We start from the raw sequence: 112,723 nt of genomic DNA, 5'->3' as shown, positions 1-112,723 counted from the left end.
CGCCTTCGTCGCGCCCGGCCAGACCCACGATCTCGAAGCGCTGGGCGAGAACTGCTGCCTGATCGTCGATTGCCCGCCGGGCGTGCTCGACGACGACACGCTGGAACACCTGTACCGCAGGCCCTGGCTGGCGCTGCCGGCGGACGTGCGGCAGCGTCTGCAGGGACTGCCGGGCAACGGCCTGAAGGACGATCCGCTGCCGCGCCTGCTGCGCCATTTCGCGCCGGCCGGCAGCGGCGCGCGCCTGCAGGCGCTGTGCATGGCCGTGGTCTCGGCGCCGGGCATGGACTGGTCGGTGGCGCGCATGGCGGCCATGGCCGGGGTCAGCGGCAGCCGCCTGCATGCGCTGTTCGTGCGCGAGTTCGGTCTGGCGCCACAGGCCTGGGTGAGCGCCGCGCGCCTGCGCTGGGCCAAGCGACAGCTGCTGGGCAGCGACGCCAGCATCAGTGAGATCGCCCAGCGCGCTGGATATTCCGAGCAGAGCGCCTTCACCCGGGCGCTGCGCCGGGAGAGCGGACGCACGCCGCGGCAGTGGCGGGCGCGGCAGTAGCCTGGGTCAAGACGCTCCGCCGGAGCGGCGCCTACACTGCGCGCCCTTCTCCACGGCAAGGTACCGCAGGCGTGAGTCGTTCGATGAGTGTCGGGATCGCCAACGGCGTGGCCTCCGGGGCGCTGTGGGGCGTGGTGTTCCTGGCCCCGGCCATGCTGGCCGGATTCGCGCCGCTGCAGCTGGCGGCCGCGCGTTACCTGGTCTACGGCGCCATCGCGCTGGTGCTGCTGGTGCCGCGCTGGCCGGCGCTGCGTTCGCGCATCGGCCGCGCCGAATGGGGCGCGCTGGCCTGGCTCAGCCTGCTCGGCAACCTGCTCTATTACGTGCTGCTGTCCGTTTCGGTGCAGTGGAGCGGCGGCGCGGCGGCGTCGCTGATCGTCGGCATGGTGCCGGTGCTGGTGGCGGTCACCGCGTCGCGCGAGCCGGGCGCGGTGCCGCTGTCGAAACTGGCGCCGGCGCTGGCTCTGTGCGTGGCCGGGGTAGTGCTGATGGGCTGGGCGGCGATGGCGTCCTCGCATGTGCACACCGGCGCCGGGCAGCGCCTGGTCGGCCTGCTGTGCGCGGTCGGCGCGCTGCTGTCCTGGACGGTGTACTCGGTGGGCAATGCGCGCTGGCTGGCGCGTTGCCCGGAGGTGTCCGGGCACGACTGGTCGCTGCTGACCGGCGTGGCCACGGGCGCCCTGGCGCTGCTGGTCGCGCCACTGGCGTTCGCCGGCGGAGGGCAGGGGCGTCCTGCGGCCGAATGGGGGCAGTTCTGGCTGATCGCCGCGGCGGTGGCGGTGCTGGCCTCGATCCTCGGCAACGCCTGCTGGAACCGCGCCAGCCGGGCGCTGCCGCTCACCCTGGGCGGGCAGATGATCGTATTCGAGACCCTGTTCGGCCTGCTCTACGGCTTCCTCTGGCAGCAGCGCTGGCCGCTGCCGCTGGAAATGCTGGCCGCCGGCTGCCTGCTCGCCGGCGTCGTGCTCAGTGCGGCGGCGCACCGGCCGGCCACGGAGGCGGTCGCTCCCCACTGATCATCGCCGTCGGGGCGCGCGTGTTCCGCGCAGTTCCTGGCGTGCAGGTCCACACTGCTGCGGCGGCAAGGGTGGCTTGCGGCGCCAACGAAGGTGCGTGTCGGTGCCGCTTCCCGGCGGGCGAAAACGGTGTTTTCGCCGATGTTTGCCGGATAGATGGCCGATGATGGGTGTTGATGACATATGCAACCGATGCCTGCAGGTTCGCCGACGATGACTGCAGGTAATCTTTTGCACCGCAACACTTGACAGCGCATTCACCGCTGGTGTCCTCTTGACCGCATGAACACGCGCTCGTCCCTCTTCGCCATCGCCCAGCCGCCTGCAGGCGCGCTGCCGTGCACCGGCGGGCGCATGTCCATTACCACCACCATCATTACCGTCACCACTCGCCCGGTGCGGCCCGTCGTCTTCGCGTAGTTTCCGAAAACCACGGCCCCGCACCCGGATCAGGATGCGGGGGCTCCCATCCTGATGCGTGTCGGGGCCTCCAGCCGAGGTTCATCCGATGTCGCCAGTTGCCGCTTCACCCCTTGCCCCCGCCACGGACGCCGCCGTGCGCACCGTCGTCCACAAATTCGGCGGCACTTCGGTGGCCGACGCCGACCGCTACCGCCACGTGGCGCAGCTGCTGCTGGTGCGCGAGGAGGACGTGCAGGTCACCGTGGTGTCGGCGATGAAGGGCGTGACCGACGCGCTGATCGACCTGGCCCGGCTGGCGGCCGCCGCCGATTCGACCTGGGACGAGCGCTGGCACGAGCTGCGCGCCCGCCACCGCGCGGCGGCGGTGGCGCTGCTGGCGGAAAACGCCGGCCCGACCATCGAGTGGCTGGACGCGCGCTTCAACCGCCTGCGCGAGATCCTCGCCGCGCTGGCGGTGATCGGCGAACTGCCGCAGGAAGTGCTGGACCGCGTGCAGGGCCTGGGCGAAGTGTTCTCGGCGCACCTGCTCGGCCACCACCTGCAGGCGCTGGGCGAGGATGCCGACGTGCTGGACGCGCGCGACGTGCTGGTGGTCGACCACGGCGAGCTCGGCGTGGACGTGGACTGGAAGTCCAGCGCGGCCAGGCTGGCGCTGTGGCGGCAGTCGCATCCGGCGCGGCGGCTGGTGGTGACCGGCTTCGTCGCGCGCGACCGCAAGGGCAACATCACCACGCTCGGCCGCAACGGCAGCGATTTTTCCGGTGCGATCTTCGCCGCGCTGTTCGCCGCCGACGAACTGCACATCTGGACCGACGTGGACGGCGTGCTCTCGGCCGATCCGCGCGTGGTGCCGGAAGCGGTGCAACTGGAGGCGCTGAGCTACGACGAGGCCTGCGAACTGGCCTATTTCGGCGCCAAGGTGGTGCACCCGCAGACCATGTCGCCGGCGATCGAACGCGGCCTGCCGATCATCATCCGCAACACCTTCCAGCCCGACCACCCCGGCACCCGCATCACCGCCGTCAGCGCCGGCCGCGGGCCGATCAAGGGCCTGACGCTCAGCCCGGACCTGGCGGTGCTGAACGTGGAGGGCACCGGCCTGATCGGCGTGCCCGGCACCGCCGAGCGCGTATTCGCGGCGCTGCGCAACGCGCACGTGTCGGTGGTGATGATCTCGCAGGGCTCCTCCGAGCATTCGATCTGCTGCGTGGTGCGCCAGGCCGAGGCGGCGCGCGCGCGCGACGCGCTGGTGCAGGCGTTCTCGCACGAACTGGCCGCCGGCCAGGTGCAGCGCGTGCAGCTGACCGAAGGCGTGAGCGTGCTGGCCGCGGTGGGCGACGGCATGGCCGGCCAGCCGGGCGTGGGCCGCGCGCCTGTTCGAGGCGCTGGGGCGGGCGCAGGTCAACATCCTGGCCATCGCGCAGGGCTCGTCCGAGCGCAACATCTCGGTGGCCATCGACGCGCGCGACGCACCAACGCAAGGCGCTGCGCGCCGCGCATGCCGGGTTCTGGCTGTCGCCGCAGACGTTCTCGGTGGGCGTGATCGGTCCGGGCAACGTCGGCGCCGCGCTGCTGGAACAGCTGCGCGCGGCCCAGCCGCAGCTGCTGGCGCGGGCGAAGCTGGACCTGCGCCTGCGCGCGGTGCTGTCGCGCAACCGCATGCTGCTGGAGACGCGCGGCGTGCAGGGCGACTGGAAGGCCGCGTTCGAGGCCGCCGCGCAGCCGGCCGACCTGGATCGCTTCACCGAGCACCTGCTGTCCGCGCGCCTTCCGCATACCCTGATCATCGACTGCAGCGGCAGCCCGGAGGTGGCCGATCGCTATGCGGGCTGGCTCGCCGCCGGCATCCACGTGGTCACGCCCAACAAGCAGGCCGGTTCCGGTCCGCTGGCGCGCTACCAGGCCATCGGCGAGGCGGCCGCCGCCACCGGCGCGCGCTTCCGCTACGAGGCCACGGTCGGCGCCGGGCTGCCGGTCATCACCACGCTGCGCGACCTGGTCGATACCGGCGACGAGGTCACCGCGATCGCCGGCATCTTCTCCGGCACGCTGGCGTGGCTGTTCAACAAGTACGACGGCAGCGCGCCGTTCTCGCAGCTGGTCGCGCAGGCGCGGGCGATGGGCTACACCGAACCGGACCCGCGCGACGACCTGTCCGGCGTGGACGTGGCGCGCAAGCTGGTGATCCTGGCGCGCGAGGCCGGACACGCGCTCAGCCTGGAGGACGTGGCGATCGAAGGCCTGGTGCCCGAGGCGCTGCAGCAGGGCGGCGTGGACGACTTCATGGCGCGCCTGCACGAGGTCGATGGCGGTTTTGGCCAGCGCCTGGCCGATGCGCGCGCGCGCGGCAACGTGCTGCGCTACGTCGCCCGCTTCGAACCGGGGCAGCGGCCCACGGTCGGCCTGGTCGAACTGCCCGGCGACCACGCCTTCGCCAACCTGCGCCTGACTGACAACGTGGTGCAGTTCACCACCGCCGCCGCTACTGCGACAATCCGCTGGTGGTGCAGGGGCCGGGCGCCGGCCCGGAGGTGACGGCCGCCGGCGTGTTCGCCGACGTGCTGCGCGTGGCCGCGGGGGAGGGAGCGCGACTGTGAGCGGGCAGGCAATGCAGGAGGGTGCCGGGCGGCGCGAGGCGCGCGCCTTCGCGCCGGCGTCGGTGGCGAACGTGGCGGTCGGCTTCGACCTGCTCGGCTATGCCGTGGCCGGCGTCGGCGATACGGTGACGGTGCGGCGCATCGCGGCACGGGAGGTCCGCATCGCGGCGATCCGCGGCACCACCGCCGAGCTGCCGACGGAGGCGGCCGGCAATACCGCCGGCGCGGCGCTGATCGCGCTGCGCCAGGCGCTGGCGCTGCCGTTCGGCTTCGAGATCGAGATCGACAAGGGCATACCGCTCAGCTCCGGCATGGGCGGCTCGGCGGCCTCGTGCGTGGCCGCGCTGGTGGCGGCCAACGCCCTGCTGGATGCGCCGTTGAGCCGCGAGCAGCTGTACCTGCATTCGCTGGAAGGCGAAGCGGTGGCCAGCGGCAGCCGCCATGGCGACAACCTCGGCCCGATGTTCCTTGGCGGGCTGGTGCTGTCCACGCTGGAGCGGCTGGTGCCAGTGCCCGTGCCCGGGCAATGGCACAGCCTGCTGGTGCATCCGGATGCGCTGCTGGAAACCCGCCGCGCGCGCGCCGCCCTGCAGGGCAGCTACGAGTTGAAGGAATTCGTGGCGCAGAGCACCCACCTGGCGCTGGTGCTGGCCGGCTGCCATGCCGGCGACGCCGGGCTGGTGCGCGCCGGCCTGCGCGACGTGCTGGTCGAACCGCGCCGCGCGCCGCTGATCGGCGGCTTCGACGCCGCCAAGCAGGCCGCGTTGGAGGCCGGCGCGATGGGCGCCAGCATCTCCGGCGCCGGACCCAGCGTATTCGCGTGGTTCGAGACGCGCGAAGCAGCGGAGGCCGCCGCGTCGAAGGTGCAGTCCGCCTTCGCCGCCGCCGGCTTCGGCAGCCAGAGCTGGGTCACCCCGCTGGACAGCCCGGGCGCGCACCTGCTTTGAAGCCCTGAAGCCCCTCTCCCATCGGGAGAGGGGTTGGGGTGAGGGCACGGGCGAAGTCGTGCGCCCGTACCCTCATCCACAAATTCGGGGCACCTTGCAGCTCACCCTTCGGGCTCCTGCCGGGCTGCTCCCGAAGGCAGAAGGGCAGACACGGCGCCCCACAGAACAGTCCCATCCGGAACCTTTCCCATGCACTTCATCTCTACCCGCAACAACGCACCCGCCGCCACGCTCAGCCAGGCCATCGCCGCCGGCCTCGCGCCCGACGGCGGCCTGTACGTACCGCAGCAGATGCCGCCGGCCCGCGCCCTGCAGGCCGGCGATACGCTGGCCGACACCGCCGCGACGCTGCTGCAGCCGTTCTTCGCCGGCGACGGACTGGAAGCGGAACTGCCGCGGATCTGCGCCGAAGCCTTCGACTTCCCGGCGCCGCTGCGGCGCCTGGCGACCCGCAACGACCATGTGCTGGAGCTGTTCCATGGCCCGACGGCCGCGTTCAAGGATTTCGGCGCGCGCTTCCTCGCCGCCAGCCTGTCGCGGCTGCGCGCGGGGCAGGAGCGGCCGTTGACGATTGTCGTCGCCACCTCCGGCGATACCGGCGCGGCCGTGGCCGCCGCCTTCCACAACCAGCCCAACCTGGAGGTGGTGGTGCTGTATCCGGACGGGCGCGTGTCGCCGCGGCAGGCGCACCAGCTGGGCTGCCTGGGCGGCAACATCCGCGCGCTGCGCGTGGCCGGTTCGTTCGACGACTGCCAGGCCATGGTCAAGCAGGCGTTGAACGACGCCGGGCTGCAGGCGCAGGTGCCGCTGAGTTCGGCCAACAGCATCAGCCTCGGCCGCCTGCTGCCGCAGATGAGCTATTACGCGCATGCGGCGCTGACGCACCGCGCCGCGCACGATTCGCTGCTGAACGTGGTCGTCCCCACCGGCAATCTCGGCAACGCGATGGCGGCGGTGATGGCGCGCGCGCTCGGCGTGCCGCTGGGGCGGATCGTGCTGGCCACCAACGCCAACCGCGTACTGCCGGACTACTTCGCCGGCGGCGGGTACGAGGCCCGCACCAGCGTGGCCACGCTCGCCAATGCGATGGACGTGGGCGCGCCCAGCAATTTCGAACGGCTGCGCTGGCTGCATGCCGGCGACGACGCGGTGCTGCGCGCGCAGTTCATCGCGCGCGCGGTGGACGACGACGCCATCCGCGACACCATCGCCGCCCGCCACCTGCGGCACGGCGAAGTGTTCTGCCCGCACACCGCCACCGCGGTACGGGTGCTGGAGCAGCTGCGCGCCAGCGGCGAGGCGGCGGCGCACGAACATTGGGGCCGTGGCGGCGACCGCCCACCCGGCCAAGTTCGAGACGGTGGTCGAGCCGTTGATCGGCGCCGAGGTGCCGGTGCCGCCGGCGCTGGCGGAACTGCTGCGGCGCCCGGCCCATGCCGAGCCCTGCGCGCCGGAATACGCGGCGCTGCGCGACAGGCTGCTGGGCTGACCGTCGCCGCCGCGTTGTCCACAGCGGATGTGGAAGGCGGCGAGGAAAGCCTGTGGACAACTGCCCGCCCGGCCAGTGCCGGCGGGCCTTGGCGCCGGCCTGGTCAAAATGGCGCCAGGCCCGGTCCGGGTCAGGCGGCGCGGGGCGGGGCAGGTCGCCCGAGCGGTCGTGCCGGTTGCCGCGCCCGGGCAGGCTGAGCAGCCAGGTCGCCACGGCAGCGCGGCCAGCATCAGCAGCCAGCCCGCGGCGATGAAGCCGCTGGCCGAGAACACCGGCAGGCCCGACGCGGCGGTGAAGGCGGTGGCGAACACCAGGGTCGCCAGCGCGCAGTGGAACCGGAGCCGGCTGCGTCCCAGCCGCAGCAGCAGCCAGGCGGCGGGCAGGGCGAGCAGCAGGTTGATCACGAAGTCCTGCAGCAGCGTCGCGCCATACCAGGCGGTGCCGGACAGCCCGGCCTGCGCGAGCCGCGCCGGAACCATGTTGTAGGCGGCGATCAGCGGCCAGGCGTAGAGGACCAGCAGCACGAAACCGATGCCGATGGCGATGGAGAGCAGTGTGGCGATGGCACGCGACATGAGGCCTCCCGGGTCTGCCGCAGCGGTGTCGCGGCGGTCGCGCCCAGCTTGCAGGGCCGCGCCGGGGACGTCAAACGCAGGGCGGGCGGTCAGCCCAGGTCGTCGTTGGCCAGCTTCTGCAGGCCGGCGAAGTCGAGGATCTCGACCACGTTCAGGTGCGGCAGCGCGATCAGGCCCTGCTGGCGCAGCTTGGTGAAGGTGCGGCTGACCGTTTCCATGGTCAGGCCGAGGTGGTCGGCGATGTCGCCGCGGCCCATCGGCAGCGCCACGCGGTTGCCGACCTGGCCCTGCATGGCCTCGCGCGCGGCCAGGCGCAGCAGGAAATCGGCGAGCCGTTCCGGCGGCTGCAGCCGCGCCAGCGCCAGGGCGTTGTCCTGGGCGGCGTCCAGCTCCTGGCAGGCGCGCTGCAGCAGCTTGCGTTCCAGGTGCGGGAAGCGCTGGCGCAGATCGCGCATCTGCGAGGTCGGCACGCGGCACACGCGGCTCTCGGCGATGGCCTCGATGTCGTAGCGGTGGTGGTCGCTGCCGCTCAGGCCCACGTAGTCGCCGGGCAGCACGAAGCCGTTGACCTGGCGGCGGCCGTCGGCCAGCGTGCGCACCAGCCGCAGCGCGCCTTCGGTCACGGTGAACACATGCGCGCGCGGTTCGCCGCTGCGGGCCAGGGTGGTACCCATCGGCACCGGCATGGACGCGGTGATCTGCTCCAGCGCCTGCACCTCGTCGCAGGACAGCGCCGAGCACACCGACAGATGCCGCACCGAACACTGCAGACACTCGCGCGCGCCGCTTCCTTCGGAAACGGAGGGCAAGGCGGAATTTGGCTCGGAACCGGGGACGGACCGGATCATGGCTTCGGGGCGGGGGACGTGCGCCCATGATACTTCATGCGGTCGGCCGGGCGGCGTGGCGCTAGAATTGGCGTCCGCTCACCCCCACCGTTTGCAGGAGTTTCGCCCGTGATCAAGCCCCGTACGCCGCCCGGCATCATGGAATTGCTGCCGCGCGAGCAGATTGCGTTCCAGCGCATGCTGGACGTCATCCGCCGCAACTACGAGCGCTTCGGGTTCCTGCCGGTCGAGACCCCGGTGTTCGAGCTGTCCGACGTGCTGCTGACCAAGTCCGGCGGCGAGACCGAGCGCCAGGTGTATTTCGTGCAGTCCACCGGCGCGCTGGCCAACGCCGCCAGTTCGGCGGAAGCGGGCGGCGACAAGGCGCTGCCCGAAATGGCGCTGCGCTTCGACCTGACCGTGCCGCTGGCGCGTTACGTGGCCGAGCACGAGCACGAGCTGACCTTCCCGTTCCGCCGCTACCAGATGCAGCGCGTCTACCGCGGCGAACGCGCCCAGCGCGGCCGGTTCCGCGAGTTCTACCAATGCGACGTGGACGTGATCGGCAAGGACGCGCTGAGCATCCGCTACGACGCCGAAGTGCTGGCGGTGATCCACGCGGTGTTCTCCGAACTGCGCATCGGCCGCTTCGCGGTGCAGCTGAACAACCGCAAGCTGATGCGCGGCTTCTTCGAGGCGCAGGGCGTGTCCGACCCGCAGCAGCAGGCGTTGGTGCTGCGCGAAGTCGACAAGCTCGACAAGCGCGGCGCCGACTACGTGCGCGAGACGCTGGTTGGCCCCGATTTCGGCCTGCCGGCCGAAGCGGTGGCGCGCATCCTCGCCTTCGTCGAGGTCCGCTCGCAGTCGCACGCCGACGCGCTGGCGAAGATCGACGCGGTGCTGGCCGAGGCCGGCGCTGCCGCCAGCGAATCGCTGCGCGCCGGCGCCGCCGAGCTGCGCGAGGTGCTGGAGCTGGTCAAGGCGCTGGGCGTGCCGGAAAGCGCGTACTGCCTGAACTTCTCCATCGCCCGCGGCCTGGACTACTACACCGGCACCGTCTACGAGACCACGCTGCTGGACCACCCGCAGATCGGCTCGATCTGCTCGGGCGGCCGCTACGAGGACCTGGCCAGCCACTACACCAGGTCGAAGCTGCCGGGCGTTGGCATCTCCATCGGCCTGACCCGACTGTTCTGGCAGCTGCGCGAGGCCAACCTGATCGAGGGCATCGCCGAGAGCAGCGTGCAGGCGATGGTGGCGCTGATGGACGAGGCGGCGATGCCGCAGTCGCTGGACATCGCCCGCCGCCTGCGTGCCGGCGGCATCAACACCGAAGTGCAGATGGAGCCGAAGAAGATCGGCAAGCAGTTCCAGTACGCGGCCAAGGCCGGCATCCGCTTCGTGGTGTTGGCCGGCGAGGATGAACTGGCGCGCGGGGTGGTCGCGGTCAAGGACCTGCTGCGCGAGCAGCAGTTCGAGGTCGCCCGCGACGAGCTGGCCTCCACGCTGCAGGTGGAGCTGGAGCAGGCCCGCGCCATGGCGCGCTGAGCGTCCCACCGAGCCCGAACCGGAAGGCCCCGCACCGCGGGGCCTTTTCTTTTGCCCGGAGGGCAGCCCGCGCAGCGGCGTTTGACCGGGCGCTCCAGTCTGGATTAATGTATTAGCACGCTATTACATTGGTACGTATGAAAACGCGCCCCGACTCCGACCGCGAAAAGGCTTCCGACGCTTCCCTCAAGGCATTGGCGCGCGCGTTCGCCGCGCTGGAGCGGCCGCAGGACGTGCAGGCCTTCCTGCGCGACCTGTGCACGCCGGCCGAGCTGGAGGCCATGGCCGACCGCTGGCGGGTGGTGCCGCTGCTGCGCAAGGGCGTGCCGTACCGCGAAATCTACGACCTGACCGGGGTGAGCGTGACCACCATCGGCCGGGTGGCGCGCTCGCTCGAGCACGGCGCGGGCGGTTACGCCGCCGCCATCGAGCGCCTGTCCGCGCGCAAAGCCGAATCCAACTGAGACAAGACCCATGAGTGCTTCCACCTCCGCGCCGGCCCGCGACCGGCTGCGCATCGCCATCCAGAAGAGCGGGCGCCTGGCCGACCCGGCGCGCAGCCTGCTGGCCGCCTGCGGGCTGAGCTGGCGGCAGAGCCGCGACAAGCTGTTCTGCTTCGGCGAATCGTTGCCGGTGGACCTGCTGCTGGTGCGCGACGACGACATCCCGGGGCTGATCGCCGACGGCGTCTGCGACCTGGGCGTGGTCGGCCTCAACGAGCTGGACGAGCAGGCCAAGGCGCGCCGCCAGATCGGCCTGCCCGATGCCTACCAGCCGCTGCGCGGCCTCGGTTTCGGCCAGTGCCGGCTGATGATCGCCGTGCCCGAGGAATGGGACTGGCAGGGGGCGGCGCAGCTGGCCGGCAAGCGCATCGCCACCAGCTACCCGGCCATCCTCGCCGCATGGCTGAAGGACAAGGGCGTGGATGCGCAGGTGGTCGAGCTGTCCGGCTCGGTGGAGATCGCGCCGAAGCTGGGCACCGCCGACCTGATCTGCGACCTGGTTTCCAGCGGCGCCACGCTCGCGGCCAACCAGCTCAAGCCGGTGGAAACGCTGCTGGACAGCGAGGCCGTGCTGGCCGGGCCGGCGCACGAACTGGACGACGCCCGCGCCGGCCTGATGGCGATGCTGCTGCGCCGCCTGGACGGCCTGAGCAGGGTGCAGGACCGCAAGCTGCTGATGTTCTCCGCCGCCGAGGAACGCGTGGACGAACTGGCGCGGCTGCTGCCCGATGCCGAACCGCTGCTGCGCCTGCCGGACACGGGCGGGGCGGTGCGCCTGCAGACCATGTGCAACGGCGCGTTGAGCTGGCAGCGGCTGGAGGAACTGGAGCGGGCCGGCGCGCAGGGGCTGATGGTGCTGGCGGTGGAGAAGTCGCTGGCATGAACATCCTCGACTGGAACGCACTGGATGCCGACGCGCAGGCGCGCGCGCTGGCCCGGCCGGTACAGGCCGTGGCCGCGCAGACCCGCGTCGCGGTCGCGTCGCTGATCGAACAGGTGCGTGGTGCCGGCGACCTTGCCCTGCGCGAGATCACCGCGCGTTTCGACGGCGTGGCGCTGGAACGCTTCGAAGTGGGCGAGGCCGAGTTCGCCGCCGCCGAACGGGCGGTGCCGGCGGAACTGCGCATCGCCATGCAGCAGGCCGCCGCGCGCATCGATGCCTACCACCGCGCCGGCATGGCGCAGCCGTATTCGCTGGAAACCGCGCCGGGCGTGACCTGCGGCAAGATCATCCGGCCGATCGGCCGCGTCGGCCTGTACGTGCCGGCCGGCAGCGCGCCGCTGCCGTCGACCGCGCTGATGCTGGGCGTGCCGGCGAAGCTGGCCGGTTGCCGCGAAGTGGTGCTGTGCACCCCGCCGCGCAAGGATGGCAGCGCCGATCCGGCGGTGCTGGTGGCCGCGCGCCTGACCGGCGTGCACCGGGTCTACAGGATCGGCGGCGCGCAGGCGATCGCGGCGATGGCCTGGGGCACGGAGACCGTGCCGTCCTGCGACAAGCTGTTCGGGCCGGGCAACAGTTACGTCACCGAGGCCAAGCAGCAGGTGGCGCAGGCCGGTGCCGCGGCCATCGACATGCCGGCCGGACCGTCGGAAGTGCTGGTGATCGCCGATGCCGGCGCCAACCCGGCCTTCGTCGCCGCCGACCTGCTGTCGCAGGCCGAGCACGGCCCGGATTCGCAGGTGCTGCTGCTCAGCGACGATGCCGCGCTGATCGCCGCGGTGCAGGACGAGGTGGAACGGCAGGTGGCGCGGCTGCCACGCGAAGCCATCGCCCGGCAGGCGCTGGCGGCCTCGCTGCTGGTCAAGGTCGAATCGATCGAACAGGCGTTCGCCATTTCCAATCGCTACGCGCCCGAGCACCTGATCCTGGCGCTGCGCCGGCCGCACGACTGGCTGGACCGCGTCGAGGCGGCCGGCTCGGTGTTCCTGGGCGACTACACGCCCGAAGCGCTGGGCGACTACTGCTCCGGTACCAACCACGTGCTGCCCACCGCCGGCGCCGCGCGCGCCTACAGCGGCGTCAGCGTCGCCAGTTTCCAGAACCAGATCAGCGTGCAGGCGGCCAGCGCCGAGGGCATCGCCGGCATCGGCCCGTGCGCCCTGGTCATGGCCCGCGCCGAAGGACTGGACGCGCACGCCAACGCGGTCGCGCTGCGGCTGGGAGCGGCGCCATGAACGGCGTGCTCGACCTGGTGCGCGAGGACCTGCGCGGTTTCGCCGGCTACTCCTCCGCGCGCAGCGCCAGGCTCGAGGGCGAGATCTGGCTCAACGCCAACGAATCGGCATGGGCGAACCCGGGCGACGCGGCGGCCACCTGCCGGCGCTATCCCGAACCGCAGCCGCAGGCGCTGCGCGAACGGCTGGCCATGCTCTATGGCTGCACGGCCGAGCAGTTGCTGATCGGCCGCGGCAGCGACGAGGCCATCGACCTGCTGGTGCGCGCGCTGTGCGTGCCCGGCCGCGATGGCGTGCTGTATACGCCGCCGGTGTTCGGCATGTACGCGGTGAGCGCGCGGCTGCAGAACGCGCCGGCGCTGGAAGTGCCGCTGCGCGACGGCGAGGCCGGTCTGGTGCCGGACATCGAGGCCATCATCGCCACCGCGAAGCATGGCAATGCGCGGCTGGTGTTCCTGTGCTCGCCCTCCAATCCCGGCGGCCGGAGCATCCCGCTGGCGCAGGTCGAACAGGTGGCCAGCGCGCTGCGCGGGCAGGCGCTGGTGGTGGTGGACGAGGCCTATGCCGAGTTCGCCGACGAAGCCTCGGCGGTGAGCCTGCTGCCGCGCCACGACAACATCGCCGTGCTGCGCACGCTGTCCAAGGCGCATGCGCTGGCGGCCGCGCGCATCGGCTGCGTGATCGCCGACGCCAACCTGGTCGCGGTGCTGCGCCGCTGTCAGGCGCCGTATCCGGTCCCGGCGCCGTGTTCGGCGCTGGCCCTGGCCGGGCTGGATGACGCCGCGCTGGCGCGCACGCGCGAGCGCATCGACCTGGTGCGCGTCGAGCGCGAGCGCCTGCGCGCCGCGCTGGCGGTCCTGCCCGGCGTGCGCCGGGTCTACGCCTCCGATGCCAACTTCCTGCTGGTGCGTTTCGTCGATGCCGAGGCCGCATTCCAACGGCTGCTGGTCGCCGGCGTGGTGGTGCGCGACCAGCGCGCAGCGCCGCTGCTGCACGATGCGCTGCGCATCACCCTCGGCACCCCCGAACAGAACGCGCGCGTACTGGGCGTGCTTGCCACCCTGGAGCCTGCCGCATGACCCCCATCCTGTTCGTCGACCGCGACGGCACCCTGATCGAGGAGCCGGCCGATTTCCAGATCGACGCCTACGAGAAGATCCGCTTCGTCCGCAACGTCATCCCGGCGATGCTGCGCCTGCGCGACGCCGGCTACCAGTTCGTCATCGTCTCCAACCAGGACGGGCTGGGCAGCGACAGCTACCCGCAGGCCAGTTTCGACGGCCCCAACGACCTGATGCTGCAGATCTTCGCCAGCCAGGGCATCGTGTTCCGCGACGTGCTGGTCGACCCGAGCTGGCCGGCCGACAACAGCCCCAACCGCAAGCCGGGCATCGGCATGATGCTGCCGTACCTGCAGGACCGTTCCATCGACTGGGCGCGCTCGGCGATGGTCGGCGACCGGCCCACCGACATCCAGTTCGCCGACAACATGAGGATCCGCGGCTTCCAGCTGCGCACCGCGCAGTTCGGCGGCGAGTGGGACTGGGACGGCATCGCCCATGAACTGGCCGACGCGCCGCGCCGTGCCACCGTGCAGCGCGATACCAAGGAAACGCAGATCCGCGTATCCGTCGATCTGGACAGGGTTGCTGCGTCGAAGATCGACACCGGCCTGCCGTTCTTCGACCACATGCTCGACCAGATCGGCCGACACGGCGGGTTCGCGCTGGAAATCCAGGCGCGCGGCGACCTGCACATCGACGAACACCACACCATCGAGGACACCGGGCTCGCCCTGGGCCAGGCCCTGCGCGAGGCGCTGGGCGACAAGCGCGGCATCGGCCGTTACGGCTTCACCCTGCCGATGGACGAGACCCTGGCCAGCGCCGCGCTGGATTTCAGCGGCCGCCCGTACTTCGTATTCGAGGGCGCGTTCAGGCGCGAGCGGGTGGGCGACATGCCGACCGAACTGGTGCCGCATTTCTTCCGCTCGCTGTGCGACGCGGCCGGGCTGAACCTCAACCTCAAGGTCGAAGGCGACAACGACCACCACAAGGTAGAGGCCTGCTTCAAGGCGCTGGCGCGCGCCCTGCGCCAGGCGATCCGCCGCGAGGGCACCGAACTGCCTTCGACCAAGGGGGCGCTGTGACCACGGTCGGCCTGATCGACGCCGGCGGCGCCAACCTCGGTTCGGTGCGTTATGCGCTGGAACGGCTGGGTGTGGCCGTGCGCATGGTGCGCGGGCCTTCCGATCTGGACGCTGCGTCGCGGGTGATCCTGCCGGGCGTCGGCGCCGCGGCCGAGGGCATGCGCCGCCTGCACGCACAGGGGCTGGTGCAGCCGCTGCGCGAACTGCAGCAGCCGTTGATGGGCATCTGCCTGGGCATGCAGCTGCTGTTCGAGCGTTCGGAGGAGGGCGGCGTGGACGGCCTGGGCCTGCTGCCGGGCGTGGTGCGCCGCCTGCATCCAGCGGTGGGTGTGCGCGTGCCGCACATGGGCTGGAACAAGCTGCTGGCGCTGCGCGAATCGCCGCTGCTGGACGGCGTGCCGGCCGGTTCCAGCGCCTATTTCGTGCACAGCTATGCCGCGCCGGTCACCTCCGACACGGTGGCGGCCTGCCACCACGGCGGCCTGTTCACCGCAGTGGTGCAGCGCGGCCGGCTGTGCGGCGCACAGTTCCATCCCGAACGCTCGGCCGGGCCGGGCGCGCGCATCCTGCGCAACTTCATCGAGACCGACTTTTCATGAGCTTCACCGTCTATCCCGCGCTCGACATCCGCAACGGGCAGGTGGTGCGCCTGCTGCAGGGCGACTACGCGCAGCAGACCACTTATGGCGACGATCCGCTGCCGCGCGCGCAGGCCTTCGCCGCGGCCGGCGCGCGCTGGATGCACCTGGTCGACCTGGATGCGGCCCGCGCCGGCGGCTACACGCTGGCGCCCTTGCTGGCGCAGGTCGCAGCGACCACGGCGCTCAAGGTGCAGACCGGCGGCGGCGTGCGCGGCCGCGACGACGTGGCGCGCATCCTCGAGGCCGGCGCCAGCCGCGTGGTGATCGGCTCGCTGGCGGTGCGCGAGCCCGCGCAGGTGCTGGCCTGGCTGCAGGAATTCGGTGCGGAGCGGCTGACCATCGCGCTGGACACGCGGCAGGGCGACGATGGCGTGTGGCGCCTGCCGGTGCACGGCTGGACCGAGACCGCCGACGTCACCCTGGACGAACTCGCCGTGCGTTATGCGCAGGCCGGCATGAAGCACCTGCTGTGCACCGACATCGCCCGCGACGGCATGCTGTCCGGCCCCAATCTCGAGCTTTATGCGCACCTGTCGCGGCTGCTGCCCGGCGTGGCGGTGCAGGCGTCCGGTGGCGTGCGCGACGTGGCCGACGTGGCCGCGGCGCGCGCGGCCGGCTGCGCCGGCGCAGTGCTGGGCAAGGCGCTGCTCGAAGGCCGGCTGCGACTGCAGGAGGCGCTGGCATGCTGAGCCGCCGCATCATTCCCTGCCTGGACGTGCGCGAGGGCCGCGTGGTCAAGGGCGTGCGTTTCCGCGACCACGTCGACATGGGCGACATCGTCGAGCTGGCGCTGCGCTACCGCGACGCCGGCGCCGACGAGCTGGTGTTCTACGACATCTCCGCCAGCCCGGAAGGGCGTTCGGTGGACCGCGCCTGGATCGAGCGCGTCGCGCGCCTGATCGATATCCCGTTCTGCGTGGCCGGCGGCATCGGCGACGTGGAGACCGCGCGCGGCATTCTCAATGCCGGCGCCGACAAGATCTCGATCAACACGCCGGCGCTGGAACGGCCGGCGCTGATCGGCGAGCTGGCCGAGGCGTTCGGCCAGCAATGCGTGGTGGTCGGCATCGACTCCATCCACGAGCCGGACGGGCAATGGCGGGTGCGCTCCTACACCGGCGATCCGGCAAAGACCCGCGCCGAAGCGCGGCTCACGCTGGACTGGCTGCGCGAAGCGCAGCAGCGCGGCGCCGGCGAGATCGTGCTCAACTGCATGGACAGCGACGGTGTGCGCAAGGGCTACGACATCGCCCAGCTGCGCCAGGCCCGCGCCCTGTGCGGCGTGCCGCTGATCGCCTCCGGCGGTGCCGGCGAGCCACGGCATTTCGCCGATGTGTTCGAGCAGGCCGACGTCGACGGCGCGCTGGCGGCCAGCGTGTTCCACTCCGGCGCCATCGCCATTCCGGAACTCAAGCGCTTCCTGCGCGGACAACAGATCGAGGTACGCGATGTCTACTGAAACCCCCTTCGACCCGGCCGCGCTGGATTGGGACAAGGTCGGCGGGATGATGCCGGTCGTGGTGCAGGACGCGGCCACGCTGCGCGTGCTGATGCTCGGCTACATGGACCGCGCCGCGCTGGACCGGACTCTGCAGGGCGGCAGGGTCACCTTCTTCAGCCGCAGCCGGCAACGCCTGTGGACCAAGGGCGAGACTTCGGGCAACCACCTGGAGCTGGTGGCGGTCCGCGCCGACTGCGACGCCGACACCCTGCTGGTTACCGCGCGCCCGCACGGGCCGACCTGCCACACCGGCAGCACCAGTTGCTTCGGCGACGCGCCGGGACAGTTCCTGGGCGCGCTGGACGCGCTGGTGCGGCAGCGCGAGCACGACCGCCCGCTCAACAGCTACACCACCAAACTGTTCGAGAAGGGCACGCGCCACATCGCGCAGAAGGTGGGCGAGGAGGGCGTGGAGACCGCGCTGGCCGGCGTGGTCCAGCGCGACGACGAGCTGCTGGGCGAATCGGCCGACCTGCTGTTCCACCTGATCGTGCTGCTGCGCGCTCGCGGCCTGTCGCTGGACGACGCGGTGGCGGTGCTGGAGCAGCGCCACGCGCGGGCGGCGGAGAAGGCGGCGGGCTGAGGCGCGGGCGCGCTGGCCTGCCTCCGATCCGCCGTCCAGGGCAAACCCGTCGCCATGCGCGTGCCGCATGGCGGCGCGATAATGGCGGCCTGTCCGTTCGCCTGACGAGGCTTCCATGCGCCATTCCCTGCTCGCCGGCCTGCTGCTGGCCTGCGCACCGCTGACCGCGGCCGCTTCCTGCGTGGAGGGCCTGGTATTCGATGACGCCAACGGCAACGGTGTGCGCGACGCCGCCGAGCGGCCGCTGCAGGGCATCCGCGTTTCCGACGGCGAGCACATCGCCATCACCGGCCGCGACGGCCGCTATCGCCTGTCGGACTCGGCGCAGCCCACGGTGTTCGTCATCAAGCCCGCCGGCCGTCGCGCCGCATCGCGCGCCGACGGACTGCCGGACATCTGGCGCCCGCGCGCGGGCGAAAGCGAAGGCGGGCAGTGCCGGCCGTTCGCGCTGGTGCCGCAGCCGGACGCGCCGGCCAGCTTCCAGGCGCTGGTGATGGCCGACAGCCAGACTTCCAGCCCGCTGGACGTGGATTACTTCGAGCGCGACATCGTCGCGCCGCTGCGCGGCCGTCACTCCGCGCGGCTGGGCATGACCCTGGGCGACATCACCAACGACGATCCGGCGCTGTACCCGCTGCTGGTCAGGGCGGTGACCTCGCTCGGCGTGCCGTGGCTGCACGTGCCCGGCAACCACGACATGGACCTGGGCGCGCAGAGCGATGCCGCGTCGCTGGACAGCTTCCATCGCCAGCTCGGCCCGGACACCTATGCCTGGGAAGAGCCGTCGATGGTGTTCATCGGCCTGGACGACGTCGTCGCCCGGCCGGGGCAGAAGCCAGCCTATGTCGGCGGCCTGCGCGAGGACCAGTTCGCCTTCCTCGAACGCTACCTGCCGACGGTGCCGAAGGACCGGCTGGTGGTGCTGGGCCTGCACATCCCGCTGTTCGACCACGCGTTCCGCGCCGAAGACCGCGCGCGCCTGTTCGCGCTGCTGGAAAAGGTGGAGCACCCGCTGGTCCTGAGCGGGCATACCCACAACCAGAACCAGGTGTTCTGGAACGCGGCGCAGGGCTGGAACGGCGCCCGGCCGCTGCACGAGTACAACGTAGGCGCGGCCTGCGGCGCGTTCTGGTCCGGGGTGAAGGATGCGCAGGGCATCCCCGACACCACCATGTCCGACGGCACGCCCAACGGCTATGGCCTGCTCAACGTGCAGCCGCAGGGCCGCTACAGCGTGGAATATCGCGCCGCGCGCGCGCCGGAGGACGAGCAGATCGCCCTGCATGCGCCCAGGGTGCTGCGCCGTGGCGCGTACCCGGCGTGGGGCGTATACGCCAACGTGTACATGGGCCACGACGGGGTGCCGGTGGAGTTCCGCGTCGATGGCGGCGATTGGCAGGCGATGAAGCGCGTGGAGCAGCCCGACCCGCGGCTGCTGGCCGAGAACGTGGCCGACGACCAAGCCGCGCGACTGCGCGGCTACGACCGCTCGCCCGAGGCCACGCCGTCCTCGCACCTGTGGCGCGCGGCGTTGCCGACGAAGCTGGAGGTGGGCGAGCACAGCGTCGATGTGCGCGCCACGCTCGACGGCCGCGAGTACCGCAGCCGCACGACGTACCGCCTGGAGGATGCGCGCCCCTGAGCGCGGGGCTCAGGGCTGCGGGCGCTGCAGCCGCCTGTGTACGTCGGGCAGGCCGATCAACGCGGCGCTGCCGTAATAGGCGTGGTATTCGGCCACCATCTCGCCGTTGACCAGCACCGGGTCGGTCGCGGCGAGCCGGCGCGCTTCCTCGATGTCGGCCACGGCGAAGACGAACAGTCCGCGCCAGCCGTCCACGCCGTCCAGCGGGCCGGCCAGCACCAGCTTGCCCTCGTCGGACAGCCGCTGCATGTTGGCGAAGTGGCCGCGGAACATCGCATCGCGCTCCGGTCCGGCCGGCATGGGTTTCGGCCCGGTCTTGAGGATGACCAGCACGTAGGCGCGCATGCCGCGCTCGTCGGCGCCGAACTTCGCTGCCAGCGCCGCGTCGTACGCCGGTGGCTCCGCCGCGTGCGCTGCCATCGGCAGGGCGGACAGAAGCAGGGCGGCGAGCAGGCCGGCGCGCGGGACGGTCATGGCGTTTTCCCCAGGAGCATGTGCCGGCATCGTAGCGCAGAGCGGCCGCTACACTGCGGCTCTCCCGAACGGCGATCCGCTGCATGCCCATGCTCCGTACCCTAGCGCCCGTCCTGCTTGTCCTGGCGCTCGGCGCCTGCCGCCTGCCCTCGCTGGAAGACGCGCAGGGAACGGCCGAGCCGATGGATGCCGACCGCGTGCTGATCGGCCGGGTGCAGGGGGCCGGGGCCGCCAGCCCGCTTTCCGGGCAGGATGTGGTCATCGAGGGCGTGGTCGTGCGCAGCCTGATGGGCGACGGCGACGACGTCGCCCAGGCCATGGGCGAGACGCTGGGCGAGGGCAACCGCGGCCGGGTGGTAGGCTGGTTCGTGCAGGACGAAGGCGACGGCGATCCGACGACCTCCGACGCGCTGTTCGTGATGGACCAGGGCTACGACACCCGCATCAACCTGCCGGCGGAAGCCGAATACACGCTGCGGCTCGGTTCGCTGGTGCGCACCGGCGACCGCGTCACGGTGCGCGGCACGGTGGCGGAGCGCCCCTGCAAACCGCCGCCGAGCAGCCGCGCAGCAGCGGCCACCGCGTGGCGCGTGGCGACCCCGCCGGCAGCATGACCTCCGTCCTGGCCCACGCCATCACCCTGCTGAGCCGCGCGCGATCGCGCGCGCGCCATCGCGCCGGAAGCCGTGGCCCCCACGCGTGCGCACGAGGAAGCGGTGGAGGGCATGCGCCTGCAGGCGCCCGGCCCGGCGGCGCAGCCGCGCTGATCCGGCGGCACGTGTGCCGGCTGTCTAGCTAGCGCGACCTGGTGCCGGCCGGCGCCGTATTGCCGCCGGCTGGTGGCGCGTGCACGAACGGATACGGTACCGGCGCGCTCGCCGGCAGCCCGGCGCGCCAGCGCGCCAGCACCGGTGCGATCGCGGCGCCGGCGGCGAACTGCGGGTGCGAGGGCCGTTCGCCTTCCTGCCTTTCGCGGCGGCGCACGGTGTCGCGGGCCATGCCGTAGGCGGCGGCGAAATCGTCGGTGGCGTTCAGCGCCTCGACCAGGAAGGCGCGGCCGAACCAGGTGGCGCTGTCGCTGTTGCCGCAACCGAAGGAGGGGCGGTCGCGGCGCGCGGCGGTGATGACCATGCGATCGGGTGCCTTCAGCACCGGCACGAAACCGCCCGAATAGCAGGCCGAGACCACGATCACCGCATTGCCGATCTTCGCCTCGTCCAGCAGCTGCGCCAGATCCTCCGGGGCCAGGTAGTCCTCCTGATCCGGGCCGGTATGCAGGTAGACGCTGCTGTCGTCCAGGCCGTGGCTGCTCAGGTACAGGAACAGTACGTCCTCGCGCGGGTCCAGCACCTGTCCCAGCCCGTCCAGCGCGTAGCCGATGCTCTCGTAGGTGGCCAGCGGCAGGGCGCCCTCGCTGGTGAGCGGGCCCGGCTGGTTGGCCAGCGCCAGCATGCGTCCGGCCGCATTCCAGCGCCGTGCCGACAGCTGCCGCAGGTAGGCCACTTCGTTGCGGAACACGTCCTCGTCGGCGTCGCCGGCCACGCCCAGCACGTACAGGTCGGTCACGCCCGGACGCTGCGGCGGCAGCCGCGCCAGCGCCGCATCGAGCAGGGCCAGCTGCGCGCCCTCCAGCTTCGGCGTGGTCGGTTCCCAGGGCGGGGCATCCGGCGTCTGCGCCAGCGCCGGCCAGATCGCGCAGACCAGGGCGCAGGCGAGTGCGATGGCGCGCGAATGCCGGGCGAGGCGGATCAGGGCGGTGGCGGCTGCGGGCATGGAAGCGGCGTGGGCGGAACGGGACGATCCTATGCGCTGGCGGCGGGAAGAGGGAACCGCTGCCGCTCAGCCCAGCGCGTCGCGCCAGTTCAGCCACCAGGCCTTCGGCGGGCGCGGGATCTGCTCCCACCACAGGTTCATGGCGTGCACGCTGCCGCGCAGCCACGCCGCGCGGTGTCCGGGTGGAGGCGGGGTGTCGAACATCGCCGCCAGCGTCGGGTAGAGCGGCCCGGAGGCCAGCGCCGGGTAACGGGTGAGCAGGGTGAGCAGGGCGAACCGGTCGGCGGCCGTCGCCTCGCGGGCGATCAGCGCCTCGGCGCCGGCGGGGCGCTGTCCCGCCGCCATCGCCCGGTCGAACCCGGCGATGGCCGCGCGGAACCCGGCGCTGGCGCCCGCCGCCAGCGGAATGCCGCTGCGTTCGGCGGTGAAGTCGAGCGTCGAGCCGGCCGGCACCAGGGTTTCCTGTCCTTCCACGCTGTGCATGACCCAGCCGCTGGTGACATGGATCGTGCCGTCGCCCCGCGGCGTGCGGCTCATCTCGAATTCGCATCCCAGGTCGACGGTTTCGCTGGCGCCGGCCGCGATGCCGAAATGGCCCGGCGGCGCCCAGATGCGCGCGCGGACGCGGCCTTCCAGCAGTTCGAGGCGGTGGTGGCCGCTGCGCGTATCGGAGAGCCGGATCCGCGTGTGCGGCATCACCTCCATCTGGCCGATGCGCGCGACCCGCAGCGTCGCCGACTGCGTCGCCGCCGTGGTGAGCGTCTGCCCGACCGCCAGCGCCGCCGGCAAGGTACGTGCATCGGCCTCGATCGCCCACTGCCGGTGCTCGCTCCAGTGCAGGCGCCACGGCACCCACGCGGCGACGGCGGCCATGCACGCGGCCAGCGCCGCGGCCGCGGCCAAGGGAAGGAGGCGCCGCCGGCGCGGCGCAGGCGCGGCCGGTAGCGGCCCGGGAACATGACGGTAGGCGGCCAGCATCGCCGCCAGGCGCTCGAGTTCGCCGTCGCCGGGCAGGTCCGGGTCCCACAGCGGATCGGGTGTCTCAACCATCGCTCGTTTCCTCCTGCCGGGCGACGCCCAGCGCATCGCGCAGCCGCTGCATGCCGCGGTGAAGATTCACCCGCACCGACTGCGGGGTCAGTCCGGTGAGGCTGGCGATCTCCGGGCCGCTGAGGCCTTCGACCAGCCGCAGGATCAGGGTCTCGCGGTAGGCCTCGGGCAGGCGGCGGATCGCATGCAGCGCCTGGCCCGCCTGCGCCATCGCCTCCGGCCCGGCGCCCGGCCACACCGGCTCGTCCGCGTCGGCCAGCGCGCGTTCGTCGATGGCCGCGGCGGGCCGGTTCCGGCGCGCGATCATCGCGATCCACGGCCCGAAGCGCGCCGGCTCGCGCAGCTGCTCCAGCCTGCCGAAGGCGATGACGAAGGTTTCCTGGGTCAGCTCCTCGGCCCGCGCGCGCGGCGCCATGCCCAGGTGGATGGCATGCACCAGCGGGGCGAAAGTGCGGTAAAGCCAGGCGAACGCCGCCTGCGACCCGCGGCGGGCTTCCTGTACCTGCCGGGCGATGTCCAACGGGAGGGTCGCGGCCTTCATGTCCTGGAGGGTGGGTGGGACACGGGAAAAGAGGGGGCGTCGGCGGGCAGTGTTAACACGGCGGCGCGGTTAACGCCGCGGCGCCGGCGGCGCTCTTCATCGGCGAACCCCGCCTGGAGCACCCGCATGCACCGATCCGCATCGCCATCGATCCCGCACCCCGCCGCGCGCCCTGCCGTGCGCGCCGCCCGCGTGCTTGCCCTGTTGCTCCTGCTGGCCGCCTGCAGCGGCGTCGGCGCCGGCGCCACGCCGGTGGTCGGCCTGCCCTGCGAGGACTGCGAGGTGCCGTTGATCGGCCTGCCCGCCGCGCCGGCGGCCACGGTCCGGCTGGCGCCCGCCGACGAGCCCGGGCAGCCCCTGCGCCTGCACGGGCGGGTCACCGACTTGCAGGGGCGGCCGCGGCAGGGCGTGGTCGTCTACGCGCACCAGACCAACCAGCAGGGCATCTACCCGGGCGAGAAAACGGACGACGCCCCCGGCATCGGCCAGCATGGACGGCTGCGCGCGTGGGCGGCCACCGATGCCGACGGGCGCTACGCGTTCCTCACCGTGCGCCCCGGCAGCTACCCGGGAACACGCATGCCCCAGCACATCCACCTGTACGTGATCGAGCGCGGCTGCGCGCTGTACTACATCGACGACGTGCTGTTCCGCGACGACCCGCACCTGACCGCCGCGGTCGCGCGCAAGGCGGCGCAGGGACGCGGCGGCCCGGGCATCGTCGCGCCGACGCGGGCCGCCGACGGCTGGGAAGCGACGCGCGACATCGTGCTGGGCCGGAACATTCCCGGATACCCGGGGTGCGCGCCGTGAACGGCCGCCGCGCGCAGCGTCATCCGCTGGCCCTGCGCCTGCTGCACTGGCTGCTCGCAGCGCTGCTGGCGCTGCAGGTCGCGCTCGGCTTCGCGGCCGAGCATGCGGCCACGCCGGCGCTGTCCGAAGCGCTGTTCCCGCTCCATTTCCGGCTGGGCGTGCTGATCCTGTGCCTGACGCTGCTGCGTCTTGCCGTGCGCCTGTGGCTGCCGGCACCCGGCCACGTCGGCGGGACGCGTTGGGGCGCGCGGCTCCGCGCCTGCGTCCACGGCCTGCTGTACGGGCTGGCGCTGGTGCTGCCGGTCAGCGGCCATGTCATCTGGGTGTGGATGGGCGCGGACCGGACCCTGTTCGCCGGTGTGCAGGTGCCGGCCCTGTTCGTCCCGCCGGCCGACGAAACCGGGCGCGCCATCGCCTGGTACGTGCATGTGTATGGCGCCTGGGCGCTGTCGGCCCTGGTCTGTCTGCATGTGGCAGCCGCGGTGTCGCGCCAGCTCCGTCAGGGGGATGGCTTCATCTCCCGGCGCATGGGGTTCGGCGCGCTGCCCGGCGAGGCCGCCGACGGCGGGCCGGCCCGACGCGCCGGCGCGGCGCCGCAGGTGGGGGAGTGAAACCGGCATCCGGCGGAGGGGCGCCCGCCGCCTGCCGGTGCGGGCTCAACCCCACCGCAGCCAGAAATAGATCGGCAGGCCGGCCACGACCAGGCCGGCGCCCCACAGCAGCGCCTCGGCGCCGATGCCGCCCAGCGCGTACAGGCTGAAGGCCAGCGCGCCGGCCGCGGCCAGCCGCGAGCGTCCGCCGGTGCCGCGCCACAGCCAGGCGGCGGCGCCGGCGAGGTAGGGCAGCAGGGTGGCGGCGGTGGACAGCAGCACCGAGAACTTGAACAGGTCCACCAGCGAGCGGTTGTAATTGCTGATCACCAGCACCGTGGCCAGCAGGCAGCTGACGATGACGCCGAAGGCCGGCGCGCCGCGGCGGTTCTCGCGGGCGAAGGCGCGCGGCAGCACGCCGTCGCGGGCCGCGGCCATCGGCAGCTGCGCCGACAGCAGGGTCCAGCCGTTGAGCGCGCCCACGCAGGACACCGCCATCACCACCGCCAGCAGCACGCCGGCCGCCGGGCCCCACAACGCGGCGGCGGCGTCGGCCATCGGCGCGCTGGAACGGGCCAGCACGTCGGCCGGCAGCAGGCCGAGCACGGTGGTGCAGGCCAGTACGGGGGGCGACGCCGGCCAGGGCGGTGCCGGCCACGGTGGCGCGGGCCACGGTGCGCGGCGCGTCGTCCACCGATCCGGCCGGCACGGTGGCCGCTTCCAGGCCGATCATCGCCCACAGCGTCAGCGCCACGGTGGCGCCGGCCACGCTGCCCAGCGATTCCCCGCTGGGGTTGAACGGCACGTAGCGGCCGGTGTCGACGAACCACAGCGCCACCAGCCCGAACAGCAGCAGCGGCACCACCTTCAGCACGGTGGTCAGCAGCTGCAGGCGGCCGGCCTCGCGCAGCCCGGCCAGGTTGACGCCGGCACACAGCCACAGCGCGACCAGGCCGCAGCTGGCCGCGCGCACCGGCGTGGCGGTCAGCGCGGGGAAGATGGCGCCGACGCTGCCGGCGAAGGCGACCGCGATCGCGGCGATGGCGCACCACATCGAGATCCAGTAGCTCCACGCCACCACGAAGCCGGGCAGTTCGCCGAAGGCGTTGCGCGCGAACACGTAGGGGCCGCCGGTCTGCGGCCAGCGCCGCGCCAGCCGGGCGAAGGTGACCGCCAGCAGCAGCGCGCCGCACAGGGTGATGGCCCAGCCGACCAGGGTGGCGGCGCCGTAGGGCGCCAGCGTGGCCGGCAGCAGGAAGGTGCCCGAGCCGATCATGCTGCCCACGACCAGGGCGGTGGCGGACCAGAAGCCCAGCGGGCGGTGCGAGGTAGTCATCGGATGCGCGGAGGAAGGCGCGGCCGCGGGCGCGGTGGCGCCGGACCGGGCGGAAGAGGGAGGAGGAACGCCTGCGTGGGCGGGCGCGGGATCGGGCGCGGATTATGACGGTTTGCTGGCACCGCCGCGACGGCCGCCGCGGCAATGACCTTTGGCCCTTTCCCCGGCCGGGGCGCTGCATGGACGCTGGCCGCTTCCTGTACCCAATGGATTGCCCGATGAAGCTCCGCCCCCTGGCCCTGTCCGTTTCGCTGTCCCTGGCCACCGCGCTGTCCGCCTGTTCCCCGTCCTCACAGCCGGCCGGCGGCGACGCCGCCAGCCAGGCGCCGCAGGCCGACAAGGCCGCCCGGCTCAACCAGCTCTACGCCGATTACTGGGAAGGCGTGCTCAAGCTCAACCCGCTGCAGGCCACCTTCCAGGGCGACAACCGCTACAACGACCAGCTGCCGGACTTCGGCTCGGCGCAGTTCCGCAAGCAGAGCCACGACTTCACCAGCGAATGGCTGGCCAAGGCGGAGAAGATCGGCGATGCCGGCCTGGCCGGGCAGGACCTGCTCAGCTACCGCATCTTCGTCGAGGAGCAGAAGCAGTCGCTGGAAGGGGAGAAGTTCCCGGGCTGGATGATGCCGGTCAACCAGATGGGATCGACCGTGAGCTACGCGGTGATGCTGGGCTCGGGCCAGGTCGCGCAGCCGTTCAAGACCGTCAAGGACTATGACAACTGGCTGGCCCGCGCCGGCCGCATCCCGGTGCTGCTGGACACCGAGATCGCCAACATGCGCGAAGGCATGAAGGCCGGGGTGGTGCAGCCGCGCGTGCTGATGGAAAAGGTGGTGCCGCAGTTCGACGAGATCCTGGCGGCCAAGGGCGCCGAGGACAGCCAGTTCTGGGGGCCGATCAAGGCGATGCCGGCGGACTTCCCGCAGGCCGACAAGGACCGCCTGACCGCCGCCTACCGCACGCTGATCGCCGACCAGCTGCTGCCGGCGATCCGCAAGCAGCGCGACTTCATCGCCAACGAATACCTGCCGGCCACCCGCGACACGGTCGGCCTGGACGCGCTGCCCGACGGCAAGGCGTGGTACGCCTTCAACGCCAGGGAAAGCACCACCACCGCGCAGACGCCGGAGCAGATCCACCAGATCGGCCTGAAGGAAGTGGAACGCATCCACGGTGAGATGCGCACGGTGATGGAACAGGTGGGCTTCAAGGGCTCGCTGCAGGACTTCTTCAAGTTCATGCAGAACGACAGGCAGTTCGAGTTCACCTCCGAGCCGGCGCTGCTGGAGCACTACCGCGGGCTGGAAGCGAAGATCAACGCCAACGTGCCCAAGCTGTTCTCGCTGACGCCGAAGGCCGGTTTCGAGATCCGCCCGATCGAGGCGTTCCGCGCCAAGTCGGCCGCCGGCGGCGAGTACATGCAGCCGAGCGAGGACGGCAGCCGTCCGGGCATCTTCTACGTCAACACCTACGACCTGCCGACCCGCAAGACCTGGGACGCGGAAGACCTGTTCCTGCACGAGGCGATCCCGGGCCACCACTTCCAGCTGGCGCTGCAGCAGGAGCTGAAGGGCGTGCCGGCGTTCCGCCGCTTCGGCGGCGAAACCGCCTTCATCGAAGGCTGGGGCCTGTACGCCGAGAGCCTGGGCAAGGACCTGGGGGTCTACACCGACCCGTACAGCTACTTCGGCCGCCTGCAGGGCGAGCTGTGGCGCGCGGTGCGCCTGGTGGTGGACACCGGCCTGCACTCCAAGGGCTGGACCCGCCAGCAGGTGCTGGACTACATGTTCGCCAACTCCTCGGTGAGCGAGCCCGACGCGGTCGCCGAGGCCGAACGCTACATCGCCTGGCCGGGCCAGGCGCTGGCCTACAAGACCGGCGAGCTGAAGATCCAGGAACTGCGCCGGCGCGCGCAGGACAAGCTGGGCGACAGGTTCGACATCCGCCAGTTCCACGCCGAAGTGCTGAAGGACGGCTCGGTGCCGCTGGACGTGCTGGAAGAAAAGGTGGACGGCTGGATCGCCGCGCAGGGCGGCTGAGCCAGGGCACCGGCGGACGGGGCGCCGGCGCGGCCGCGTCGCCCCGTCCATCCCCGGCGCGGTCCGTGCGGCGCCGAAGCCCGTCGCCCACGTTCGCGGCGGCGTCCGCGCGACGCTCCGCGGGAAGAACGCACTGGTGCGGCCGGCGCCATCGCAGCGTGGCGGGGCTGTGTCACAGTACCCGCCATCCCCTTGAACGACTTTCCGGCAACCGGTCCGCGGCCCGCGCGCGCGCGCCCGGTTGCCGCCCTCGCAGATGACCCTGATCGTATCGTTGATCCTGCCGCTGCTGGCCCTGTGGCTGTGGTGGCCCGTGCCGTTCCCCGGCCGGCGGCAGCGCCGCTGGCATCTCGGCATCACCCTCGCGCTGGCCCTGGCCGGGCTCGGCTTCGCCACGTTGTGGCGCATGGACGTGCTTGCCTACGCGGTCGAAGCCTGGGTCCAGCTGGCGTTCGGCTGGGTGCTGGCGATGTTCGTGATGCTGCTGGCGTACCTGGTGCTGCGCGATGCCGGCTGGCTGCTGTCGCGCCTGGCGCCGCGCGGCTCGGCCCTGCGCACGCCGTGGCACGGCGCGCGCACGAACCAGGCTGCGGCCGCGGCGATCTTGCTGCTCGCCACGCTCGGCATCTGGAACGGCCTCAAGCCGCCGGGGGTACACGAGCGCGAACTGCTCGTGCCGGGCCTGCCGCAGGAACTGGACGGCCTGCGCATGGCGGTGCTCGCCGACCTGCACGCCAGCCCGGTCAAGCGCACCTGGCGCACGCGGCGCGTCGTCGATGCGGTGATGGCCGCGCGGCCGGACCTCATCGTGCTGCCCGGCGACATGGTGGACGGCGAAGTGGAGGACACTGCGGCATTCGTCGCGCCGCTGGCGGAACTGGCCGCGCCTTACGGCGTGTGGGTGGCGCCGGGCAACCACGAGTACTACCACGGCTACCGGCGCTGGATGGCGCACTTCCGCGGCCTCGGCCTGGGCGTGCTGGAGAACCAGACCGCCAGGCTCGACATCCGCGGCCGCACGCTGGCGGTGTCCGGCGTGGGCGATCTGGCCGCGCTCCGGCCCAGCGCCTACATGCGCGGCGGGCTGGCCCCGGACCTGCCGGCGGTGATCGCCGCGGCCAGGGGCAGCGATGCGCACATCCTGCTCGCCCACCAGCCCAAACAGGCGCGCGAGGCGGCGGCGACCGGCGCGTTCGACCTGCAGGTGTCCGGGCATACCCATGGCGGCCACATGCTGGGCTTCGACCGCTGGGTGGTGGCGCCGGCCAACCATGGCTACGTGCGCGGCGACTACCGTGTCGGCGGCATGACGCTGTTCGTCAGCAGCGGCGCCGGGCAGTGGGACGGCTTCACCGTGCGCCTGGGCGTGCCGTCCAGCATCGACGTGCTGGTGTTGAAGCGCGGGCCCGCGCCCGGCCGTTGAGGCGCCCCCGCTTCAGCCGTCGCCGGCCATGCTGCCGGGCTTCCTGTCGGGCATGAGCCGCGGCAGCGCGCTCACCACCGCCAGCGCGGCCAGGGTCGTGGCCAGCGCCACCATCTGCATGCCCATGCCGGCGGCCATGCCGATCGCGGCCGTCATCCAGATGCCGGCGGCCGTGGTCAGGCCCTGCACCCGTTCCTTGCGGTCCTGTTTGAGGATGGCGCCGGCGCCGAGGAAACCTATGCCCGAGACGATGCCCTGCATGACCCGGGTGACGTCCGCGCCGCTGATGCCCATCTGCAGCGGCGCCAGCACGAACAGCGCCGAGCCCACCGACACCAGGATGTGGGTTTTCAACCCCGCCGCGCGGCCCTTGCTCTCGCGTTCCAGCCCCAGCAGCCCGCCGAGAACGATGGCGGTGAGCAGGCGCGCGGCGACCACCGCCAGCGTGCCCACGTCGGGAATGGCGAACTCGGCGGCCAGCGCCTGGCCGACCTGTGCGGTGATGCTCATCGGATGCCTCCGGCGCGGATGGAATGCGGGTCGACGACGTCGTCCCGCCGCACGCTAGCATCGGGCCGATGCGGTCCGGGTGAGGGTCGCATCGGCACTGAGGCGGCGAGGCGCGGGCGGCCGATGGCGCGACCGCCGGCAGCAGGGCGCGCAGACGGCGACGGCCCCTTCAGGGGCCGTCGTCGCTTTCATGCGGCGCCTGGGCGCCGCGCGTTCAGAGCACGATCTGCTCGAAGTTCTCCACGCGCGCATGCCCGTGCGTGGCGTCGCCGGTGCGCGGCATCGGGTAGTCGTCGCGGCGGTCCAGCAGCACGGTGCGCAGGCCCGCCTCGCGCGCGGCGTCCAGTTCCTCGACAATGTCGGACAGGAACAGGATGTCGTGCGGCGCGATGCCGATGGCCGCGGCGATGCGCGTGTAGCTGCCGGCCTCGCGCTTGCCGCCGATCTCGGTATCGAAGTTGCCCGAAAACAGGCCGTCGAGGTCGCCGGCGTCGCTATAGCCGAAGAACAGCTTCTGCGCCGCCACCGAGCCGGAGGAATACACGTACAGCGGGAGGCCGGCGGCGTGCCAACCGCGCAACACCGCGGCCACTTCCGGGTACAGATGCGCGGTGTAGTCGCCGTTGCGGTAGCCGGCGTCCCAGATCATGCCCTGCAGCGCCTTGAGCGCGGTGTGCTTGCGGTCCTGGTCGATCCAGCCCTGCAGCGCCTCGACGATGACCTCGTCCTGGCAGGCGCTGGCGGCGATCTCGGTGGCGACGGCGTCGAGCCAGCGGCGCACCTCCGGCTCCTGGCCATGCGCGCGCACGAAGCCGGGCAGGGCGGCGCGGGCGTAGGGGAACAGCACTTCCTTTACGAAGGAGATGCTCGAGGTGGTGCCTTCGATGTCGGTGAGGATGGCGCGGGTGGTCATGCGGGGAGTCCAGTTCCTTTCCTTGCGGGGGGCAGCTTGGCAGGATTGCCAGGCTGCAGGGTGAAGCCGCCCGGAGGGTGAGGCACAGCGATGTGCCGGATGCAGGTGCCCGAAGGGCGGAAGGGGGTGCGGCGGAGTGGGGGCAGGCGGGTGGAGCTGGAACAACACCGCAGTTCGCCGTGCATGCCTTTACCCCGACCCCGCTTCGCGCCCCGGCCCTTGCGCAAGGGCGTTCGTGGGGCAGCGAACCGGTGGTCCGCGAACTGCCCTCTCACCACGAAGGGAGAAGGGCTTGAAGCCTCACGCGGCGCCGGGTTCGTAGCGCGGGAACTGCCGCGCGATGTCGGTGCCGGTGAAATGGCCGACCCAGCCGTCCGGCTCGGTGAAGAAGCGGATCGCCACGAAGCTCGGCTCGGCGCCCATGTCGAACCAGTGGGTGGTGCCGTCCGGCACCGAGATCAGGTCGTCCTTGACGCATTCCACCTCGTAGACCTTCCCATCCACGTGCAGGGTGAACAGGCCCGAGCCGGCGACGAAGAAACGCACTTCGTCCTCCTTGTGGTAGTGCTCGTCGAGGAACTTCAGGCGGATCTCGGCGCGGTTGGGGTTGTCCGGCGCGATCGAGGCCACGTCCACGCTCTTGAAGCCGTGCGTGGCGACCAGGCGGTCGATGTCCTCGCGGTAGGCGGCGAACACTTCCTCCTGGCTGGCGCCCGGCGCGACCGGGTGTCTGGCCTGCCAGCGCTCGAAGGTGACGCCGATCTTCTTCAGCTCGGCGCTGATGACCTCGCCGTCGCGGCTGTCCAGCAGCGGGGTGGCGGGATCGGTGTCGTTGAAGATGCGCAGTCGGCTCATGGCGGCGGCTCGAGGCGTGGGGGACGGAAAGGGTAGCAGGCGCGGGCACGGCATTTCGCCCGCAGGAGCGACTTCAGTCGTGATGGGGCATTCCCGTCGGGCATCTGCACAGGAGCCGGGCAACCACGGAAGCAGTTGCCTGCAAGGCCCGTCGCGACTGAAGTCGCTCCTGCGGATGATCCGGCGGTTCAGCCCGGCGCGCGCAGCCGGCGCAGTTCCAGCTCGCAATGGAGCAGGAACTCGAAGGCTTCCAGGTGGCGGCGCGCCTCGGCCATGTCGCGGCCCCAGGCGTACAGGCCGTGGCCGTCGATCAGGTAGCCCCACATCGGGCCCTTGTCGAGTTCGGCCTCCACCTGCGCGGCGAGCACGTCCATGTCCTGGGTGTTGGGGAACACCCTCAGGTCCACCGCGGTTTCGTGGGTGGAGTTGCCGTGCAGCGCCTTGAGCAGTTCGTAGCCTTCCAGGCGGACGTGGCCGTCGCCGCCGTACAGGCGCGAAGCGATGGTCTGCACCGGCGAATGCGTATGCAGCACGCAGTTCACGTCCGGGAAGCGCGCGTAGAGCTGGGTGTGCAGCAGGGTCTCGGCCGACGGGCGCAGCGGCCGGCCCACGGCCCTGCCGTCGAAGTCCACGACCATGATGTCGGCCTCGACCAGCCGCCCCTTGTCCTTGCCGGACACGGTGATCGCCGCGTGGCCTTCGTCCAGGCGGTGCGAGAAGTTGCTGCTGGTGGCCGGCGTCCAGCCGGCGCGGGCCAGTTCGCGCACGTTGTCGATCAGCAGCTGGGCCAGTTCGCTCAGGCGCTGGGCGTCATAGGGAGCAGTGGGGGCGTTCATGCCCCCATTCTACGGTCTCAGCCCTGCCTGTTGGGCTCGCGCAGCTTGCTGTGGCGGTAGCTGTAGGTGAAGTAGATGACGAAGCCGGTCAGGGTCCACAGGCCCATCAGCATCCAGTTGTGCAGGGTCATCGCGGTGAGCAGGGCGATGCAGCTGAGCACGCCGAGGCTGCACAGCAGCCAGGCCGCGGGCATGCGGAACGGGCGCGGCAGTTCGGGGTGGGTGCGGCGCAGCACCAGCACGCCGGCGCAGACCGCGGCGAAGGCGATCAGCGTGCCCATCGAGGTCAGCTCGCCGAGGATGTCCAGCGGGAACAGCGCCGCCAGCAGGGCGATGCCGATGCCGGTGATGACAGTGTTGATGTGCGGCGTGCGGTACTTCGGGTGGATGCGGGTGAACACCGGCGGCAGCAGGCCGTCGCGGCCCATGATCATGAAGATGCGCGGCTGGCCGATGATCATCACCAGCACCACCGAGGACAGGCCGATCAGCGCGCCGATCTCGACGATGATGCGCAGCCAGCCCAGCTGCGGATGCGCGGCCACCGCGGTCACCACCGGCTCGGCGGTGCCCAGCAGCTGGTACGGCACCAGGCCGGTCATCACCGCGGCCATGGCGATGTACAGCACGGTGCACACCACCAGCGACAGCAGCATGCCGATGGGCATGTCGCGCTGCGGCTTGTGCGATTCCTGCGCCGCCACCGACACCGCCTCGAAGCCGATGTAGGCGAAGAACACCATCGCCGCGCCGCGCAGCACGCCTTCGAAGCCGTACTTGCCCGGGCCCTCGTTGGCCGGGATGAACGGCGTCCAGTTGCCCGGGTCCACGTACTTCCAGCCAGCGAAGATCACCAGCAGGATCAGCCCGGTCTTGAGCACGACCATGGCCATGTTCATCGCCGAGGACTTGCGGATGCCCACATAACAGAGCCAGGTCAGCAGCAGCACCAGGCCGGCGGCCGGCAGGTTGGCGATGGCGCCGGTCGGGCGCAGCTGCGCATCCAGCGGCGCGTTGACCAGCGCGGCCGGCAGGTGGATGTCGAAATGGCTGAGCAGGCTCAGGAAATAGCCGGTCCAGCTCACCGCCACCGCCGAGGCGGACACGCCGTACTCCAGCACCAGCATCCAGCCGATGAACCAGGCCGACAGTTCGCCGAAGGTGGCGTAGGTGTAGGTATAGGCGCTGCCGGAAACCGGCACCATCGCCGCGAACTCGGCATAGGCCATGGCGCAGAACGCGCAGCAGATCGCGGCCAGGACGAAGGACAGCATGATCGCCGGGCCGGCGTGGTTGGCCGCGGCCTGGCCGGTGATGACGAAGATGCCGCCGCCGATCACCGCGCCGATGCCCAGCGCGGTCAGGCCCCACGGCCCCAGGGTGCGGCGCAGGCTCAGGCCGTTGGCCTCCTCATGGGCGGCGTGCGGATGTTTGGTGGCCCACAGTTGCTTGAACATGGTGCGTCTTCGCTCGTCGTGCGTGCAGGAACGGCCGGCGCCAGGGGCCGGCCGGAAAGGATCAGGCGTTCCGGTTCAGCTTGCTGTGGCGCATGCCGTAGCCCAGGTAGATGGCCACGCCCAGCACGTTCCACAGCACGAACACCAGCCAGTGGGCGGCGAAGGCCATCGCGAACAGGCCCAGGCAGATCAGCGCGCCCAGCGGCGCGACGAGCCACACCGCCGGCACGCGGAAGGCGCGCGGCATCTCGGGGCGGGTGCGGCGCAGGATCAGCACGCCGATGCAGACCGTGGCGAAGGCCAGCAGGGTGCCCATCGCCACCAGTTCGCCCAGCACGTTCAGCGGCACCAGTCCGGCCAGCGCGGCGGCGACCGCGCCGACGATCACCGTGCTCAGGTGCGGCGTGCGGTACTTCGCATGCACCTTGCCGAACACCTGCGGCAGCAGGCCGTCGCGGGAAATGGTGTAGGCGATGCGGGTCTGGCCCATCATCATCACCAGCACCACCGAGGACAGGCCGGCGATGGCACCGATCTCCACCCAGGTCTTCAGCCATGCCAGGTTGGCGTAGGCTTCCAGCGCCGTGGCCACGGGCTTGTCGGTGCCCAGCTTGCTGTAGTGCATGAGCCCGGTCATCACTGCGCAGACCACGATGTAGATGATGGTGCATACCGCCAGCGAACCGAGCAGGCCGATCGGCATGTTCTTCTGCGGGTCCTTGGTCTCGCCGGCGGCGGTGGAAACCGCATCGAAGCCGATGTAGGCGAAGAACACGATGGAGGCCGCGCGGAACACGCCGCTCCAGCCGAACTCGCCGAACACGCCGCTGGTGTTGTCCGGGATGAAGGGCGTCCAGTTCTCCGGATTGACGTACATCGCGCCGAACCCGACGAACAGGCAGATCACCGCCACCTTGATCGCGACGATCACCGCGTTGACGAACGTGGACTGGGTGACGCCGACGTACAGCAGCCCCGAGATCACCGCGATGATGAGCACCGCCGGCAGGTTGAGCAGCTTGCCGGAGGCGATGAACTGGCCGTTCTCCCAGGCGATCGGCGCGGCGGTCAGCGCGTCGGGGAAGGGCAGGTGCAGGGTGCTGGTGAGGAAGCTGAGCAGGTAGGCCGACCAGCCCACCGCCACCGACGAGGAGGCGAACAGGTATTCGAGCACCAGGCACCAGCCGATGAACCAGGCCATGCCTTCGCCCAGGGTCGCGTAGGAGTACGAATAGGCGCTGCCGGAGACCGGCATCATCGCCGCGAACTCCGCGTAGCACAGGCCGGCGAAGGCGCAGGCCAGGCCGGCGAGCACGAACGAGAGCATGATCGCGGGGCCGGCGTGGTGGGCCGCCGCCTGCCCGGTGATGACGAAGATGCCGGCGCCGATCACCGCGCCCATGCCCAGCAGGATCAGGTGCCTGGCGGTGAGGGTGCGCTTGAGCGTGGCTTCGCCCTGCAGGCTGCCTTCCACCGGCTCGCCGGCGTCCACGTGTGCGGCCGGCTCGACCGGCTTGACCCTCAACAGTGTTTTAAGCATTCGCTGTTTTTCCAGACCTTGGTGGTGTTTCCACGCATCCCGCGGGGGACGCGCATGGGACGAAGCAAGCTGAACCGCCGGCAACGGCCTACCTTGCCAAAGGCCGGGGAAACCGACAAGCGCAGGTGCAGCATGGACGGCGATAATGGGCGCCGGATCGGATCGATGGGATGTGCCTGCAGTCATGCACGAACGGGACGGGAACCTGCGCGACGCGCTGCAGGACTACGCACGGCGGGTGCCGGAACACGCGGCGGTGGCGGACGGCTTCCTGCGCCTGCTCGAGGAGGGCGGCGACGATCCGTTCCAGCGCTCGCGCCTGGCCGGCCACTTCACCGGCAGCGCCTGGCTGGTCAGCGCCGACGGCCGCCGCGTGCTGCTGACCCACCACCGCAAGCTGGACCGCTGGCTGCAGCTGGGAGGCCACGCCGACGGCGACCGCGACCTGGCGGCCGTGGCCCTGCGCGAGGCGGAGGAGGAATCGGGCCTGCCGGGCCTGCGGCTGGAATCGCCGGCGCTGTTCGACCTGGACCGGCACTGGATTCCCGAACGCGGACAGGTGCCGGGCCACTGGCACTACGACGCGCGCTACGTGGTGCGCGCCGGGACGGACGAAGGTTTCATCGTCGGCGAGGAATCGCTGGACCTGGCCTGGCGCGAGATCGCCGCCATCGCCGCCGACCCGCAGGCGGACGCGTCCCTGCGGCGCATGGCGCTGCGCTGGCAGGCCGCCACGCGCTGAGGCCCGGCACCAACCCGTTGCCGTAGGAGCGGCTTCAGCCGCGATGCTCTTCGCGGCGATGTTCGAAAAGCCCTCGCGGCTGAAGCCGCTCCTACAGGGGCTGCCCTGCGGGCGTCGTTCGGTCGGGACGGTTGCGCGGCGGATTGAATCCCTGCGGCATAGGGCGTTGCTGACGTGCGCTGAGGCACCGCGTCGCCCTGCCGTAGGAGCGGCTTCAGCCGCGATGCTCTTCGCGGGGATGCCAGGAAAGCCCTCGCGGCTGAAGCCGCTCCTACAAGGGCTGCCCTGCGGGCGTCGTTCGGTTGGGAAGGTTGCGCGGCGGATGGATCCCTGCGGCATAGGGCGATGCTGGCGTGCGCTGAGGCACCGTATCGCCCTGCCGTAGGAGCGGCTTCAGCCGCGATGCTCTTCGCGGCGATGCCCGGAAAGCCCTCACGGCTGAAGCCGTTCCTGCGAAAGCGGCCTGGCCGCGAGCGCGCTCAGTACAGGATGCGGGTGCGCAGCGTGCCTTCGATCGCGGCCAGTTCGTCGCGGATCGCGTTGGCCTGTTCCACGGTGGCGGTGATGTCCACGACCACGTAGCCCAGCTTCGGGTTGGTGCGCAGGAACTGGCCGTCGATGTTGAGATTGTGGCGCGAGAACACTTCGTTGAGCCGCGACAGCACGCCCGGCACGTTGCGGTGGATGTGCAGCAGGCGCAGGCTCTGTTCGTGCTCGGGCAGGGTCACTTCCGGGAAGTTGACCGCCGACAGCGTGCTGCCGTTGTCGCTGTAGCGCACCAGCTTGGCGGCCACTTCCACGCCGATGTTGTCCTGGGCTTCCAGCGTGCTGCCGCCGACGTGCGGGGTCAGGATCACGTTGTCGTGCGCGGTCAGCGGCGATTCGAAACGGTCGCCGTTGCCCTTGGGTTCGGCCGGGAACACGTCCACCGCCGCGCCGCCGATGTGCCCGGAGCGCAGCGCCGCGTCCAGCGCCTCGATCACCACCACGGTACCGCGCGCGGCGTTGATCAGGTGCGCGCCGGGCTTCATCTTCGCCAGCTGGGGCGCGCCGATCATCCACTGCGTGGCGGCGGTTTCCGGCACGTGCAGGGTGACGACGTCGGCGCGGGCGAGCAGGTCGTCCAGGCTGGCGGCCGGCTGCGCGTTGCCCAGCGACAGCTTGGTCTCGATGTCGTGGAAGATCACCTGCATGCCCAGCGCCTCGGCCAGCACGCCGACCTGGGTGCCGATGTGGCCGTAGCCGACGATGCCCAGGACCTTGCCGCGCACCTCGTGGCTGCCGGCGGCCGACTTGGACCAGCCGCCGCGGTGGCATTCGGCGTTCTTCTGCGGTATGCCGCGGGTCAGCATGATCGCCTCGGCGATCACCAGTTCGGCCACCGAGCGGGTATTGGAGTAGGGCGCGTTGAACACCGGGATGCCGGCCAGCTCGGCCGCTTCCAGGTCCACCTGGTTGGTGCCGATGCAGAAGCAGCCGGCCGCGATCAGGCGCTTGCCGTGCGCCAGCACCTCGGCGGTGAGCTGGGTGCGCGAGCGCAGGCCGACGATGTGCGCCTCGGCGATGCGCGCCTTCAGCTCGTCTTCCGGCAGGGCCTTGGTGTGGTACTCGATCTGCGTGTAACCGGCCGCCTTGAACGTCTCCACCGCCGTCTGGCTGACCCCCTCCAGCAACAAAACACGGATGTCCTGCTTCGGGAACGAGGTCTTCTTGGGCGACATGGCGGTGGCGGCTGTGCAGGCGGAGGGAGTTGCCGACTATGCCAGAAGCGACCGGCTCTTGTGCACTGCGACAGTTGGTAATGTCTTGATAACCCGACGGTTTCAGGTGTATCCATCGTCGCCGGGCGCGGCCGCTGGACGTGCCGCGCCGCGGCTGGCAGGCTTTCCGGTTTCCCCTGCCCGAGCACCTCCGCCGCCATGACCGATCCGCGCCTGGATACCCTGCTGCAGTCCTGCCCGGGGCTGCGCCTGAAGACCGATCCGGCCGATCTGGAGCATTACGGGCGCGACTGGACGCGGCGCTGGACGCCGGCGCCGCTGGCCATCGCGCTGCCGGGCAGCGTCGAGGAGGTGCAGGCGGTGGTGCGCTGGGCGAACGAACACACCGTCGCGGTGGTGCCGTCCGGCGGCCGCACCGGCCTGTCCGGCGGCGCGGTGGCGGCCAACGGCGAACTGGTGCTGAGCCTGGAGCGCATGAACAAGGCGCTGGACTTCAACGCGGTGGACCGCACCCTGACGGTGCAGGCCGGCATGCCGCTGGAAGCCGTGCACAACGCCGCCCGCGAGCATGGCCTGGTCTATCCGGTGGACTTCGCCGCGCGCGGCTCCTGTTCGATCGGCGGCAACATCGCCACCAACGCCGGCGGCATCCGCGTGATCCGCTACGGCAACACCCGCGAGTGGGTCGCCGGGCTCAAGGTCGTGGCCGGCAACGGCGAACTGCTCGAGTTCAACAAGGGCCTGATCAAGAACTCCAGCGGCTACGACTTCCGCCAGCTGCTGATCGGCTCGGAAGGCACGCTCGGCATCGTGGTGGAGGCGACGCTGAAGCTCACCGACCCGCCGCCGGCGAGCAACGTGATGCTGCTGGCGCTACCGTCGTTCGAGGTGCTGATGCAGGTGTTCGCCGCGTTCCGCGAACGCATGCAGCTGGAGGCGTTCGAGTTCTTCACCGACCGCGCGGTGCACCACGTCACCGCGCACGGCGCGCAGTACCCGTTCGCCGAAACCTACCCGTATTACGTGGTGACCGAATACGCCGCGGCCGACGAGGCCGGCGAGGCCGCGGCGCTGGCCGCCTTCGAGCACTGCATGGAGCAGGGCTGGGTGCTGGACGGGGTGATCAGCGCCAGCGAAGCGCAGGCGCAGCAGCTATGGCGCCTGCGCGAGGGCATCACCGAGTCGCTGGCGCGCTACCGGCCGTACAAGAACGACGTGTCGGTGCGCATCTCGGCGATGCCGGCGTTCCTGGCCGAGGCGCAGGCGCTGATCAACGGCGCCTATCCGCATTTCGACGTGGTCTGGTTCGGCCACATCGGCGACGGCAACCTGCACATCAACGTGCTCAAGCCCGAGGACACCTCCGACGCCGAATTCCTCGGCCAGTGCGAGCAGGTGACCAAGCTGCTGGCGCAGGTGCTGCACCGCTTCCACGGCAGCATTTCGGCCGAGCACGGCATCGGCCTGGTCAAGAAGCCCTACCTGTCCAGCACCCGCGACGCCGCCGAGATCGCGCTGATGCGCGGGGTGAAGCGGGCGTTCGACCCATTGGGTTTGATGAATCCGGGCAAGCTGTTCGACCTGTAGCCGGCGGCCGGTTACGCTCGCATCCCGTCCCACGCTTTCCCGTACGCCGATGATCCGTCCGTTCCTGACCTGCGTCCTGCTGCTGGCCTCCGCGCCGCTGCTGGCGTCCAGCTTTGCCGGCAGCACCGCCGGCACCTCCGCCGGTGCCTCGTCCAAGGGCTCGAGCAGTTCCTCCGGCGACGACAAGGTGATCCAGGCCGCGCGCGAGGAAGCCGCCGGCTTCGTCGCCAGCGACGGCCGCCGCCTGCGCGGCGCGCGCCTGCAGGCCGCGCTGCTGCACCTGCGCCGGCACGATGCCGGCGCCGCCACCGCCAGCGACATGGAACTGGCCCGGGCGATCCTCGCCCGCTGATGCGCCCGACGGCCGTGCTGGCCGCCGCGCTGCTGCTGGCCAGCGGCAGCGGCCAGGCGCTTGAGCTGGCGCTGGACCCGGCCGGCCTGGACGCGACCGCGCAGCAACGCGCGCGCGCGCGCTGCTGGACCGCGCCAGGGAACGGTTGCCCGCACGCTGGCAGGCCGACCCGCGGCGCCTGTCGCTGCGCTTCGATCCGCAGCTGCCGGAGGACGTCGCCGGCAGGCATCGCCGCGGCGGGCTGCGGCTCTCGCCGCAACTGCTGCAGCTGCCGGCCACGGCGGCCGGGCACGACCTGGCGCAGGCAGGCCACGGTGCTGCATGAGATCGCCCACGCCTTCGACCGCGGCAAGGATGGCGGCTGGTCGCGGCAGCCGGCGTTCCGCCGTCTTGCCGGTTGGGACCGGCGCGGCGCCAACCCCTACGCCCTGCGCAGTCCGGACGACTACGAACGCCACAGCCCGGCCGAGGCCTTCGCGGTCAACCTGGAGTGGTACCTGCTCGACCCGCAATACCGCTGCCGGCGGCCGGCGCTGGCGGCGTGGTACCGGCAGCAGCTGGGGCCGGCGCCGCTGCCGGACGTGGACTGTGCCGGAGCGCTGCCGCTGCTGGTGGCCGGCGCCACCGCGGCGCAGCTGGAACTGGAGACGCTGGACCCGGCGCGGGTGTACGCGGTGGACTACCTGCTGGCCGACAGCGGCGAGGCGGCGATGAGCCGCTTCGGCCACGCCATGCTGCGGCTGGTGGTCTGCGCGCCGGGCCGCGAACCGGGCCCGCAGTGCCGGATGGACCTGGCCTACCACCGGGTGCTGTCCTTCCGCGCCTTCGTCAACGACGTGCAGATATCGAACTGGCGCGGACTGACCGGCGCCTATCCGGCGCGGCTGTTCGTGCTGCCGCTGGACCAGGTGATCGACGAATACACCCGCATCGAACTGCGCGACCTGCAGGCGTGGCCGCTGGCGTTGTCGCCGGCGCAGATCGGCGCGCTGCTGCAGCTGGCAGCCCGCGCGCACTGGAGCTACGACGGGCGCTACCGCTTCATCGGCAACAACTGCGCGGTGGAAAGCGGGCGCCTGCTCGACCTGGCGCTGACGCCGCCGCGGCGGCGCCTGCAGGCCACCACCACGCCGCGCGGCGTCCTGCACCGCCTGCAGCGCGCCGGGCTGGCCGCGGCGCAGCGGCCCTCGACGCGCAGCGGGGACGGCCTGTACTTCGCCTCGGCCCGCGAGGACTACCGGCAACTGCTGCAGGGCCTGCAGCAGGAAGGGTGGGCGCCGCCGCTGCCGCTGGAGCGCTGGCTGGATGGCAGCGCGCGGCAACGGGGCGAGCTGCCACCGGACCTGCCGCTGCAGCCGACCGCGGCGTGGTGGGTGCTGGAAACCGCGGCGCTGCGCCGGGCCGAACTGCGCGCGCGCGCTCGCGCAGCTGAAGCGGCAGCTGGGATCGGGCGCTCCCGAACTGCAGGCGCGCCTGGCCGACTGGCAGCGTTTTCAGCGGCGTGTGTTCGACGCGCCGGCATCGCTGCTGCCGGACGGGGGCTACGGCATCGTCCAGCCCGACGAACTCGCCGCGCTGGAGCGGGCGCTGGCCCGGCACGACGAGGAAGGGCAGGCGCGCTGGCAGGCCCTGCACGCTACCGCCGGGCAGGCCCTGCCGCCGGCGCAGCGCGAGGAACTGGAGCGGACGCGGCAGCGGGGTGGGCTGGCTGGCCGCGCGCATGCGGCATCTGGCCGCCGCGCCGGACTGAGCGGCGGGCATCGGCGCCGTTCTTGATCCTGGTCAGGGCGGCGGCGAGGCGGAGGCCTAGCATGGGCCGGGTTTTCCACGAAGGAGTTCCGCACGATGCACGTTTCCCTCGATCCCGCCCCGCATGTCCACGTCTTCGACGCCCGCGGCGTGGCGCGCCGCTTCCGCCACTCGGCGATCTTCGGCGCGCTGGGCGCGCTGCGCAACGGCGAGACCATGCGCTTCGTCAACGACCACGACCCGATCCCGCTGCTGGGCCAGCTGAGCCAGCGTTTCGGCGAGCACCTGTCGATCAACTACCTGCAGCGCGGGCCGGAAGCGGTGGTGATCGACTTCGGCATCCAGGGCCTGCCGGAGGAGTGAGCGCCGGCGTTGCCGGGGCCGTCCGGGCCGACGCGCTTTCCCGGCATCGGTGTCGCCGCCATGCTGGCGGCAGACACGGGTCTGCGCACGGGCCCGGCCGGCACCCGGGCGTGCAGGAAATGACCCGTTGTCTCCGGCAACCCGGGCGGCCCTGTCGCTGGCCGGGAGATGCATTCACTGGCACTGGCAGGAAGGGCGTGCGCCTCAGAAGTCGTAGGCCACGCTCAGGCGGTTTTCGCGATAGCCGGCGCTGCGCCCGCGCTGGTGCTGCACGGCGAAGTAGTTGCTCACGCTCAGGCCCTTGAGCGCGCCGCCGAAGCGGTAGCTGGCGAAGGCCATGTATTCGCGCTGGCCGATGGACGGCCGGTCGGCGGCCGGCCGCAGGTCCATGTACGACCAGCGCGCGCCCCAGCGCAGCCGTTCGTTCGCGGCCACGTCCAGTTCGGCCGACCAGGCATCGCCGCTGCCCAGGTCCTGGGTGCTGGTCAGGTACGGCTGCGCGAACAGCGGCCCGGAGGTCTGGTAGCTGGCGTAGGGCGTGGCCAGCGCGCCGTTGCGGAACGTGCCGGCGCGGTGCGGCACGTGGTTGTGGTTGAGCGTGGCCGTGGCCCGCCGGCCGCGCACGCCGAGCCGCAGGCCGTAGGTGCGGTTGTCCACCGGCCCCAGCAGGGCCGCGCCCTGTTCGTGCTGGCGGGCGACCTGCACGGCCGCGAACGGGCGCAGTGCGCCGTCGCGCGCGGCCAGTTCGGCTTGGCCGTAGTACAGGTCGGCATAGTCGAGGTAGCGGATCAGCCACACCTGGCCGCTGGCATCCAGCGGGCCGAGCGCGGCCCGGCGGGCGCCGCCCACGGCCCAGAATCCGTCGGTGGGGGTGTCGCCCACGCCCGGGTGCAGCGGCGAGAAGCGGCGGTTGTAGTTGGTCGTGCGCGCGAACGATCCGTCGATGCGCGACTTGTAGCGGAACATGCGCATCGCGCTGAAATGGTTGCCGCCCTCGCCAACGCGCAGGCGCACGCCCTGGTAGAGCTGCGGCACGATGCGGAAATCGTAGCTGGAGGTGAAGGGCACCTCGTCGATGGCCTGGTTGCCGGCGCGCAGCAGCAGCTTCCCGCCCTGCCACTGCAGCCAGCTTTCGCCCAGCGAGGCCAGGTCGTGGCCGAGATCGCGGTCGCGGCCGGTGCCGGCATGGATCAGGCTGCGCTGCAGGTAGGCGCTGGCGCGCAGCGAAAAGCCGTGCAGCGGCGCGCTGGTGAAGCCGAGCCGGCCGCCGGTGGCGAAGGTGTCGCGGTCGACACCTTCGGCGAAGAAGGCGTTGCCGGTGGCGTAGTACTTGCCGCGCAGGCTGCCATCGGCGTGGCCGAAGGCGAACATCTGGCGCAGGTCCTGCGCCGGTTCCGCGCCGGTGGCGATGGCGGGAAGCAGCAGGAGGGGCAGGAGGCAGCGGCGGCAGCGGCGGCAGCGGGGCATCGGTCGGTCCGGGCAGGGGAGGGCCCCGGGCCCGCGTCGCGGAAGGGGAACTGCCGGGTTATCGGCGCGCCGTAGCCGAACTTCACAGACGACGACGGCGCCGCATGGGCGCCGTCGCTTGCTGCTGTGTCGTGCGCCGGGTCAGTCGGCGCGGCCGCCGAACTCGCCGGTGGTGGTGTTGACCAGGATGCGCTCGCCGTTGGTGATGTACTCCGGCACCATGATCTCGATGCCGGTGTTCAGCTTGGCCGGCTTCGGCCGCTTGGTGGCGGTGCCGCCCTTCAGTTCCGGCGGGGTTTCCACCACTTCCAGGGTCACGTGCTGCGGCATCTGGATGGCGACCGGCTGGTCGTCGATCACCTGCACGTAGATGCCGGTCAGGCCCTCGGTGATGTAGCCGGCGTCGTCGCCGACCACGTCCGCGTCCAGCGTGTACGGGGTGTAATCCTCGTCGTCCATGAACACGAAGGCGTCGCCGTCCATGTACGAGAAGGTGGACTGGCGGCGCAGCAGCTCGACTTCCGGCAGGTTGTCGTCGGCGTCGAAGCTGGCGTCGAGCTTGTTGCCGCCCGGCACGCTGTACATGATGAAACGGAAGCGGACGTTGCCGCCGCGGCCCTGCGGCGAGCTGCGCTCGATGTCGCGGATCTGGTAGACGCCGTTGTTGTATTCGACGACGTTGCCTTTCTTGATATCGCTGGCTTTCATGCTTGGAAAGTCGGTTGGGGTAAGGGATGAATTGAAGCGGGCGCCTTGTGGGCGCCCGCGGGGTGGATCACTTGGGCGCCAGGCGCACGGCGCCATCCAGGCGGATGGTTTCGCCGTTGAGGTAGGTATTGCCGATGATGTGGCCGACCAGCGCGGCGAAGTCGTCCGGCTGGCCCAGGCGCGACGGGAACGGGATCGAGGCGGCCAGCGATTCCTGCACGTTGGCCGGCATGCCGTCCACCATCGGCGTCCAGAACACGCCCGGGGCGATGGTCATCACGCGGATGCCGAAGCGCGACAGTTCGCGCGCCATCGGCAGGGTCATGCCGACCACGCCGCCCTTGGAGGCGGAGTAGGCGGCCTGGCCGATCTGGCCTTCATACGCGGCGACCGAAGCGGTGTTGATGATCACCCCGCGCTCGCCGTCAACGCCGGCCTCGTTGTGCTGCATCAGGTCGGCGGCAGCCTTGGCCACGTTGAAGCTGCCGACCAGATTGACCATCACCGTGGCCTGGAAGTTGGACAGCGGCATCGGCGCCTCGCGGCCGAGCACGCGGCCGGCGCCCAGGATGCCGGCGCAGTTCATCACCACGTTCAGCCCGCCCAGGAACTCGCGCGCGGCGGCGAGGTTGGCGGCCACGCCGGCCTCGTCGGTGACGTTGGTGGTGAAGTAGCGGGCGTTGTCCGTTCCCAGTTCGGCGACCGCGGCGGTGCCTTTTTCCTCGTTGAGGTCGAACAGGGCGACCTTGCCGCCGTTGGCGACCAGGTGCCGGGCCACGGCCAGGCCGAGGCCGGAGACACCGCCGGTGACGACGGCGCGGACGGAAGACAGCTGCATCAGACGCTACCTGCAATGGGTTGGCCGGTGATTCTAGCCGATGCCGCCGTCCTCACAGGGGGCGGCGGCCCGTTAGTACTGTCGGGGCACGGGGACGGGCATCGGCGGATGCGCGGGCACGCGCAGCACGGCGGGTACCGGCCTTTCCCGCCACAGGAACTCGAGCCGGCAATCGTCCGCCGTACGCCGGCACATGGCCAGGGCCTTGTCGATCGCGGCGCGTTCGTCGCTTTCGCCCAGCGCATGGCCGAAAGCGGCGCTGCCGCTGGCGATGGCCGAATACCCGGCCTCGGCCGACGTGCTGGCCACTTCGGTGCAGTTGGCCGAACGGCGCGCGCAGTGGCCCATGGCGGCCTGCAGGGCGAGGCTGGCGGAGGGATGGTTGTAGGCGAAGCCGTAGGCGCCGGAGTCGGAAAAGGCCACCGCCGAAGCGGCCAGAACGTTGCCTGCCGGGAGCAGGGCGGCGATGGCGAGAGCGGTGCGGATCATGCGGCGGAATCCTTTCGGTGAGTCAATCAGTGGTCCATGGCCTTGCCGGCCTTGCTGCCATTGTCGCGGCCCAGCACGCCGGCCAGCCAGCGTCCGGTGTCGGCCAGCGCCGGCAGGTCGATGCCGGTGTCCATGCCCATGCCGTGCAGCATGTACACCACGTCCTCGCTGGCGACATTGCCGCTGGCGCCGCGCGCGTAGGGGCAGCCGCCGGTGCCGGCCACGGCCGAATCGACCACGCGCACGCCGTCCTCCAGGCAGGCGGCGATATTGGCCAGCGCCTGCCCGTAGGTGTCGTGGAAGTGCACGGCGAGCGCGGCCATCGGCACTTCGGCGGCCACCGCGCGCAGCATCGCGCGGGCCTTGCGGGGCGTGCCGACGCCGATGGTGTCGCCCAGCGAGATCTCGTGGCAGCCCATGGCGTGCAGCGCGCGTGCCACGCGCACCACGTCGGCCAGCGGCACCTCGCCCTGGTAGGGGCAGCCGAGCACGGTGGACACGTAGCCGCGTACCTGGATGCCGTCGGCCTTGGCCCGCGCCAGCACCGGCGCGAAGCGCTGCAGCGATTCGTCGATGCCTGCGTTGGTATTGGTGCGGTTGAACTGCTCGGAGGCGGCGGTGAACACGGCCACCTCCCGCGCCCCGGCCGCCAGCGCGCGTTCGTATCCCTGTTCGTTGGGCACCAGCACCGGGTAGGCGATGCCCGGGCGGCGCTGGATGCCGGCCATGACCTCCGCGGCGTCGGCCAGCTGCGGCACCCACTTCGGGCTGACGAAACTGGTGGCCTCGATGGTGCGCAGGCCGGTGGCCGAGAGGCGGTCGATCAGCGCGATCTTGTCGGCGGTGGCGACCTGCTGCTTTTCGTTCTGCAGCCCGTCGCGCGGGCCGACCTCGACGATGCGGACGAAATCGCTCATCGCCGTTCCCCCGCCACCCAGCGCGGCGCGCGCTTCTCGAGGAACGCCGACAGGCCCTCGCGGCCCTCGTCCGAGGCGCGCAGCGCGGCGATCAGCCCGGCATTGGCGCGGTCGAGCGCGTCGCGGTCACCGCCAGCGGCATGAACCTCGCGCACCAGCACCTTGGCCGAGGCCGCCGCGACCGGGCCGGCCTTGCCGATCAGGTCCAGCTGCGCCTGCACCGCGGCGTCGAGCGCGTCGGCGGCGACCACCTGGTGCACCAGGCCGATGCGCAGCGCGGTGTCGGCGTCGAAATGCTCGCCGGTGGCGAACCAGCGCCGCGCCTGGCGCGGGCCGATGGCGGCGATGACGTAGGGCGAGATCACTGCCGGCAGCAGGCCCAGGCGGCTCTCGGTCAGGCCGAAACGCGCGCCCTCGGCGGCGATGGCGATGTCGCAGCAGGCCACCAGGCCGACGCCGCCGCCGAAGCTGGCGCCGTGCACGCGGGCGATGGTCGGCTTGGGCAGCTCGTCCAGGGTGCGCATCAACCGCGCCAGTGCCAGTGCGTCCTGGCGGTTCTCCTCCTGCGAGGCGCCGGCCATGGCGCGCATCCACTGCAGGTCGGCGCCGGCCGAGAACGACGGCCCGTTGCCGGCCAGCACCACGGTGCGTACCGCCGGGTCCGCGCCGAGGGCTTCCAGCGCGGTGGTGAGGGCGGCAATCAGCCCGGCGTCGAACGCGTTGTGCAGCCCGGGACGGTTCAGGTGGAGCGTCGCCACGGCGTTGTCGTGGCGAACGAGCAGTGCATCGCTCATCGGATTCCATGCGTGCTTGGGTGCCCGAATCATAGCGGAGCGCCCGGGGCAGCAAGTCGCGGCGCGGCGATGCTAGAATTGATAACCATTCTTATCAACTCATCCAGAGGCGCCGTTCAGTGACGTTGTCAGATTTGCCGCTGCATGCACCCGCGCAGGTGGAGGCGGTGCAGGACCTGCATGCCAATGATGCGATCGCCCGGCGGTTGAGGGAACTGGGGTTCGTCAACGGCGAGGACGTGCGTGTGGTCGCGCGCGGGCCGGTTGGCGGCGAACCGCTGCTGGTGCAGGTCGGCTTCACCCGTTTCGCGCTCCGGCGCAGCGAGGCCGCCCGCATCCGGATCACGAAGGAGGTGGTGGCATGAACGCAGCGACGGGCGTGTCGCGGCTGGCCTTGGTGGGCAACCCGAACTGCGGCAAGACCGCGCTGTTCAACCAGCTCACCGGCAGCCGGCAGAAGGTGGCCAACTACGCCGGCGTCACCGTCGAGCGCAAGGAAGGGCGCATGCGCGGGCCGTCCGGGCGCGAGTACGCGGTGCTGGACCTGCCCGGCGCCTACAGCCTGCAGCCGGCCAGCTTGGACGAGGCCATCACCCGCGACCTGTGCCGCGGCTTCTACCCCGGCGAAGCCGCGCCCGATGCGCTGGTGTGCGTGGTCGACGCCACCAACCTGCGCCTGCACCTGCGCTTCGCGCTGGAAGTGCGCGAGCTGGGAAGACCCATGATCGTGGCGCTGAACATGGTCGATGCCGCGCGTCGGCGCGGCATCGAGATCGACGTGGCGGCGCTGGAGCAGGCGTTGGGTGTGCCGGTGGTGGAAACCGTGGCGGTGCGCCGCAACGGCGCCAGTGAACTGGTCGCGCGCATCGACGCGATGATGCCGCAGCTGGCGACGATGGCGCCGCCGGACGTCGTGCCTGCCGCCGACCACCACGCCCAGGTCCGCGACATCCTCGCCAGCGCGGTGCGCATGCCCACGCGCACGGCCAGGATCGACGACGCGCTGGACCGCTGGCTGCTGCACCCGGTGTTCGGGCTGCTGACCCTGGCGGTGGTGATGTTCCTGATTTTCCAGGCGGTCTACGCCTGGGCCACGCCGCTGATGGACGGCATCGAGGCCGGCTTCGGCTGGCTGGGCGAGCTGGTGGGCTCGACCCTGCCGGAAGGGCCGCTGAGCAGCCTGCTGGTGGACGGCATCATCGCCGGCGTCGGCGGCGTGGTGGTGTTCCTGCCACAGATCCTGATCCTGTTCTTCTTCATCCTCGCGCTGGAGGAATCGGGCTACCTGCCGCGCGCGGCGTTCCTGCTGGACCGGATGATGGCCGCGGCCGGCCTGTCCGGGCGGTCGTTCATCCCGCTGCTGTCCAGCTTCGCCTGCGCGGTGCCGGGCATCATGTCCACGCGCAGCATCCAGGACCCGCGCGACCGGCTGGCGACGATCCTGGTGGCGCCGCTGATGACCTGTTCGGCGCGGCTGCCGGTGTACGCGCTGCTGATCGGCGCCTTCATCCCGCAGAGGACGGTGTGGGGCGTGTTCAACCAGCAGGGGCTGGTGCTGTTCGGCCTGTATGCGGCCGGCATCCTGAGCGCGCTGGCGATGTCGTGGACGATGAAGAAGTTCCGCCGCGACAAGGGCGAGCACCCGCTGCTGCTGGAACTGCCGTCCTACCGCCTGCCGCACGTGCGCGACCTGGCGGTCGGGCTGTACGAGCGCGGCATGATCTTCCTCAAGCGCGTGGGCGGCATCATCCTGGCGCTGACCATCCTGCTGTGGTTCCTGCTGTCGTTCCCGGCGGCACCGGCCGACGCGACCCTGCCGGCCATCGACTACAGCTTCGCCGGCCGCATCGGCCACGCGATGGCAGTGTTCTTCGCGCCGCTGGGCTTCAACTGGCAGATCTGCATCGCGCTGATCCCGGGCATGGCCGCGCGCGAAGTGGCGGTAGCCTCGCTGGCCACGGTGTACGCGCTGTCGGCGGCCGACGACGATGCCGCCGCGCAGGCGCTGACCCCGCTGATCAGCGACGGCTGGTCGCTGGCCACCGCGCTGTCGCTGCTGGTCTGGTACATCTACGCGCCGATGTGCATCTCCACGTTGGCCACGATCAAGCGCGAGACCAACTCGTGGAAGCAGATGGCGTTCGCCACGGTCTACCTGTTCGCGGCAGCCTGGCTGGCGTCGCTGGTGACCTACCAGGCCGCGGTGGCGCTGGGGGCGGGCTGATGGACCGGGGCCTGCTGCTGCAGTACGCGATCATCGTCCTGGCCGTGCTGGCCAGCGCGTGGGTGGTGCTGAAGAAGCAGTTCCCCGGCGTGGTGCGCAGGTTGCGCGGGGCGCTGGCGCTGTGGCTGGTCAAGCCGCATCGCTCGCCGCGCCTGCAGGCGCTGGGGCGCCGGCTGGCGCCGCCCGCCGCCGCCGGCGGTGCCGGCGCCTGCGGTGGCTGCGATGGCTGCGGGCCGACGCCGCCCAAACAGCATTGAACCTTTCCTGGCGGCGCGGGATGCGGCAGGGCGGTGACCGGCAATGCGCGGGCTCACTTGCGTCGTTCCGGCGCACGCCGCCGCCCCCCCCGTCGCTTGTCTCCCTGCATCACAAGGCGGTAGTTTGCCTGCCATGACGACTCCCACACGTTTGCTGATCCACGGTGCTTCCGGTCGCATGGGCCAGGCCCTGCTGCGGCTGGCGGCGGAAGATCCTTCGCTGCAGGTGGTCGCCGCGGTGGTGCGCAAGGCGCCGGCGCAGCGGGTGATCGACGGCGTGCCGCACTTCGCCGCCAGCGAGTTGTCCGGCGCGCCGCCGTTCGACGCGGCCATCGATTTCAGCCTGCCGGAAGGATTCGACCCGGTGCTGGCGCTGTGCCTGGCGCGCAATGCGGCGTTCGTCTCCGGCACCACCGGCATCGACGCGGCGCAGCAGGCCGCGCTGGCGGCCGCGGCGCAGCGGATCCCGCTGACCTGGGCGACCAACTTCAGCCTCGGCGTGGCGGTGCTGGCCGAGCTGGTGGAACGCGCCGCGGCCAGCCTGCCGGGCTGGGACTGCGACATCGTCGAATCGCACCACGTGCACAAGAAGGACGCGCCCTCCGGCGGCACCGCCCTGACCCTGGGCGAGGCGGCCCGGCATGGCGGCGCCGAGCCGCGCTACGCCAGCCTGCGCGCCGGCGACATCATCGGCGAGCACGTGGTCCAGTTCGCGGGCTGGGCGAGCGGGTGGAGCTGGTCCACCGCGCCACCAACCGCGACATCGCCCGCGGCGCCCTGCATGTGGCCCGGCAGCTGCGGGGGCGGGCGCCGGGTCGCTATTCCGTGCGCGAGCTGGTGGCGACCGGCGCGGGCTGAACGGGGCCCCTGCGCCGGCCGGGCAGGGCGGGGCCGGGCGCATACGCGGCGCTGGCGCCGGTGGCACCCATGCCATTACAATTCCCGCTCGCCGAATCACGTCAGCCGGACCGGTTTACACCGCCGTCCGCGCTTTTTTGCAACCGGTTTTTGCCTGAGCGCAGGCGTGGCTTCGGAGCCCCCTCGGTAGCCAAAGTGAGATTCCCGTGACCCAAGCCGCAATTCTCGTGCTCGAAGACGGCACCGTATTCGAGGGCGAATCCGCAGGCGCGCCCGGCCTGTCCGTGGGTGAGGTGGTGTTCAACACCGCCATGACCGGTTACCAGGAAATGCTGACCGATCCGTCCTACGCCAGGCAGATGATCACCCTGACGTACCCGCACATCGGCAATACCGGCACCAACGAGCAGGACAACGAGGCAGCGCAGGTCTGGGCCGCCGGCCTGATCGTGCGCGACGTGCCGCGCCGCCCCAGCAGCTGGCGCAACCAGCTGCCGCTCCAGGACTGGCTGATCCAGCGCGGCGTGGTCGCCATCGCCGGCATCGACACCCGCAAGCTGACGCGCATCCTGCGCGAGCGCGGCGCCCAGAACGGCGCGCTGATGGCCGGCCCGGACATTGACGTGGACAAGGCGCTGGAAGCGGCGCGCAAGTTCCCCGGCCTGAAGGGCATGGACCTGGCCAAGGTGGTCAGCACCGACAAGGCCTACCCGTGGACCGAAGGCCAGCTGGATCTGGACAAGGGCCAGTTCGTCCAGGCCGAGCCGAAGTTCAAGGTCGTCGCCTACGACTTCGGGGTGAAAACCAACATCCTGCGCATGCTCGCCGAGCGTGGCTGCGACCTCACCGTGGTGCCGGCGCAGACCCCGGCCGCCGAGGTGCTGGCGATGAACCCCGACGGCGTGTTCCTGTCCAACGGCCCGGGCGACCCGGAGCCCTGCGATTACGCCATCGCCGCGATCAAGGAATTCGTGGACCGCAGGCTCCCGACCTTCGGCATCTGCCTGGGCCACCAGCTGCTGGGCCTGGCCTCGGGCGCGCGCACCATGAAGATGGGCCACGGCCACCACGGCGCCAACCACCCGGTGCAGGACATCGACAGCGGCCGGGTGATGATCACCTCGCAGAACCACGGCTTCGCCATCGACGAAAGCACGCTGCCGGCCAACCTGCGCGTGACCCAGCGCTCGCTGTTCGACCAGACCATCCAGGGCGTGGAGCGCACCGACGCGCCAGCGTTCTCCTTCCAGGGCCACCCGGAAGCCTCGCCCGGCCCGCACGACGTGGCGCCGCTGTTCGACCGGTTCATCGCGATGATGCGGGACCGGGGACCCGGGACCGGGGACCCGGGCGCAATGGCCTGATGGCTTCGCATTTCCGGGAACTGGAGGTGTGGCAGGTCGGCATGGTGCTGGCCAAGGCGGTGTATGTGCTGGTGGCGGACTTTCCCAAGGAAGAGCGTTATGGCCTGAGTTCGCAGCTCCAGCGTGCAGCAGTTTCCATTCCTTCCAACATTGCGGAAGGAAATGCGAGAGCTACCACGCGCGATTACGCCCGCTTTGTTTCACAGGCTTGCGGCTCGGCCGCCGAGTTACAGACACAGCTATTGCTCGCAGGTGATCTAGGGTTGGGCGATCACCTGCAAATCGAACACGCGCTCGAACTTTGCGAGCGTGTCAACAAAATGTTGCGACGCCTTCACCAGGCGTTGTCCGCCAAGCTTGATCCCGGGTCCCCGGTCCCGGGTCCCCGGTCCCGGAGTTGAACCATGCCAAAACGCACAGACCTCAAAACCATCCTCATCATCGGCGCCGGCCCGATCGTCATCGGCCAGGCCTGCGAGTTCGACTACTCCGGCGCGCAGGCGTGCAAGGCGCTGCGCGACGAGGGTTACCGCGTGGTGCTGGTCAACTCCAACCCGGCCACGATCATGACCGACCCGGAGATGGCCGACGCGGTCTACATCGAGCCGATCAACTGGCAGACGGTCGAGAAGATCATCGCCAAGGAGCGCCCGGACGCGCTGCTGCCGACCATGGGCGGGCAGACCGCGCTGAACTGCGCGCTGGACCTGGCCGACCACGGCGTGCTGGAGAAGTACAACGTCGAGCTGATCGGCGCCAAGCGCGAAGCCATCCGCATGGCCGAGGATCGCGAGCTGTTCCGCGTGGCGATGGGCGAGATCGGGCTGGAATGCCCGAAGGCCGCTGTCGCGCACACGCTGGAAGAGGCGCTGGAGATCCAGACCCGGGTCGGCTACCCGACCATCATCCGCCCGTCCTTCACCCTGGGCGGCAGCGGCGGCGGCATCGCCTACAACCGCGAGGAACTGGTCGAGATCGTCAACCGCGGCCTGGAGCTGTCGCCGACCACCGAAGTGCTGGTCGAGGAATCGGTGCTGGGCTGGAAGGAGTTCGAGATGGAAGTGGTCCGCGACACCGCGGACAACTGCATCATCGTCTGCTCGATCGAGAACCTGGACCCGATGGGCGTGCACACCGGCGACTCGATCACCGTGGCCCCGGCGCAGACCCTGACCGACAAGGAATACCAGCGCCTGCGCGATGCCTCCATCGCCGTGCTGCGCAAGATCGGCGTGGACACCGGCGGCTCCAACGTGCAGTTCGGCATCAGCCCGACCACCGGCCGCGTGGTGGTGATCGAGATGAACCCGCGCGTGTCGCGTTCCTCGGCGCTGGCCTCCAAGGCCACCGGCTTCCCGATCGCCAAGGTCGCGGCCAAGCTGGCCGTGGGCTACACCCTGGACGAACTGAAGAACGAGATCACCGGCGGCCTGACCCCTGCCTCGTTCGAGCCGTCGATCGACTACGTCGTCACCAAGATCCCGCGCTTCGCCTTCGAGAAGTTCCCGGCCGCCGACGCGCGCCTGACCACGCAGATGAAGTCGGTGGGCGAGGTGATGGCCATGGGCCGCACCTTCAAGGAATCGCTGCAGAAGGCGCTGCGCGGCCTGGAGACCGGCAAGATCGGCCTGGACCCGACCGGCCTGGACCTGGGCAGCGAGGACGACATCGCCACGCTCAAGCGCGAGCTGAAGGCGCCGGGCCCGGAACGCCTGTTCTACGTGGGCGACGCCTTCCGCGCCGGCATGAGCGTGGACGACGTCTACGGCCTGTCCTGGATCGACCCGTGGTTCCTCGACCAGGTCGAGGACATCATCGCCGACGAGAAGCAGGTGCACGCCGAGGGCATCGACGCGCTGGACGGCAGGCGCCTGCGCGCGCTCAAGCGCGCCGGTTTCTCCGACGCGCGCCTGGCGCAGCTGACCGGCACCAACGAGGCGGCGATCCGTGCGCTGCGCCGCGCGCACAAGGTGCGCCCGGTGTACAAGCGCGTGGATTCCTGCGCCGCCGAGTTCGCCACCAGCACCGCCTACCTGTATTCGACCTACGAGGACGAGTGCGAGGCCAACCCGAGCAGCCGCGACAAGATCATGATCCTCGGCGGCGGCCCCAACCGCATCGGCCAGGGCATCGAGTTCGACTACTGCTGCGTGCATGCCGCGCTCGCCCTGCGCGAGGACGGCTATGAAACCATCATGGTCAACTGCAACCCGGAGACGGTCTCCACCGACTACGACACCTCCGACCGCCTGTACTTCGAGCCGCTGACGCTGGAAGACGTGCTGGAGATCGTCGAGCTGGAACAGCCCAAGGGCGTGATCGTGCAGTACGGCGGCCAGACCCCGCTGAAGCTGGCGCGCGCGCTGGAAGCCAACGGCGTGCCGGTGATCGGCACCTCGCCGGACTCCATCGACCTGGCCGAGGACCGCGAGCGCTTCCAGAAGCTGGTGCAGGACCTGGGCCTGAAGCAGCCGCCGAACCGCACCGCGCGCACCGCCGACGAGGCGCTGGCGCTGGCCCGCGAGATCGGCTACCCGCTGGTGGTGCGCCCGAGCTACGTGCTCGGCGGCCGCGCCATGGAAATCGTCTACGGCGAATCCGACCTGGCGCGCTACGTGCGCGATGCGGTCAAGGTCTCCAACGATTCGCCGGTGCTGCTGGACCACTTCCTCGACGCGGCGGTGGAAGCGGACGTGGACATCATCTGCGACCGCGAGGGCAACGTGCTGATCGGCGGCGTGATGGAACACATCGAGGAAGCCGGCGTGCACTCGGGCGATTCCTCTTGCTCGCTGCCGCCGTACTCGCTGTCGCCGGCCACGCAGGACGAACTGCGCCGGCAGGTGCGCGAGCTGGCCAAGGCGCTGAACGTGGTCGGCCTGATGAACACCCAGTTCGCGATCCAGACCGATGCCGACGGCAACGACGTGATCTACCTGCTGGAAGTGAACCCGCGCGCCTCGCGCACCGTGCCGTTCGTGTCCAAGGCCACCGGCGTGCCGCTGGCCAAGATCGCCGCCCGCTGCATGGCCGGCATGAGCCTGGCCGAGCAGGGCGCCACCACCGAGGTCGTGCCGGACTACTACTCGGTGAAGGAGGCGATCTTCCCGTTCGCCAAGTTCCAGGGCGTGGACCCGATCCTCGGGCCGGAGATGCGCTCCACCGGCGAGGTGATGGGCGTGGGCCGCAGCTTCAGCGCCGCCTTCGCGCGCGCGCAGGAAGCCGGCGGCATCAAGACCCCGCCGCCGGGCAAGGCCTTCATCTCGGTGCGCGACGCCGACAAGCCGCGCGTGCTGCCGGCGGTGCAGGGCCTGGTCGAGCGCGGCTACTCGGTGGTCGCCACCCGCGGCACCGCCGCGTGGCTGCAGCAGCAGGGCATCGCCTGCGAAGTGGTCAACAAGGTGGCCGAAGGCCGTCCGCACATCGTGGACAGCATCAAGAACGGCGAGATCGTCTACATCGTCAACACGACCGAGGGCCGTGCCGCGATCAACGATTCGTTCTCGATCCGGCGCGAGGCGCTGCAGCAGCGCGTCACCTATTCGACCACGGTGGCCGGCGCCAAGGCGCTGGTGCAATCGCTGGAATTCCGCGGCACCGGCCCGGTCTGGTCGCTGCAGGAACTGCACAAGGAGTTGAACGCATGAGAGCCCCCATCACCCTGAAGGGCGCGCAGCGCCTGCGCGAGGAGCTGGATCACCTGAAGTCGGACAAGCGCCCGAAGGTCATCGCCGCGATCGCCGAGGCCCGCGAGCACGGCGACCTGAAGGAGAACGCCGAGTACCACGCCGCGCGCGAGGAGCAGGGCTTCATCGAAGGCCGCATCAAGCAGCTGGAAGGCGAGCTGTCGCATGCCGAGATCATCGACATCAGCAAGCTCAACGCCGGCAGCAAGGTGGTGTTCGGCGCGACGGTGACGCTGGCCGACGTGGAGAGCGACGAGGAAAAGCGCTACCAGATCGTCGGCGACCTGGAGGCGGACATCAAGCTGGGCCTGATTGCGATTTCCTCGCCGGTGGCGCGGGCGCTGATCGGCAAGAACGAGGGCGATACCGTCGCCATCGCCGCCCCGGCCGGCCAGCGCGAGTACGAGATCGTCAGCGTCCAGTACCTGGATTGAGCTTGTACTCGTAGGTGCGGGGCTCGCCCCGCACGGCGCCTTTCCCGGCGATGCCACCTGCGGGGCGAGCCCCGCATCTACATGAGTGTCCCGACGGGAAGCAGAGCACCCGATGACCCACGCCAAAGCCACTTTGCTGCTTCCCGCCCGCAGCCGCTTCCCCGGCGGCACGCTGCCGGCGCAGGTGGCGACCGCGCTCGGCCGCGCCGACCGCAGCGGGGGCGAGGCCGGCGAGTCGGCGCAGCTGCGCCGGCATTTCCAGGTACAGCCGGAACCGTGGTCGGCTGCCGCGCTGACCCGCCAGGTCGACGCCGGCGATGCCGCTGGCAGCCTGTGGCTGCGCGCGCGCCGACCCGGCCAACGTGCAGCCGGACATGCAGGGCGCGCGGCTGATGGCCTCGGCCGAGACGCTGCGCCTGGAACCGGCCGATACGGCCGCGCTGCTGCCGGCGCTGCAACCGCTGTTCGCCGGGTTCGGCTTCCAGCTCGACGCGCCGACGCGCCGTCGTCGCGCTGGTACCTGCGCCTGCCCGACGACACGCCGCTGCCGGCCTTCACCGCGCCGGACCAGGCGCTGGGCGACGACCTGTTCGAACACCTGCCCGAAGGCGACAACGGCCGCCGCTGGCGCGCCCTGCTGACCGAGGCGCAGGTGGCGTTGCACCAGCATCCGTGGAACGAACAGCGCCTCGCGCAGGGCCGGCGCGCGGTCAACTCGCTGTGGTTCTGGCGCGCCGGCCGGCTGCCGCAGTCGCGTGCGCGCACCGGGCATGCGCAGGTGCGCAGCCGCGACGCGCTGCTGCAGGGGCTGGCGGCGATGGCCGGCGTGCGCGTCGACGGCCCTGGCCCCGATGACAGCCGGGCCGTCGATGCGCTGGTGGACCTGCGCCAGCTGCGGTCGCTGGACCAGCTCACTGGCGAGGCCATCGCGCCGCTGCTCGATGCCATCGGCCGCGGCGAGCTGCGCGAGCTGCTGCTCGATTTCGAGGACGGCGCGCGCTTTCGCATCCATCGCGGCCAGCGCTGGCGTTTCTGGAAAAAGCCCTTGGCGGCGCTGGGCGATGAGTGACGCGCTGAAGATCGTCCGCCGCGAGGCCGTCGAAGGCGGGCAGTGGGACGAGGACACGCTGCCGCTGCTGCGCCGGATCTACGCCGCGCGCGGCGTGCATTCGCCGCAGCAGGCCCAGCCGAAGCTGGCGCAGCTGCACGCGCCGGAACTGCTCGGCGGCATGCAGGCGGCGGTGCAGCTGCTGGCCGCGGCCATCGCCGCGGGCCGCCGCATCCTGATCGTCGGCGACTTCGACTGCGATGGCGCCACCGCCTGCGCGGTCGGCGTGCGCGGCCTGCGCCTGCTCGGCGCGCGCGAGGTGGTGCACGCGGTGCCCAACCGCATGGTGCACGGCTACGGCCTGTCGCCGTCGCTGGTGGCCGAACTGGCCGCGCTGCAGCCGGACCTGCTGTGACCGTGACCGTGGACCACGGCATCGCCTGCCATGCAGGCGTCGCCGCGGCCAAGGCGCTGGGCTGGCAGGTGCTGGTGACCGACCACCACCTGCCCGGCGAGCGCCTGCCCGCGGCCGATGCCATCGTCGATCCGAATCTCGACGGCGACGCCTTCCCGAGCAAGGCGCTGGCCGGCGTCGGCGTCATCTTCTACGTGCTGATGGCGCTGCGCCGGCACCTGCGCGAGGCCGGCGCGTTCGCCGACGGCAAGGGGCCGGACCTGACGCCGCTGCTGGACCTGGTGGCGGTGGGCACCGTCGCCGACCTGGTCGTGCTGGACGACGACAACAACCGCGCGCTGGTGCGGCGGCGGCGGGCCTGCGCCGGCGCGCCGGGCAGGGCTGCGCCGGCCTGCGCGCGCTGATCGAGGCCAGCGGCCGCGCGACGCGCGGCGGCTGACCGCCAGCGATATCGGTTTCGCGCTGGCACCGCGCCTGAACGCCGCCGGTCGGCTGGAGGACATGGCGCTGGGCATCGAACTGCTGCTGACCGAGGACGCCGCGCAGGCGCGCGAAATCGCCGCGCTGCTGGAAGAGATCAACGCCGAGCGCCGCGCGGTGCAGCAGTCGATGACCGACGATGCGGAACAGGCGGTGTCGCGGGTGCTGCTGGACGGCAGCGGCGGGCGCCCGGTCGCGGCCTGCCTGTTCGATGCGGACTGGCACCCGGGCGTGGTCGGGCTGGTGGCCTCGAAGATGAAGGACCGCCTGCACCGCCCGGTGATCGCCTTCGCTCCGGCCGAGCCGGGCGCGCGCATGCTGCGCGGCTCGGCGCGCTCGATTCCCGGATTCCACATCCGCGATGCGCTGGCCGCCGTCGACGCGCGCCATCCCGGCCTGATCGAGCGCTTCGGCGGGCACGCCATGGCCGCCGGCCTGAGCCTGGCGCTGGAGCAGCTGGAAGCGTTCCGCGGCGTGTTCGAACAGCAGGTGCTGGCGGCGCTGGACCCGGTCCTGCTGCAGCAGCAGCTGCTCAGCGACGGCGAGCTGTCCGCCGCTGAACTGGATTTCCGCCACGCCGAGGCGCTGCGTCTGGCCGGGCCGTGGGGGCAGGGCTTCCCCGAGCCGCTGTTCGACGGCCATTTCGAGGTCGCGCAGTGGCGCGTGCTCAAGGAGCGGCACCTGAAACTGGAGCTGCGCCTGCCCGGCGCCGCCGCCACGCTCAACGCCATCCACTTCGGCGGCTGGACCGGCACCGCCCCGGGCCGCCATGTGCACCTGGCCTACCGCCTGGTCGGCGACGACTACCGGGGCGGCGGCGCGATCCAGCTGATCGTGGAGCATTGCCTGCAGGCCTAGGCGGCTGCGCCGTCCTTGATGCCGGCGCATGCCGGGCCGCCGCGCTCAGGGCCGCGGATCGGCCAGGCCTTGCACCGGCAGGGCCGATGCCCGCGGCTTGAGCCCGAACAGTGGCCGCAGCCAGCCGATGCGCCGGATCACGGCGTACGCGCCCAGGCACAGCGCGAAGGTCGCCACCACCAGCAGCACGGCTTCGGCCGGGGCGGGGATGCGCAGCGGTTTCAGTGCATGGGCCAGCACCACGATCACCGTCTGGTGGAGGATGTACAGCGGGAACACCGCCGGCCCCAGGCAGCGCAGCAGCGGGCTGTCGATGTCGCGCCAGCGGTAGGCGAAGCCGAGCAGGGCGGCGATGGCGCACCACTGGTCCAGCGCCCAGGCCGCGCGCAGCCACAAGCGCAGCGCCTGCGGCGGCGGACGCGCGTCGTCATAGCCGGAGAAGTACCAGACATGGATCAGCAGCGCGTAGCTGGCGGCGGCCAGCAGCAGCGCCGGCCAGCGCAGGCGCTGCAGGGAGAGCCAGAAGCCTTCGTTGAAGGCGACCAGGAAGCCGGCCAGGAACACGCACGCGTACTGGGCATGGTTGTACCAGTCGTCCACCAGCCCGTGGGTCTGCTCGAAGCGCGCCACCAGCAGCAGCCGCGCCACCGCCAGCAGCAGCGCCGGCAGCAGCAGCGCGCCCCAGCCCTGCAGCAGGCGGCCGGCGCCGGAACGCAACCGCTCCAGCACCGGTGACGGCAGCCGCCACAGCAGCCAGGCGAGCAGGGTGTAGCACCATAGATAGGGCAGGAACCACAGGTGGTTCCAGGTCGGCAGGTCCAGGCACTCGCCATCGCTGCCGCAGAAGCCGTGGAAGGCAGTCAGGTATTTGCCGTAGAAATCGAGCCAGCCACCGGAATAGCCGCCGGGCAGCTGCTCGACCACCTGCAGGTAGGCCTGTGGCGGCACCACCACGAACATGCCGAACAGCAGCGGCAGCAGCAGCTGGCGCGAGCGCCGGCGCAGGAAGCCGCCGTCGGCGGCGCGCAGCATGAAGGCCGTGGCGACGCCGGAAACCAGGAACAGCAGCGACATGCGCCACGGGCTGGTCAACAGCATGAACGGCTCCGGCGCGGTGCCGGCGGCCGGGCTTTTCACGTGCCAGTCCCAGCTCACGTAATACATGCCCACGTGGTAGAGCACCAGCAGGCAGAAAGCGAAGACGCGGACCCTGTCCAGGTCGTGGCGGCGTTGCATGGCGATGCCATCCCGTTGCAGTGGAAAGGCGGCCAGCCTTGCCGCGGAGGACGCCGCGGGCCAGTACGAGGGGACGGCCCGCCGGCAGCCAGGGACGAATGGAGGGCGCGCGGGGACGGCCGCGGGGACGCCGCCGGCTAGAATGCGGCGGATGCGCGATACCGAACCGATGCCGTACGAACGTTATCTGCCGTGGAGACGCTGGGTCGAATACGGCTTCTGGCTGGTGATGATCGGCGGCAACTGCCTCGCCAACACCATTGTCGCCCTGATGGACCTGCGCCGTCGCGGGGCGGACATCCAGGCGTGGGAACCGGCGCTGTGGGAGGCGAGCAGCGCGGCGGTGTGGCTGCTGCTGATCCTGCCGGGCATGGCCTGGTTCACCCGACGCCATCCGTTCCGCTGGGGCGGATGGTCGCGCCAGCTGCTGCGCTACCTGGCCGCCAGCGTGGCGGTCTGCGCGGTGCACGTGCTGGGCATGGTCGCGCTGCGCAGCCTCGGCTACGCCGCCGTGGGCATGCACTACGACTTCGGGCCGTGGCCGCGCGAACTGTTCTACGAATACCTGAAGGACATCCGCAGCTTCGCCTACATCGTGCTGACCATGGAAGCCTACCGGGCGCTGCTGCGGCGCTGGCAGGGCGAGGCCAGCCTGCTGTCCGAGCCGGACGAGGGGCCGGCGCTGGAACCGGTGGAGCGGCCGGAGCGTTTCCTGGTGCGCAAGCTCGGCCGCGAGTTCCTGGTCGCCGCCGACGACATCGAATGGCTGCAGGCGGCCGGCAACTACGTCAACCTGCGGGTGCGCGGCCATGACTACCCGCTGCGCAGCACCATCGCCGGGATCCAGGCGCGGCTGGACCCGGAGGGCTTCGTGCGCATCCACCGCAGCTACATCGTCAACCTCGGCCAGGTCGCGTCGATCGAGCCGCTGGACAGCGGCGATGCGCGGGTCCACCTGCGCGACGCCACATCCTGCCATGCAGCCGCCGCTACCGCGCCGGCCTGCGCGCGCGCGGCGGCGTGGAGTAGGCGCGCGTCCCGGCCGGAAAATCCGCGGCCGCAGGAAAGCCGCACGCCGGCCGCCTTTCCCGTCCCGACCGATGGCGCAGGCCGGCCGTCGCCAGCCGGCCCGCGCCGCGCCGTGTGGCGCCGCGATGCCTTACCGGCGGCGCACCAGCAGCCGGTAGGCGCCGGTCGCGGCCGGGTCGAAGCTGTGCGCCATCAGCACGTAATGGCCGGCCTCCAGTTCGACTTCCAGCAGCGGATCCAGGCTGGTGTCGCTGTCGTCCTGCGAGGCGACCTCCTGGCCGTCGCGCATCAGCGTGACCATGCCGTCCAGGCCGTTGCTGCCGGTCATGGCGATCGTGTAGCGGCCCTTGCGCGGAATCTCCAGCGTATAGAGGTTGCGCAGCCCCGGGCTGAGCTGGCCGCTCGCCTCGCGGCCGATCGCCAGCGCCGGGCGGGTCGGCGTCCGGCGCCGGTGCGGTGCCGGTGGCGATCTGGAAGATGCCGCCGCGGCCGTTCACCGACCGCACCGAGATGTTGTACTCGCCCGGGTCGAGCACCTGCGACAGGCGCGCGTTGACGCCACCGCCGCCATCGTCGTCGCTGAGCGTGATGTCCGCGCCCTGCAGGCTCAGCAGCGGGTCGATGTCGCGGCTGCTGGCGTCGAACTGCACGCGGCGGCGGTCCGGCAGCGAGAATACGAAGCTGCGGGTCTCGTCGGCGCCGACGAAGCCGCTGGCCTGGCCTTCCAGCGGCAGCGCGCTGCCGTCGGCGAACACCAGCCCTTCCGGGAAGTCGGCCTGTTCCACGCCCAGGTAGAACGCGCCGCTGCTCTGCGAGAACGCCGCGGCGGTGAGCGTGTAGCTCCCCGGCTGCAGCGGCGCGACCAGGCGCGCGTTGGTGCCATTGCCGCCGTCGTCGTCTTCCAGGCTCACGCCGTTGCCGCTCAGTTCCAGGCGGGCGTCGAACGCGTCCGATTCCAGGTTGAGGGTGTACAGGCCGGGCTTGTCGACCTGCAGGGTGTAGGTCTGGCGTTCGCCGTTCAGCCAGTCGGTGATGCGCTGGCCGGCGGCCAGCGGCTTGCCGTCGTAGGCGACGATGGGCGTCGCGCTCAGGTGGAACGGGCCGAAGGCGCGGGGATCGGCGCCGCTGACGGCCACCAGGTACTGGCCGGCCTTGTCGGCGCGCACGCTGAGCTGGGCGCCGTTCTCGCAGCCGCACTCGGTGCGGCCGACCAGCATGTCGCGGTGGAACACCGCCAGCGTGCCGTTGAGCGGGCCATCGAGCTTCAGCGATACCGCCTGGCCGGCGGCCAGTTGCAGGCTGAACAGCTGGCTGCGGCTGCCGTCGCTGTAGTTCAGCGCGGTAGCGGAGGTGATTTCGCCCGAGGCTTCGCCGTTGGCGGCGAGCGGGCGGGCCGCGGGGGCGGCGTGGACGGTGGCGCTCAGGCCGGTGGCGATGGCGAGGGTCAGCACTCCTGCTGCGAGTCGCTTCACGTGGGTTTCCTTGGGTTCTCTGGAACGGGGGACGGCCATCGCCGTTCCGCCCGGCGTGGACGGAACGGAGTCGACGGCCCGGGGGAACCCGGCCGCGGCGGGGGAACCGGCGGCCGGGGAAGATCAGTCGGCCGCTGCGGCGGCGGCTTCGGCGGCCGCGGCGGCGGCCTCGACCGCCGCATCCTTGCGGTTGCTGTTGACCGGCGCGGCGACGTCGGCGCCCAGGTCGGTGGTCTCCAGCTCGAACACGCCCTGCTGGCTGCCGAAGCTGGTCACCGCCACGGTGTAGCGGCCCGGGCCCAGCTGCAGGGTCAGGCGCGCGTTGGTGCCGTTGCCGCCGTCGTCGTCCTCGGCGTCGACGCCGGGGCCGCTGACGTGCAGCACCGAGTCGAAGTTGTCGGCGATGGCGTCGAACTGCACGTGGCGCGGGCTGTCCAGGTCGAGCACGAAGCTGCGGCGGCCGCGCGAATCGATCATGCCCTGCGCGGTCTGGCCCACGGTCAGGGCGCTGCCGTCGCGGATGATCAGGTCCTTGTCGACCGGGGTCAGGCCGACCTTCAACTTGAACGAGCCGGTGGTGCCGTTCAGCGACGAGGCGCCCAGGGTGTAGTCGCCCGGTTCCAGGTAGGCGCGGATGCGGGCGTTGAGGTTGCCGCCGCCGTCGTCGTCCTCGACGTCGACGTTGCGGCCGGTCAGGTGCAGGTAGGAATCGAGCGCGCCCGATTCCATGGCGATGGTGTAGATGCCGGCCTTGTCGACCTTCAGCTTGTAGTCCTGCTTCTCGCCCATCAGCCAGTCGATGGCCTCGCTGTCGGCGCCCAGCGGCTTGCCATCGTACGGGGTGACCGCGCTGCTCTTGAGCTTGAACGGGCCGAACGAATCCGAGCCGGCGCTGTTCACCGCCACCAGGTAGGTGCCGTCCTTCGGCGCCTTGAACGCCAGGCTGACCTGGCCCGGATCGCCTTCGCCCTCGTAGCCGCGCGCCGAGGCGGTGGCCAGCAGGCTCTGGCCGTCGAACACCGACAGCTGGCCGTTGAGCGATCCGCCCAGTTCCAGCGCCACGGCCTGGCCGCTCTTCAGCGTGACCTTGTAGCCTTGGTGGCGGCTGCCGTCGTTGTAGTTCAGGCGGCTGGAGGAGGTGATCTCGCCGGAGACGCTGTCGCCGACGGCGAGGCTGGGGGCGTTGTCGCCACCACCGCCGCCCAGCTTCTGGCAGGCGGCCAGGGCCAGGGTGAGGGAGAGGGCGGCGAACAGGCGGGTGGGGCGTGTATTCAAGCGAGAGTCCTTGATCGGTTGAAAGGGTCGCGCGGGGGGCACGGCTGGCGGGATTCTAACTGCATGCGGGGCCGCTTCCGCCGGATGCCGGTCCGGGTCCTGCATCGCCGACGGCGCGGGTGCGCGGTGCTAGAATCGCCGGCTTGTCTGCACCTGCATGGACCGACCATGATCGAACTGAATCCCGTCCGCCAGCGAATCGCCGATCTTACCGATCGGGTGGTCTCGCTCAGGGGGTATCTTTGACTACGACGCCAAGAAAGAGCGTCTTGAGGAAGTAACCCGGGAGCTGGAAAGCCCCGACGTCTGGAACAACGCCGAATACGCGCAGAACCTGGGCCGCGAACGCGCCAGCCTGGAGAAGACCGTGCTCGGCATCGCCACCGTGCTCGACGGCATGGCCGAGTGCGGCGAGCTGCTGGACCTGGCCGAGAGCGAGCAGGACGAGGACACCGCGCTGGCCGTGGTCGCCGACCTGGACAAGTACCAGGCCCAGATCGAAAAGCTGGAATTCCAGCGCATGTTCTCCGGGCAGATGGACTCGGCCAACGCCTTCGTCGACATCCAGGCCGGCGCCGGCGGCACCGAGGCCCAGGACTGGGCCGAGATCCTGCTGCGCATGTACCTGCGCTGGGCCGAGAGCCGCGGCTGGAAGACCGAGCTGCTGGAAGTCTCCGGCGGCGAAGTGGCCGGCATCAAGTCGGCGACCTTCCGCGTGGAAGGCGACTTCGCCTACGGCTGGCTGAAGACCGAGATCGGCGTGCACCGTCTGGTGCGCAAGAGCCCGTTCGACTCGGACAACCGCCGCCACACCAGCTTCACTTCGGTATTCGTGTCGCCCGAAGTGGATGACAACATCGACATCCAGATCAACCCGGCCGACCTGAAGACCGACGTGTACCGCTCCTCGGGCGCCGGCGGCCAGCACGTGAACAAGACCGAATCGGCCGTGCGCATCACCCACGTCCCCAGCGGCGTGGTGGTGGCCTGCCAGACCGAGCGCAGCCAGCACGCCAACCGCGACCGCGCGATGAAGATGCTGGCCGCCAAGCTGTACGAGCTGGAAATCCAGAAGCGCAATGCCGAGAAGGACGCGGTGGAAGCCACCAAGTCCGACATCGGCTGGGGCAGCCAGATCCGCAACTACGTGCTGGACCAGAGCCGCATCAAGGACCTGCGCACCGGCATCGAGCGCAGCGACACGCAGAAGGTGCTGGACGGCGACCTGGACGAATTCGTCGAGGCCAGCCTCAAGTCCGGTCTGGAAGCCGGCTCCAAACGCACCGACGCGTAAGAACGGCGCGGCCGCCGGTGCGGCCGCGTCCATTCGCCCTTCCGCCCGTCCGTCGGCATGATGGCCGGGCCTGTTTCCTCCCCCCTGCAACGACCAAACCAACGCCATGAACGACCAGACTCCCGCGCCGCAGCCCCCCGTCGACGAGAACAGCCTCATCGCCGAGCGCCGCGCGAAACTCACGGCGCTGCGCGGGCAGGGGATCGCCTATCCGAACGACTTCCGCCGCGAGCACTTCGCCGGCGCGCTGCAGGACGAGTTCGCCGACACCGATACCTGGACCGCCGAAGCGCTGGAAGCCTCCGGCCGCACCGTGAAGATGGCCGGCCGGCTGATGGCCAAGCGCATCATGGGCAAGGCCAGCTTCGCCCAGATCCAGGACGAATCCGGCCGCATCCAGCTGTTCCTGCAGGCCACCGCGCTGGACGAGGCCTATGCCGCGTTCAAGGGCTGGGACGTGGGCGACATCATCGCCGTCGAGGGCGGGCTGACCCGCACCAGGACCGGCGAGCTGTCGGTCAAGGCCAGCGGCCTGCGCCTGCTGACCAAGTCGCTGCGCCCGCTGCCTGACAAGTGGCACGGCCTGGCCGACGTCGAACAGCGCTACCGCCAGCGTTATGTGGACCTGATCGTGACCCCGGAGTCGCGCGAGGTGTTCGTCAAGCGCTCCAGGATCATCCGCGCCATCCGCGCCTGGCTGGACGCGCGCGACTTCCTCGAAGTCGAGACGCCGATGATGCATTACATCCCCGGCGGCGCCACTGCCAAGCCGTTCACCACCCACCACAACGCGCTGGACCTGGACCTGTACCTGCGCGTGGCGCCGGAGCTGTACCTCAAGCGCCTGGTGGTCGGCGGCCTGGAGCGCGTGTACGAGATCAACCGCAATTTCCGCAACGAGGGCGTGAGCACCCGCCACAACCCGGAATTCACCATGATGGAGCTGTACGAGGCCTACGCCACGTACAACGAGGTCATGGACCTGACCGAAGGCGTGATCCGCGACGTGGCGCAGCAGGTGCTGGGCACCACCACCGTGGAATGGGACGGCGCGGCCATCGACCTGGCCCCGGCCTTCCGCCGCTGGCGCATGGACGAGGCGGTGCGCCACCACAACCCGGAGATCAGCGCCGCCGACTGCACCGACCGCGACGCGCTGCTGCGCCACTGCGAGCGGCTCAAGATCAAGGTCAAGCCGTCCTGGGGCTGGGGCAAGCTGCTGCTGGAGATCTTCGAGGCCACGGTCGAGCACACCCTGGTGCAGCCGACCTTCATCACCGACCACCCGGTGGAGGTGTCGCCGCTGGCCCGCGCCAGCGACATCGAACCGGGCTACACCGACCGCTTCGAGCTGTTCATCAACGGCAAGGAGATCGCCAACGGCTTCTCCGAGCTGAACGACCCGGAAGACCAGGCCGCGCGCTTCCAGGCGCAGGTGCAGGCCAAGCAGGGCGGCGACGACGAGGCCATGCACTACGACTCGGACTACATCCGCGCGCTGGAGTACGGCATGGCCCCGACCGGCGGCCTGGGCATCGGCATCGACCGCCTGGTGATGATGCTGACCGGCCGCGCCTCGATCCGCGACGTGCTGCTGTTCCCGTACATGCGCCCGGAAAACTGACTGCGGGCCATCGCCTTCCGCCGGGCGGAGGGCGCGGGCGTATTGCAGGCCCGGCGCATGCAGTTGATGATGCGGTGTCCGCCGGATCGCGCCCGCAAGGGCCGGTGAGGAGGCGCGGCGTGCCGGGAGCCTCCCTTCCCGGCAACAGCGGTTTCATCGGACAGACTGTCACATGCGCTTGGAAATCGTCATCGTCGACGACCAGACATCGGCCCGCAGCATGGTGCGGCACGTGCTGGAAGACATCTCGCCGGAACTCGGCGTGTACGACTTTGCCGATCCGCTGGAGGCGCTGACCTGGTGCCAGTCGCACGAGACCGACCTGCTGCTGCTCGACTACCGCATGCCCAACATGGACGGGCTGGAATTCGCGCAGCGTTTCCGGCGCATGCCGGGCAACCGCGACGTGCCCATCGTGCTGATCACCGTGGTCGGCGACGAGCCGCTGCGGCAGAGCGCGCTGGAAGCGGGCGTCATCGATTTCCTGGTCAAGCCGATCCGCCCGCGCGAACTGCGCGCGCGCTGCAACAACCTGCTGCAGCTGCGCCGCCACAGCCAGAGCGTGCGCCAGCGCGCGCTGTCGCTGGAACAGCGGCTGCTGGCCAGCATGCACGAGGTCGAGGAGCGCGAACGCGAAACGCTGTCGCGGCTGGCGCGCGCCATCGAATACCGCGACGCCGGCACCAGCGCCTTCCTCGAACGCATGGCGCACGTGGCCGGGCTGATCGCCGACGAACTCGGCCTGCCCGCCGAGGAGGTGCGCACCATCGAGATGGCCGCGCCGCTGCACGACATGGGCAAGATCGCCATTCCCGATTCCATCCTGCTCAAGTCCGGCAAGCTGGACCCGGAGGAGATGGCGGTCATGCGCCGTCATCCGCGCATCGGCCACGAGCTGCTCAGCGGCAGCAACAACCGTTTCATCCAGATGGGCGCGACCATCGCCCTGCGCCACCACGAGCGCTTCGATGGCAGCGGCTACCCCGACGGCCTGGTCGGCGAGGCGATCCCGCTGGAAGCGCGCATCGTCGCGGTGGCCGACGTGTTCGACGCGCTGCTGTCGCCGCGTCCCTACAAGGAAGCCTGGTCGATGGACGCCGCGCTGGCCTACCTCTACGCCCAGCGCGGGCGCCTGTTCTGCCCGCGCTGCGTCGATGCGCTGCTGCAGGCGCGCGAACGGCTGGACGAGGTCTGCGCGCGCTACTCGGCGGCCTTCCCGAGACCGGAAGCCTGAAATGACGAGCGCGTTCGCCTGGCTCCGGCAGCGCCTGCGGCAACGCGGGGACAGCGAGCACGCGCAGGCGCTGGTGCGCATCGTGATGATCGCGCTGATCCTGTGCTACGTGCTGCTGTCGGCCGGGCGCTGGAACCTGCCGCCGGCGCAGCTGCGGCTGGTGATCACCCTGATCCTGATCGCGCAGGGCCTGTCGCTGGCGCTGATGGGCTGGCTGCTGTGGAAACCCGGGCGCTCGGACCTGCGCCGCATCCTCGGCATGGTCGACGACTACGCGCTGATGTCCGCGGCGATGAGCACCATCGGCGAGCCGATGGCCTGCATCTACGTGGTGGTGATGTGGGTCACCGTCGGCAACGGCATGCGTTTCGGCAACCGCTACCTGATGCTGGCCGTGGTCATGGCCACCGCCAGTTTCGGCGTGACCCTGGCGCTGAGCGACTATTGGCAACGCAACCTGGGCCTGGGCATCGGCCTGCTGGTCGGGCTGGCGGCGATCCCGCTGTATTTCTCCAGCCTGCTGCGGCAGCTGACCGAGGCCATGGCCGAGGCGCGCCGCGCCAGCGACGCCAAGAGCCGCTTCCTGGCCAACATGAGCCACGAGTTCCGCACGCCGCTCAACGGCCTGTCGGGCATGACCGAACTGCTCGCCACCACCCGCCTGGACGAGGAACAGCGCGAGTGCCTGGGCACGATCCAGGCCTCGGCGCGCACCCTGCTGGCGCTGGTGGAGGAGGTGCTGGACATCTCCGCCATCGAGGCCGGCAAACTGCGCATCAACGCGCAGGATTTCTCGCTGGCCGAACTGGTGCAGTCGATCGGCCTGATCCTGGCGCCGCAGGCGCGCGCCAAGCGCCTGGACTACCGCGTGTTCGTCGAAGCCGGCGTACCCGACGGGCTGCACGGCGACGTCGGCCACCTGCGCCAGATCCTGCTCAACCTGGCCGGCAACGCGGTCAAGTTCACCGACCACGGCCAGGTGGAGATCCGCGTGTCGGTCAGCCCGCAGGCGCAGGACGCGCCGCTGCGGCTGCGTTTCGAGATCCTCGACACCGGCATCGGCGTGGCGCCCTCGCTGCGGCCGCGGCTGTTCGACGCCTTCGAGCAGGCCGACGTTTCCATGGCCCGGCGCCACGAAGGCACCGGCCTGGGCACCGCCATCGCCAAGGGCCTGGCGCAGGCGATGGGCGGGGAGATCGGCTACCGCGAGAACCTGCCGGCCGGCAGCTGTTTCTGGGTGGAACTGCCGCTGGGCCATGCCGCGGCGCCGGCCGCGGCCGACAGCGGCGCGGCCGCGACGGCGGAACCGGCGGCCACCGAGGATCCCGGCAACGTCATCGCCTTCACCGATCCGTTCCGCCGCCACCGCGCGCGCGTGCGCAGTCTGGATGTGCTGGTCGCCGACGACCACGAGGCCAACCGCATGGTGCTGCAGCGGTTGCTGCAGAAGGCCGGGCACCGCGTGACCTGCGTGAACGGCGCCGAGGAGGCGCTGGACGCGATGGCCGCGCGCGAGTTCGACGTGGCCATCACCGACCTGCACATGCCGGGCATGAGCGGGCTGGACCTGCTTCGGCAGCTGCGGGTGATGCAGGCCGGCGGCGGCCCGCGCACGCCGGTGGTGATCCTCAGCGCCGACGTCACGCCCGAGGCGATCCAGCGTTGCAACCAGGCCGGCGCGCACGCGTTCATGGCCAAGCCGGTGGTCGCGGCCCGGCTGCTGGAAACCATGGCCGACATCGCCAGCGGCGCCGCCGCCGGCGGCCCGCGCGAGATGGCCTCGGTGATCGCCCCGATGGTGGACGGCGACGCGGTGCTCGACACCGGCGTGCTCGACGAACTGTCCGCGCTGGGCATGGGCAAGGGCTTCGAGCGCGAGTTCGTGCGCCAGTGCCTGGAAGACCTGGAACAGGGCGTGGCCGCCTTGCCCGGCGACGCGCAGGCGGAGGACTGGGGACGGTTGCGCGAGCACGCCCACGCGATCAAGGGCGTGGCCGCCAACCTGGGGTTGCTGAAAGTCGCCCGGCAGGGGGGAGAGTTGATGCGCATGGCCGACTGGCAACTCAAGGGCGAGTGGAAACCGCTGCACGCGCGCATCGGTGCCGCGCTGCAGGAGGGGCGACAGGCGCTGGACGCGCGCGCCCGCGGGCGCGCGCAATCGCACGACGACGTGACCGGCTGAGTTCCATCGCCGCTCCGGCCCGGCTCAACCGCGCACCTGCCCGCTGCGGCGGGTCTGCGCCTTGACCAGCCGGTCCATGGTGCGCAGCGAGCGGTCGTCCAGCGCCAGCGCCGCATCGACCCATACCCGGGTGATGTCCAGCAGTTCCTGGTAGTCGACCCGGTTGGAGATGCCGCGCACCGCGTTCATCGCCAGGTACGACTGCGGGATGCGCTGCTGCTGGCGGATCAGCTCGTTCACCGCCTGCTCGCCTTGGCCGCGCGGCACCAGGATGTCGACCACACCCATGGCGTGCATTTCCTCGGCCGTGTGCACGCGGCCTTCCAGGATGATGCGTTCGGCCAGCTGCGGCGACACGCGGCGGCTCAGGAAGTTGTACGCGCCCATGCCCGGGAACAGGCCGAACAGCACTTCCGGCAGGCCCATGCCGACGCCTTCCTCGGCGACGATGGTGTGGCAGGACAGCGCCATTTCCAGGCCGCCGCCGAGCGCGTCGCCCTGCAGCAGGGCGATGGTGCGGAAGCTGCCGTCCAGGCCGGCGTGGAAACGGTAGACGCCGTCGACGCAGCTGCGCGCGTAACGCAGCAGGCCGTCGCCGTCGCGCGCGCGGATCAGCGCGGAAAACACGTCCAGGTCGCCGCCGAGGTTGAAGGCATCGGCCGCCGAGGCCAGCACCAGGTGGCGCAGGCGCCCGTGCCGGGCCTGCGGGTCGCCGGTGATGCCGTCCAGGTAGGCGTGCATCTCGGTCATCAGCGGCTTGCGGAAGCAGGGACGCACGCCGGGGCCGGCATCGGCATGCATGTGCAGCCAGTGCACGTCGCTGGCGGCATCGTCGTGCACGCGGATGGTGGAGTAGGGAGGGGTGGCGGGGGTGCCGACAGGCAGCAGTTCGATCGCACTCATGGGCTGGGTCCTTGCAGGAGGCCCGCGGAATGGGAAGCGTGGGCGGCGGGCCGGACGCTGGCACTCCGCGATCCTACACGCGGTATCGGCCATGGGAGTGCGCGAAGGCGCCGCGGCAGGCCACGGGGTCATCGGCGGGACAGCACGGCCATCGGCGGATGCCGGGCCGTCGCGGCACGCGCGCGGCAGGTGGCGGTGGAACGGGCGCCCGGCTCAGGCGGCGGGGGTGGGGTAAAGCCGCAGCCGCCGCGCCAGCCACACGCTGCCGCCCAGCATGCACAGGGTCGCGGCAGCGGCCAGCGCCATCCGCGCGGCCCGTCCATCGCCCAGCGCGTGGAGCAGCGCATGCGAAGCGCCGCGGGCGGCCAGGTAGACGGCGAACGCCAGGGCCACGCGGCCCAGCCGCATCGCTGGCGTGGCTGGCGCATCGGCGGGCCAGCCGCCATGCGCCAGCAGCGCGGCCAGCAGGGCCAGCCCGAGCAGCTGGCCCGCGGTGCCCGGATCGAGCAGCGGCATCCCGATGGACGCCAGGGCCAGGCACAGCGCCAGCGGCAATACGAGGCGATGCGCCGCTGCGCGCCGCCACAGCCACCCGGCGATTCCGGCGCCCAGCAGCCCGAGGCAGGCGCCGCCGATTACATCGCCGAGGAAATGCCGGCCCAGGTACAGGCGCGAACACGCCATCAGCACCGGCCACAGCGCGACGGCCAGGGCGAGCGCGCGCCGCCGCCGCAGCGGCGCGAACGCCAGCAGCAGGCTGGCGCAGAAGGCGGTGGCGGCGGCGACATGGCCGCTGCTGAAACCGAAGTCGGGATCGCGCAATGCCCGCGCCGCGGCGATGGCCTGCTCCGACGGCAGGCCGAACGCCGTCCGCGCGCCCCCGCGCTCGACCAGCCAGCGCGTGTTCGCCGCACCCTTGTCCAGCACCCGCGCGTCTACCTGCACCGGGCGCGGCAGGCCCAGTCCGTCCTTGATCGCATGGGTACCCAGCCCGGTCAGCAGCAGCGCCAGCATCACGCTCAGCATCGGCCGCAGGCGCAGGCCGAAGCCTGCGACCAGCACGAGGGCCGCGTAGAGCCACTCCTGCCCGAACAGCGAGACCGCCTGCATCAGCCAGGTCAGCCACGGCGCGGCGAAGGATTGCAGCCAGAGGTTGGGTTCGACTTCGAACATGGCTCAGGGAACCGGGTGCGGAAGCGGACGCGGCGCCGCCGTGCGCGGCAGCGCCTTGAGCCCGAACAGCGGGCGCAGCCAGCCCGTTCGGCGGATCAGGCCTTCGTGCAGCAGCAGGCAGCCGGCGATGGTGCCCGATACCACCAGCGTTGCCTCGACACCCGCGCCCAGCCGCATCGGGATCAGCCACCCGGCGAGGGCGACGATCAGGGTCTGGTGCAGGATGTACCAGGAAAACACCGCTTCGCTGCAGTAGGGCAGCCAGCGGAACGGGCGGTCGAGCAGGGCGCGGCTCCAGCCGAACAGCGCCAGCAGCGCCGTCCACGTATAGGTGGCGCGCGCGATGCGCTCGATCGTGTTCCACGGAACCCGCGACGCCCAGTCCGGCATCGGACCGGCGGGCGGATGGTGGCCCAGCCAGCGCAGGCCGAGCTCCACGCCGATCGCCGCCAGCGCCACGCCGAGCATGCGCCAACGCAGCCGGCACGCCCAGCGCCAGAACCCCGCGCACGTGGACAGCACGTAACCCAGCAGGAACAGCGGCAGCGATTCGGCATGCACGACCCAGTCGTCGAACAGGGCGTGGGTCTCCGGGAAACGCGGCGCCAGCCAGAAGCGGACGCAGAGCAGCCAGAGGATCGGCAGCGCCAGCAGCAGGGCGGCCGACAGCGGCGTGGGCTCCGCGTTACCGAGCCGCTCCCGCAGCCATCGCAGCAGCGGCACCGTTGCCAGCAACAGCAGGGTGTAGGGCAGCAGGTAGGCCAGGTACCACAGGTGGTTCCAGGTCGGGGTGAGCAGGCAGTGGCCGGCGCGGCACAGCCCGTGGCCGAGGTAAAGCGCGTAGAAATGCGCGAAACCGCCGGTGTAGCCGTACTGCGTGACCACCTGGAAGAAGGTCTGCGGCGGCACCACCACCAGCATGCCGAACGCCAGCGGCAGCAGCAGGCGCAGGCTGCGCGTCCCGGCGAAGCGCCAGCGGCGGCCCTCGATCCCGGCCAGGCCGAGGGCGATGCCGGAGATCATGAACAGCAGCGGCATCCGCCAGCGGTTCAGCGCGATCATCGGGTACTGCAGCCACTCGGCCTGGTACGTGCTCTTGATGTGGAAATCCCAGTCGGCCACGTGGACCATCGCCGAGTGGTAGAGGATCAGCAGGGAGAACGCGATGACGCGCAGGGCGTCGATGTCGTGACGGCGTTGCATGCGCTCGGGCCGATGACGGGAATGCCGCCAGCGTCCGCCCGCCGGGCTGCTCCGCCCATCCCGAAGTGACCATGCGCTGCTGGCCGGGGACGGTTAGTGGAATGCGGGGACGAACGGGGGACGGAACGGCTTCGCCGGCGGGGGCACCGCGCGGACGAAGCCGATGCCGCGGCCTTATTTATGGCAGTGCCGCTTTCGACGGGATCGGGGAAGGCGACCACCCGCGGACGTCGGTCCAGGCAGCAACGGTCGCGGCCGGGTTCGGCGCGTAGTGGTGGGCGCGGCTGTGGATCCCCGCAGGACGTGCGCTTCCGGGCAGCAGGATGGCAATGACCGGGGCGCCGCACCGCCTGCTTGACGAGTGGTTGCCGCCGCTGATCGAGGAGACAGCGAGGTGAGGTGGGGCCGAGAGATCGGTCCCGATGTGCGGGCCAGCGAGCATCTGACCGTCGCCGGCGCCACGCACGTCCAGAAGCTGCGGACACGCCGTTCCCGCCCGCTGTCGCGGCACTGTCCGCCCTCGGCTGGGCAGTGCCGCGTTTCCTTGCCGGGGGCTGCGCGTAGGCGCCGGGCCGTACCCCGGGAGCGAGGCGGCCTCAGCCGGCCGGCGGCGCGTCGCGCAGTTCGCGGCGCAGGATCTTGCCGACGTTGGTCTTGGGCAGTTCCTTGCGGAACTCGACGATGCGCGGGTGCTTGTAGCCGGTCAGGTTGGCGCGGGCGAACTCCTTGACCTGTTCCTCGGTGAGGTTCGGGTCCTTCTTTACGATGACCACCTTGACCACCTCGCCGGACTTCTCGTTCGGCACGCCGACCGCGGCCACTTCCAGCACGCCCGGCATCATCGCGATCACGTCCTCGACCTCGTTCGGGTACACGTTGAAGCCCGACACCAGGATCATGTCCTTCTTGCGGTCGACGATGTAGAAGAACCCCTTCTCGTCCATGCGCGCCATGTCGCCGGTGTGCAGCCAGCCGTCGGCGTCCATGGCCTTGGCGGTCTCGTCCGGGCGGTGCCAGTAACCCTTCATCACCTGCGGGCCGCGGATGCACAGCTCGCCGACCTCGCCGGTGGCCACCATGTTGCCGTCGTCGTCCTTCACGCAGGCGTCGGTGGAGGGAATGGGCAGGCCGATGGCGCCGTTGTACTCGGCCAGGTCCAGCGGGTTGATGCAGGCCGCCGGCGAGGTTTCGGTCAGGCCGTAGGCCTCCACCAGCGTGGTGCCGGTGACCTTCTTCCAGCGTTCGGCCACCGCACGCTGCACCGCCATGCCGCCGCCCAGGGTGACCTTGAGCGCGGAGAAATCCACGTCCTCGAAGCCGGGCGTGTTGAGCAGGCCGTTGAACAGCGTGTTGACGCCGGTGATGGCGGTGAAGCGGTTGTTGCGCAGCTCCTTGACGAAGCCCTTCATGTCGCGCGGGTTGGTGATCAGGTGGTTCAGGCCGCCGAGCTTCATGAAGACCAGGCCGTTGGCCGTCAACGCGAAGATGTGGTACAGCGGCAGCGCGGTGATGATCACTTCCTCGCCTGGCTTGACGCCCGAGGCCGAGATCCACGCCGAGGCCTGCTGCATGTTCGCCACCAGGTTGCGGTGGGTCAGCATGGCGCCCTTGGCTACGCCGGTGGTGCCGCCGGTGTACTGCAGGAAGGCGATGTCGTCGTGGCCGACCTCCACCGGCGGCAGCGCATGGCGCCGGCCCAGCCGCAGCGCCTCGCGGAAGCGGATCGCGCCCTTGATGCGGTAGTCGGGCACCATCTTCTTTACGTACTTGAGCACGAAGTTGACGATGGCGCCCTTGGGGAAACCGAGCATGTCGCCCAAGCCGGTGGTGACCACCTGCCTGACCGGGGTGTCGGCGATGACCTGCTGCACGGTGTCGCCGAAGTTGTCCACCACCACCAGTACCGAGGCGCCGGCGTCGACCAGCTGGTGCTTGAGCTCGCGGGCGGTATAGAGCGGGTTGACGTTCACCACGGTCAGGCCGGCGCGCAGGATGCCGAAGGTGGCGATCGGGTACTGCAGGCAGTTGGGCATCATCACCGCCACGCGGTCGCCCTTCTTCAGCTGCAGCTCGCCCAGCAGGTAGGAAGCGAACTGGGTCACCAGCGCATCGGCTTGCCCGTAGGTCAGCACCTTGCCGAAATTGGAGTAGGCCGGACGGTCACGGAACTTGGCCACGGAAGCATCGAACACCGCGGCCACGGAGCGGAATTCATCGACGTCGATCTCGGCCGGCACGCCGGCGGGATAACTCTGCAGCCAGGGACGTTCCTGATTCATCTTCCCCTCCAGGAAATGGTTGTGGTCTAGTTGGTATGACCGGCCGTCCGGCGATGGCGGCCGTCACCGCAGCATACCGTCCAGAATGGAAAAGGCGAAGGGAGCGATGATCCGAACGGTCCTCAACTGCGCGCGTATTGCGCTGATCGTGTTGGCCCTGGCCGCCTGCGCGCGCCAGGCGCCCGAACAGCGCCTGCGCCAGACCGTGGCGCAGATGCAGGAGGCGGTGGAACAGGGCCGGCCCAGGGACTTCATGGAGAACGTGGCCGCCGACTTCATCGGCAACGACGCCCTGGACCACGACGGCCTGGACCGGCTGTTGCGCGGCCAGCTGCTGCTCAACGCCAGGGTCGGTGCGCGTACCGGCCCGCTGCAGGTGGAGATGGGGCAGGGCGATACCGCGACGGTGCGCTTCACCGTGCTGCTGACCGGCGGAGACGGCCGCTTCCTGCCCGAGCGCGGCCAGCTGCAGCAGGTGGTCAGCCACTGGCGGCTGGCCGATGACCAGTGGCGGCTCTACAGCGCCAGCTGGTCGCCCGCCGTGGAATAGGCGTCGTCCTGACAGGACTCTCCTCCCGGAGAGGAAACCCTACGATCCTCCGTTCGCCACGCCTCGAACGCCACTGTGCCGACAAGGTCCGCTGGGGGGGAGGCGAAGGCAATCCATCAGCGGAACAGCGTTCCCGACTGCTTTCGCGAGCCCGTGCGCCATGCAGCGCACCCCCATGCGCGCCCACCGTTCGGCATGCCCCTTTCGGCCGCATCCGACCACCGCCCGGCATGCGATATCGCCGCCGGTTCCGTCCTCGGACAGCTACCTGAATGGAGCCCCGGCCGCAGTCGGTTTCGTCATGCGCCAATCGCGCAGGGCTGTTTATGCTGCCGGCGCAATCCACGCTGGCACGGCCGGCCCTAGACGGAGATTCCCCCGATGAGCACCCGCACCGTTATCCGCAACCTTTCCATCGGCCTGGTGAGCGCCGCCGTGCTGTCGGCGTGCGCCACCGGCGGTTCCTACGTGCAGAGCGATCCGTACGGCAACCCGACCCAGCAGCAGAACCGCACCGGCAAGGGCGCCCTGATCGGCGCCGCCATCGGTACCGCCGCCGGCCTGCTCAGCGGCAGCAGCGCCACCGAACGTCGCCAGCACGCGATGATCGGCGCCGGCATCGGCGCGCTGGGTGGCGCGGCCGTCGGCAACTACCAGGACCGCCAGGAACGCGCCCTGCGCGAGCGCACCGCCAACACCGGCATCGACGTGCAGCGCCAGGGCGACAACATCACCCTGAACCTGCCCGACGGCATCACCTTCGATTTCAACAAGACCACGCTCAAGCCGCAGTTCTACGGCGCCCTCAACGGCGTGGCCTCGACCCTGGCCGAGTACAACCAGACCATGATCGAAGTGGTCGGCCACACCGACAGCATCGGCACCGACGCGGTCAACAACCGCATCTCCAAGGAACGCGCCGACGCCGTGGCCGCCTACCTCGCCGCGCAGGGCGTGCAGCGCGAGCGCATCGAAACCCTGGGCGCCGGCAAGAACTACCCGATCGCCAGCAACGACACCGAGGCCGGCCGCGCGCAGAACCGCCGCGTCGAGATCCGCGTGATCCCGCTGCGTTCGTGACCGGCGCATAGTCCCGATCTGGAAAGAGCCGCGCAAGCGGCTCTTTTCGTGTCTGCAACAAGCGTTCTCCGTAGGAGCGGCTTCAGCCGCGAAGGGGCCTTCGCCGGTAAAGCCCCATCGCGGCTGAAGCCGCTCCTACCAACGGCGACGAGGCGGCCGCGCGCAGAACCGCCGTGTCGAGATCCACGTGATCCCGCTGCGGTCGTGACCGGCGCATAGTCACAACCTGAAAAGAGCCGCGCAAGCGGCTCTTTTCTTGTCTGCAACAAGCGTTCTCCGTAGGAGCGGCTTCAGCCGCGAAGGGCCTTCGCCGGGAAAGCCCCATCGCGGCTGAAGCCGCTCCTACAACGGCGACGAGGTGGGCGCGCGTAGAAACCGCTGCGTCGAAATCGGCGTGATCCCGCTGCGTTCGTAGCCCTCGTAGTCCCGACGCGCAAGCGGCTCTTTTCGTGCCTGCAACAAGCGTTCTTCGTAGGAGCGGCTTCAGCCGCGAAGGGCCTTCGCCGGGAAAGCTCCATCGCGGCTGAAGCCGCTCCTACCGAGGGCGCCGCTCACGCCAGGTCGTCGGCGATCACCACGCTGTTGCGGCCATTGCCCTTGGCCAGGTACAGCGCCGCGTCGGCGCGCGAGAACCAGTCCTGCCAGTACTGCTCGCCGGCATACATCGCCGCGCCCAGCGAGATGGTGATGCCGCCGCCGGGGCCGTGCAGCGACCGCTGCACCGATTCGCGCAGGCGCTCGGTGAAGCCGGCCAGCGCGTCGCGCGTGCCGGCTTCGGCCAGGATCACGAACTCCTCGCCGCCGAAGCGGAAGACCTTGTCCTGCTCGCGCAGTTCCAGCCGCAGGATCGCCGCCAGTTCGACCAGCGCGTTGTCGCCGGCGGTGTGGCCGTAGCGGTCGTTGACGTCCTTGAAATGATCGATGTCCAGGATCACCAGCGCGTGCCGGAACCGGCCCTGGCGGGCGCTGCCGATCTGCTGCAGCAGGGTCTTCTCCAGCGCGCGGCGGTTGGGCAGGCCGGTCAGTTCGTCCTGCGAGGCCAGCAGTTCCAGCCGCGTGCGGTCGCCCTGCAGGCGCCGCGAGAAACGGAAGCCGAACCCCAGGATCAGCGCGATCACCACCAGCGCCTGCGTATCGGGCGCCGGCGTGCGCAGCACGCCCGGCATCGCCAGCAGGCCGGCGACCATCACCAGGTTCGCCGGCGTGGCGATGCGGTTGTGGACCAGGAAGAAATTGGCCATCAGCGCCAGCAGCGCCCACGGCAGGGCGCGGTGGCCGAGCTCGCCGGCGGCCAGCAGGCAGCCGGCCACGTTTGCCAGGCACAGCAGCAGGCCGGCACTGGACAACTGCGCGGCGCGCCTGTGCACCAGCCAGGTCGCCAGCGCGGCGGGCGCGGTGCAGGCCAGCGCGGCGAGCATCGGGCAGCACCATGCCCTTCCACGCCAGCCAGCCGGCGAACACCAGCAGCGCCAGCGTGGCGACCGGCGCGATGGTACGCAGCGGCACGCTGCGCAGTTCGCGCGGCAGCGAGGGAATCGTCGGTGGTCCGGCGGTGGATTTCATGGCGTGGGCAACATAGCAAGTCGCGCGGCAAACATTCCTTCACCCAGTACGCATCTTCGGCATGCGTTCAACGGAACCCGAACGGCCGCGCCGGCGGCGGCAGGCCGCATGGGGGGCAACCCCTTGCTTATGGCCCATCCGCCGGCCGCGGTGCCGGTGCTAGATTCGGCCGCTACCGGCTTCCGTGCCGGCGTCTTTCCAGCGCATGAGGGAAACCATGAGCGTCCGTTGCACTGCCTGGTCCGCGGTACTCGCCGCGACCGCAACCACCCTGCTGGCCAGCATGCCCGCGCATGCCGGGTACGCCAAGCCACCGGCGGAACTGCTGAAGGTGCTGACCGCGCCGCCGCCGCCGATGCCCAGCGTCGACCCCACCGGCAGGCGCCTGCTGTTGACCACCAGCCAGACCTATCCGTCGATCAGCCGCGTCGCCCGGCCGTACCTGAAGCTGGCCGGCCTGCGCCTGGAGCCGGGCAACCGCAGCCGCCACGACACCCCCGGCGGCTATGGCATTCCGGCCTGCGTGGCCGACTTCACCCTGGTGGACATCGCCAGCGGCAAGGAAACCCGCGTGCCGTTGCCGAAGGACGCCTGCGCCGGCGGCGCGCTGTGGTCGCCGGACGGCCAGCGCTTTGCTTTCCAGAATGTCGTCGCCGATGCGGTGCAGCTGTGGGTGGGCGACGCCGCCAGCGGCCAGGTGCGGCAGATCCCGGGCGCGCGCCTGAACCCCATGTTCGGCAGTACCGTGCAGTGGCTGGACGGCGGCAGCCGCCTGCTGGTCAAGCTGGTGCCGGCCAACCAGGGGCCGGCGCCGGCCGGCGATGATGTTTTCGGTCCGGACGTGCAGGAATCGCTGGGCGCAAAGGGCGAGAGCAGCACCTACGAAACCCGCGACACCCTGGCCAGCGAGCACGACGAACGCCTGTTCGCCTATTACGGGCAGTCGCAGCTGGCGGTGGTCGAGGCCGCCTCCGGCAAGGTCAGCCCGGTCGGCGCGCCGCAGCTGTACAACGGCGTCAACGGCGCGCCCGACGGCGTGCACGTGCTCACCCAGATCATCAAGCCGCCGTTCTCGCACGCGGTCACCTACCAGCGCTTCGCCTACGACGTGGACGTACTGGACGTGGCCACCGGCAGGAGCGTGCGCATCGCCGCGCTGCCGCTGGCCGAGCGCGTGCCGGTGCACGGCGTGCCGGAAGGCCCTCGCGATTTCGACTGGCGCGCCACCGACCCGGCCACCCTGGTCTGGGCCGAGGCGCTGGACAAGGGCGACTGGAACGTCAACGTGCCGCAGCGTGACAGGCTGATGCTGCAGTCGGCGCCGTTCACCGCCGCGCCGCGCGAGATCGCCCGCACCACCCAGCGCTACGCCGGCTTCGACTGGACCGCGCGGCCGCAGCGCAGCTTCCTCAACGAATACGACGAGAACCGCCACTGGCGCCAGACCCGCATCGTCGACATCGACGACCCGAAGCAGGAAGCGCGCCTGCTGTGGGACCTGTCCAGCGACGAGCTGTACGGCGACCCGGGCAACTTCGTCTACCAGCGCCTGCCCAACGGCGCGGTGGTGGTGCGCGAGGAGGACGGCAAGGTGTTCCTGCGCGGGCAGGGCAGTTCGCCGCAGGGCGACCGCCCGTTCCTCGACCGCCTGGACCTGGCCACGCTCAGGAGCGAGCGCCTGTTCCGCAGCGCCACCGATGCCTACGACCAGTTCCTCGGCTTCACCGCCGAACCGGGCCGCTATCTCACCTGGCACCAGTCGGTGATAGACCCGCCCAACGCGTGGCTGCGCGAGCTCGGCGCGCGCGATGCGGCGGCCGCGGAAGGCGAAGCGCAGTACGCCGCCGAAGGCCGCCGGCTGACCCGCGTCGCCGACCCGACCCCGGAAGTGCGGCAGATCCAGAAGCGCTTGGTCACCTACAAGCGCGCCGACGGCATCGACCTGTCCTTCACCCTGTACACCCCGCCGGGCTACAAGGAAGGCCAGCGCCTGCCGGCGATCCTGTACGCCTATCCGGCCGACTTCGCCAACAGCGCGCAGGCCGGGCAGGTGTCCGGTTCGCAGCAGACCTTCACCCGCCTGGCGCCGTACCGGCTGATGCTGCTGGCCGGCTACGCCATCATCGACAACGCCTCGTTCCCCATCGTCGGCGACCCGAAGAGCGCCTACGACACCTACCTGGAACAGCTCACCGCCGACGCCAAGGCCGCGGTGGACAAGGCGGTGGAGCTGGGCGTGGTGGACCGCAACCGCATCGGCGTCACCGGCCACAGCCACGGCGGCCTGATGACCGCCAACCTGATCGCCCATACCGACCTGTTCAAGGCCGGCGTGGCCACCAGCGGCTCGTACAACAAGACCTTCACCCCGTTCGGTTTCCAGAACGAGCGCCGCTCGGTCTGGCAGGCGCAGGACGTATACCTGAAGGCCTCGCCGTACTTCTACGCCGACAGGATCAAGCTGCCGCTGCTGCTGGTGCACGGCGAGGACGACGCCAACCCGGGCACCGAGCCGTTCCAGTCGCGCAAGCTCTACCAGGCCATCCGCGGCAACGGCGGCACCACCCGCCTGGTGATGCTGCCGCACGAACCGCACTGGTACACCGCGCTGGAATCCAACGAACAGCTGGTGGCCGAAATGCTGGCCTGGTTCGACCGCTACGTGAAGAACGCACCGCCGCAGGCCGCTTCCGGCAAATGAGCCGGTGGTGAGTTGATCGAGCCGTACGGAGAAGCCCGCGCGAGCGGGCTTCTTCTTTCCGGGTGTCGGCGAGCGCGTCATGGCGAATGCGGACGGCGGATGCGCGGGCTGGCGATTGCCGTGGCGTTCGGGCGGCCCCGGTCCTGGCGCTTGCCGTGGCTGGCCGGCGACGGGCATTGCCACGCCTTTGAACGAACGCAGCCACGGAAAAGACGGCGGACGTGAGCTTCGGCAATCGGCTATCGTGAGCCCCTTTCACCTGCCTTCCGGGCGCCGACGCATGCACGTGATCTTGAGGGTTGTTCGAAACAGGCGGTGGTTTGACGGCGTCGTGCTGTCCGCCGCGCTCCTGGCCGCCGGTTGCGCGGCCGAGCGTGCGCCGGCAACGGATCTGGGGGCGGATATCGACCAGGTCGCCGCGACGCTGGTCGAGCAGCCCCTGCTCCATTCGGCCTCGATCGGCGTCGTATACCGCGACAGGGAATTCATCCGTCACCGCGGCGACATGGAAACCGGCAAGCCGGGCCCGCCGAGCGATGCGACGCTCTACGAAATCGGTTCGTTGAGCAAGACCCTGGCGGGAACCCTGATGGCCCATGCCGTCCTGGAGCGCCGCGTGGGCCTGGACGACGATGTCCGCATGTACCTGCAAGGGGATTACCCGAACCTGCAGTACAAGGGCGAACCCATCCGCATCCGCCACCTGCTGTCGCATACCGGCGGCCTGCCGAACATGCTGCCGGAACGCGCGAACACGGTGCTGGCGGACTTCACCGACCCGCGTACGCCCGGCGAACTCAATGCCATCTATGCCGGCTACGGCAAGGCGGATTTCTTCCGGGACCTGCATGCGGTCCAGATCCGCCAGGCGCCGGGAAAGGACTACGCCTACTCCAGTACCGGAACCGAACTGGTGGCCCATGTCCTGGAAACGGTCTACGGGAGCGGCTACGAGTCGCTGCTGCGTGGATTCTTCCGCGATTCGGCGGCGATGACCGGGCTTGGAATCAGGCTGGACGACGCGCAGGCGGCCCGTCTGGCGGTCGGCTATCACAGCGACAACCCGGTGCCGACCACGCCGATGCCGCAGTTGCCCTGGGGTGCATCCGGAAACGTCAAGGCGACAGTCCCGGAAATGGTGAAGTACCTCCGGTTCCAATTGGCCGGTGGGCCCGTCGTGACGGAATCGCATCGCACCCTGGTCCAGTTCGATCCGGAGTTCAGCATCGGCTACTTCTGGAACATCGTCAGTGGCGACCGCTTGAAGGGCGTCTACTATGCCCACCATGGCGGCGTGCCGCGCTCGCAGTGCTACATCTACATCATTCCGAAGTACGACCTGGGCGTGTTCGTCATCACCAACCAGAGCGGCGACCAGACCGCCCGCGCCATGGAGACGGCGATAGATTCGCTGGTCGAACGGATCGCCGCGCGGGAGAACGCCACGGGGCAGGGGGTGTCCCGATAGCGGCGGAAAGCGTGGTCGCTTCCCTGTCCGATGGCTCTGTCGGGGATTGTCGTCCTTCCGCATTCAAGCCGACGTGGCCCGGCGGCGCGGCTTGATCCGGATATCGCGGATGGCAGTGGTTAGCCGAACCCGCCGATGGCATCAGGCGCTTGCCTCGAATGCCGCGTGATAGCTCACTTCGGCGGCAGGTACGCCTTCGGCCAACGGCAATGCCTGGAAATACTCCGCAGGCACGCCGGGCAGTACCAGGCGGTCGCAGGCCCTGAACCCGAAGCGCGCGTAATACCCCGGCTCACCCAGCAGCACGCAGCCCGCACCGCCCATCGCCTTGAGCCGTTCGATGGCTGCGGCCATCAGCGCCGAGCCGATGCCGCGCCCTTGCCGGTCCGGACGCACCGAGATGGGGCCGAGCCCGTACCAACCGGACTGGCCGGTAGACAGCGTGACCGGCGACACCGCGACATGGCCCACCAGGTCGTTTCCGTCCAGCGCCACCAGCGAAACGCTCAGCTGCCCGGCCTTGCGCAGCGCGGCCACGATGAAGTGCTCGGTATGGCTGGTGTGCGGCGCGTCGGCGAACGCGGCTTCGGTGAGGCGGGCGATCGCGTCCACGTCGCCTGGGTTTTCGTTACGGACAAGAAGGTTCATGGATTGCCTGGGCTAAGTTCAGGGGGCGGTTGCCGACGTGGGTATGGGGCGTTCTGGCGAATCTGTTCTGTACGAATCGACCCTTTCGCAACATGTGATCCGTTCCTTGACGGCTGTCGGGAGGCGGAGGAGGCGTCTGGATACCCTATGGCTGGCGCGGAGCGGCATTCCGATGACCCCCGCGCTTGCGGTACGCGATGGTTCGCCTCGTCACATCGTGCACGATGAAAGAGCCTATGGTGTCTAGAGGTGGAGCACGTCCGTGCTCAGGATATTCCCATGAACTATGAAGAAGCGCGGGCTGATCTTGATGATCTGGTGCTGGAGATGATGGACTTCGGTCGCGGGTGGTCGCAATCCCAGCGCCTGGACAAGCTGCGCTCTCTGGCCATTCTGGCCCGGCGCGCGATGAGCGCCGCATCCGGCTCATCAGGTGAATGGGAGTACAGGAACAGCATCGAGTCGCTCCTGGGCAGGATGGAGCGTGCCATGGCGATGGCTGTTCCGCCGGATGCTCCTCGCAACCGGTTCGAGACCGAACGCGGGGGCCATCGATGAGGGACATGCGCAGCGGATCCCATGCCTCGACAGGAAGCCACGGGGTGCCCGGTGACGGCATGGCTGTCCTGCGGGATCGCGACTTCGTCGATGTGGTCCGCGAACTCGCCTATTGGAGAGACCGGTTCACGACGGGCGCACTCATTGCCGACAGCTTCCACAGGGACTGCGGGCCGGTGATCAAGATCGCCTGCGATATCTATGTCCGCAGCCCTCACGGCTCGCGCTCTGCCTGGCTGAGGGACCTGGATGCGCGTCTTTCCGGCGGTGCGGATTCCCGCCAGCGGAAGGTCTACAGCCAGATCGCGGAACTCTGCTGGAATCGTCTTCTTCCCTGAGCCGCGCATTCACCTGCCATCCCCGGAAAGCACCGCGCGGTAACAGTACGTGGCGCAGGCTGCGCTTGCGATGATTCCATCGCAATGGAGTAGAAGATGAACAGTCCCAGTGTGACAACCGGCACCCAGAGCCCGCAGGAACACGACTCCAAGCGTGCGCCGGGCGCGCCACAACAGAACGACAACGACCGCAAGGATGCCCAGCCCAGGGAAGGCAAGGCCGACGAGGGCGACAAGCCCCAACAGAAGTAGCACTTCTGTTGTCAAAGGTAAGGAGGGCTGCGCGAACACGCGCAGCTTTTCCCTAAGGAATGATCGCGCATGGACACGGAGGCGGAAGCAAAGGCATTGATGGCGAGGATCGGCCGTCGACTCCGGTCTCCCGTGGACGATAACGACGGCGTGCTGCAGGCGCTGCGGAAGCGGCAGCCCAGTGGGGAAGGCATGCTCGCAGTGCCTGTGCCTGGAGCTCGAAGCCCTGATCGACAAGCACGCATGCAAGGTTTGAACCGGGCTTCATGCCGAACGGACTGCGCTGGAAACCCTTCGCCCCAAAGGGTTTCCGCAGATTCAAGATCGACGAGGATTGCACGGCCGCATTCATCGAAGATCCTGACAGAAAGCGGGCGTGGCTTCCCCACCGTCATGGGGGCATGGACCGATCCGCTCTGCGGCTGTAGGCCGCGTGCGGCCATTGCCGCGACACACCCGGCATGGCATGGCCCGGGCAATCGGGCGCCACCTGTCTGGCTTGGCGGCCGCGCGCTTCATGAATGACTCTCCATTGGCGAATGAACATGCACACTGTGGACACCAGGCAACAATTCATCGGCGAATGGAACGTATGGGAAGAGGCCAGTTTCGCCGTTTTCCGCTTCTCGTTGGCGGGAAACGGGTTGTCTGTGGCCTTCATAGATGAAGAGGAGGGCATGGAGAACGCCATAAGCGAGATCCGCTGGAATCCTGATGAACCGGCACTCTGCTTCACCGTGCAATGGATGAAAGGCCCCACTCATCGATACCGGATTTCGCCCGATGCGGAAGGCAATACCCTGGAGGTTTCGATCACCGCCAGCTGGGTGGAGACCTGGGCGCCGATGCCGGTATTCAAACCTCATTGAGACCTGTCATGCCGGCGGGAGTGAATCCGGCGGTATCCGCAGGCGGGGATGGGGCGGTCCAGTGATCGCGGTTTCCAGCGTGCGCTCCCGGCTCTCTTCCTTGAAGCTCCCGTCCAGGGAGCTGAGGGAACTTGCCAGGAGGCAACGCCATGAAGGGAATAAATCTGTAACTGGAAGGTCCGGAGCATGAAATGCGCGCCCGGTGAGGTTCTTCTCGAAGCAGAGCGTCTCCATGGGTCGGACCCGGGACCGTTGGAGATGGAGGTGCAGGGGGGGCGCCAATGGCAATCTGGCCAGGCAGGCCGACCGGACAGGCGTTCGCTGCAAGTTCTGCGGCTCGGAAATCCCCTGGGCCCTGATGGTCGGTTGAAGGGCAGGCTTCCCGGAAGGGAGGCATGCACGACCTGCCGGATACCGATCGATCACGCCGCGCTTACGAGTGCAGACGTCAGATACCGGAAACGACCGGGAGTACTGCCATGCTGGACGGATGGGTGGACCGCAACCGCGATGGACTGATCCTGCTGGCGCGGATTCTTCTGATGGTGCTGTTCGTGGTATCGGGCTGGGGCAAGCTGACCGATTTCCAGGGCACGGTCGGCTACATGGCGTCGCTGCACGCCCCGCTGCCGCAGGTGGCGGCCGGGGTGGCGGTATGCATGGAGTTCCTGGTCGGCATCGCGCTGCTGCTGGGGCTGCAGGTGCGTCTGCTGGCGCTGCTGTTCGTCCTGTTCGTACTGGGCACCGGCGTGCTCGGCCATGCGTTCTGGGGCATGGAGGGCGCCGAGCGCGCCATGAACATGACCCAGTTCCTCAAGAACCTGTCCATCGCCGGCGGGCTGTTGCTGCTGGCGGTGACCGGTGGCGGGCGTTACGCGGTGGCTGGTCGGCCACATTGAGGACATCGGTCAGGCTGTGCCCCGGCATGCCGGGAAACGACTGCATCCCATGAAGGCCGCGCCGGTCCGCCGGTTGCGCCGTTCCACCATGGCAGCACCGCAACGCGGGCAAGCTTCGGCCGCATGGGGGAGCGCGGTGCTGGCAGGCTCCTGCATGACGTTGGCTGGCGGCGTGGCCGATGCCGGCTGTGCCGCGCGGATCATCGCCAGCATCTGTTCGCCGGTGACGAGTTCGATGGGTTTGTCTGCTGCGAAGGCGGCCGCAGCTTGGGTATAGCTGCCGGTGGTGACGATCTTGACCGCGTCCGCGTCGTGGTGGACGAGCAGGCCGTACATTTCGCGGACGACGGCTACGCCAACCTGTTCGCGCCGCCACTGTTTGCATTGCACGAGGGTGCGGCAGCCATCCTTGAACAGCAGCAGGTCGATACCGCCATCGGGTCCAGCGTGGTGGTTTTCCTCGACGGCGTAACCCTGCCGGCGGAAGGCTTCACCTACCAGACGTTCGAAATTGCGCCAGCCGGTCGCCGACAGGCTCTCCAGATCGGTACGGGTATCGAGCAGGCGCTTGCGGTTGCTGCTGCGGATCGCCGAAACGAGGGCGCCCAGCAGGCAGGCGCCGAGCCACAAGAAGGCCAGAACGCCCATCAGCGGAGAAAACATGCCGGCCAATGGTCCGGCGTTGTCTAGCCACGCAGGAAATCCGAGGCGGATCACCAGAAAGCCGACGATCCCGAGGGCGACGCCTACTGGCCATCGTAAAGCGGCCATGGCCTCCATCAATCCGTTGTTGCGTCGTCTGCGTCCCATGCCTATGCCCCTTGCGTCCATGCATGAAGATAGCAGGCCGAAACGCCTGCATCGCGGTGGCGGCCGCCAGAGCGGGCCGCCACGGAGTCGCATTGATCAGCCCAGAATCCCCGGCAGATCCAATCCCTTTTCCTTCGCGCAGTCGATGGCGATGTCATAGCCGGCGTCGGCGTGGCGCATGACGCCGGTGCCGGGGTCGTTCCACAGCACGCGGGCGATGCGCTGGTCGGCGGCCTGACTGCCATCGCAGACGATGACCACGCCGGAGTGCTGGCTGTAGCCCATGCCCACGCCGCCGCCGTGGTGCAGGCTTACCCAGGTCGCGCCGCCGGCGACGTTGAGCATGGCGTTGAGCAGCGGCCAGTCGGACACGGCGTCGCTGCCGTCCTTCATCGCTTCGGTTTCGCGGTTGGGCGAGGCGACGCTGCCGGAATCGAGGTGGTCGCGGCCGATCACCACCGGCGCCTTCAGTTCGCCGTTGCGCACCATCTCGTTGAAGGCCAGGCCGAGCTTGTGGCGCAGGCCCAGGCCGACCCAGCAGATGCGCGCCGGCAGGCCCTGGAAGCTGATGCGCTCGCGCGCCATGTCCAGCCAGCGGTGCAGGTGCGGGTCATCGGCGATGATCTCCTTCACCTTGGCGTCGGTCTTGTAGATGTCTTCCGGATCGCCGCTCAGCGCCACCCAGCGGAACGGGCCGACGCCGCGGCAGAACAGCGGACGCACGTAGGCGGGCACGAAGCCGGGGAAGTCGAACGCATTCTTCAGGCCCTCGTCGAAGGCCATCTGGCGGATGTTGTTGCCGTAGTCGACGGTCGGGATGCCGGCGGCGTGGAAGGCGAGCATGGCTTCCACGTGCACGCGCATGGCGGCCTTGGCGGCGTCGCGCACCTTCGACGGGTTGGCCTTCTGTTCGGCCAGCCACTGCTCCACCGTCCAGCCGATCGGCAGGTAGCCGTGCACCGGATCGTGGGCGCTGGTCTGGTCGGTGACGCAGTCCGGGCGCACGCCGCGCTTCACCAGTTCCGGCAGGATTTCGGCGGCGTTGCCGAGCAGGGCAATCGACCTGGCTTCGCCGGCGGCGGTGTACCTGGCGATGCGCGCCAGCGCGTCGTCGATGTCGGTGGCCTGCTCGTCCACGTAGCGGGTGCGCAGGCGGAAGTCGATGCTGCTCTGGCGGCATTCGATGGTCAGGCTGCTGGCGCCGGCCAGCGAGGCGGCCAGCGGCTGCGCGCCGCCCATGCCGCCAAGGCCGGCGGTGAGGATCCACTTGCCGGCCAGGCTGCCGCCGTAGTGCTGTCGGCCCATCTCGACGAAGGTCTCGTAGGTGCCCTGCACGATGCCCTGCGAGCCGATGTAGATCCACGAGCCGGCCGTCATCTGGCCGTACATCATCAGGCCCTTTTTATCGAGCTCGTTGAAGTGCTCCCAGTTGGCCCAGTGCGGCACCAGGTTGGAGTTGGCGATCAGCACGCGCGGCGCGTCGGGATGGGTGGGGAATACGCCGACGGGCTTGCCGGACTGCACCAGCAGGGTCTGGTTGTCGTCCAGGCGCTTGAGCGTTTCCAGGATCCTGTCGTAGCTCTCCCAGTCACGCGCGGCGCGGCCGATGCCGCCGTAGACCACCAGCGAGGCCGGGTCCTCGGCCACTTCGGCGTCGAGGTTGTTCTGCAGCATGCGGAACGGTGCCTCGGTCTGCCAGGACCTGCAGTTGAGGGTGTTGCCGCGCGGCGCGCGCGGGCTGCGGGATGGATCGTGGCGGGTGTTCATGTGTCTGCTCCTGGTGAAGAGTCCGCACATGGATGTGCGGGCTTTTGCGAGGGAATCGCACGCATGGCAAAGTCCAGGCAGGCGCGCAGTACCTGTTGCAGGGTGTCGCGCACCGGGGCGGCGTGAGTGGGGTCGTAGGGCGTGGGCCAGCTGTGCTCGTCCACGTCGGCCGGAGCGGGCTCGTGCATGTAGCCGCGGCAGCCCAGTTCCATCTGCAGGGTGTGCACGCCGCCGGGGATGTCGCTGTAGTGGCGGGTGATCCAGCCGCCCTTGAAGCGGCCGTTGCGCACATGGCCAAGACCGCTCAGCGCGCACAGGTTCTCGACCACGTCGGTCAGCGCGTTGTCGCAGGAGGTATCCGGCTCGCCGGTCGGGCCGGCGCTGCCGATGTTGAACTGCGGTAGTTCGCCGTCGAACAGGTGTGGGATGCGCGAACGGATCGAGTGCGCGTCGTAGACCACCACGGTCGGGTGGCGCTGGCGCAGGCGCGCGATCTGCGCGGCGAGCGCGGCGTGGTAGGGCGCGAAATACGTGTCGCGGCGGCGCGCGATCTCCGCTTCGTCCGGTTCGTGGCCGGCGCGGTACAGCGGCTGGTTGTCGAAGGTGGTGGTCGGGCACAGGCCGGTGGTGTTCTGGCCCGGGTACAGCGAGGCGCCGGACGGGTCGCGGTTGACGTCGATCACCGAGCGCGAGACCGCGGTGCGCACGGTGGTGGCGCCCAGCTCGCGGGCGAAGGCATACAGCTCGTGCACCCACCAGTCGGCATCGCGCCGCGCCAGCCACGGCGAGACGAAATGGCCGGCAAGCTCGTCGGGCAGCTCGGTGCCGGTGTGCGGGAAGCTGACGATCAGCGAGGCGTCGCCTTCGTGGATCTGCAGCCAGTCGGGATGTGAGTTCATCGCGTGCCTTGGTTGTTGGCAGGAGGAAGCTGTTTCCTTCTCCCTCCGGGAGAAGGTGGCGCGAAGCGCCGGATGAGGGGCGAACGGAGCCGGCGGTGTCTGGACCATCGGGACTCCGTTCGCCCCTCACCCCAACCCCCCTCCCGATGGGAGAGGGGCTCAAGCACTTACTGGATCGTCTCTACCTGCGGCAGCACGCCTTCCAGCCCCGCGGCCAGCGCGCCACTGCGCACCAGGTCGGTGGCGGCCACCATGTCAGGGTGGAAGTAGCGGTCGTCCTGCAGCGTCGGCACCTGCGCGCGCAGGGTGGCGCGCACCTGCTCCAGCGCGTCGCTGGAGCGCAGCGGGGCGTGGAAGTCGCAGCCCTGCGCGGCGGCCAGCAGTTCGATGCCGACGACATTGGCGGCGTTCTCCGCCATCGCCAGCAGGCGGCGCGCGCCGTGCGCGGCCATCGACACGTGGTCTTCCTGGTTGGCCGAGGTCGGGATGGAATCGACGCTGGCCGGATAGGCGCGCTGCTTGTTCTCCGACACCAGCGCCGCGGCGGTGACCTGCGGGATCATGAAACCGGAATTCAGGCCCGGCTTCGGCGTGAGGAAGGCGGGCAGGCCCGACAGCGCCGGATCGACCAGCATGGCGATGCGGCGTTCGCTGATCGAGCCGATCTCGCACACCGCCATCGCCAGCATGTCCGCGGCGAAGGCCACCGGCTCGGCGTGGAAGTTGCCGCCGCTCAGCGCTTCGCCGGTATCGGTGAACACCAGCGGGTTGTCGGAGACGCCGTTGGCCTCGATCTCCAGCGTGGTCGCCGCCTGGCGGATCACGTCGAAGGCCGCGCCCATCACCTGTGGCTGGCAGCGCAGGCAGTACGGGTCCTGCACGCGCACGTCGTTGTCGCGGTGCGATTCGCGGATCGCCGAGCCCGCCATCAGCGTGCGCAGCGTGGCGGCGGTGGCGATCTGCCCGCGCTGGCCGCGGATGCCGTGGATGCGCGGGTCGAACGGCGTGTCCGAGCCCTTGGCCGCTTCCACCGACAGCGCGCCGGTGACCAGCGCGGCCTGGAACACGGTCTCGATCTCGAACAGCCCGGCCAGCGCATAGGCGGTGGAGTACTGAGTGCCGTTGAGCAGGGCCAGGCCTTCCTTGGCGCCGAGCGTCAGCGCGGTCTGGCCGATGCGTGCCAGCGCATCGGCGGCCGGCATGCGCACGCCATCGACGAAGGCTTCGCCGACACCGATCATCACCGAGGCCAGGTGCGATAGCGGCGCCAGGTCGCCGGAAGCCCCGACCGAGCCCTGGCACGGCACCACCGGTACGAAGTCGTGCTGCAGGAACGTCTCCAGCAGCGCCAGCGTCTGCGGACGGATGCCCGAGGCGCCCTGCGCCAGGCTGGTGAGCTTGAGCGCCATCATCAGCCGCACCACGCTGGCCGGCATCGGCTCACCGACACCGGCGGCATGCGAGAGCACGATATTGCGCTGCAGGGTTTCCAGGTCCTCGCGCTCGATGCGCACGCTGGCCAGCTTGCCGAAGCCGGTGTTGATGCCGTACACCGGCTCGCCCTTGGCGACGATGGCGTCGACCACCTGCGCGCTGCGCAGCACGGCGGCCTGCGCCGATGCGTCCAGGCGCACGTGGGCGCCGCGGTAGACCTGGCGCCACTGGGCCAACGGAACGTGGCCGGGGCGAAGCACGAGCGGGGAATTCATCGGGTTACTCCAGGTTCTCAAGGATGGGGGCGGGGCATGCCCGCAAGGGTTTGGGATTGCGCGGACGCGGGGCCGCGCCGCGTGGGGTCTGCCGGAGGCAGCCCCGGGCCTACGGTGTCTGTTGCCCGCGGAACACGCGCGCGTGCAGCGGGTTGAAGCCCATGCGGTAGACCAGGTCGGCCGGCGCGTCGATGTCCCAGATCGCCAGGTCGCAGTCCATGCCCGCGGCGAGCCGGCCGACGCGGTCGAAGCGGCCCAGCGCACGCGCCGCTTCGCGGGTGAAGCCGGCGATGCATTCATCCACGGTCATGCGGAACAGCGTGGCGGCCATGTTCATCGCCAGCAGCGGGCTGGTCAGCGGCGAGGTGCCGGGGTTGCTGTCGGTGGCCAGCGCCAGCGGCACGCCGGCGTCGCGCAGTTGCTGGATCGGCGGCACGGTGGTGTCGCGGGTGAAATAGAACGCGGCCGGCAGCAGCACGGCGACGGTACCGGCCGCGCGCATCGCGGCGATGCCGGCGTCGTCCAGGTGTTCGATGTGGTCGGCCGACAACGCGCCATGCCGCGCCGCCAGTTCGGCGCCGTGCTGGTTGCTGAGCTGTTCGGCGTGGATCTTCACCGCCAGCCCGTGGCGGCGCGCGGCGGCGAACACCTGCGCGGCCTGCTCGGTCGAGAAGGCGATGTTCTCGCAGAACACGTCCACCGCCTCGGCCAGGCCTTCGCCCGCGACGGCCGGGATCATGACCTCGCAGACCTCGTCGATGTACTCCTGCGCCTGTCGGCCCGGCGGCACCGCGTGCGCGCCAAGGAAGGTGGGTACCACCTCGACCTTGCGCAGCTGTTCCAGCTGCCTGGCGACGCGCAGCTGCTTGCGCTCGTCGTCCAGCGTCAATCCGTAGCCGGACTTGATCTCGATGGTGGTGATGCCTTCGGCCAGCATCGCGTCCAGGCGGGGCAGGGTGGCGGCGACCAGCGCGGCGTCGTCGGCATCGCGGGTGGCGCGCACGGTCGAGACGATGCCGCCGCCGGCGCGGGCGATGTCGGCGTAGCTCACGCCGTGCAGGCGCTGTTCGAATTCGTTGGCGCGGTTGCCGGCGTAGACCAGGTGGGTGTGGCAGTCGACCAGGCCGGGGCCGATCCAGCGGCCGCCGCAGTCGATGCGGTGGGCGGCGTCGAAGGCCGGCGCGGTGGCGGCGGGACCGGCATGCACGATGCGCCCGTCGCGGGCGGCGACCACGCCGTTGCGCACGATGCCGAGGCCGCCCGCGGCGTCGTCGAGCGTCATCAGGTGGGCGTTGTGCCAGACCGTATCGCAGTGCATGTGCACCCTTCCGCGTTTATTTGTATATACAATAATCACCACCCACCGAGAGTGTCCAGTGATGGCGAACGAGGTTTCCAGTCCGGTCCGTTTCCACGCCGCGCAGGCCCTGCTGCCGCAGGGCTGGGCGCAGGCGGTGAGCATCGAATGCGCGCAGGGCCGCATCGTGTCGGTCACCGCCGATGCGCCGGCCGAACCGGGCGCGCAGCCGCTGGGCGTGGTGGTGCCGGGGCTGGGCAACCTGCACAGCCACGCCTTCCAGCGCGCCATGGCCGGCCTGACCGAGGTGGGCGGGCGCTCGGGCGACAGCTTCTGGAGCTGGCGCGAGCTGATGTACCGCTTCCTGGACCGGCTGACCCCGGACGATTTCCAGGCGGTGGCCGAGCAGGCCTACATGGAGATGCTGGAATCGGGCTTCACCCGCGTGGGCGAGTTCCACTACCTGCACCATGCGCCGGACGGCCAGCGTTATGCCGACCACGCCGAAATGGCCGGCCGCGTCGCCGCGGCGGCCGCCGGCACCGGGCTGGGCCTGACCCTGCTGCCGGTGTTCTACGCGCACAGCGATTTCGGCGGCGCCGCGCCGCTGCCGGCGCAGCGCCGCTTCCTGCACGACGTGGACGGTTTCGCCGCGCTGCTGGACGGCTGCCGCCAGGCGCTGCGCGCCATCCCGGACGCGGTGCTGGGACTGGCGCCGCACAGCCTGCGCGCGTGCACGCCGCAGGAACTGCAGGCGTTGCCGGCGCTGGTGGACGGACCGGTCCACATCCATATCGCCGAGCAGGTGCGCGAGGTCGAGGCCTGCCTGGCCTGGAGCGGGCAGCGCCCGGTGCAATGGCTGCTGGGCAACATGCCGGTGGACGGGCGCTGGTGCCTGGTGCACGCCACCCATCTGCAGGACGACGAAGTCCGCGGCCTCGCCGACAGCCGCGCGGTGGCCGGGTTGTGCCCGGTCACCGAGGCCAACCTCGGCGACGGCCTGTTCCCGATGCGCGAGTTCGTGCGCCACGGCGGGCGCTTCGGCGTCGGTTCCGATTCCAACGTGCTGATCGACGCGGCGGAGGAGCTGCGCCTGCTCGAATATGGCCAGCGGCTGGCGCTGCGCGGGCGCAACGTGGTTTCGCCGGGCGAACTGTCCAGCGGCCGCTGGCTGTACCAGCAGGCGCAGGACGGGGCCGCACAGGCGCTGGGCGTGGCGCCCGGCCTGGCCGTCGGCGCGCCGGCGGACCTGGTCGAACTGGATGCCGCGCATCCAGCGCTGCATGGCCGCGCGGGCGACGCGCTGGACAGCTGGGTGTTCGCGCGCGCGCGCGGCGGCGCGGTGCGTTCGGTGTGGCGCAACGGCCGGCAGTGGGTGCGCGACGGCCGTCATGTGCGCCGCGACGACGTAGCCGCACGCTATCGGGCCGCGTTGCAGCGGATACTGGGCTGACTCCAGGCAGGATTCACGAGTGAAGGACAAGAAGGCGCCCAGCCTCAACCAGCGCATCCGCGGCGACATCGAAGGCCGCATCCTCAGTGGCGAGTGGGCGCCGGGCTTCCGCATTCCCTACGAGCACGAGCTGATGGCGCAGTACGGCTGCTCGCGCATGACGGTGAACAAGGTGCTAACCGCGCTGGCCGAGAGCGGCATGATCGAGCGCCGCCGCCGCGCCGGTTCGTTCGTCGCGCGGCAGCCGCCGCACCTGGAACAGGTGGCGCTGGAGATTCCCGACATCGCGCTGGCGGTGAACGAACGCGGCCACCGCTACGGGTTCCAGCTGCTGGAACGGCAGCAGCGCCGCGCCGACGCGGCGGTGGCGGAGGAAGTGCGGCTGGTGGGCGAAGGCGAGCTGCTGGCGATGCGTTGCCTGCACTTGGCCGATGGTCGGCCGCTGGCGCTGGAGCGGCGCCTGATCAATCCCGAAGCGGTGCCGGAAACGCTGGCAGTGGACTTCTCCACCCACGCCCCGGGCAGCTGGCTGCTGCAGAACGTGTCGTGGACGCGCGGCCAACACCGCATCAGCGCGGTGGCCGCCACCGCCGCCGAGGCCGCGCTGCTGGACGTGCCGGTGGGCACCGCCTGCCTGGTCATCGACCGCCAGACCTGGCGCGGCGAAACGCCGATCACCTGGGTGCGGCAGAAGTTCCTGGGCGATGCCTACGACCTGATCGCGCGCTTCGCGCCGGGCAACCGCTGACCAGTTCCGTGCAGGAGCGCACCTTGGTGCGCGACAGGGCTTTACCGATAGGGCCCATCGCGCACCAAGGTGCGCTCCTGCAGGAATCGGCTTTTGGTGCCTACGGAGGTGGGAGCGTTTCGCTCCCGTCTGCTCAGAAGGTCCGGCACTGCCGCCAGCGCACCGGTTCGCCGGTGCCGGGACGGGGGTTGAGCTGGATGCGCACGGTGCGCAGCGCCGGGTAGTGTTCGACCTCGCGGCAGATGCGCGGCCATACCGTGGCGTCGTCGGCGCTGCGTTCGACCGACAGGGTGGAACGGGTCAGCCAGATGCCGCTGATGACGCCGGGCGTGGCGGCCAGTTTCTTGGACACGGCCTGCTGGTAGCGCAGCAGGGTTTCCGGATCGGGATCTTCCTGCAGGTCTTCCGCGGCGGTTTTCCGCGTGCCGGGAACGGCCGCCGCGACGGGCGGGGCGGGTGCGGCCTGCGGCGCGGCGGCGGGAGCATCGGCGGTTGCCGGCGAGCGGACGGGCGTCTCCGGCGCGGGCGCCGGGCGCGGGGCGGCGGCCGGCGCGGCCACGGCTGCGGGCGCCGCTTCGGCGCGCGCGACAGGTTCTCGTCGATCTGCAGGGTCATGTAGCCCATGCCGGCCAGCAGGCCCACCGCGACCGCCGCGCCGAGCGCGCGCGATGCCGGTCTGCCGCACCGCCTCGCGGCGGGCGATGCCTTCCACCACCATGGTGCGCATGTCCTCGGGCACGCAGGGCGCAGCAGCACCTGCCACAGCACGCGGCCGTCCAGCACTTCGATGGATTCCTTTTCCGCCGCGGCCAGGCCGTCGCGTTCCACCCGCCCCTCGGTGATGAGGATGCCCCCGGTCGCGCCGGTCAGGCGCAGCGCGGCGCCCAGTTCGGTGATCGCCGGCGCGCTGATGCGGTAGGCGCGGCCGTGCTTGCACGACAGCAGCCAGCGCTGGCCGTCGCGTTCCATGAGGAAGTCGCTGCTGGTGCCGCGGTCGCCGTTGTCCTCGCCGGAGAGGTCGCGCAGGCCGCGCTGTTCGGCCATGGCGCGCCGCACGATCTGCGAGAACTCGCGCCAGCGCATCCCCGCCAGGGCGGCCAGGCCGTGCTGCGTTTCGGTTCTCCGGCGCTTGACCATCCACAGCCAGGCGGAGGTCAGGCCCCAGACGGACAGTGCGAGCAGCAGGGCCAGGATCCAGGAAAACATCGTTACATCCGGTGAGGAAGCGAGAGCGCAGGCGCGCAGTTTATAGCGCTTCGCGCCAGGCCGATGCGACGCCGCGCGCGTATGTTCAGCTGTTGCCGCCCGGCCAGTAATGGCTGTCCGGGACCGCGCGCGCGCCGAAGATGGCCTGGCCGACGCGCACCACGGTGGCGCCTTCCTCGATAGCGATCTCGAAGTCGCCGGACATGCCCATCGACAGCTCGTCCAGGCCGACGCCGTCCGGCGCCTCCTGGCGCAGGCGCTCGCGCAGCGCCGCGCAGCCCGCGCAGGCGCACGAAGCAGGCGCGCACGCGCTCGGCATCGTCGGAGAACAGCGCCAGCGTCATCAGCCCGCGCACGCGCAGGGCCGGGAACTGCGGCAGTTCGCGGAGGAAGGCCGGCACGTCGGCCGGCGCCAGGCCGTACTTGCTGTCCTCTTCGGAAGTGTTGACCTGCACGAACACGTCCAGCGGGCGGCCTTCAAGCTGCAGGCGACGGTCCAGGGTCTCGGCCAGGCGCAGGCTGTCCAGCGCCTGGAACTCGCTGGCGAAGCGCGCCACCAGCTTGGCCTTGTTGGTCTGCAGGTGGCCGATCACCGACCAGCGCAGGCCGGCCAGGTCCTGCATGGCCTCCCACTTGTGGTGCGCCTCCTGCACCTTGTTCTCGCCGAGGAAGCGGCAGCCGGCGGCGTAGGCCTGGCGGATGCGCGCCTCGTCGATGGTCTTGCTCACCGGCAGCAGGCGCACGCTGGCCGGGTCGCGGCCGGCGCGGCGGCAGGCCGCGTCGATGCGCGCCTGCACCGCGGCCAGGTTGTGCCGGAAATCGTCGGCGGTCTCGGCGCGGGGATAGCGGCCGTGCTGGTCGTGGCGGGTGGGGGTGTCCGTCATGGGGGTGTTCCCTGGGTAGCGATGGTGCGGCTGCATTATCGGTCGTCCGGCCCGCGGGTGGCGCGATGCGTCCGGGCAGGAGCGGTTTCAGCCGCGAAAGGCTTCACCGGGAAAACCCGTGCGGGGCGAGCCCCGCACCTGCGCGGCGGTGGCCGCGAAGGCTTGACGGCCCAGCCACTGTTCGAAGTCGTCGGCCGAAAGCGCCGGCGAGAACAGGTAGCCCTGCAGCACCGGCGAACCGTTGTCGATCAGGAACCGGCGCTGCGCCTCGGTTTCCACGCCCTCGGCGACCACGTGCTTGCCCAGGCTCTCGCCGATGCGCAGCACCGACAGGATCAGCGCGCTGGCGGTGGGGTCGTGGCCGATCTCGCTGATGAAGCTGCGGTCCAGCTTCATCTCGCTGATCGGAAGGCGGTGCAGGTGGCTGAGGCTGGAATAGCCGGTGCCGAAATCGTCCAGCGACAGCTGCACGCCCAGCGCATGCAGCGCGTGCAGGTTGGTCGGCACCTGCGGCTGCTCGGACAGCATCACGCTCTCGGTGATTTCCAGTACCAGCGCTCCGGGCGCCAGCTGGTGGCGTTCCAGCAGCCGGCGTACCTGCTCGACCAGGGCCGGCAGCTCGAAGGTGCTGGCCGACAGGTTGACCGCGATGCGCGGCACCTCCAGCCCGCGCCGGCGCCAGTCCGCCTGCTGGCGGCAGGCTTCCTCCAGCACCCAGCGGCTCAGCTCGGTCATCAGCCCGCATTCCTCGGCCAGCGGCACGAAACGCGCGGGCGGGATGTCGCCCAGGTGCGGGTGGCGCCAGCGCAGCAGCGCTTCCACCCCGTACAGGCCGCTGCCGTCGCCCTGCACCTGCGGCTGGTAGTGCAGGCGCAGCCCGCCGTGGCGCAGCGAATCGCGCAGCGTGGCCTCCAGCAGCAGGCGCTCCTGCGCCAGCCGGTTCATGTCGGCGCTGAAGAAACGGAAACGGCCGCCGCCTTCGTCCTTGGCCCGGCGCATGGCCAGGTCGGCGTGGCGCAGCAGGGTGTCCAGCGCGCGGCCGTCGTCCGGGTACATGGCCACGCCGATGCTGGCGCTGGCGTGCAGGGTCATGCTGCCGACCACGGTGGGCGCGGCGATCATCGCCAGCAGTTCCTCGCACAGCGTGGCGACCTGGTGCTGCGCGCAGTGCGGGACCAGCACGGTGAACTCGTCGGCGACCTGGCGGGCGACCACCGCCTCGGCGCCGGCGATGTCGTGCAGGCGGCGTGCCAGGTCGCGCAGCAGGCCATCGCCGGCCGCGTGCCCCTGGCTTTCGTTGATGCGCTTGAACCGGTCCAGGGTCAGGTACAGCAGCGCCATCGGCGCGCCCTGCTGCTCGGCCTGCAGCAGCGGCTGTTCGCTCAGCGCGGTGAACATCACCCGGTTGGGCAGGCCGGTGAGCACGTCGTAGAACGCCAGCCGGTGCATGCGCGAGCGCGCCTGCTCGCGCTCCAGCGCCAGCGCGCACAGGTGCAGGCAGAGTTCGGCCAGCCGGCGGTGGCGGGGCGAGGGCGGCCCGGCCTGGTGGCAGTGGAACGACAGCGTGCCAAGCACCTGGCCGGAGGTGGCGCGGATCGGATTGGACCAGCAGGCGCGCAGGCCGGACGCCAGCAGGGCGTCGCGGCGGCCGTCGAAGGCCGGGTCCGCGGCGATGTCGGCCACTTCCACCGGACGTCCGCGGCGCACGGCCTGCTGGCAGGCCGGATGCTCCCACGCGGCGCCGTCGGCCGGCAGCAGCGGCGCGGGGGCGGCAAGCGTGGACAGGTGGCCGTCGATGCCGCGGCGGGTCACCCGCCACGCGCAGGTCGGGCGCGACCCGCTCGACCTCCTCGCAGACCAGCGCCATGGTCGCGGCCAGCGGCTCCTCGCGCACCAGCGCGTCGAGCACCTTGCCGTTGAGGACCTCGTGGGTCTTGGCCTCGGTGATGTCGGTGAAGACGTTGACCAGGCCGTGGCCGGCGTCGGCCAGCGGCGTGGCGACCACCGACAGCCACAGCGGGCTGCCGTCCTTGCGGTAACCGAGCAGGTGGTCGCGATGGGCGCGGCCGGCGCGGTGCTGCTCGCCCAGGCGGTCCAGCGTCGACACGTCGGTATGCGGGCCGCGCACCAGCTCGCGCGGCAGCCTGCCGATCGCTTCCTCGGGCGCATAGCCGAGCATGCGCACGAAGCCTTCGTTGACGTAACGGATGCGGGCGTGGCGGTCGCACAGGAAGATCGCGTTGTCGCTGCAGTCCAGCGCCTGCGACAGCAGGCGCGGGCGTGCTCTTGTTCGTCCGCGCCGGCAGCGGCGCGACGGACGGTGGCCAGGCGCAGGTCGCCGTCGCGGGCGGCGCTCAGGGTGAGGTCGGCCAGGCGCCCGGGCCGAGCGTCGCCGGCCAGCGCCAGTGGCGTCGAGGACGGTGCCGGTTCAAGCCAGCGCCGGCGCTCTCGGGGGCGAGCAGCTCCGGCAGCGCGGTGCCGGCGATGCGCGCCGGGTCGACGCCCAGCAGCGCGCCCGCGCGGTCGTTGCAGAGCAGGATGCGGTCGTCCGGGTCGAGGACGAGCAGGCCGTCCGCCGCGTCCTGCAGGCAGCGGCGCAGCGCCGCTTCGCCCGATGGCGCTGCCGGTGCCCGGGAGTCGTCCGCTCCGGCGCGCGACATCGGTCAGCCCTGTTGCGCCCAGGCCAGAAGACGGCCGGCGACCTGTTCCAGCGGCACCACTTCGTCGGCGGCGCCGAGCTTGAACGCCGCACCGGGCATGCCCCAGACCACGCTGGTGGCCTCGTCCTGCACCAGGGTACGGGCGCCGGCCTGCTTCATCTCCAGCAGGCCGCGCGCGCCGTCGTCGCCCATGCCGGTGAGGATGGCGCCGATGGCATTGGCGCCGGCGTTCTGCGCGACCGAGCGGAACAGCACGTCCACCGCCGGCTTGTGCAGGTTCACCGGCGGGGTGTCGTCGATGCGGCAGCGCCAGCGGGCGCCGTCGCGGATGATGCGCAGGTGGCGGCCGCCGACCGGCAGGTAGGCGTGGCCGGGCAGGATCGCCTCGCCATCGCTGGCCTCGCGCACGGACATGGCCGAGTGCCGGTCCAGGCGTTCGGCGAAGGCGGTGCTGAAACTGGCCGGCAGGTGCTGGGTGAGCACGATGGCCGGCGCGTCGGCCGGCATCATCTCCAGCACCACGCGCAGCGCCTCGGTGCCGCCGGCCGAGGAGCCGATGGCGATCAGGCGATCGGTGGTGCGGAACTTCAGGGACGACGCGCCGGCCGGCGCCGCGGACGGCGCGATGGTGTCCAGCGTGCGCTTGGCCTGCGACGGCACGGCGAGCGCGCGCACCCGCGAGCGGGCGGCCATCTTGACCTTGGCGCAGATCTCGGCGGCGTAGCTTTCCAGGCCGCGGGCCACGTCGAGCTTGGGCTTGGCGACGAAGTCCACCGCGCCCAGCGCCAGCGCCTGCAGGGTGGTGTCGGCGCCGCGCTCGGTCAGCGAGGACACCATCACCACCGGCAGCGGGTGCAGGCGCATCAGGTTCTCGAGGAAGGCCAGCCCGTCCATGCGCGGCATTTCCACGTCCAGGGTCAGCACGTCCGGGTTCAGGCGCTTGATCTTCTCGCGCGCGATCAGCGGATCGGAGGCGGTGCCGACGACTTCGATGCCGGGGTCGCGCGCGAGCAGGTCGGTGAGGATCTGCCGGACCAGCGCCGAATCGTCCACGACCAGCACGCGGCAGGGGGCTTGCAGGCTCATTCGAACAACTCCACGCCGCCGGTGACCGGGGCCTTGGACAGGCGCGCGCGCACGGCCGATTCGGCGGCGGCCACTTCGGCTTCGTGCGCGTGCGGCAGGCGCTGCACGACCACGCGGCCGGTCTGCGGGAAGAACCAGACCTTGCGCGGATGGATGCCGAGCAGGTCCTCGGCCAGCACCGGGATGTGCTCGGCGCGCAGGTACTGGCGCACGAACTCGGCGTTGCGGGTGCCGACCGGATTGCTGGTGAAGCCCTTGAGCACGTTGGCGCCGCCGAACACCTTGGCTTCCAGGCGCTTGCGGTGCGCGCCGCGCTTGAGCAGGTCGTTGATCAGCAGTTCCATGGCATAGCTGCCGTAGCGCGCGGGGGCGCCGTCGCCGACGTTGCCCTCGGGCAGCAGGAAGTGGTTCATGCCGCCGATCTTGAGCACCGGGTCGCGGATGCAGGCGGCCACGCAGGAACCCAGCGTGGTGGTCAGCGCGGTGTCGTCGTCCACCACCAGGTACTGGGTGGGCAGCAGCTTGGCGGCGATGGTCTGGAAACGCGCATCGCGGTAACGCATCACGTCGTCGGCGGGTGCGGCCATGTTCATGCCCCCGCTCCGCGCACGCGGCGGTACAGCGTGCGCCCGCACGGCTGGATCAGGTCGGCGGCGTGCAGATAGTTCTCCGAGTGCCCGGTATAGAGCAGGCCGTCATCGCCCATGTGCTGCACCAGCCGCGACAGGATGCCGCGCTGGGTCGGTTTGTCGAAGTAGATCATCACGTTGCGGCAGAACAGGGCGTCGTAGGGCCCGCCGACGTCGTAGCGCGGCGCCAGCAGGTTGAGCTGGCGGAACTCGATCAGCTTGCGCAGCGCCGGCACCACCCGGCACTTGCCTTCGTTGGGCCCGGTGCCGCGCTGGAAATAGCGGCGCTTCAGCGCCGGGTCGAGGCCGGCGATGCGTTCGACCGGGTAGACGCCCTGCGCGCCGGTGGCCAGCACCTGGGTATCGACGTCGGTGGCCAGGATGCGCACCGGCGGGGTGAGGCTGCCGAAGGTCTCGCAGGCGGTGATCGCCAGCGAGTACGGCTCCTCGCCGGTGGACGCCGCGCACGACCAGATCTGCAGCGGCGCGCGGTGGGCGCGCGCCTGCAGCTCCTCGCGCAGCTTCTCGAAATGGTGCGGCTCGCGGAAGAACGAGGTCAGGTTGGTGGTCAGCGCGTTGGTGAACGCCTGCCACTCGTCGCCGCCGTCGCGCTCGAGCTGGTCCAGGTAGTCCTGGAACGAGTGCAGGCCGAGGGCGCGCAGGCGGCGCGACAGGCGTCCGTAGACCATGTCGCGCTTGGCCGGCGCCAGCGCGATGCCGGCACGCTTGTGGATCAGTTCGCAGACGCGGCGGAAGTCGCGGTCGTTGAACTCGAAATCGCGCGAAGCGGGGGTGGTCAGGGACACCGGGTCGACCTCAGCTGGCCAGGGCCAGGTTGCGTGAAACTGCGGAAGACGAAGCGTGCAGGCGGAAGGCCGAGACCGCATCGCCGAGCACGACGGCCTGTTCTTCCATCGCGCGCGCGGCGGCGGTGGCTTCCTCCACCAATGCCGCATTCTGCTGGGTGGTTTCGTCCATCTGGGTGACGGTCTGGTTGACCTGCTCGATGCCGGCGCTCTGTTCCTGCGAAGCGGCGGAGATCTCGGCCATGATGTCGGTCACGCGCTGCACCGAGGTCACGATCTCGCCCATGGTGGTGCCGGCCTGGTGCACCAGCGTCGAGCCTTCGGACACCTTTTCCACCGAGTCCTCGATCAGCCCCTTGATCTCCTTGGCCGCGCCGGCCGAGCGCTGGGCCAGCGTGCGCACCTCGCTCGCCACCACGGCGAAGCCCCGGCCCTGTTCGCCGGCGCGCGCGGCTTCCACCGCCGCGTTCAACGCCAGGATGTTGGTCTGGAAGGCGATGCCGTCGATGACGCTGATGATGTCGGCGATCTTGCGCGAGGACGCTTCGATGTCGGCCATGGTGGTGACCACCTGGCCCACGACCTGGCCGCCCTGCGAGGCGACGCCGGCCGCGCCCTGCGCCAGCTGGTTGGCCTGGCGGGCGTGTTCGGCGTTCTGGCGCACGGTGGAGGTCAGCTCCTCCATCGAGGCGGCGGTTTCTTCCAGGTTCGCCGCCTGCTGCTCGGTGCGGCGCGACAGGTCGTTGTTGCCGGTGGCGATTTCCGACGCGGCCAGGTTGATGCTGGACGCGGCCTGCTGGATGCGGCCGACGATCGAGGTCAGCTGGTCGACGGTGGCGTTGGCGTCGTCGCGCATCCGGGCGAACACGCCCTGGAAGTCGCCGTGCATGCGCGCGGTGAGGTCGCCGCGGGCGATGGCCTGCAGCAGGCTGGAGGTTTCGGCCAGGCTGTGGTCGGTGGCCTCCATCATCGCGTTGAGGTTGTGCACCATCTGCCGGAAGTCGAACTGGAAGCGTTCCTCGTCGCCGCGCTGGCTGAAGTCGCCGCCGGCCGCGGCACTGCTCAGGCGCCGGATCTCGCTGCTGATCGCGTTGAGGTTGCGTTTGATCGTGGCCATGGTCTCGGTGATCTCGGCCTTCTCGCCGGGCAGCTGCGGCATGTCGCGGGTGAGGTCGCCGACGGCATAGCGCTGCGCCAGTTCGATCACCTGCATCTTCACGCCGATATGGTTGCCCACCAGCTGGTTGGTGCCGGCCACCATCACCCCGTAGTCGCCGGGGAAGCGGGCCTGGTCCATGCGGTAGCTGATGATGCCGGCATCATGCTGGCGTTCCATCTCCTGCTGCGCGGCGATCACCGCCTGCAGCTGCGCCTGCATGCGCTGCATGCTGCCCAGCAGCTGGCCCGGTTCGTCGCGCGAGGTCTGGGCGATGGCGTTGTCCAGGCGGCCGCCGGCGATGGCGTCGGCGACGGCCGTGGCCTTGCGCAGCGGCAGCACGATGCGGCTGCCGATCACCCAGCTCAGCCCGAACACCAGCAGCACCAGCACGCCGCCGGCCACGGTCATGATGCCGGTGAAACGCAGCGCCTGGTTCTGCACGTCGTCCATGTAGACGCCGGTGGAGATCACCCAGTTCCAGGGCTTGTACATGCCGGCGTAGGCGAGCTTGGGAACGGGCTTGTCCTGCCCCGGCTTGGCCCACTCATAGCCCACGTAGCCGCCGCCGGCCTTCGCCGCCTCGACCTGGTCGTGGTACAGGCGCACGCCGTCGTCGCTGCGGAAGTCCTTCATGTCCTTGCCGACGAGATCCTTGCGGAACGGGTGCATCAGCACGACGTAGTCGGTGCTGTAGACGTTGAAGTAGCTGGAATCGCCCTTGGCGCGCATGGTTTCCAGCGCGGCGATCGCCTCGGCCTGCGCGCGTTCCAGCGGCAGGGTGCCGTCGGCCACGCGCTCGACGTAGTGGTCCAGCACGCCGTAGGTCAGTTCGACGTCGCTCTGCAGCGAGACCTTGCGCGTCTCGTAGAGATCCAGGTACTGCATCCGCGCGGCGACCACCGCCAGCGCGACCACGCCGATGGCGATGATGGCCGTAAGCAGGTTGAGCTTGCCACGTACTGAAATGTTGGAGATGAAGCTCGACCAGCTACGGAAAATGTTCATGCGCGGACAGGGGGGAAAGGGGAGGGGACAGCCGGCACCGCGACATGGGCGCGGAGGGGGACTCACCTGGAGATATCGGCCGGGTATCAGGCAAGTTGAGCGGCGGGAAGCGGCTGGAAACGGACCGGCATCACACGCCGGCATGCTCGCGCCGCGGCGGCGCATGGCCGATAGCAGAACCCCGGCTTGCGCCGGGGTTGCTGTGGGTGAACGGTCAGAACTCCTGCCAGTCGGAGTCCATGGCCTCGGCCACGGCCACGCGTGCCTGGCTGCGCGTGCGCGGTTCGGGCGGGAGCGCGGCCGGTGCCGCCGCCGCGGGCGGTGCGGCGACCGCGACGGGGGCGGGCGCCACCCGCACGGGCGCTGCGGGCGCGTCGCGCTCGTCCAGCCGGAACAGCGCCACGGCCTCGGCCAGGTGCGCGGCCTGTTCTTCCATCGAACGCGCGGCGGCGGTGGCTTCCTCCACCAGCGCGGCGTTCTGCTGGGTGGTTTCGTCCATCTGGGTGACGGTCTGGTTGACCTGCTCGATGCCGGCGCTCTGCTCCTGCGAGGCAGCGGAGATCTCGGCCATGATGTCGGTCACGCGCTGCACCGAGCTGACGATCTCTCCCATGGTGGTGCCGGCGCGGCGGACCAGCTGCGAACCTTCGCCGACCTTGCCCACCGAATCCTGGATCAGCTCCTTGATCTCCTTGGCGGCACCGGCGCTGCGCTGCGCCAGCGTGCGCACTTCCGAGGCGACCACGGCGAAGCCGCGGCCCTGTTCGCCGGCGCGCGCGGCTTCCACCGCCGCGTTCAACGCCAGGATGTTGGTCTGGAAGGCGATGCCGTCGATGACGCTGATGATGTCGGCGATCTTCTTGGACGAGGATTCGATGGCCGACATGGTGGTGACCACCTGGCCGACGACGTCGCCGCCCTGCGAGGCGACGCCGGCCGCGCCCTGCGCCAGCTGGTTGGCCTGGCGCGCGTGCTCGGCGTTCTGGCGCACGGTGGAGGTCAGTTCCTCCATCGAGGCGGCGGTTTCTTCCAGGTTGGCGGCCTGCTGCTCGGTGCGGCGCGACAGGTCGTTGTTGCCCGAGGCGATCTCGCCGGCGGCGGAATTGATCGCGGTGGCCGACTGCTTGATGCGGCCGACGATGGCGGTCAGCTGCTCGGCGGTGGCGTTGGCGTCGTCGCGCATCCTGGCGAACACGCCCTGGAAATCGCCCTGCATGCGCACGGTCAGGTCGCCCTGCGACAGCGCCGACAGCAGGCCGGAGATCTGCTCCAGGCTGGCGGCGTTGGCGTCGAGCAGGCTGTTGAGCTGGCGCGCCAGCTCCAGGAAGAAACCGTCCTTGCCGTCGGTGCCGATGCGGCCGCTGAGGTCGCCCGCGGCGGCGGCGTCGATCACCCGCGCCACTTCGCGCTCGACCATGGCTTCGGTGGTGCGGTCGCGCCACTCCACGACATGGCCGACGACGCTGCCGGCCTCGTCGCGGATGGCCGAGATGGTCTGCGCGAACTGGGCGTCGCCGTAGCGCATCTGGCGCGAAGCCACGCCGGTGCGCTGCAGCGCGTCGAGCACGCCGTGGTCCATCTCGCCGCGGAACTCCAGGGCGGTCACCGGCTGGCCGACCAGCGGACGCGAGGCGTCGTAATGGTCGAGCGCGCCGTTGATGTCGTCGGCGTACCGCTCCAGCGTGTGGGCCAGGGCGCGGTTGGCGTAGACGATCTGCAGGTCCGGATTGGTCAGGTAGACGCCGGTGGAGGAGTAGTCCAGCGCGGTACGGATGCGCAGGTTCTCCGCCGCGATGGCCTGGTCGCGTTCGATGCGCTCGCGCAGGTCGCGCTGCATGCGCTGCATGGAGCGCAGCAGCTCGCCGACCTCGTCGGCGCGGCGGGTGTCGATGGTGCCGTCGAGCTTGCCGCCGGCGATCTCGTTGGCGACGTCCACCGCGCCGCGCATCGAGCCGACCAGCGAGCGGGCGAACAGCCAGGCCAGCAGCAGGCCGGCGCCGGCGCCGACCAGGACCGTGATCACGGTGATGGTGGCTGAGGCGGAATAGGTTTCGGCGGCCTGGTCGCTGGCCGCCTGGGCGCGGGCGTTCTCGTCGGCCGACAGCGCCTCGAGCGAGGCATAGGCCTTGCGGTGCAGGTTGCGGGTTTCGCCGACGAAGGTGTCGATGGCGTCGTCGGGCAGGTCCAGTTCCAGCAGTTCGGTGACCGAATCGTAGGACTTCTTGGTCGCGTCCCAGTCGGCGACGAAGGTATCGAACAGCTTGCGCTGCTGCGGATTGTCGACCAGCTTGGCGTACGCCCCGATGGATTCGTCGATGTGGGTGCGCAGTTCGCCGGCGCGGGTCTTGGCCTCGGCCTTCACGTCGTCGCTGGCGCGGATCAGGCTCTGATAGGACGCGTTGCGATACTCGCTGACCATGCCGGCCAGTTCGCCGCTGGTCCGCAGGCCGGCCATGCGCTTGTCCGCGATCTCGTTGGTGACGCTGTCCAGCGAGTGCAGGCCGCGATAGGCCACGATGCCCTGGACCAGCATCACGAACAGGACGATGCCGAAGGTGAGCATCAGCTTCGGCATCAGGTTGAGGTTCTTGATCCACTGCATGGTTGCGCTGTCTCCTGCTGCGTTCCCCGGCGACGGCGCGCCGGAGCCCGCGCCGGCCGGGCCAGCGCGGCGACGAGGGGATGGATTACTTGATGTTGGCCAGCTTCAGGCTGGACGGCGAGGTGACCTCGATCTCCGCGCGCGAGGCGTCGCGCTGGATCTTGCCGATCGCGCATACGGTCTTGCCTTCCAGCGTCATCAGATCGAAGCTGAAATTGCCGCGCGCCGAGCCGGGGATGCGCGCGGAGAAGGTGTGGCGCGGGAACGCGCCGCCCATGTGCAGGAAGGTCGGCTGGCCTTCGGAACCTTCGGCGTAGCGCGCCTTCTCGACCTTGCCGCAGACCATGCCGTCCTTGCCGGCGAAGCGGGGAGCATTCTCGGGCGGAATCATCTCGTCGGCGGCGGCGGCCAGGGACACGCTTGCCAGCAGGGCCGCGGACATCAGCGAAATGAGGGTCTTGGACATCTTGTTCTCCGGATTGGGTTTTCACCGGCAAACGGCCGGCCATGCGCTCGGTATCGGCAGCCGGGGCCGATGATTGATACGTCGCGCATTGAAATGTGACCGCTATCGCGGTTTTGTCAGGCGGCGGCGTCTTCGGCGACCGCGGCCTGGCCCAGGTCGGCGGTGTCGAGCAGGGTCTCGATGTCCAGCAGGATCAGCATGCGCTCGTCCTGGGTGCCGATGCCGGAAATGAAACGGGTATCCACGGCCGCGCCGAACTCCGGCTTGGGGCGGATCTGTTCGGCGTTGAGCGGGATCACGTCCGAGACGCTGTCCACGACGATGCCGACCACGCGGTCCTCGACGTTGAGCACGATCATCACCGTGAAGGCGTCGTAGCGCGCCTCGTCCAGGCGCAGCTTCAGGCGCAGGTCGATGACCGGCACGATGGTGCCGCGCAGGTTGATCACGCCCTTGATGTAGTCCGGGGCGTCGGGCACGCGGGTGACCGCGTCGTAGCCGCGGATTTCCTGCACTTTGAGGATGTCCACCCCGTAGTGCTCGTTGCCGAGCGTGAAGCTGAGGTACTCGCCACCGGTACTGGCGGCGTGGGCGCTGGTGTCGTTCATTGGGTTCGGGTCCTGGCGGCGTGCGGGTGCGGAGGAGGGACACTCCGTGTATCGGCGCCGGTGGCCAGGACTTTAGGCGGCCGGCTAGACGCCGCCGTTCAGGCGCGCCTTGCGCTCGCGGTCGACGCGGAAGATGTAGCGCTGGATGGCCGCGTCGGCGCCGCGCGGCAGGTTCTCGAAGCGCAGGCCGACGCGCTGCTGTTCGACGCCGTTGGCCTGTTTGCGCACCAGCTGGCTGCAGACCACCAGGGTGACCGGGACCGGCGCCGTGTCGGGCAACTGCAGTTCGCACGCGCCCAGGCGCTGCTGCAGGCGCAGCAGGGTCAGGTCCGGCGGCAGGAGGATGGCGATGCCGCCGGCGCTGATGTCCACCACGCGCCAGCGCAGCGGATCGCCGCCGTGGGGGTCGGGGATGACGCACCACGGCGAATCGCCGACCGGCGTCTCCAGCCGGTACAGCTCGCGCCGCTGCAGGTGATAGACCTCTTCCGGAAACCCGACGCGGAACGCAGTGCGACCGTCCTCGGCCAGTACCTGCGGGTGTTCCAGCCGGAACCGGACCATGACCTTGTCCACCTGCGCGAAGCACAGCAGGTGCGATGCCTCGCCGACGCTGCGGTTGACCGCGGGCAGCGGGCTGCCGTCGAGCAGGAGGTCGTCCTCGTCCAGCTCCAGCACGGCGCTGGGATAGGACTGTTCGCGGCCGTCGGGATGGACCGCGATCGTGGCGCGCTGGTCGATCAGCGCCTGCAGCAGCAGGCGGATCTGGCGCGGATTGCGGACCATGTACTTCTCGTCGGCATACAGGTTGCCGTCGAAGGAGGAAAGGACGGATTCCGTCGGTTCGCGCTCTGACATGGTCTCTGGAACAGGGAAGGCGGAGGCCTGAAGGCAACAGCATACCGGCAGGGTTTCATGGTGTATCGGCTCCTGCCCGCTGCTCTTTAGCGCCGGCGTCGCGTCGCCGGCGCCATCCCGTGCGATCCGCCTCAGAACTCCTGCCAGTCGCCGCCGTCGGTCGTGGCGGCGGCCGGCGGGGCCGGGCGCGCACGCGCGGGCGTCTGCGGCGCCGGTGTGGGCGTGGGCGTGGGCGTGGACGGTACGACCTTGAGCACCGGCCGCGCGACCGGCGTCGCCTGGGTGGACGTGGTGCGGAACATCGCAACCGCGGACGCCAGGTCGTTGGCCTGCTCTTCCATCGAACGCGCCGCGGCCGTGGCTTCCTCGACCAAGGCGGCGTTCTGCTGGGTGGTCTCGTCCATCTGGGTGACGGTCTGGTTGACTTGCTCGATGCCGGCGCTCTGCTCCTGCGAGGCGGCGGAGATCTCCGCCATGATGTCGGTCACGCGCTGCACCGAGGTGACGATCTCGCCCATGGTGGTGCCGGCCTGGTGCACCAGCGTCGAGCCTTCGGACACCTTGTCCACCGAGTTCTCGATCAGTTCCTTGATCTCCTTGGCTGCGCTGGCGCTGCGCTGCGCCAGCGTGCGCACTTCCGAGGCGACCACCGCGAAACCGCGGCCCTGTTCGCCGGCGCGCGCGGCTTCCACCGCCGCATTGAGCGCCAAGATGTTGGTCTGGAAGGCGATGCCGTCGATGACGCTGATGATGTCGGCGATCTTCTTCGACGAGGCCTCGATATCGGCCATGGTGGTGACCACCTGGCCGACCACCTGGCCGCCCTGCGAGGCGACGCCGGCCGCGCCCTGCGCCAGCTGGTTGGCCTGGCGCGCGTGCTCGGCGTTCTGGCGCACGGTGGAGGTCAGCTCCTCCATCGAGGCGGCGGTTTCCTCCAGGTTCGCCGCCTGCTGCTCGGTGCGGCGCGACAGGTCGTTGTTGCCGGTGGCGATTTCCGACGCGGCGCGGTGGATGCTGGACGCCGCGGTCTGGATGCGGTCGATGATGCCGGTGAGCTGGATGACGGTGGCGTTGGCGTCGTCGCGCATGTCGGCGAAGGTACCGCGGTAGTCGCCCTCCATCTGCACGGTGAGATCGCCGTGCGACAGCGCGCGCAGCACGCCGGAAACCTGCTCGACGCTGGTGCCGATGGCCGCCAGCAGGCCGTTGAGCTGCTCGGAGATCTGCAGCAGGAAGCCGCTCTTGCCCTCCAGGCGCACGCGCCCGGACAGGTCGCCGCGCGAGGCGGCGACGATGATGTCGCTGACTTCCTGTTCGACCTGGACTTCGATGGTGCGGTCGTCCCACTCCACCACGTAGCCGATGCGCCTGCCGTCGGCATCGGCGACGGGGTTGATGATCTGGCGCATCACGTGGCCGCCGACGGTGATCTGCGCGCGATGGGTGCCGCGCAGCTCGCCCAGCAGCCGGCGCTGGTGCGACGGGTGTTTGTGGAAGATGTCGATGTTGCTGCCGATCAGTGTCTGCATGTCGAACTGGGGCAGGTCGCGGCGCATGTCCTGCTCGGCCTTGCCCAGCATCTCCATCAGCGGGTGGTTGGCGTAGATGATGTTGAGGTCGGCGTCGGCGATCATCACGCTGGTGGTGACCTCGTCCAGCGCGGTGCGGATGCGCAGGTCCTCGGCGGCGCGCGCATGGTCCAGTTCGGCGCGGGCGCGGAGCTGGCCGACCATCTCGCCGATGGCGCTGTACATCTGCCCGATCTCGTCGCGCGAAGGGGGAGCCACGCGCACGTCCAGCTGGCCGTGCGAGACCGCCTGGATGGCGCCCAGCGCGCCGGAGAGCGGGCGCAGGATGGAACGGGCGATCAGCCAGCACAGCAGTAGCGCCGACAGCAGCACCAGCACGCCGGCCAGGATCAGCACCTTGCTGAAGCTCCAGGCGCGCGCGGCGATGTCGTCGGTGTATTCGCCGCTGCCGATGATCCAGCCCCAGCGCTTGTGCAGGCCGACGTAGGAGATCTTCTGCACCGCGCCGTCGACCCCGGGCTTGGGCCAGGTGTAGTCGAGGAAGCCGCCGCCGTCCTGCTGCCCGAGCCTGACCATCTCCACGAAGATCTTCTTGCCGTCGGCGCTGGTGGTGTCGCTGAGGTCCTTTCCGTTCAGCGCGGTCTGGTAGGGGTGCATCAGCATGGTGGGGTGTTCGTCGTTCACCCACAGGTAGTCGCTGCCGTCGGCGCTGCGCAGCGATTCGATGGCGGCCAGCGCCTGCCGCCGCGCGTCCTGCTCGCTCAGCTCGCCGGCGGCGGCGCGGTCGGCGTAGCGGTTGGCCAGAGCCAGCGCCGCCTCCACGCGCGTATGCAGCGCCCGCCGTTCGTTGTGGATCAGTTCGTCGTGGTTGCGCTTGGCGGTGACCAGGCACAGGGCGACGATGCCGGCCGCCAGGATGGCGAGCATCAGCATGAATTTCCGCCGCAGCGGCAGGTCGCTGAAGATACGCAGGGCAGTTTGGGTATTCATCCGGCTGTTTCCTTTTCCATCGTCGCGCAGTGAAGGGGATGGCCCTGCGTCCTCGGGCACGGGCGAACAGCTGCCTCCCGTGTTATCGGCGCTCCCATGGCCATCTGCAGTGGCGATGGGCGGGAGGTGTCAATCCATGACGTGAGGCGGGATCGGGATGGAACCGGGTCGCGGAACCGGCCCTCTGCAGAGGGGCCGGGGTCTGCCTGTGTTGCCTGTTGCCGGGTTTTCCGCGGAGGTTTCCGCGAGGGCGGAACCTCCGCGGATCGGATCAGAACTCCTGCCAGTCGCCGCTGTCGGCCACCGCCGTCTCGGTCCGGCGCGCGACAGGCACCGGCGCGGTTCGCCTTGCGGCGGCCGGCGCGCGGGTGTCGGCGCGCCGCGGTACCGGCGCGGCCGGCGTCTGGACCTGGACCGGCGCCGGCGCCGGCGCATCGTCGATGCGGAACAGCGCGACCGCGGCCGCCAGATGGTTGGCCTGCTCCTCCATCGAACGTGCGGCGGCAGTGGCTTCCTCCACCAGCGCGGCGTTCTGCTGGGTGGTTTCGTCCATCTGCATCACGGTCTGGTTGACCTGCTCGATGCCGGCGCTCTGTTCCTGCGAGGCCGCGGAGATTTCGGCCATGATGTCGGTCACGCGCTGCACCGAGGTCACGATCTCGCCCATGGTGGTGCCGGCCTGGTGCACCAGCTGCGAGCCTTCGGACACCTTTTCCACCGAGTCCTCGATCAGCCCCTTGATCTCCTTGGCCGCGCCGGCCGAGCGCTGGGCCAGCGTACGCACCTCGCTCGCCACCACCGCGAAACCGCGGCCCTGTTCGCCCGCACGCGCGGCTTCCACTGCCGCGTTCAACGCCAGGATGTTGGTCTGGAAGGCGATGCCGTCGATGACGCTGATGATGTCGGCGATCTTCTTGGACGAAGCCTCGATATCGGCCATGGTGGTGACCACCTGGCTGACCACCTGGCCGCCCTGCGACGCCACGCCTGCCGCGCCCTGCGCCAGCTGGTTGGCCTGGCGCGCATGCTCGGCGTTCTGGCGCACGGTGGAGGTC

95 protein-coding genes and 11 pseudogenes (2 of these 106 only partly in view) are annotated in these 112,723 nt (G+C 70.4%); 57 read left to right on the top strand and 49 right to left on the bottom strand.

The annotated features are described in order from the left end of the window. The 6 genes and pseudogenes from ABTV91_RS12405 to ABTV91_RS12380 all read left to right on the top strand — a co-directional run. Positions 1-550, top strand: partial view of a helix-turn-helix domain-containing protein gene (locus ABTV91_RS12405; RefSeq protein WP_433851719.1) — the 3' portion only. It extends 146 nt beyond the left edge of the window; 550 of the gene's 696 nt are visible here — the last part of the coding sequence; its start codon lies off the left edge, out of view; its stop codon occupies positions 548-550. 83 nt (positions 551-633) lie between these two features. Further along, a complete protein-coding gene (locus tag ABTV91_RS12400; protein ID WP_433851718.1) occupies positions 634-1,566 on the top strand; it encodes a DMT family transporter in 933 nt (310 codons plus the stop codon). 508 nt (positions 1,567-2,074) lie between these two features. Further along, positions 2,075-4,586 (top strand): annotated as a pseudogene (thrA, locus tag ABTV91_RS12395) (bifunctional aspartate kinase/homoserine dehydrogenase I). 11 nt (positions 4,587-4,597) lie between these two features. Further along, the gene (locus tag ABTV91_RS12390) at positions 4,598-5,533 is read left to right on the top strand and encodes a homoserine kinase (protein WP_433854177.1); all 936 of its coding nucleotides are present in this window, start codon (positions 4,598-4,600) and stop codon (positions 5,531-5,533) included. 189 nt (positions 5,534-5,722) lie between these two features. Further along, a pseudogene (gene thrC / locus ABTV91_RS12385) lies at positions 5,723-7,022 on the top strand (threonine synthase). A gap of 168 nt (positions 7,023-7,190) precedes the next feature. Continuing rightward, positions 7,191-7,508: a hypothetical protein gene (locus ABTV91_RS12380; protein WP_433851717.1), complete on the top strand. Its 318-nt coding sequence runs from the start codon at positions 7,191-7,193 to the stop codon at positions 7,506-7,508. A gap of 178 nt (positions 7,509-7,686) precedes the next feature. Here the strand turns inward: ABTV91_RS12380 and ABTV91_RS12375 are convergent, their stop codons facing one another. Further along, positions 7,687-8,445 (bottom strand): Crp/Fnr family transcriptional regulator, encoded by a 759-nt coding sequence (locus ABTV91_RS12375; protein ID WP_433851716.1) that lies wholly within the window; start codon positions 8,443-8,445, stop codon positions 7,687-7,689. 108 nt (positions 8,446-8,553) lie between these two features. Here ABTV91_RS12375 and hisS point away from each other — a divergent pair, with 108 nt between their 5' ends. The 11 genes from hisS (at position 8,554) to ABTV91_RS12320 (ending at position 19,166) form a co-directional block, all read left to right on the top strand. Beyond that, a complete protein-coding gene (gene hisS / locus ABTV91_RS12370) occupies positions 8,554-9,972 on the top strand; it encodes a histidine--tRNA ligase (protein WP_433851715.1) in 1,419 nt (472 codons plus the stop codon). A 137-nt stretch (positions 9,973-10,109) separates the two neighbouring features. Beyond that, positions 10,110-10,436: a YerC/YecD family TrpR-related protein gene (locus tag ABTV91_RS12365; RefSeq protein WP_433851714.1), complete on the top strand. Its 327-nt coding sequence runs from the start codon at positions 10,110-10,112 to the stop codon at positions 10,434-10,436. A gap of 10 nt (positions 10,437-10,446) precedes the next feature. Beyond that, on the top strand, positions 10,447-11,358 hold the full coding sequence (hisG, locus tag ABTV91_RS12360; RefSeq protein ID WP_433851713.1) for an ATP phosphoribosyltransferase: 912 nt from the start codon (positions 10,447-10,449) through the stop codon (positions 11,356-11,358). Beyond that, complete coding sequence (gene hisD, locus ABTV91_RS12355) at positions 11,355-12,650, top strand: histidinol dehydrogenase (protein WP_433851712.1); 1,296 nt, start codon at positions 11,355-11,357, stop codon at positions 12,648-12,650. Before hisG ends, hisD begins: the two co-directional genes overlap by 4 nt. After that, positions 12,647-13,729, top strand: coding sequence for a histidinol-phosphate transaminase (hisC, locus tag ABTV91_RS12350; RefSeq protein WP_433851711.1), 1,083 nt, complete (start codon positions 12,647-12,649; stop codon positions 13,727-13,729). Before hisD ends, hisC begins: the two co-directional genes overlap by 4 nt. Further along, positions 13,726-14,799, top strand: coding sequence for a bifunctional histidinol-phosphatase/imidazoleglycerol-phosphate dehydratase HisB (gene hisB, locus ABTV91_RS12345; protein WP_433851710.1), 1,074 nt, complete (start codon positions 13,726-13,728; stop codon positions 14,797-14,799). Before hisC ends, hisB begins: the two co-directional genes overlap by 4 nt. Then, positions 14,796-15,398 (top strand): imidazole glycerol phosphate synthase subunit HisH, encoded by a 603-nt coding sequence (hisH, locus tag ABTV91_RS12340; protein WP_433851709.1) that lies wholly within the window; start codon positions 14,796-14,798, stop codon positions 15,396-15,398. Before hisB ends, hisH begins: the two co-directional genes overlap by 4 nt. Continuing rightward, positions 15,395-16,129 (top strand): 1-(5-phosphoribosyl)-5-[(5-phosphoribosylamino)methylideneamino]imidazole-4-carboxamide isomerase, encoded by a 735-nt coding sequence (hisA, locus tag ABTV91_RS12335; protein ID WP_433851708.1) that lies wholly within the window; start codon positions 15,395-15,397, stop codon positions 16,127-16,129. Before hisH ends, hisA begins: the two co-directional genes overlap by 4 nt. After that, on the top strand, positions 16,123-16,899 hold the full coding sequence (gene hisF / locus ABTV91_RS12330) for an imidazole glycerol phosphate synthase subunit HisF (RefSeq protein ID WP_433851707.1): 777 nt from the start codon (positions 16,123-16,125) through the stop codon (positions 16,897-16,899). Before hisA ends, hisF begins: the two co-directional genes overlap by 7 nt. Beyond that, positions 16,889-17,524: a bifunctional phosphoribosyl-AMP cyclohydrolase/phosphoribosyl-ATP diphosphatase HisIE gene (gene hisIE, locus ABTV91_RS12325; RefSeq protein ID WP_433851706.1), complete on the top strand. Its 636-nt coding sequence runs from the start codon at positions 16,889-16,891 to the stop codon at positions 17,522-17,524. Before hisF ends, hisIE begins: the two co-directional genes overlap by 11 nt. 115 nt (positions 17,525-17,639) lie before the next feature. Continuing rightward, complete coding sequence (locus tag ABTV91_RS12320; protein WP_433851705.1) at positions 17,640-19,166, top strand: calcineurin-like phosphoesterase C-terminal domain-containing protein; 1,527 nt, start codon at positions 17,640-17,642, stop codon at positions 19,164-19,166. Between the two features lie 9 nt (positions 19,167-19,175). On the opposite strand, the gene ABTV91_RS12315 is transcribed toward ABTV91_RS12320, so the two are convergent. Continuing rightward, a complete protein-coding gene (locus ABTV91_RS12315; protein ID WP_433851704.1) occupies positions 19,176-19,640 on the bottom strand; it encodes a YciI family protein in 465 nt (154 codons plus the stop codon). Positions 19,641-19,729: 89 nt separating this feature from the next. Between ABTV91_RS12315 and ABTV91_RS12310 the strand changes: the two genes are divergently transcribed. Further along, the gene (locus tag ABTV91_RS12310; protein ID WP_433851703.1) at positions 19,730-20,254 is read left to right on the top strand and encodes a hypothetical protein; all 525 of its coding nucleotides are present in this window, start codon (positions 19,730-19,732) and stop codon (positions 20,252-20,254) included. A gap of 181 nt (positions 20,255-20,435) precedes the next feature. Here the strand turns inward: ABTV91_RS12310 and ABTV91_RS12305 are convergent, their stop codons facing one another. The 3 genes from ABTV91_RS12305 to ABTV91_RS12295 all read right to left on the bottom strand — a co-directional run bounded on the left by ABTV91_RS12305 (position 20,436) and on the right by ABTV91_RS12295 (position 23,004). Continuing rightward, positions 20,436-21,413 carry a C13 family peptidase gene (locus ABTV91_RS12305; protein WP_433851702.1) on the bottom strand — a complete coding sequence of 326 codons (978 nt, stop codon included), beginning with the start codon at positions 21,411-21,413 and terminating at the stop codon, positions 20,436-20,438. A 66-nt stretch (positions 21,414-21,479) separates the two neighbouring features. Next, a complete protein-coding gene (locus ABTV91_RS12300) occupies positions 21,480-22,463 on the bottom strand; it encodes a hypothetical protein (RefSeq protein WP_433851701.1) in 984 nt (327 codons plus the stop codon). Beyond that, on the bottom strand, positions 22,456-23,004 hold the full coding sequence (locus ABTV91_RS12295) for an RNA polymerase sigma factor (protein ID WP_433851700.1): 549 nt from the start codon (positions 23,002-23,004) through the stop codon (positions 22,456-22,458). The genes ABTV91_RS12300 and ABTV91_RS12295 overlap by 8 nt, the downstream gene beginning before the upstream one ends. Before the next feature lie 126 nt (positions 23,005-23,130). Between ABTV91_RS12295 and ABTV91_RS12290 the strand changes: the two genes are divergently transcribed. Together ABTV91_RS12290 and ABTV91_RS12285 are read left to right on the top strand one after the other, a co-directional pair. After that, on the top strand, positions 23,131-23,817 hold the full coding sequence (locus tag ABTV91_RS12290; RefSeq protein ID WP_433851699.1) for a hypothetical protein: 687 nt from the start codon (positions 23,131-23,133) through the stop codon (positions 23,815-23,817). Further along, positions 23,805-24,428, top strand: a complete 624-nt coding sequence (locus ABTV91_RS12285; RefSeq protein WP_433851698.1) for a cytochrome b — start codon at positions 23,805-23,807, stop codon at positions 24,426-24,428. The genes ABTV91_RS12290 and ABTV91_RS12285 overlap by 13 nt, the downstream gene beginning before the upstream one ends. 45 nt (positions 24,429-24,473) lie before the next feature. Here ABTV91_RS12285 and ABTV91_RS12280 read toward each other — a convergent pair whose 3' ends face one another. Together ABTV91_RS12280 and ABTV91_RS12275 are read right to left on the bottom strand one after the other, a co-directional pair. Further along, positions 24,474-25,013, bottom strand: coding sequence for an amino acid permease (locus ABTV91_RS12280; protein ID WP_433851697.1), 540 nt, complete (start codon positions 25,011-25,013; stop codon positions 24,474-24,476). Between the two features lie 85 nt (positions 25,014-25,098). After that, positions 25,099-25,683, bottom strand: a pseudogene (locus ABTV91_RS12275) (amino acid permease); the annotation flags it as partial. A 278-nt stretch (positions 25,684-25,961) separates the two neighbouring features. Here ABTV91_RS12275 and ABTV91_RS12270 point away from each other — a divergent pair. Together ABTV91_RS12270 and ABTV91_RS12265 are read left to right on the top strand one after the other, a co-directional pair. Further along, entirely contained in the window at positions 25,962-27,782 is a 1,821-nt protein-coding gene (locus ABTV91_RS12270; protein WP_433851696.1) for a DUF885 domain-containing protein, read from the top strand. A 256-nt stretch (positions 27,783-28,038) separates the two neighbouring features. Further along, positions 28,039-29,205, top strand: a complete 1,167-nt coding sequence (locus ABTV91_RS12265; protein WP_433851695.1) for a metallophosphoesterase — start codon at positions 28,039-28,041, stop codon at positions 29,203-29,205. 12 nt (positions 29,206-29,217) lie between these two features. Here ABTV91_RS12265 and ABTV91_RS12260 read toward each other — a convergent pair whose 3' ends face one another. From ABTV91_RS12260 to ABTV91_RS12235, 6 genes are all read right to left on the bottom strand, one after another. Next, on the bottom strand, positions 29,218-29,715 hold the full coding sequence (locus ABTV91_RS12260) for an MgtC/SapB family protein (protein WP_433851694.1): 498 nt from the start codon (positions 29,713-29,715) through the stop codon (positions 29,218-29,220). A gap of 214 nt (positions 29,716-29,929) precedes the next feature. After that, entirely contained in the window at positions 29,930-30,628 is a 699-nt protein-coding gene (mtnC, locus tag ABTV91_RS12255; RefSeq protein ID WP_433851693.1) for an acireductone synthase, read from the bottom strand. A 300-nt stretch (positions 30,629-30,928) separates the two neighbouring features. Continuing rightward, positions 30,929-31,483: a 1,2-dihydroxy-3-keto-5-methylthiopentene dioxygenase gene (locus tag ABTV91_RS12250; RefSeq protein ID WP_433851692.1), complete on the bottom strand. Its 555-nt coding sequence runs from the start codon at positions 31,481-31,483 to the stop codon at positions 30,929-30,931. 188 nt (positions 31,484-31,671) lie between these two features. Beyond that, positions 31,672-32,319: a methylthioribulose 1-phosphate dehydratase gene (locus tag ABTV91_RS12245; protein ID WP_433851691.1), complete on the bottom strand. Its 648-nt coding sequence runs from the start codon at positions 32,317-32,319 to the stop codon at positions 31,672-31,674. Between the two features lie 17 nt (positions 32,320-32,336). Further along, complete coding sequence (locus ABTV91_RS12240) at positions 32,337-33,776, bottom strand: amino acid permease (protein WP_433851690.1); 1,440 nt, start codon at positions 33,774-33,776, stop codon at positions 32,337-32,339. Between the two features lie 61 nt (positions 33,777-33,837). Further along, positions 33,838-35,316 (bottom strand): amino acid permease, encoded by a 1,479-nt coding sequence (locus tag ABTV91_RS12235; protein ID WP_433851689.1) that lies wholly within the window; start codon positions 35,314-35,316, stop codon positions 33,838-33,840. A 184-nt stretch (positions 35,317-35,500) separates the two neighbouring features. On the opposite strand from ABTV91_RS12235, the gene ABTV91_RS12230 reads away from it, so the two are divergent. Beyond that, on the top strand, positions 35,501-36,058 hold the full coding sequence (locus ABTV91_RS12230) for an NUDIX hydrolase (RefSeq protein WP_433851688.1): 558 nt from the start codon (positions 35,501-35,503) through the stop codon (positions 36,056-36,058). A gap of 479 nt (positions 36,059-36,537) precedes the next feature. Here ABTV91_RS12230 and serA read toward each other — a convergent pair whose 3' ends face one another. After that, positions 36,538-37,779, bottom strand: coding sequence for a phosphoglycerate dehydrogenase (gene serA / locus ABTV91_RS12225; RefSeq protein ID WP_433851687.1), 1,242 nt, complete (start codon positions 37,777-37,779; stop codon positions 36,538-36,540). Between the two features lie 198 nt (positions 37,780-37,977). Between serA and ABTV91_RS12220 the strand changes: the two genes are divergently transcribed. The 6 genes and pseudogenes from ABTV91_RS12220 to ABTV91_RS12195 all read left to right on the top strand — a co-directional run bounded on the left by ABTV91_RS12220 (position 37,978) and on the right by ABTV91_RS12195 (position 41,830). Next, complete coding sequence (locus ABTV91_RS12220) at positions 37,978-39,366, top strand: FAD-binding oxidoreductase (RefSeq protein WP_433851686.1); 1,389 nt, start codon at positions 37,978-37,980, stop codon at positions 39,364-39,366. A gap of 49 nt (positions 39,367-39,415) precedes the next feature. Then, entirely contained in the window at positions 39,416-39,718 is a 303-nt protein-coding gene (locus ABTV91_RS12215; RefSeq protein WP_433851685.1) for a DUF2388 domain-containing protein, read from the top strand. 145 nt (positions 39,719-39,863) lie between these two features. Beyond that, on the top strand, positions 39,864-40,043 hold the full coding sequence (locus tag ABTV91_RS12210) for a hypothetical protein (protein ID WP_433851684.1): 180 nt from the start codon (positions 39,864-39,866) through the stop codon (positions 40,041-40,043). After that, a pseudogene (locus ABTV91_RS12205) lies at positions 40,033-40,851 on the top strand (DUF4105 domain-containing protein); the annotation flags it as partial. The gene ABTV91_RS12210 and the pseudogene ABTV91_RS12205, both read left to right, overlap by 11 nt. Before the next feature lie 172 nt (positions 40,852-41,023). Then, positions 41,024-41,494 (top strand): hypothetical protein, encoded by a 471-nt coding sequence (locus ABTV91_RS12200; RefSeq protein ID WP_433851683.1) that lies wholly within the window; start codon positions 41,024-41,026, stop codon positions 41,492-41,494. A 69-nt stretch (positions 41,495-41,563) separates the two neighbouring features. Next, positions 41,564-41,830 (top strand): DUF2249 domain-containing protein, encoded by a 267-nt coding sequence (locus ABTV91_RS12195; RefSeq protein WP_433851682.1) that lies wholly within the window; start codon positions 41,564-41,566, stop codon positions 41,828-41,830. Positions 41,831-42,034: 204 nt separating this feature from the next. Here the strand turns inward: ABTV91_RS12195 and ABTV91_RS12190 are convergent, their stop codons facing one another. From ABTV91_RS12190 to ABTV91_RS12165, 6 genes are all read right to left on the bottom strand, one after another. Next, positions 42,035-43,297 carry an OprD family outer membrane porin gene (locus tag ABTV91_RS12190; protein WP_433851681.1) on the bottom strand — a complete coding sequence of 421 codons (1,263 nt, stop codon included), beginning with the start codon at positions 43,295-43,297 and terminating at the stop codon, positions 42,035-42,037. Between the two features lie 141 nt (positions 43,298-43,438). Further along, positions 43,439-44,005, bottom strand: a complete 567-nt coding sequence (gene yeiP, locus ABTV91_RS12185; RefSeq protein WP_433851680.1) for an elongation factor P-like protein YeiP — start codon at positions 44,003-44,005, stop codon at positions 43,439-43,441. A gap of 67 nt (positions 44,006-44,072) precedes the next feature. Then, positions 44,073-44,843 (bottom strand): SDR family NAD(P)-dependent oxidoreductase, encoded by a 771-nt coding sequence (locus ABTV91_RS12180; RefSeq protein ID WP_054666018.1) that lies wholly within the window; start codon positions 44,841-44,843, stop codon positions 44,073-44,075. A 72-nt stretch (positions 44,844-44,915) separates the two neighbouring features. Then, a complete protein-coding gene (locus ABTV91_RS12175; RefSeq protein WP_433851679.1) occupies positions 44,916-45,332 on the bottom strand; it encodes a DUF4189 domain-containing protein in 417 nt (138 codons plus the stop codon). 26 nt (positions 45,333-45,358) lie between these two features. Continuing rightward, the gene (locus tag ABTV91_RS12170; RefSeq protein ID WP_433851678.1) at positions 45,359-46,249 is read right to left on the bottom strand and encodes a hydroxymethylglutaryl-CoA lyase; all 891 of its coding nucleotides are present in this window, start codon (positions 46,247-46,249) and stop codon (positions 45,359-45,361) included. Further along, on the bottom strand, positions 46,246-47,043 hold the full coding sequence (locus ABTV91_RS12165) for an enoyl-CoA hydratase-related protein (RefSeq protein WP_433851677.1): 798 nt from the start codon (positions 47,041-47,043) through the stop codon (positions 46,246-46,248). Before ABTV91_RS12165 ends, ABTV91_RS12170 begins: the two co-directional genes overlap by 4 nt. 119 nt (positions 47,044-47,162) lie before the next feature. On the opposite strand from ABTV91_RS12165, the gene ABTV91_RS12160 reads away from it, so the two are divergent. The 10 genes and pseudogenes from ABTV91_RS12160 to recJ all read left to right on the top strand — a co-directional run bounded on the left by ABTV91_RS12160 (position 47,163) and on the right by recJ (position 58,667). Then, on the top strand, positions 47,163-47,408 hold the full coding sequence (locus ABTV91_RS12160; RefSeq protein WP_433851676.1) for a FeoA family protein: 246 nt from the start codon (positions 47,163-47,165) through the stop codon (positions 47,406-47,408). After that, positions 47,405-49,267 (top strand): ferrous iron transport protein B, encoded by a 1,863-nt coding sequence (gene feoB / locus ABTV91_RS12155; RefSeq protein ID WP_433851675.1) that lies wholly within the window; start codon positions 47,405-47,407, stop codon positions 49,265-49,267. Before ABTV91_RS12160 ends, feoB begins: the two co-directional genes overlap by 4 nt. Then, positions 49,267-49,524, top strand: a complete 258-nt coding sequence (locus ABTV91_RS12150; RefSeq protein WP_433851674.1) for a DUF6587 family protein — start codon at positions 49,267-49,269, stop codon at positions 49,522-49,524. The genes feoB and ABTV91_RS12150 overlap by 1 nt, the downstream gene beginning before the upstream one ends. 133 nt (positions 49,525-49,657) lie before the next feature. Then, positions 49,658-50,382, top strand: a pseudogene (locus ABTV91_RS12145) (4-hydroxy-tetrahydrodipicolinate reductase). Positions 50,383-50,588: 206 nt separating this feature from the next. Next, complete coding sequence (gene carA, locus ABTV91_RS12140; protein ID WP_433851673.1) at positions 50,589-51,746, top strand: glutamine-hydrolyzing carbamoyl-phosphate synthase small subunit; 1,158 nt, start codon at positions 50,589-50,591, stop codon at positions 51,744-51,746. After that, the gene (locus ABTV91_RS12135; RefSeq protein ID WP_433851672.1) at positions 51,746-52,147 is read left to right on the top strand and encodes a four helix bundle protein; all 402 of its coding nucleotides are present in this window, start codon (positions 51,746-51,748) and stop codon (positions 52,145-52,147) included. Before carA ends, ABTV91_RS12135 begins: the two co-directional genes overlap by 1 nt. Positions 52,148-52,150: 3 nt before the next feature. Next, positions 52,151-55,393, top strand: a complete 3,243-nt coding sequence (gene carB / locus ABTV91_RS12130) for a carbamoyl-phosphate synthase large subunit (RefSeq protein WP_433851671.1) — start codon at positions 52,151-52,153, stop codon at positions 55,391-55,393. Beyond that, a complete protein-coding gene (gene greA / locus ABTV91_RS12125; protein WP_433851670.1) occupies positions 55,390-55,866 on the top strand; it encodes a transcription elongation factor GreA in 477 nt (158 codons plus the stop codon). The genes carB and greA overlap by 4 nt, the downstream gene beginning before the upstream one ends. A 112-nt stretch (positions 55,867-55,978) precedes the next feature. Further along, positions 55,979-56,935 (top strand): annotated as a pseudogene (locus ABTV91_RS12120) (phosphoglycerate mutase). Continuing rightward, positions 56,928-58,667: pseudogene (recJ, locus tag ABTV91_RS12115) on the top strand (single-stranded-DNA-specific exonuclease RecJ). The pseudogenes ABTV91_RS12120 and recJ overlap by 8 nt, the downstream one beginning before the upstream one ends. Positions 58,668-58,712: 45 nt before the next feature. Here the strand turns inward: recJ and ABTV91_RS12110 are convergent. Beyond that, positions 58,713-59,903, bottom strand: coding sequence for an acyltransferase family protein (locus tag ABTV91_RS12110; RefSeq protein ID WP_433851669.1), 1,191 nt, complete (start codon positions 59,901-59,903; stop codon positions 58,713-58,715). A gap of 151 nt (positions 59,904-60,054) precedes the next feature. Here ABTV91_RS12110 and ABTV91_RS12105 point away from each other — a divergent pair. After that, positions 60,055-60,932: pseudogene (locus ABTV91_RS12105) on the top strand (LytTR family DNA-binding domain-containing protein). Here the strand turns inward: ABTV91_RS12105 and ABTV91_RS12100 are convergent. Both ABTV91_RS12100 and ABTV91_RS12095 read right to left on the bottom strand, forming a co-directional pair. After that, complete coding sequence (locus ABTV91_RS12100) at positions 60,893-62,404, bottom strand: hypothetical protein (RefSeq protein WP_433851668.1); 1,512 nt, start codon at positions 62,402-62,404, stop codon at positions 60,893-60,895. The pseudogene ABTV91_RS12105 and the gene ABTV91_RS12100 sit on opposite strands and share 40 nt — an antisense overlap. Before the next feature lie 123 nt (positions 62,405-62,527). Then, positions 62,528-63,679: a PPC domain-containing protein gene (locus ABTV91_RS12095; RefSeq protein WP_433851667.1), complete on the bottom strand. Its 1,152-nt coding sequence runs from the start codon at positions 63,677-63,679 to the stop codon at positions 62,528-62,530. Positions 63,680-63,847: 168 nt separating this feature from the next. On the opposite strand from ABTV91_RS12095, the gene prfB reads away from it, so the two are divergent. The 4 genes from prfB (at position 63,848) to ABTV91_RS12075 (ending at position 70,013) form a co-directional block, all read left to right on the top strand. Further along, a protein-coding gene (gene prfB, locus ABTV91_RS12090; RefSeq protein ID WP_433851666.1) for a peptide chain release factor 2 occupies positions 63,848-64,973 on the top strand; the annotation gives its coding sequence in 2 pieces (ribosomal slippage) (positions 63,848-63,922 and positions 63,924-64,973; 1,125 coding nt in all). Between the two features lie 106 nt (positions 64,974-65,079). Next, entirely contained in the window at positions 65,080-66,597 is a 1,518-nt protein-coding gene (lysS, locus tag ABTV91_RS12085; protein ID WP_433851665.1) for a lysine--tRNA ligase, read from the top strand. A 172-nt stretch (positions 66,598-66,769) separates the two neighbouring features. Beyond that, positions 66,770-67,831 (top strand): HD domain-containing phosphohydrolase, encoded by a 1,062-nt coding sequence (locus ABTV91_RS12080; protein WP_433851664.1) that lies wholly within the window; start codon positions 66,770-66,772, stop codon positions 67,829-67,831. Position 67,832: 1 nt separating this feature from the next. Continuing rightward, the gene (locus ABTV91_RS12075; protein ID WP_433851663.1) at positions 67,833-70,013 is read left to right on the top strand and encodes a response regulator; all 2,181 of its coding nucleotides are present in this window, start codon (positions 67,833-67,835) and stop codon (positions 70,011-70,013) included. 24 nt (positions 70,014-70,037) lie between these two features. Here ABTV91_RS12075 and ABTV91_RS12070 read toward each other — a convergent pair whose 3' ends face one another. The 4 genes from ABTV91_RS12070 to ABTV91_RS12055 form a co-directional block, all read right to left on the bottom strand. Continuing rightward, positions 70,038-70,916 (bottom strand): crotonase/enoyl-CoA hydratase family protein, encoded by an 879-nt coding sequence (locus ABTV91_RS12070; RefSeq protein WP_433851662.1) that lies wholly within the window; start codon positions 70,914-70,916, stop codon positions 70,038-70,040. Positions 70,917-71,129: 213 nt separating this feature from the next. After that, positions 71,130-72,089 carry a phosphatase PAP2 family protein gene (locus ABTV91_RS12065; RefSeq protein WP_433851661.1) on the bottom strand — a complete coding sequence of 320 codons (960 nt, stop codon included), beginning with the start codon at positions 72,087-72,089 and terminating at the stop codon, positions 71,130-71,132. Positions 72,090-72,092: 3 nt separating this feature from the next. Next, the gene (locus ABTV91_RS12060) at positions 72,093-73,292 is read right to left on the bottom strand and encodes an acyltransferase family protein (protein WP_433851660.1); all 1,200 of its coding nucleotides are present in this window, start codon (positions 73,290-73,292) and stop codon (positions 72,093-72,095) included. Between the two features lie 596 nt (positions 73,293-73,888). Beyond that, positions 73,889-75,571 (bottom strand): long-chain fatty acid--CoA ligase, encoded by a 1,683-nt coding sequence (locus ABTV91_RS12055; RefSeq protein WP_433851659.1) that lies wholly within the window; start codon positions 75,569-75,571, stop codon positions 73,889-73,891. 106 nt (positions 75,572-75,677) lie between these two features. On the opposite strand from ABTV91_RS12055, the gene ABTV91_RS12050 reads away from it, so the two are divergent. Continuing rightward, a complete protein-coding gene (locus tag ABTV91_RS12050) occupies positions 75,678-76,121 on the top strand; it encodes a nuclear transport factor 2 family protein (RefSeq protein ID WP_433851658.1) in 444 nt (147 codons plus the stop codon). 381 nt (positions 76,122-76,502) lie between these two features. Next, positions 76,503-77,201: an OmpA family protein gene (locus ABTV91_RS12045; protein WP_433851657.1), complete on the top strand. Its 699-nt coding sequence runs from the start codon at positions 76,503-76,505 to the stop codon at positions 77,199-77,201. Positions 77,202-77,752: 551 nt separating this feature from the next. Here ABTV91_RS12045 and ABTV91_RS12040 read toward each other — a convergent pair. Beyond that, a complete protein-coding gene (locus ABTV91_RS12040) occupies positions 77,753-78,619 on the bottom strand; it encodes a GGDEF domain-containing protein (protein WP_433851656.1) in 867 nt (288 codons plus the stop codon). Between the two features lie 11 nt (positions 78,620-78,630). On the opposite strand from ABTV91_RS12040, the gene ABTV91_RS12035 reads away from it, so the two are divergent. The 3 genes from ABTV91_RS12035 to ABTV91_RS12025 all read left to right on the top strand — a co-directional run bounded on the left by ABTV91_RS12035 (position 78,631) and on the right by ABTV91_RS12025 (position 82,933). Then, positions 78,631-78,780 carry a hypothetical protein gene (locus ABTV91_RS12035; protein ID WP_433851655.1) on the top strand — a complete coding sequence of 50 codons (150 nt, stop codon included), beginning with the start codon at positions 78,631-78,633 and terminating at the stop codon, positions 78,778-78,780. A gap of 201 nt (positions 78,781-78,981) precedes the next feature. Then, entirely contained in the window at positions 78,982-81,465 is a 2,484-nt protein-coding gene (locus ABTV91_RS12030) for a prolyl oligopeptidase family serine peptidase (RefSeq protein WP_433851654.1), read from the top strand. Between the two features lie 280 nt (positions 81,466-81,745). Beyond that, positions 81,746-82,933 (top strand): serine hydrolase domain-containing protein, encoded by a 1,188-nt coding sequence (locus ABTV91_RS12025; RefSeq protein WP_433851653.1) that lies wholly within the window; start codon positions 81,746-81,748, stop codon positions 82,931-82,933. Between the two features lie 141 nt (positions 82,934-83,074). On the opposite strand, the gene ABTV91_RS12020 is transcribed toward ABTV91_RS12025, so the two are convergent. Further along, on the bottom strand, positions 83,075-83,581 hold the full coding sequence (locus tag ABTV91_RS12020) for a GNAT family N-acetyltransferase (RefSeq protein WP_433851652.1): 507 nt from the start codon (positions 83,579-83,581) through the stop codon (positions 83,075-83,077). 279 nt (positions 83,582-83,860) lie between these two features. On the opposite strand from ABTV91_RS12020, the gene ABTV91_RS12015 reads away from it, so the two are divergent. From ABTV91_RS12015 to ABTV91_RS11995, 5 genes are all read left to right on the top strand, one after another. Beyond that, entirely contained in the window at positions 83,861-84,139 is a 279-nt protein-coding gene (locus tag ABTV91_RS12015; protein WP_433851651.1) for a hypothetical protein, read from the top strand. Positions 84,140-84,144: 5 nt separating this feature from the next. After that, a complete protein-coding gene (locus tag ABTV91_RS12010) occupies positions 84,145-84,477 on the top strand; it encodes a hypothetical protein (RefSeq protein WP_433851650.1) in 333 nt (110 codons plus the stop codon). 96 nt (positions 84,478-84,573) lie between these two features. Next, positions 84,574-84,729, top strand: coding sequence for a hypothetical protein (locus ABTV91_RS12005; protein WP_433851649.1), 156 nt, complete (start codon positions 84,574-84,576; stop codon positions 84,727-84,729). A 539-nt stretch (positions 84,730-85,268) separates the two neighbouring features. After that, positions 85,269-85,598: a hypothetical protein gene (locus tag ABTV91_RS12000; protein ID WP_433851648.1), complete on the top strand. Its 330-nt coding sequence runs from the start codon at positions 85,269-85,271 to the stop codon at positions 85,596-85,598. Between the two features lie 479 nt (positions 85,599-86,077). Beyond that, a complete protein-coding gene (locus tag ABTV91_RS11995; RefSeq protein WP_433851647.1) occupies positions 86,078-86,497 on the top strand; it encodes a DoxX family protein in 420 nt (139 codons plus the stop codon). A 9-nt stretch (positions 86,498-86,506) separates the two neighbouring features. Here ABTV91_RS11995 and ABTV91_RS11990 read toward each other — a convergent pair whose 3' ends face one another. The 5 genes from ABTV91_RS11990 to hutI form a co-directional block, all read right to left on the bottom strand. After that, positions 86,507-87,307 (bottom strand): restriction endonuclease, encoded by an 801-nt coding sequence (locus ABTV91_RS11990; protein WP_433851646.1) that lies wholly within the window; start codon positions 87,305-87,307, stop codon positions 86,507-86,509. A 96-nt stretch (positions 87,308-87,403) separates the two neighbouring features. Beyond that, entirely contained in the window at positions 87,404-89,074 is a 1,671-nt protein-coding gene (gene hutU / locus ABTV91_RS11985; RefSeq protein ID WP_433851645.1) for a urocanate hydratase, read from the bottom strand. Continuing rightward, positions 89,071-89,973, bottom strand: coding sequence for an N-formylglutamate deformylase (gene hutG / locus ABTV91_RS11980; protein WP_433851644.1), 903 nt, complete (start codon positions 89,971-89,973; stop codon positions 89,071-89,073). Before hutG ends, hutU begins: the two co-directional genes overlap by 4 nt. Positions 89,974-90,140: 167 nt before the next feature. Further along, positions 90,141-91,682 carry a histidine ammonia-lyase gene (gene hutH, locus ABTV91_RS11975; protein WP_433851643.1) on the bottom strand — a complete coding sequence of 514 codons (1,542 nt, stop codon included), beginning with the start codon at positions 91,680-91,682 and terminating at the stop codon, positions 90,141-90,143. A gap of 109 nt (positions 91,683-91,791) precedes the next feature. Next, the gene (gene hutI / locus ABTV91_RS11970) at positions 91,792-93,000 is read right to left on the bottom strand and encodes an imidazolonepropionase (protein ID WP_433851642.1); all 1,209 of its coding nucleotides are present in this window, start codon (positions 92,998-93,000) and stop codon (positions 91,792-91,794) included. A gap of 61 nt (positions 93,001-93,061) precedes the next feature. On the opposite strand from hutI, the gene ABTV91_RS11965 reads away from it, so the two are divergent. Together ABTV91_RS11965 and hutC are read left to right on the top strand one after the other, a co-directional pair. Continuing rightward, on the top strand, positions 93,062-94,432 hold the full coding sequence (locus ABTV91_RS11965) for a formimidoylglutamate deiminase (RefSeq protein ID WP_433851641.1): 1,371 nt from the start codon (positions 93,062-93,064) through the stop codon (positions 94,430-94,432). Between the two features lie 19 nt (positions 94,433-94,451). Continuing rightward, positions 94,452-95,180 (top strand): histidine utilization repressor, encoded by a 729-nt coding sequence (hutC, locus tag ABTV91_RS11960; RefSeq protein ID WP_433851640.1) that lies wholly within the window; start codon positions 94,452-94,454, stop codon positions 95,178-95,180. 133 nt (positions 95,181-95,313) lie between these two features. Here the strand turns inward: hutC and ABTV91_RS11955 are convergent. The 3 genes and pseudogenes from ABTV91_RS11955 to ABTV91_RS11945 all read right to left on the bottom strand — a co-directional run bounded on the left by ABTV91_RS11955 (position 95,314) and on the right by ABTV91_RS11945 (position 99,082). Continuing rightward, a pseudogene (locus ABTV91_RS11955) lies at positions 95,314-96,386 on the bottom strand (restriction endonuclease). Positions 96,387-96,471: 85 nt separating this feature from the next. Then, positions 96,472-97,270: pseudogene (locus ABTV91_RS11950) on the bottom strand (YggS family pyridoxal phosphate-dependent enzyme). An 87-nt stretch (positions 97,271-97,357) separates the two neighbouring features. Beyond that, positions 97,358-99,082 (bottom strand): putative bifunctional diguanylate cyclase/phosphodiesterase, encoded by a 1,725-nt coding sequence (locus tag ABTV91_RS11945; RefSeq protein WP_433851639.1) that lies wholly within the window; start codon positions 99,080-99,082, stop codon positions 97,358-97,360. Between the two features lie 53 nt (positions 99,083-99,135). Between ABTV91_RS11945 and ABTV91_RS11940 the strand changes: the two genes are divergently transcribed. Further along, positions 99,136-99,309 carry a hypothetical protein gene (locus ABTV91_RS11940; protein ID WP_433851638.1) on the top strand — a complete coding sequence of 58 codons (174 nt, stop codon included), beginning with the start codon at positions 99,136-99,138 and terminating at the stop codon, positions 99,307-99,309. On the opposite strand, the pseudogene ABTV91_RS11935 reads toward ABTV91_RS11940, so the two are convergent. The 12 genes and pseudogenes from ABTV91_RS11935 to ABTV91_RS11880 all read right to left on the bottom strand — a co-directional run. Continuing rightward, positions 99,255-99,500: pseudogene (locus ABTV91_RS11935) on the bottom strand (PAS domain-containing protein); the annotation flags it as partial. The gene ABTV91_RS11940 and the pseudogene ABTV91_RS11935 overlap by 55 nt on opposite strands. Before the next feature lie 124 nt (positions 99,501-99,624). After that, on the bottom strand, positions 99,625-99,930 hold the full coding sequence (locus ABTV91_RS11930; protein ID WP_433851637.1) for a PAS domain-containing protein: 306 nt from the start codon (positions 99,928-99,930) through the stop codon (positions 99,625-99,627). A gap of 3 nt (positions 99,931-99,933) precedes the next feature. Then, the gene (locus tag ABTV91_RS11925) at positions 99,934-101,016 is read right to left on the bottom strand and encodes a protein-glutamate methylesterase/protein-glutamine glutaminase (protein ID WP_433851636.1); all 1,083 of its coding nucleotides are present in this window, start codon (positions 101,014-101,016) and stop codon (positions 99,934-99,936) included. Next, the gene (gene cheD, locus ABTV91_RS11920; protein ID WP_433851635.1) at positions 101,013-101,609 is read right to left on the bottom strand and encodes a chemoreceptor glutamine deamidase CheD; all 597 of its coding nucleotides are present in this window, start codon (positions 101,607-101,609) and stop codon (positions 101,013-101,015) included. Before cheD ends, ABTV91_RS11925 begins: the two co-directional genes overlap by 4 nt. Next, complete coding sequence (locus ABTV91_RS11915; protein ID WP_433851634.1) at positions 101,606-102,451, bottom strand: CheR family methyltransferase; 846 nt, start codon at positions 102,449-102,451, stop codon at positions 101,606-101,608. The genes cheD and ABTV91_RS11915 overlap by 4 nt, the downstream gene beginning before the upstream one ends. A 10-nt stretch (positions 102,452-102,461) precedes the next feature. Then, positions 102,462-104,615, bottom strand: a complete 2,154-nt coding sequence (locus ABTV91_RS11910; protein WP_433851633.1) for a methyl-accepting chemotaxis protein — start codon at positions 104,613-104,615, stop codon at positions 102,462-102,464. Positions 104,616-104,829: 214 nt separating this feature from the next. Continuing rightward, on the bottom strand, positions 104,830-107,217 hold the full coding sequence (locus ABTV91_RS11905) for a methyl-accepting chemotaxis protein (protein ID WP_433851632.1): 2,388 nt from the start codon (positions 107,215-107,217) through the stop codon (positions 104,830-104,832). 85 nt (positions 107,218-107,302) lie between these two features. Further along, positions 107,303-107,683, bottom strand: coding sequence for a hypothetical protein (locus ABTV91_RS11900; protein WP_433851631.1), 381 nt, complete (start codon positions 107,681-107,683; stop codon positions 107,303-107,305). Between the two features lie 116 nt (positions 107,684-107,799). Beyond that, complete coding sequence (locus ABTV91_RS11895; RefSeq protein ID WP_433851630.1) at positions 107,800-108,291, bottom strand: chemotaxis protein CheW; 492 nt, start codon at positions 108,289-108,291, stop codon at positions 107,800-107,802. 84 nt (positions 108,292-108,375) lie between these two features. Beyond that, entirely contained in the window at positions 108,376-109,149 is a 774-nt protein-coding gene (locus ABTV91_RS11890) for a flagellar brake protein (protein WP_433851629.1), read from the bottom strand. Positions 109,150-109,280: 131 nt separating this feature from the next. Then, a complete protein-coding gene (locus ABTV91_RS11885; RefSeq protein WP_433851628.1) occupies positions 109,281-111,668 on the bottom strand; it encodes a methyl-accepting chemotaxis protein in 2,388 nt (795 codons plus the stop codon). 271 nt (positions 111,669-111,939) lie between these two features. Continuing rightward, positions 111,940-112,723 carry the end of a methyl-accepting chemotaxis protein gene (locus ABTV91_RS11880; RefSeq protein WP_433851627.1) on the bottom strand. The gene runs 1,868 nt beyond the window's last position, so the window shows 784 of its 2,652 coding nt (coding positions 1,869-2,652); the start codon falls outside the window, past its right edge — the gene reads right to left on this strand; the stop codon is at positions 111,940-111,942.

Origin of the sequence: Stenotrophomonas nitritireducens (assembly GCF_050984405.1) — a bacterium.
Lineage (GTDB): Bacteria > Pseudomonadota > Gammaproteobacteria > Xanthomonadales > Xanthomonadaceae > Stenotrophomonas > Stenotrophomonas nitritireducens_B.
The sequence above is the reverse complement of the archived record's forward strand: the minus strand, read 5'-3'. Positions and strand labels throughout refer to the sequence as shown.

Excerpts from the sequence above, each read along its gene's own strand:
- ABTV91_RS12400 (WP_433851718.1), top strand. The coding sequence starts at position 634 with ATGAGTGTCGGGATCGCCAACGGCGTGGCCTCCGGGGCGCTGTGGGGC.
- ABTV91_RS12390 (WP_433854177.1), top strand. The coding sequence starts at position 4,598 with ATGCAGGAGGGTGCCGGGCGGCGCGAGGCGCGCGCCTTCGCGCCGGCG.
- ABTV91_RS12375 (WP_433851716.1), bottom strand. The coding sequence starts at position 8,445 with ATGATCCGGTCCGTCCCCGGTTCCGAGCCAAATTCCGCCTTGCCCTCC.
- ABTV91_RS12365 (WP_433851714.1), top strand. The coding sequence starts at position 10,110 with ATGAAAACGCGCCCCGACTCCGACCGCGAAAAGGCTTCCGACGCTTCC.
- hisG (WP_433851713.1), top strand. The coding sequence starts at position 10,447 with ATGAGTGCTTCCACCTCCGCGCCGGCCCGCGACCGGCTGCGCATCGCC.
- hisD (WP_433851712.1), top strand. The coding sequence starts at position 11,355 with ATGAACATCCTCGACTGGAACGCACTGGATGCCGACGCGCAGGCGCGC.
- hisC (WP_433851711.1), top strand. The coding sequence starts at position 12,647 with ATGAACGGCGTGCTCGACCTGGTGCGCGAGGACCTGCGCGGTTTCGCC.
- hisB (WP_433851710.1), top strand. The coding sequence starts at position 13,726 with ATGACCCCCATCCTGTTCGTCGACCGCGACGGCACCCTGATCGAGGAG.
- hisA (WP_433851708.1), top strand. The coding sequence starts at position 15,395 with ATGAGCTTCACCGTCTATCCCGCGCTCGACATCCGCAACGGGCAGGTG.
- hisF (WP_433851707.1), top strand. The coding sequence starts at position 16,123 with ATGCTGAGCCGCCGCATCATTCCCTGCCTGGACGTGCGCGAGGGCCGC.
- hisIE (WP_433851706.1), top strand. The coding sequence starts at position 16,889 with ATGTCTACTGAAACCCCCTTCGACCCGGCCGCGCTGGATTGGGACAAG.
- ABTV91_RS12320 (WP_433851705.1), top strand. The coding sequence starts at position 17,640 with ATGCGCCATTCCCTGCTCGCCGGCCTGCTGCTGGCCTGCGCACCGCTG.
- ABTV91_RS12315 (WP_433851704.1), bottom strand. The coding sequence starts at position 19,640 with ATGACCGTCCCGCGCGCCGGCCTGCTCGCCGCCCTGCTTCTGTCCGCC.
- ABTV91_RS12310 (WP_433851703.1), top strand. The coding sequence starts at position 19,730 with ATGCTCCGTACCCTAGCGCCCGTCCTGCTTGTCCTGGCGCTCGGCGCC.
- ABTV91_RS12305 (WP_433851702.1), bottom strand. The coding sequence starts at position 21,413 with ATGCCCGCAGCCGCCACCGCCCTGATCCGCCTCGCCCGGCATTCGCGC.
- ABTV91_RS12300 (WP_433851701.1), bottom strand. The coding sequence starts at position 22,463 with ATGGTTGAGACACCCGATCCGCTGTGGGACCCGGACCTGCCCGGCGAC.
- ABTV91_RS12295 (WP_433851700.1), bottom strand. The coding sequence starts at position 23,004 with ATGAAGGCCGCGACCCTCCCGTTGGACATCGCCCGGCAGGTACAGGAA.
- ABTV91_RS12290 (WP_433851699.1), top strand. The coding sequence starts at position 23,131 with ATGCACCGATCCGCATCGCCATCGATCCCGCACCCCGCCGCGCGCCCT.
- ABTV91_RS12270 (WP_433851696.1), top strand. The coding sequence starts at position 25,962 with ATGAAGCTCCGCCCCCTGGCCCTGTCCGTTTCGCTGTCCCTGGCCACC.
- ABTV91_RS12265 (WP_433851695.1), top strand. The coding sequence starts at position 28,039 with ATGACCCTGATCGTATCGTTGATCCTGCCGCTGCTGGCCCTGTGGCTG.
- ABTV91_RS12260 (WP_433851694.1), bottom strand. The coding sequence starts at position 29,715 with ATGAGCATCACCGCACAGGTCGGCCAGGCGCTGGCCGCCGAGTTCGCC.
- mtnC (WP_433851693.1), bottom strand. The coding sequence starts at position 30,628 with ATGACCACCCGCGCCATCCTCACCGACATCGAAGGCACCACCTCGAGC.
- ABTV91_RS12250 (WP_433851692.1), bottom strand. The coding sequence starts at position 31,483 with ATGAGCCGACTGCGCATCTTCAACGACACCGATCCCGCCACCCCGCTG.
- ABTV91_RS12245 (WP_433851691.1), bottom strand. The coding sequence starts at position 32,319 with ATGAACGCCCCCACTGCTCCCTATGACGCCCAGCGCCTGAGCGAACTG.
- ABTV91_RS12240 (WP_433851690.1), bottom strand. The coding sequence starts at position 33,776 with ATGTTCAAGCAACTGTGGGCCACCAAACATCCGCACGCCGCCCATGAG.
- ABTV91_RS12235 (WP_433851689.1), bottom strand. The coding sequence starts at position 35,316 with ATGCTTAAAACACTGTTGAGGGTCAAGCCGGTCGAGCCGGCCGCACAC.
- ABTV91_RS12230 (WP_433851688.1), top strand. The coding sequence starts at position 35,501 with ATGCACGAACGGGACGGGAACCTGCGCGACGCGCTGCAGGACTACGCA.
- serA (WP_433851687.1), bottom strand. The coding sequence starts at position 37,779 with ATGTCGCCCAAGAAGACCTCGTTCCCGAAGCAGGACATCCGTGTTTTG.
- ABTV91_RS12220 (WP_433851686.1), top strand. The coding sequence starts at position 37,978 with ATGACCGATCCGCGCCTGGATACCCTGCTGCAGTCCTGCCCGGGGCTG.
- ABTV91_RS12215 (WP_433851685.1), top strand. The coding sequence starts at position 39,416 with ATGATCCGTCCGTTCCTGACCTGCGTCCTGCTGCTGGCCTCCGCGCCG.
- ABTV91_RS12200 (WP_433851683.1), top strand. The coding sequence starts at position 41,024 with ATGGCAGCGCGCGGCAACGGGGCGAGCTGCCACCGGACCTGCCGCTGC.
- ABTV91_RS12195 (WP_433851682.1), top strand. The coding sequence starts at position 41,564 with ATGCACGTTTCCCTCGATCCCGCCCCGCATGTCCACGTCTTCGACGCC.
- ABTV91_RS12190 (WP_433851681.1), bottom strand. The coding sequence starts at position 43,297 with ATGCCCCGCTGCCGCCGCTGCCGCCGCTGCCTCCTGCCCCTCCTGCTG.
- yeiP (WP_433851680.1), bottom strand. The coding sequence starts at position 44,005 with ATGAAAGCCAGCGATATCAAGAAAGGCAACGTCGTCGAATACAACAAC.
- ABTV91_RS12180 (WP_054666018.1), bottom strand. The coding sequence starts at position 44,843 with ATGCAGCTGTCTTCCGTCCGCGCCGTCGTCACCGGCGGTGTCTCCGGC.
- ABTV91_RS12175 (WP_433851679.1), bottom strand. The coding sequence starts at position 45,332 with ATGATCCGCACCGCTCTCGCCATCGCCGCCCTGCTCCCGGCAGGCAAC.
- ABTV91_RS12170 (WP_433851678.1), bottom strand. The coding sequence starts at position 46,249 with ATGAGCGATTTCGTCCGCATCGTCGAGGTCGGCCCGCGCGACGGGCTG.
- ABTV91_RS12165 (WP_433851677.1), bottom strand. The coding sequence starts at position 47,043 with ATGAGCGATGCACTGCTCGTTCGCCACGACAACGCCGTGGCGACGCTC.
- feoB (WP_433851675.1), top strand. The coding sequence starts at position 47,405 with ATGAACGCAGCGACGGGCGTGTCGCGGCTGGCCTTGGTGGGCAACCCG.
- ABTV91_RS12150 (WP_433851674.1), top strand. The coding sequence starts at position 49,267 with ATGGACCGGGGCCTGCTGCTGCAGTACGCGATCATCGTCCTGGCCGTG.
- ABTV91_RS12135 (WP_433851672.1), top strand. The coding sequence starts at position 51,746 with ATGGCTTCGCATTTCCGGGAACTGGAGGTGTGGCAGGTCGGCATGGTG.
- carB (WP_433851671.1), top strand. The coding sequence starts at position 52,151 with ATGCCAAAACGCACAGACCTCAAAACCATCCTCATCATCGGCGCCGGC.
- greA (WP_433851670.1), top strand. The coding sequence starts at position 55,390 with ATGAGAGCCCCCATCACCCTGAAGGGCGCGCAGCGCCTGCGCGAGGAG.
- ABTV91_RS12110 (WP_433851669.1), bottom strand. The coding sequence starts at position 59,903 with ATGCAACGCCGCCACGACCTGGACAGGGTCCGCGTCTTCGCTTTCTGC.
- lysS (WP_433851665.1), top strand. The coding sequence starts at position 65,080 with ATGAACGACCAGACTCCCGCGCCGCAGCCCCCCGTCGACGAGAACAGC.
- ABTV91_RS12080 (WP_433851664.1), top strand. The coding sequence starts at position 66,770 with ATGCGCTTGGAAATCGTCATCGTCGACGACCAGACATCGGCCCGCAGC.
- ABTV91_RS12075 (WP_433851663.1), top strand. The coding sequence starts at position 67,833 with ATGACGAGCGCGTTCGCCTGGCTCCGGCAGCGCCTGCGGCAACGCGGG.
- ABTV91_RS12070 (WP_433851662.1), bottom strand. The coding sequence starts at position 70,916 with ATGAGTGCGATCGAACTGCTGCCTGTCGGCACCCCCGCCACCCCTCCC.
- ABTV91_RS12065 (WP_433851661.1), bottom strand. The coding sequence starts at position 72,089 with ATGTTCGAAGTCGAACCCAACCTCTGGCTGCAATCCTTCGCCGCGCCG.
- ABTV91_RS12060 (WP_433851660.1), bottom strand. The coding sequence starts at position 73,292 with ATGCAACGCCGTCACGACATCGACGCCCTGCGCGTCATCGCGTTCTCC.
- ABTV91_RS12055 (WP_433851659.1), bottom strand. The coding sequence starts at position 75,571 with ATGAATCAGGAACGTCCCTGGCTGCAGAGTTATCCCGCCGGCGTGCCG.
- ABTV91_RS12050 (WP_433851658.1), top strand. The coding sequence starts at position 75,678 with ATGATCCGAACGGTCCTCAACTGCGCGCGTATTGCGCTGATCGTGTTG.
- ABTV91_RS12045 (WP_433851657.1), top strand. The coding sequence starts at position 76,503 with ATGAGCACCCGCACCGTTATCCGCAACCTTTCCATCGGCCTGGTGAGC.
- ABTV91_RS12040 (WP_433851656.1), bottom strand. The coding sequence starts at position 78,619 with ATGCTCGCCGCGCTGGCCTGCACCGCGCCCGCCGCGCTGGCGACCTGG.
- ABTV91_RS12035 (WP_433851655.1), top strand. The coding sequence starts at position 78,631 with ATGCCCTTCCACGCCAGCCAGCCGGCGAACACCAGCAGCGCCAGCGTG.
- ABTV91_RS12030 (WP_433851654.1), top strand. The coding sequence starts at position 78,982 with ATGAGCGTCCGTTGCACTGCCTGGTCCGCGGTACTCGCCGCGACCGCA.
- ABTV91_RS12025 (WP_433851653.1), top strand. The coding sequence starts at position 81,746 with ATGCACGTGATCTTGAGGGTTGTTCGAAACAGGCGGTGGTTTGACGGC.
- ABTV91_RS12020 (WP_433851652.1), bottom strand. The coding sequence starts at position 83,581 with ATGAACCTTCTTGTCCGTAACGAAAACCCAGGCGACGTGGACGCGATC.
- ABTV91_RS12015 (WP_433851651.1), top strand. The coding sequence starts at position 83,861 with ATGAACTATGAAGAAGCGCGGGCTGATCTTGATGATCTGGTGCTGGAG.
- ABTV91_RS12010 (WP_433851650.1), top strand. The coding sequence starts at position 84,145 with ATGCGCAGCGGATCCCATGCCTCGACAGGAAGCCACGGGGTGCCCGGT.
- ABTV91_RS12005 (WP_433851649.1), top strand. The coding sequence starts at position 84,574 with ATGAACAGTCCCAGTGTGACAACCGGCACCCAGAGCCCGCAGGAACAC.
- ABTV91_RS12000 (WP_433851648.1), top strand. The coding sequence starts at position 85,269 with ATGAACATGCACACTGTGGACACCAGGCAACAATTCATCGGCGAATGG.
- ABTV91_RS11995 (WP_433851647.1), top strand. The coding sequence starts at position 86,078 with ATGCTGGACGGATGGGTGGACCGCAACCGCGATGGACTGATCCTGCTG.
- ABTV91_RS11990 (WP_433851646.1), bottom strand. The coding sequence starts at position 87,307 with ATGGGACGCAGACGACGCAACAACGGATTGATGGAGGCCATGGCCGCT.
- hutU (WP_433851645.1), bottom strand. The coding sequence starts at position 89,074 with ATGAACACCCGCCACGATCCATCCCGCAGCCCGCGCGCGCCGCGCGGC.
- hutG (WP_433851644.1), bottom strand. The coding sequence starts at position 89,973 with ATGAACTCACATCCCGACTGGCTGCAGATCCACGAAGGCGACGCCTCG.
- hutH (WP_433851643.1), bottom strand. The coding sequence starts at position 91,682 with ATGAATTCCCCGCTCGTGCTTCGCCCCGGCCACGTTCCGTTGGCCCAG.
- hutI (WP_433851642.1), bottom strand. The coding sequence starts at position 93,000 with ATGCACTGCGATACGGTCTGGCACAACGCCCACCTGATGACGCTCGAC.
- ABTV91_RS11965 (WP_433851641.1), top strand. The coding sequence starts at position 93,062 with ATGGCGAACGAGGTTTCCAGTCCGGTCCGTTTCCACGCCGCGCAGGCC.
- ABTV91_RS11940 (WP_433851638.1), top strand. The coding sequence starts at position 99,136 with ATGGTCGCGGCCAGCGGCTCCTCGCGCACCAGCGCGTCGAGCACCTTG.
- ABTV91_RS11930 (WP_433851637.1), bottom strand. The coding sequence starts at position 99,930 with ATGTCGCGCGCCGGAGCGGACGACTCCCGGGCACCGGCAGCGCCATCG.
- ABTV91_RS11925 (WP_433851636.1), bottom strand. The coding sequence starts at position 101,016 with ATGAGCCTGCAAGCCCCCTGCCGCGTGCTGGTCGTGGACGATTCGGCG.
- cheD (WP_433851635.1), bottom strand. The coding sequence starts at position 101,609 with ATGAACATGGCCGCACCCGCCGACGACGTGATGCGTTACCGCGATGCG.
- ABTV91_RS11910 (WP_433851633.1), bottom strand. The coding sequence starts at position 104,615 with ATGAACATTTTCCGTAGCTGGTCGAGCTTCATCTCCAACATTTCAGTA.
- ABTV91_RS11905 (WP_433851632.1), bottom strand. The coding sequence starts at position 107,217 with ATGCAGTGGATCAAGAACCTCAACCTGATGCCGAAGCTGATGCTCACC.
- ABTV91_RS11900 (WP_433851631.1), bottom strand. The coding sequence starts at position 107,683 with ATGTCCAAGACCCTCATTTCGCTGATGTCCGCGGCCCTGCTGGCAAGC.
- ABTV91_RS11895 (WP_433851630.1), bottom strand. The coding sequence starts at position 108,291 with ATGAACGACACCAGCGCCCACGCCGCCAGTACCGGTGGCGAGTACCTC.
- ABTV91_RS11890 (WP_433851629.1), bottom strand. The coding sequence starts at position 109,149 with ATGTCAGAGCGCGAACCGACGGAATCCGTCCTTTCCTCCTTCGACGGC.
- ABTV91_RS11885 (WP_433851628.1), bottom strand. The coding sequence starts at position 111,668 with ATGAATACCCAAACTGCCCTGCGTATCTTCAGCGACCTGCCGCTGCGG.